This is a genomic window from Sorangiineae bacterium MSr12523 (assembly GCA_037157775.1).
GTDB classification, from domain to species: domain Bacteria; phylum Myxococcota_A; class Polyangia; order Polyangiales; family Polyangiaceae; genus Pendulispora; species Pendulispora brunnea.
Window position 1 is genome coordinate 3,055,198 of sequence record CP089982.1, and the last position, 115,343, is coordinate 3,170,540.

The following is a 115,343-nucleotide window of genomic DNA, read 5'->3' on the forward strand; positions in this document are numbered from 1 at the left end:
CGATCCGACGGTCAAAGGAAACAAGTGCGACACGTGGAACGCCGCCATCGAGGGCTCGTGCTGCCCCTATGGCAAGCCGCTCTACTGGAAGAATGCGTGCGTCGGCTTCAGCCTGCAGAAGGACGCGAGCAACCAAGTATCCCTGAACGACGCCGAGCAGGCGCTCATCACGGCCTTCAACAAGTGGACGGGCACGAGCTGCCCCACCGACGGCACCGGTCCCTCGCGCGTGAGCATCGACGTGCGCTACCTCGGCCCCGTCAATTGCGGCACCGTGAAGTTCAACGGCTCCGGACCGAATCAACACGTCATCGTCTTTCGCGACGGTGAGTGGAACCACGTCGACTCGAACAACACGTTGGGCCTCACCAGCGTGCAGTACAACTCGGAGACCGGCGAGATCCTCGATGCGGACATGGAACTCAACACCGCGCAACAAACGCTGACGGTGCGCGATCCGATTCCGCCCGCCGGTTACGATCTCGCGAGCATCGTTACGCACGAGGCGGGGCACTTTCTCGGGCTGGCGCACTCACTCGATGACCACGCCACCATGTACGCGCAGTACCGTCCTGGCTCCACGCACATGCGCAACCTCACCCCGGACGACGTGTCCGGCATCTGCGGCGCCTACCTCCCCAGCGGCCAACGCGGCGGGAGCGATCCGCCGGTGGAGGCCGTCGCCTGCGATCCCACGCCCGTGGGCGGTTACACCTTGGACTGCGGCGGTGAGACGTCCAGCGGCTGCTCCGTGTCCCCCTCCTCGTTCTCCCGCGGCGGGTCGGACTCGCCGGAGACGGCCTCACGGAGCGATGGCTCCACGGGTTTCGCGGTGGCGATGGCGTCGTTTCTGGCGCTGGGCCTCGTCATCGCGCGACGCCGAGGCCCCGGACGCGTCTAGAGCCGCGACGCTAGTCCGGCTGATAGATGACGGATTGCGTGCCCTCGGCGAAGTAATACTGCGACGCCGGGCCCCCGCGGTCGAAGGTCATCGCGCCGAAAAGATTCCAACCGATGCCCCATATGGCCGCCACCTGGAAGCCAAGCCCCGGCTTGCGTCCACCCAATGCGAGCATGATAAAAAGCAGAATCGCGTAGTCGTTGGAGAAACGATATCCAAATTGGAGCCAGCCGCTATTTTGATAGAGGGCATTCATCAATGCGCACGCCCCCGCGGTAATGGCCAAAGCGCCGTAGAGCCACGTTGCTTTCTTCGGCCGAAAAAGCCAGAAATAGAGAGGCGTCGTGAACCAAAGCGCCAATCCGTGCAAATTGATCTGAAACGGCGCCCCGTGCCCGCGCGCACCCGCCGGCGGGAACCAGGGAAGGCTCGTGAGCATGATGCCCAGGTTCTTTGCAAAGTAGTGATACCCGAAGAGACCCCATTTATCGATGCGCGGACGCCAGCGAATGCCGAGGAACTCGTGCCCCGCGAAAGGACTCATCGTGTGAAAGCGCGTGCTGTTCATCCAGCTTAGAATCGCGAAGGCCCCGAGAATCGGAACCGCGAAGGGAATGCACTTGCGCAGAAAGGCGCCCACGTCGAGCCGTCGCAACGTCTCGCGCGCCCGTTCGAGGAAGGTGCCCTCGGTGGGCAGCCCGCCCTTGTCCTCGCACGAGACGCGCAAGGCCTCGAGGGCAAAGAAGATCGACGTCAGAAGAAGGGTCGGTCGAGTGGCCCAGCCGCAGGCGCAAAGAAGGCCCGCAAGCCACGGGCGCTGCGCGTCGATGGCCACCAGCATGTACGCGGCGGCGAGGCCCACGCCGACGACGTGTGCCGCGAACCACACGGTGCCTTGCACCGCCGTGAAGAAGTACACCGTCCCGAAGGCGAAGATCAGCGCGAGCGTGGCGTTGAACGTCTCGCCCCACTCGGAGCGCCCTTGATCGCGCAGCTTCTCCAGGATCAGAAAGAGCAGCGCCGGCCCGATGCCCGCGAGCCAGATGATGAACTGCCCATCGCGGAATTCCTCGGGCGATCCCGCGATGGCGACGAACGGCACCATGAGCACGGCAGGGAAGGGGGGAAAGGAGATGTACGTCTTGCCCTCGAACTCGGCGAAGTCGTTGCCCTGCGCGTAGTGGGGCGCGCCGCCGGGCAGATCCTGACGCCCGTGAAGCCATGCGTTGGCCACCAGTGCGTAGTGGTTGAAGGGCGTGTGCTCGGCAATGCGCGGCTTGCCCGCGACGATGGCGAAGGTCACCACGCAGACGAGGTAGATGCCGAGCGCCACGATGCGCCGGCGCGCCCGAGTCCCGGGCCGGAGCCATCGCTGAAGGAGGCTTTCGCCCTCGCTCGCTCGCTCCTTCGCGCGCTCGTTCGCGCTCGTCTCGCTTTTCGCGCTTTCCGTCTCGCTTGGGCGCTCGGTTTGCCGCTCCTTCTGGATCTCCGTCTCGGTCATCGCGCGACGGACGGTACTACAGCCGCACGAGCTCTCCGTGCGTAAGCTGCTTCGCATGTGAGTTAGCACGGCCGTGCACCTACGTTCGCAATCCTCCGCGGATTCGTTCGACAAAGTGCGCGTTTGTCCGCGCTCCGCTCGGTCCATCGGCGTGAACGTAGGTGGCACGTTCCTTGTAGACCGCACCCGAACAAGCCGGCTTTGGAGCGGCTGCGAAAAGGTCCAGGACTAGAATGGCACTTCCCTTCGACGAGACCCACGGCGCCCGCGACGCGCGCGCCATCGCGATTCTGGCCAAGACGATTTACCGAGAGCTTCGCGCGAGCGGCTACGCCGAGCGCGATGTGATCGCCCTTGCTGGCGAGTTGGTCGGCATGGTGGCGAGCGACGTGAAAAAAGCCCCTCAAAAGCCGTGATGCTCGCGTGACCGCGCGATCGGTCGCTGTCGGAGAATTGACACGCTGGCAACACACCCCGACAATGCGGCGTTGAAGCGTTCGAAAGCGGTCTAACCTACGGGTTTCATAGGCCGCCGCATTCGGTGTCTTCTTCCGAGGGACAATGTTCTCGATCGTGATCAGCGAAAAAGGAGGCTCCGAGCGTAAGGAGTCCTTCGACAAGAATGAGATCAACGTCGGCCGCGTGCAGGGCAACGATCTCATGCTCCCCAAGGGGAACGTCTCCAAGCATCATGCGCGGCTGCTTTATCGCGATGGTCGGTTCATCGTTACGGACCTGAAGAGTACGAACGGCACGTACGTCAACGGGCGCAAGATCGCCCAGGCCACCATCGTCCGCGAGGGCGACAAGATTTACATCGGCGACTTCGTCCTTCGCCTGATCACCTCCGAAGAAGCGCTCGCGGCCGATGGTACCGGCGGGGCACCCGACGGCCTTCCGCGCAACCCCACGGGCAACAACGTGCGTCCCGCGGGCATGCCGCCGCTTCCCGGCGATACGTCGATGCCGGGGCCGGGCGGTGGCTTCCCTCCGCTCGATGCGCCGCCGCCTCCCGGTCTCGGAGCTTCGCCGCCGCCTCCTCCTCCCGGTTTGGGCATGCCGCCGGCTCCGGGGATGGGCGCGCCGCCCCCTCCGGGTCTCGGAGCGCCGCCGCCGCCGCCGGGTCTCGGTGGCGGGCTGGGAGCGCCTCCGCCGCCCCCGCTCGGTGGCTCGCCGTTCGATGCGCTTCCGCGTGACAACGAGCCCGGGGCCATGCCTCCGCCGCCCCCTGGTCTTGGTGCGCCGCCTGGTTTGGCGACGGCTCCTCCGGGCCCCGGTGCGCCGCCGTTCCCGGGCGCTGCGCAGATCCCCGGGCCGCCTCCCTCGGCTGGCGGGGGAGCGGTGGCGCAAGCGGCCGCAGGTGCTCCTGCGATTGCGCGCTTCCCAGCGCCCGCGCGGCTTCCGAACACGCTGGCCTCGGCCGGTGCGCCGGCGCCAGCACCCGCGCCTCTGCCGGCACGTCCGCCGGGAACGGCGCCCCTTCCGTCGACGCCGAACCAAGGTCTCGCGCGCACGCCGGCGGGCGGTGGTCCGGCGAGCCCCGCGCAGATCCCTCTGCCGCGTCCCTCGGGCCCGTCCAGTGGAGTTCCCTCGCGGCTTCCGCCGCGTGAAACGCCGGCGCAGGCGGCCAAGCGCCTTGCGTTGGTGACGCTCATCGATCGCATCGCCGATGCGACCGATTTGAGTGCGCTCAACGCCTCCATCTTCGTCGACGAGCAGGTCGTCGATCGATTGGGCCGCACCGCGCGCGAACAAGCCAGCGCGATGCAGAGCGACGGTGAGATCCCCGAGGGGCTCGACGCCGAAATGCTCGTGGGCGATGCCATGGCCGAGCTCACCGGCTTCGGTCCCATTGGCACCTTGCTCGATGACGACGACGTCAGCGAGATTCATTGCCTACGCTACGACCACGTTCTCGCCGTGCGCGGGGGCGTCTTCGGCGCGTCGGACGTGCCGCTCACCAGCGACGAAGCGCTCCGCCGCATCGTCTGGCGCCTCGTTCAAAAGTCCGACGAGCCGCCGCGTCCCGGTGAAAGCGTCATCGAGCGCCGGCTCTCGCGCGGCGCCACCATGATTGCGCTGGTGCCGCCGGCTTCGTCGAGCCATGCGCTGGTCATCCGCAAGCGCCGCCGCCTCGACTTGACCCTCGACGACTTCGTGCGCTTGGGCGGCCTCTCGCGTGCGATGGCGACCTTCCTGGAGAACTGCCTCCAGGCCCACGCCAACGTGCTCGTGACGGGGCCCAGCAGCCTCGCGGCCTCGTCGTTCTTGGCCGCGCTCACCTCGTCGAGCCCCGCGGGCGAGCGCATCTGCGTCCTTCAAGAGGTGGACGAGTTCTTCGTTCCCAACGCGCACGTGACATCGATTGCCCTGTCCGACGTTCGCGCGCGCGGAGAGGAAGCGGTGCGCGCAGCCGCGAAGATTCATCCAGATCGCGTCGTCGTCTCGCAGTTCGCCGGGCACGTAGCCGTGTCCACGTTGGACGCGATTGGCGAAGGCACCGATGGCGTTCTCGCTGCTTCCGTGGCTCCGTCGCTTCGACAGAGCGTCTCGCGCCTCGTCACGCAGGTCACCAGCTTGCGCCCGGGCACCAGCTTGGAGGCCGCACGCGAGATCGTCGGCGAGGCCTTCGACATCGCCGTCGAGGTCGTCCCCACGGCGGACGGACGCCATCGTTTGCTGCGCCTCGCGGAGTTCGCTGGCTCCGATGCCAAGGGCGTGGTCCTTCGCGACATCTTCACCGCGGCCGATGGGGGTGATGGCACCTTCAACGCCACGGGCGTGGTCCCGCGCGTGGTGGCGGAGTTCGGCAACCGCGGCGTCAAAGTCGATCCGAATCTCTTCAAGCGCGCAGCATCCCGCGGGTAAAAGAAAGGGAAGGGCACCGTGCCCCTCGTTCCCATCAACGGTACGCGGCTCTACGTCGAAGACACGGGCTCTGGCAGCAACGGCCAGACCATCGTCTTCAGCCACGGGTTACTCTGGTCGGGCGAGATGTTCGCCGCCCAGCTCGCGCATTTTCGCGGGCTGGGCTACCGCTGCATCGCGTACGACCACCGCGGCCAAGGTCGCAGCGACGATCACCCGGGCCGCATCGTCACCATCGAGCTGGTCTACGACGACGCGGTCGCCTTGTTGGAATCGCTCGGGCCGGGCAAGGTCCACTTCGCCGGCCTATCCATGGGCGGTTTCGTCGCCCTGCGCCTTGCCGCGCGCCGCCCAGATCTGCTCGCGTCGATGATCTTGCTCGAGACGAGCGCCGAGCCGGAGCCCCGCGAGAACATCCGCAAGTACAAGATGCTCAACGCCATCGCGCGTTACTTGAGCCTCTCGCTCGTGGCGAACAAAGTGATGCCCATCATGTTCGGGCGCCACTTCCTAGAGAGCCCGGATCGCGAGCTCGACCGACGCATCTGGCTCTCGAAACTCCTAGGAAACCGCCAGAGCATCTACCGCGCCGTCAACGGCGTCATCGAGCGCGAGAGCATCGAGTCGGAGCTCCCGCGCATCTCGTGCCCTTCGTTGATCATCGTGGGCGAGCAGGACACGGCCACCGTCCCCGCCAAGGCCGAGCGCATCCAGCGGTCGATTGCGGGCAGCTCCCTCGTCCGCATCCCACGCGCAGGCCACAGCTCCTCCATCGAGCAGCCGGAGGCCGTGAACGCAGCCATCGAGAGCTTTCTCACCTCCCTCCGCTAGCGCCGCGCCCACCTCTCGACGACGGATTTGTCTTCCGATCGAATGATGTGAATCGGGTCGTGCACCAGACGTCGAATGCGATGAATGCATCCCAAGGCTGAGGATGAGGCAAGCGTAACCTTGTCGTGAGGTGGCGACGGCTCGTAATATTCTCGCATGGTAAGATCTCTTCCTTGGGGGGCAGGAATCGCGACGCTGATCCTGCTGAGTTGCTCTTCGAAGGATGACTCTACAGGCACGGTGACATCCGATGCAGGCGCGGACACGGGCTCAATCATTCCTTCAGCCGAATGGTCGCCTCATCAGCTGCGACCGGCGTTCTGGCTAGGCGAGATCATCGAAGAGTCCGGGGGTTTCGTAACGAAGTGGGTCGACTCGACGGCCAATCACAATGATGCAGTCCCCGCCGGCTCGAACAGCGAGATGATGGTGCAGTCCGTGTTGATCGCGGGACACAAGGCCCTCCGCCTCGGTTATGGGTTCGACAATTTCTCGAGTGTGCTCATCAAAGACTCCCCTTCGCTTCACTGGGGAACGGACGACTTTGTGATTTTTATCGAGTTTCGCTACGATTTGGTTCCCATTCTCGATGGAGGGTCGATAGACATCGTCACCATCGCGCAGAAGACCAAAAAGAATGATGGTCCCGGCTATTCGGGTTGGTGGATCTCCACCGCGCCGCCGTCATATACGTTGGGCGTTGACCTATCCAAGGAGTTTCGCTTGGAAACCAAGGGGGACTATCCCGAGAACGTTATGCACTCCGCGGTGATGATCCGACGGGGTGCGGACCTGCTTTTTCGCGTGGACGGAACTGTCGTCAGCAAGACGAAGGTGAATCCGGTCGACGTGAGCGCTCCGGGCATCGACGTCAGCGTCGGCGGACACGCTTCGGATCAGCGCTGGTTCAGAGGAGATATCGCTGCTCTTCTTGGTGTACACGGCACGGTGACGGACGAAGACATCAGTAAGACCGAAAACTACTTCAGATCCATCTACGGGCCCTAGGGGCGAGAGACCACCATTACATCCAAACGATAGAATGTAGACTACAAGCACGCCTTTCAATGGGGAGGACTTCGATGAACGTCACTCGTGTCGCAGTAGTTTTGGGACTTGGTATTTTCGCGGCGAGCGCGGGTTTCGTCGCGTGCAGCGGCGACGACTCTTCGACTTCCGTGCCGCGCCCGGATGCTGGTCCGGACGGTACGGTGGATCGCGACGGAGGCGAAGATGCCGGTACTGACGCCTTTCCCGAGGATGCCCGGGCCTCGGATCCCAAAAGCCTTCGCTGCGGCAATACCCGGTGCAACACCGACGACCAATTCTGCTGCGTTCAAGATGACGGCGGTGCCGCGTGCGCCAGCGACAGCGACGGGGGAGCCTGCAACGGCGGTACCGAAATTGGCTGTGACGAGCAGGCCGACTGCGATGAAGGCGAGGTGTGTTGCGGTACCGCCAAGCTCGGAGAAGTCACCGTCGAGTGTGCGCCTCCGACCTCGTGCAACAATCCCTTCGAGAACCGCCGCATTTGCAAAACGGACGCGGAATGTGGCGACGCTGGTGCGTGCGTTACGCAGCCGTGCAAAGGCATCATTGTTTCGACCTGCGGGGGCATTCCTCCGTCCGCTTGCACGAGGTGAGTCGCCGCCGCACCCCGCCGGGGCAACGTTCAGTGATGGTTGCCCCGAGTGCTCCTGATTATCGAGCATCTTGCGTGGAGATGCTTGAGAGCCCAAGTTCGCCATTCTGGATTCGACATGCGGCCTGTTACAATACGCCTTTATCGTGCTCCTGATGCACTCAGTAGTCGGCGCACTGTATCGATGTTTCCATCATACTGACCAGGACCGTCCCTACTGATGTCTATTTCGCTGGCGTAAATTACGACGCTGGGATCCATATGTCCGCGAACTCCGTGCATTCGCACACGAGAGAATTCCGTGCGAAGCAAGTTAGCGTCGATGAAATCGGCGTCCCGAAGGTCACAGTTGATGAACTCTGTTTTTATGAGGTTTGCGTTTCGAAAATTTGCTCCACGAAAAGAGCAATTTTCAAAAACTGTCTTTGTTAAATTCGAGCCAACTAATAATGAGTTGTCGAAGGTTGACTCTGATATGTGCGTCTTGCAGATGAAGCCGTTCGTCAGGTTGACATTTCGAAGGTTGAGAGCTTTTCCCTTCGCGGCTGCATCCACGGACAGATTGGCACCCGTAAGATCGGAGTCGGAAAAGTCGACATCAGCCATGACACATTCCGTGTAGTCTGCTCGGAGCATTCGACTCGAGTTCAACCTAACGTTCTGAAATGAACTTCGATCCAAACTGGTTCCCGAGAAGTCCACATTGGCCCCAGTCACGAAAGCCCACGTAGACTCGACCAACTGGCGATTCACCAGACTGAGCCCGTCCACTGTCACCTCGCGAAGGCTAAGTGGATACCCTCCAGCTTTATTGTTTCGCCACCAAAGCTCGTGCGAGTCGAGTGCGGGGTTCAGCTCGTCTTGAGACATTCGTCGCATATCACGCTCAAGCATAGCGTATGTCTCCTCGGTTCGGTGCGAGCTTGTTCGCCGTCTGTTGCTGGAGCTGCTGGATCTCCGCCTTGTCCATGTCCTTGCAATCTACCAAAATGTTTTCCGGCGGCTCTTTATTTGCGGCCTTGGCGATGCCATCGGGCCCCGCGCGTTTGCCCTCCTTAACATCCCAAAGCCGGTCGTCCCCGGAGATGACGTCCGCTCCGGCTTCCCGATCGTCGGCCGCTGCGAGCGCACGTCTTACAGGAGCAGTCAGCGTGCCATCTTGCTCTGCACGTCTTGCCGCGCGCGCTTCACCGACTTTGTAGCCGCCGTCCCCGTCAGGATCGATTGCAAGGCGCGCGTTGTCCTTGCTTGCGTCCACGAAGGCTTTGTCCTCGGCGGAAAGTTTATCGTACTTACCTTCCTTGTTTGCCTTTTCAATGGCCGCATCGAGCGCAGCATTTCGACGCTCTTCTCTCAGCTTCGCCTTGAGGGCGGCGCGACGCTCTTCGGCCGTGGGTTTCCGCGCGGGGGACGCATCAGGCGGATCCGGTAGTTGAGCACTTTCGATCTGAGCTGGCTTCTTCGGGTTATTCGGATCGTTCGGATCGGGACAAGGATTGTTCGAGAGCCCTTGTACGTCGACATGGCGAAGTGGGTTGCCTGCAGCGTAGCCGTGGAGATTGAATCCACCGCGGATGCCTTGGGGGTCGGATTCGAGAAAACTGCCCAATTCTGGGCTGTAGTAACGAAAACGAACGTAATGAAGCCCGGTTTGCGCGTCGAAATAGTGTCCTGGCCAGCGTAAGGGCTGATGAAAGGTCGAACCAATTTCGATGTGCGCGGAGCCGTATGCTTCGTACCGGGCGCGCCATACGACATCGCCTGAGTCGTTTTGGATGACCTCTGGTGCCCCTAGATGATTGGCAAATACAAAGTATCGGGTTCCACTTCTTGGGTCGGCGTCGATGCTCGGATAGTCAATGAACATCATGGGGACAAGTGCAAGATCGTCTACATAGACATAAATGCGTACCCGTTGATCGGGGAAGATCTCCGCCGCGAGCCGATCCGAGTCCCAGTAAAAGTTCGTCGACTTGCCGTTGAAGACCGTTTCAATACGCCGGCCGAGCATGTCGTAGCGGGCGGACCAGGTCCCGAAGGATGGTCCGTTTACCGCTACGAGCTGATCCTGTGCATCGTGCTTCAATCGAAATGTGCCGGACGAAGTGTGGCGTGCGCAAAGCGCGTCACGATGGTCATATTCAAGTCGACTGCCATTGGCATCGTACAGTTTCTGACCGCTTATCGTGGCTCCACGAAGGGTCGGCGATTCGATCAGCGTCCCGCCGTGAGAGTACTTGAAGGTACGTTCATTGCCGCTCGGAAGTGTCTCGGTCACGAGTCGATGCGCGGCATCGTAGGCAAAACGATGAATCCCACGCACATTATCATGGATCGCCTGAACGTCTCCTTCCCGAGAGCGTTCGTAGAAACGAGACCATTTACGGTCCTGCGTCGCATAGGCGATCTTTGCGAGGCAATAGCCATGAGGATGATATTGTGTTATCTCCGTCGCGCCGTTTGACGTGAGTCGGCGGACGACCCCTCCGTGGCATGCTTGTACTGTCTGTTTGGCGCCGGTTGGATCAAAGATTTCTACTGTATTGCGGTGGGTTCGCGAATACCGCGTTCTGAATCTACCCAGAGTCCGTATTTCGACGAGGTTACCTGCCACGAAATGTCGCCTCGTTCCGACGCCATTCCGTTCATCTCGGGTGCGTCGGTCCCAGGCGTCATAGTCGAACACGAAGGTGTCCTGCTGGCCGTCCGCACCGTGGACGGTGGCGGAGCGAAGCTGTCGGCTCGGCGTATAGACGAGGTCGTGCCGCTCGCCGCTGGCCATGTGGACTTTGACACGTCGCCCTTCATCGGAGCGTTCGAAACGGAGAAGCCATTTGCCCCGACTGTCGAACTTTTCGGCGAGCTCATTGCTTGGATCATACGAATAGGTCTCCCGCACGGCGCCGTTGCGCTTAACTCCGATGAGACGGTTCTTGAGGTCGTAGTCATACTCGCTCGTGATGCCGCTGGGATCTGCCACGTGTGAGAGCAACAGACGGCGGGTGTGAGCTAATCGTATGGGGGTGCCCAGTGGATCCGTGACCTGCTCGATACGATTCCAGGAAACAAAGTTCCACCGCCACGTGGAGCCGTCGGAATCGGTGAACCTCGTGCGGTTAGCCGAGGCGTCGTAGGACCAGGAACGACGCGCGCCATCGAGTCGATCCGTTCGGAGGTCCAGCCCCTGCAAATCCCTTGTCGTGCTTTCCTTCCAACGTTCGGCGAAGTCTACGGACATCTGCCCAGTTGCTGGAGGCGTGAGAGCATTGATGATATGTGTTGGAAGACGGTCAATTTCGAGATAGCGGCGGATCGGAAAGCCGTGATCTTCCGGCAGCAATGCTCCGAATTCGTACTCGCGAGCGTTGCTGGCGACGTAAGCGTCCGGTTCGCGTGGTGCCTCTCCCATTGGCCAGACGTGGCCTGAGGAATCTTGACGTCCCAGGGCCTTCCCGGTTCCATCACGGATGATCTCAAACCGGCGACCCGCTTCGTCAGTCTCGGCGCAAAGTTGTCCGTTGTCGTCCAATTCTCGCCGATGTTCACCGCCATATGGATCAATGACCCGCTCGAGGTAGCCGGCATGATGCTCGTAGATCCAGTCCCCGCCATCCGCGAGCGTGACGATGGTGGCGCCTTCGAGATACTCGAGCTTTACCTCCTCGACACCATCCTCGGCTGCCGAGTACACGCAGCGCCCACGGCTATCGTAATTGTAATGAAATGCATAGGCGCGCCGATCGACCAGTTTGGTCATGCGGGAGTGACGGTCATATTCGAATGAGAACGTGTTGCGATAGCGATCTGTCCCGCCGAGTAAGTGGCCGTGTACGTCATAGTGATACGAGAGAAGAACTTCTTCGTTTGGCGCGCCGACAGACGGCAACAGCGTGAATCTTGCGATATGGGGTCGTCCACGGCCCGTGCGCGGGTCGGCAATCCACACCCAATCGACGCGAATTGTTCGCGACAACGAGTCAACAATCGAGGAGAGTAGTCCCGTCGTGCCATCGTAAAAAAGACGTGTCGTGCCTTTTGCGTGCGAGATCGCAGCGAGGCGTGCAGGCCAATCAGGACGCCACATCTCGAACTCAAGGATGCCCAATTCCTCTTCGGGTAGATGAATGCGGTACCAATTGGCCCGTGCACGTTCCAACACGAATCCAAAGCGGGCGGTTCGAGTTCCGTCTACCTCCAACAACGGAAACGAAATACGCTGCCCATCAGCTGCCACGTACCCTATCTTGTTGTTGTACGTGAACCGAAGTTCGTGATCGAAGTCGTGTCGGTGACCCCATCCGAGTCCGCGATTCTTGTCGCAATTAGCGCTGCTGTAGTGGCGTACGAACTCGAAAGGAAAGGGGGCTTCGAGGCGAAAGTCGTACGTTGCCTCGATGACCGCTCCGGTGATGACGTCGACCGGGTCACCAACGAAGCGTGCAGCGTCATCTCGTCTGAGCCTCCCCAGGCAACTCATTGACGTTAGCCTCGCCGGCAGCGGCAGCCGCCCGGCATGTCGTCGTCGGACGCGCCGTTTTCCTTTTTCTTGCGCTTCAATTTGCTTTTGAGCTTCTTCAGCAGCAATTGAACGGGATCGGGGATGTTGGGCAGGGGGATGCCGCCGATGAGGACATTGGGGGCGCCGGTCAGGAGGAGGCCCGGGAGGGGAGGGATGGCCGGATCGCTGCCCATCGAGGCGGCGATGGCGGAAGCGGCCATGTCGATGGCCATATCGGCGGCGTCGATGGCTGCGGCGATGGCGCTGGCCTTGGCCATCTCGGCGTCTTGCTCCTGGGAGGCGTCGATGGCGTCGGAGGCCATGCCGGCGACGCCGAGCGCGGTGCCCACGCCGACCATGCTCTTCAAGGCAGCGCGGAACGAGCCGCTGTTGGCTTTGATGCACGCTCCGGCGATGTCCAGCATGCGCGCGGCGCGCACGCCGCCGATGAACACCGTGGCCGACCCGGTTTTGATCTCGAACATGGGCATGATGCCGCAACACGTGAGCGCCAAGCCGATGTCGCCCGCGCGCGCGGCCGGCATGTAGTTGATGAGGCACTTGATGGTGCAGCCCAGGAGCACGGCACCGATGCTCGGCAGGGGCACCGGCGGGGCCGGCGGCACGAGGCTCGGAGGGTGCGAGTGGGCGTGCGGCGGCGCAATGTACATCGAGCCCATCGTCGCCGCCGGAAAGGACGGATACGGCACGAGGTTGGCCACCATGGCCACCCCCGTGTTGATCAACTCGATGGGCATGCTCATCACTTCTTGAACCGCGCCCACGGCACCCATCACGGTGGCCACGGGGTTCACCGGCGGCTTGGGCGGAGGTGCTGCACCCGGCGCCGCCGCACCCGGCGCCGCTGCACCTGGCGCCGCCGCACCTGGCGCCGGGCCACCGTTCACGGCCGCCGCGGCGGCCTTCGCCTGCTGCTGCGCGGGCTCGATCTTGGCCTGCACAGTGGCCTTCAGCCCGGGCATCACCGTTTCGGAGAAATAGCTCACGAGACCCCCTGCTGCGTGCGCGCTTCCACCTGCCGCAACTCGCCCATCACCGCATCCCGCCGGTCGAAGAGATTGAGCTGGTGGTAGGCATCGCGCTGCCTCGAAAGCAACGTGCGAAGCGGTTCATCCGCCTCCATCCCGCGCGCCAGCACCGTCCCTTCTTCCCACGCTTGGATGGCCTCGACGTGCCGCCCGAGCATGTAATGGCAGATGCCGATGTTCTCCAGGCAAAGCATCTTCACCTGCGCATTGGCCATTCCATCGGCGATGCCTTTGGCACCTTCGTAATAGTTGCCGGCATCCGCCCAACGCTGTTGCGACAAATGCAAATTGCCCAAGTTCAACGTGATGTTCAACAGCACGGGTACGGCATCGCCGCGCGCAGGATCGTCCTTTTGCGCGAGCCGCTGAACCGCCGGCGTCAACGCCGATTCGAAATGCTGCCGCGCCGCCTCGGGCCGATCGGCCCGGGCCATCACCTCACCTACACCATTCAAGGTCAGCGCATACAATGCCAACTTACCCGTCGCACGGTAATAGCTGCCCGCCAGCTCGTACTTCTCGAGCGCGTCCGAAAATCGCTTGTGGGCATGATCGAGCGCGGCCAAGGTCACCAAGGCTTGCATGCGCTCGTCGAGCGACCGATTCTCGTCGGCCGCCTGCTCCTCCACGGCTTTCTCCAGATCCTCCATGGCAAGGTCCGGCGCGTACGTCGCACTTCCACGGAGCGCGTCCGCCGCATCACCCAACGCGGGCCGCGCCATATCGTCGCGCACGATGATCCGCATATGATGGCACCAAGGCGACGGGAACGAATGCGCCATCAACTCCAGCACGAATGCGCGGTACGCCGCCGGATCCGCGATGGTCGCCGGAAAGAGGGCGCATACCAGTTTTACCTCGTCGAGATTCGGCGACAGATCGCGAATGTACGTCATGAGCGCGCGCATACGCGCCGCCGGCGCCATCGTTCGGTCCGACGCTTCACGGGGAAGGGGAGGCCACGGCGGCTCGTTTTCCTTGGCCAGCGCTTTGTTGGCCAATTCGCGCTTTTCGTAAATGCGATAGGCGACGCGATCGACGAATTCCCACGGTGTGGTGCAATCATCGACGAAGAGCCAGACGGCATCGTCGACCTCCTCGTCCAAAATGTCGAGCGACTTGACCACCAGTCCACTCGAAGCATCGTTCACTTCGACGACCAGGAGCACCTTGTCGTCCTCGTCGGTCACGAAGGTGCGAAGGCGCACCATCAAGTCGTCGAGCGCGCGCATGTCTAATTGATCTTCACCAAAGCGCCATTGACCTTGAGAATGGCCTTGGCGGCAATGTCGGTCATCGGGCCATTGAGCGATGCCTTCGCCGGCTCCACCGATAGCGCGCTCGATGCGGAGACGACGCTCACCTGTTTGCTGCCATTGACCAGAATGGTGCCGTCGTTTTTCAATGAGATGGACGATTGCCCGCACTGCAGAACGATTTCGTCCACCGCATCGATGGTAATCTTGTTCTCCTTCAGACTGACCGATCCCGAAGGACACGTCAGAACGATGGTCGCCCCTTCCATGGTGTACTTCGCGGCGCCCTGCTCCAGATACACGGTGGTGTCGCCAATCGAGGACACCTTGTTGGTCGCATGTTGGGCAATGTCTTTTGCCTCCGTCTTTTCCGTGAGGCAGACATTGTGCGTCAGATTGCCCGCATCCACGTTCACCGTGTGATCGCCCTGCGGCAAGTTCAAAACGTCATTGCCTTCGAGCACGTTGTGCACGCGCCCTTTGTTGACCGTGACGCTTTCCGTAGCCTTTACGGTTTCCGTGCGCACTTTGGTGACCGTGATGGTCTCGTTGGCGCCCACCGTCACCGTGCGATTCGCGCCCACGGTGATGCTTTGATTGGCGCCCACCGTCGATGTTTGATTCGCCCCCACCGTCTCGGAGTGGTTGTGCAATACCACCGTCTTACGGTCCTTTTGCGCGTGTAGAAAAATCTCTTCTTGGCCGGCCCGATCCTGAAACGTCAGCTCGTTGAAACCTTTGCCACCCGGAATGGTCAATGTTTTGATGGTGCTCTTCGACGCATCCGCGGGAAGCGCATTCGGCTGCGATTCCTGCGCATTGTAAATGGCGCCGGCCACGTAAGGTCGGTCGATGTCGCCATTCAAATAATGCACGATGACCTCGTCCCCCACGCGCGGAGGAAACCAAATGCCGCGATCGGCTGCGGCCGCGGGGGTCATGACGCGAAGCCAGCACGAGCTCTTCTCGTCCCATTTGCCTTCGCGGTCCCAATGGAATTGCACTTTCACGCGCCCGAATTCATCGACGAACGGCGTTCCCTTTTCCGGTCCCACCACCCGCGCGGACTCCGACGGCGCGTAGGGCTGTTTCGGGCGGGCCGGTTGCAACCGCGTTTGGCTGAGCGCTCCATAGAACGTCGTCGTAAAGCCAGGCCCGCTGCCGCCTTTCCCCGTATCGGCCAAAATGCCCGAGCGCTGACCGCGCATGTGCAAGCCCGTGACCACGAGCTCCTGGTTGAACGTCTCGTCGGGATGATCCGCAATCGTGAATTTGCGCCCTGCTTGAAGACGCACGCACGAACTGTTGCCTTGAAAAAGCACTGCATCGGACCGCGCTTCCTGCATGCGGCGCGCGGCCAGCGTCTTTCCCTCGTCGGCGGCGTCCGTGTAGTCGCCCGGAAAAAGGAATAGCTCGCGCTTGGGGGCATTCTCCGCATCGTGCGGCCCATCGACCTCCGATTGCGCAGTCAGGTCCGCGCGCGATCGCTTGAAGTCGTAATCGCGCATCACCACCGCGCCCGGGCGAAGGATCCGCGCCCGAGATACGTTGCCGACGTGATCCGTCGAAACGGCGCCGCCGATTTCGCGGTAAGGAATGGTTTCCTCCCCATCGATGGGCGTATACCCATTTGGGTTGTTGACCATGATCAGCTTCGTATGGTCCGCATCGGCGAAGAAATGAAAATGAATTCCGGCGTCCGCCAGAATGCGGCAGAAAAATTCGTAATCCGTCTCGTCTTTCTGGACGCGGTACGGGCGCGGCTCCGGCCGGCGATCGACGCGCCATTCCAGCTCGATGTCGTGCGGCTTCACCAAGGCCGCCACGATTTCGTGCACAGGCAAGTCCTGAAAGATGCGCGTGTCCGACGTGTACTGCAGCTCGGCGAGTTTTGGCACGATGCCCAGGGTGACCAATCGCTGCCGCTCGCCCGTCCCGTGCGGAACCACCTCACCGACGATGCCGCGCACGATGCGCAGCACCTCCTCGTTGCGTAGTATTCGAAACTCCGCATCGAGCCCCACCGTTTCGTCCAGCGACGCGACGACTTCTGGGTCGATGACCACGTCGATATCCCAGCGAAACAACTCCGAGAGCGCCTCGTGCGCCCTGAAGCCGGCCACGACCAGCTTCGTCTCGTCGTGCTCCCCGGCCTTGACCTTGAACGACAGCTCGTCGACCGGGCCCCCAAACATCGACGTCAGTGCATTGACCATGCTCAGAAGGTCCCTTCCGTGACGGGAATACGAAAGAACTCGCCGGTCAGCCCCGCGCCCTCGAAAATAGCCTGCGCTTCGTGCAGCGTCCACTTGCGCCAGTCGCGATCGAGGTGGCGCCCGTACCAGGCGCGTGCCAAATCGAGGGTGCGCTCGGCCGAGATGACGGCACCTCGAGGAAGGCGGTGGCGTTCGCACCAGCGTGCGACGTCATCGGCGGTGCGAAAGGGCAGGACCGTGGAGCAAAAGTGGACGACGTTGGTCCACGCGTCGCGGGGCGGCAATGCGAAGTGCACGACGTGATCGGTTACGACGGCACCGTCGCGAAGTCGAATGTCGGCCGGCTCGTTTTCGCCGCCGAGGCGCACGTGAATGGTGGCATTGGGCGCGGCCAAAACGGCAATCCCGAATGCGCACCACATGCACGGTGCCCACCAGCCTCGCGCATCGTCGGCGGCGACCCAGACCGCGGTGGGCGAGGCCGAGAAGGGATGCGCCATCCAGACATCGAGCGATCCCGGGTGAAGCACGACACCGTGCCCTTCGTGCAGGCGCTGAAGCGCTTCGGCGGCGCGCTCGCGCGGAATGCCCGACGCCGCGGCGATTTCGTCGACCGTGGGCGGATACCCGCGCCGGACGAAGGCGTCGATGACGTGGTGGTGAACGAGGCCTTCCATGCTCACGTGCCTCCCTTCTGCAACTCGGCCAATTCTGCCTCGACCTGCTCCCATTCGGCGAGCCACGTCTCGATGGAACCATCGAGCTCCGTGCTTTCGAGCTCGAGGCGTTCCACATCGGCTTTGGGCGTCCGCTCGAAGAACCCCGCCTCGGCGTACAGACCGAGGATCTCCTTTTTGCGCGCCTCCGCGGTTTCGATCGAGGCAAGCAGCTTGTCGCGGCGGTTGGACAGCGAATTGACGCGGCTACGGCGTTTGCGTTGCTCCTCCCAGCTCACCGCGTTGGTGCTGGCACCGTCCTCGCGGCGCTCGGCCGCATTGGCCGCTTTGGCCTTGAGCACGACCGTGTCGGCATCGAGGTGATCATCGCCCAGCGCGGCGAGGTATTCGGCGTACGTGCCCGGAAAATCACGCAAACCATTGGCCGTCACCTCGACGATGCGCGTTGCCAGGCGCGAGACGAAGTAGCGGTCGTGGGACACGAAGAGCACCGTGCCATCGAAGGCGAGCAGACCGTCCACCAGCGCGTCGATCGCCTCCAGATCGAGATGGTTCGTCGGCTCGTCGAGGACGAGCACATTGGGCTTCTCCACGATGACGCGCGCGAAAACGAGCCGCGCGGCCTCGCCGCCGGAGAGCATGCCCACGCGCTTGTCGACGCTCTCGCCGGAAAAGAGCATGCGCCCCAGCTGTCCGCGGACGTAGGTCGTCGCCTCGGACGGGCACGTGTTCCAAAGGTAATCGAGCGCCGTCACCGCCGGATCGGGCAGCACCTCGTGGTGATCCTGCGGAAAGTAGCCCACGCGCGCCTCGTGGCCGAACTTGGCGCTTCCCGTATCCGCCTCGAGGCGGGCCATCACGATCTTCAGCAAGGTGGATTTGCCCAGGCCGTTCGCGCCGATGATGCCGACCTTCTCCCCGCGCCGCACGGTGAGGGAAACGTCGCGCAGGACCTCCTTCGTCCCGTAGGCCTTGGACACGCGCTCCACGGTGAGGACGTCGCGCCCGCTCGGCCTTTCGGGCTCGAAGCGAAAGAGCGGCGTACGGCGCGAGCTCGTTTTCAGCTCCTCGACTTCGATTTTCTCGATTTGCTTCAAACGGCTTTGGGCCTGCCGGGCCTTGCTGGCCTTGTAGCGGAATCGCTCGACATAGGCGCGCTTGTGGGCAATCTCGGCCTCGGCCTGGGCGATTTCGGTCTCCTTGCGCTCGCGCGTGAGTCGCTTGTTCTCGACGAACGCGGCGTAGTTTCCCACGTACGGCGTGATGGTGTCGTAGTCGACGTCGAGGATGTGCGTGGCCACGTTGTCGAGAAAGCGCTGGTCGTGCGAAATGACCAACGCCACGCCGCGGTAGCCCACGAGGAACTTCTCGAGCCAGCGAATGGACAGGATGTCCAAATGGTTCGTCGGCTCGTCGAGCAAGAGGACGTCGGGGCCTCCGACGAGCACCTGCGCGAGGAGCACCCGCAACTTGAACCCGCCCGACAGGGTGGATAGCGGCATGCGGTGGACCGCCAGCGGGATGCCCAGGCCCTCGAGGATGGCCGAGGCACGCGCCTCCAGCGTGTAGCCGCCGGCAAGTCCAACGGCCTCCTCCAAGTCGGCCAGGCGGGCCGGATCGCCTTCGCCGTGGTCGATGATGCGCGAGCGCTCCTGCAGCATGCGCCAAACGGTGGCGTCGCCCATCATGGCCAAGCTCAGGATGATTTGCGCGTCGTCGAGAAAATGGTCCTGCCGCAACACCCCGACCCGGTCGCGCGGCGGCATGGTCGCGCTGCCATCGGTGGCGGGTTCATCCCCGGCGAGAATTTTGAGAAAGGTGGTTTTTCCCGAGCCGTTGGCCCCGACGAGGCCGTAACGCGAGCCTTCGACCAGCTTGAGCGTGACGTCTTCGAAGAGGGTGCGGCCTCCGTAGGCCTTGGCGAGTCGTGCGGTGGCGATCATGTTCTGCTCGAGGTCACGTTAGAATGAACGCCGCCATGGATTTCAAGAATCTGCTCGAGACCCGAGAGCTGCCCGATCTCGGCCCCGGCCCGCGCGCCGGCGTGACATCGCAGGACGAATTGAATCGGCATCTCGATGGCTTGCTTCGCGATGCCAAGCTGCCGGCCCGCGCCGCGTCGCTCGTTCGGGCGCTGGTGCTCCTCTGGCACGACCACTTGGACGCGTCGCACGAGATTTCGCAGACCTTGGGCACGTCCGACGCGAGCCTTCTCCACGGCATGATGCACCGGCGCGAGCCCGACTATGGGAATGCGAAATACTGGTTCGGCCAGGCGGGCGACCATGCGAGCTTCCGCGCATTGGCCAAACGCGCCGGTGCGCTCTTGGAGCAGGAAAAAGAGCTCGCGGACAAGCTGCTTCCGCGCGGGGAATGGGATGCACGCGCCTTCGTGGACGCGTGTGAAGCGGTGGCGCGCCGGCCCGATGAAGCGCGTGTGCGCTTGCTCCGCGAGGTGCAGCGCCTCGAATTCCACGCGGTGCTGGAGCACCTGCTTCAGCGGTCGCCCAAGATGGGGCAGTAATCGCTCGTGGGCTCGCGTGCCCAGTAGGCTCCGGTGGCCGCGCGTTCGGCGCGGGTGGTGAAGCGGTACATGTCGGAGCGGCTGCGGATGTAGCGCGGCCTGCGCCCGGCGAAGGGATCGCGGGCGAGCAGGCCGGAAACCGCGGGGGAGCCATCGAGCAGGCGCGCGACGAAGGCGATGTACACCGGCTCCTCGCCGCAGTCTTCGGAAAGGGCGAAGAACCACATTTGCCAATCGAGCCGCGGCAAGTGCATCGGGATGAACCGAGGCGACGTGCGCGGGTCGTCCGGTTTGTAGCGGAAGGTGTAGGGCTGCCAGGTCACACCGTCGTCGCTTCCCTCGAGGTGGATCTCGCGCCGCGTGGTGGTCATGACGGCGAACAACCCGTACGCGTGCACCAGCGAAAGCTGCGCGAGCGAGTGCCCCATCGCGCGGAAGGTCGCCGGCTCCTCCTGCAAACCGCGCACGGCGTACCAGGTTCGCTCGGCGCTGAAGAAGAGCAGGGCACCGGCCAGCCCGGCCACGATGGAGACCCGCCGCAGCGGTTGCGCGGTGGTGCGCACCCGTTCGAGGGTGCGCCGGAACCGAGCGGGCAGGGCACCCAGGATCTGCGCGTCGTCGAGGAGGACGACGGCGAGGGCCATGGTGAGTGCGTTGAAAAATCCGTAATTGCCTGTCGCCGCAATGGCCAATTGCAAAAGGACGAATCCGAGGAACGCGAGCCACCGCCCGCGCCGCGGGACGAAGACGAGGAGCGGCAGGTAAAGCTCGATGAAGAACATGCCGCGCGCCGAAAGCGCGTGCACCCACGGAGGAAGCTGCGTCACGTACCAGCTCGTCGATGCCGGCAGCGGCTGCGTCCAATAGTGGTATTCGAGCGCGGTAAGATCGCGCCAGCTGGGATCGCCGCTGAGTCGTTTGACGGCGCCGGAGAGGAATACCAACTTGAAGATGAGAAACCGAAGGAGCCACAGGGCCGTGCGGGCGGGAGGCCGTTCTCGGTCGAGCGAGGGCCAGAGGCGCCGCCATGGCGCGAGGAAGAGCGCCGCGACCATGGTCTCCAGAAGGAGCGCGTCCCATTGGTATTGCAGAAATGGTCCCGAGACGTTGGCCAGTGCAAGATAAAGCAGCCACGCGACGAGAAGCGCCCACCCCGTGGCCACGTCGAAGGCGACCAGTGCCGAGGCGATCGCGCCGGTCCATGCGATTGCCACGAGCGCACCGTCACCCAGGGCCATGCCGAGGAGCGGCGGCGCGGGCGCGATGCCGCGCGAGCCAATGAGGCCCTCGATCTGCGTGGCCAGTGATACGAATGCGGCGAGCGCGCAGAGCCCCAGGAGGCGAAGGAAGATCCAGCGGGTAAGGACGAAGGTCGCGGGTCGCACGTCGCGACCGATGAAGACCGTCGTCAGCCACGAGGCCGCGCTCCGGTGGGACGCGACCCACGCGTAGACGATTTCGCTCGCTCGCGCGAAGCCTGGCGAACCGCCGTAGAGCATGGCCAGCCATTTCCCGCCCGGGGCATGCGCCAGCGCGGAGAAGACAGCATCGGCGCCGCGGTGCACGATGCCGTTCCCATCGATGAAGTGGAGCGCCGACCGAAACGCGTCTTCGGTCAACTCGCTCGTCTCGTTCGTCTCGCTTGCCTTGCTCAGCGCCGGAAACCGCTCGGCGAACTCCTGGTACGGCACGTAATCCACGGCGTCGCCCGTGCGCAGGCGAAAGCGCTCGATCCATCGTTTGCAGAAGCCGCAGGCGCCATCGTAGACGACGAGCGGTCGCGCCAGCTCCGCCTGCTCTTCCACAGCGAGACTGTCCTCGATTTCCCGAGTCGCCTCAAGCTGTGCGGTTTAGACCCCGCGCTTGCTGCTCGGAATGGCCGGCCGCGAGCTCGGCGAGAGATCGACCTCGATTTCGTCCGGGCCCAAAATGGTGGCCTCGTCGCCGAGGCGCATCGCATCGAGCAGGACCGCGCCGATGGAGCCGCGGATGGCGACGTCCTTCGTCTCGTCGGCCTTTTCGGTCGGACGGAACCAAAAGCGGCCGCGCTTCCAGTGGAGCACCTCGCGCAACACGTCCGTGGGCGGGCGCTCGGCCTCGTCCAAGGTGCAAGCGACGAAGCCGCTGTCGGCGACCGTCATGGTGGCCTTGCGCCCGCCGACGGTGACGACCGTGACGATGCCGGTGCGGCGCTCCATCTCGAGGATCATGAGAACCGTGGCCAGCGACATCTGGGCGAGATCCCCGCGGAAGGCGGCGCCCATCGAGGAGTCGACCGGACCGTCGATGAACGAGTCGCGCCGCTGGTGAAGCCGCCGAGCCATCTCGATGAGCGCCGAGACCTGGGCGGCCAGCTCCTCCTCGGTGAACGGCTCGCAAAGCGTGGCGTCCGCCCCGACGTGGAGCCCTTGCAGCAGCGATTGCCGCTCTTCGCGCGACGTCAGAAAGAGGAACGGTGTGCTGGAGACATCCCCAAGCTCCGTGCGAATGCGCCGCGCCACCCAGAAGCCGTCGATGTCCTCCAGGTTCACATGGCACACGATGCAGTCGGGCAACCATGCACATGCCCGTTCGAAGCCCGCGCGCGCACTGCGCCGAACGTCCACCTGGTGACCGTGCCGTTGCAGACTTGCAGCTAGAAGCTGCGCCTTGTTCTCTTCCCCATGTATGAGGAGGATTCTCCCCACGTCCACGCCGCTAGACTAGCACAAGTGCAGCCAAGGCTGCGACTTAACGGTATTTTTCTAAGCTAGACGCTCAAACGGACTGCGTGGCTTCAGCACGTTTCTGCATCTTGCGGTGCAGGAGGCGCTTCTTCAGCGGGCCGAGGCGATCGATCATCAGCTTGCCAAGCAAGTGATCGTTCTCGTGCTGGATGGCCACGGCGAGAAGCTCGTCCGCTTCGATTTCGAACGGCTTGCCGTTGCGGTCGAGGGCGCGGCAACGCACGTGGGCGGCGCGCTCGATTTCCTCGGTGACGCCCGGGAAGCTGAGGCACCCTTCGGTCCACACGATCTCGTCGTGCTTCTCGATGATCTCGGGGTTGATGAAGACCCGCAGATCGCTCGGCTCGTCTTCAGCCGCGACGTCGATGATGAAAATCTGCAGCGCAACGCCGATCTGCGTAGCGGCCAGGCCCACACCGGGCGCGGCGTACATGGTTTCGGCCATGTCGTCGATGAGCGTCTGGATTTCCTTATCCGCGATGCGGGCAGGGTCTACTTTTTCGCCCGGAATGCGAAGGCGCTTGTCCGGGTAGTGCAAAATCGTGCGAATGGCCATGACCGACAGTCATTAATAATCCGCAAATGGTCTTCTGGCGAGCCCCCCGGTCTTTATCCGGTCAGGGATAGACGAGCGGCCCGTAGACGTGCGCGTCCTTGCCGACGAGTTCCCACGTGGGTTCGGCAATGTGCGGCGCATCGGCTGGCGTGGCGGGCCCGGCCCAATCCACGGCGCCCGGACGGCCGCGCGGGCCGAGGAGGCTCGGGGCGAGAAACGCGTGCAGTTCGTCGGCCAAACGCGAGGCGAGGAAGCTTCCCGCCAGCTCGGCGCCGCCTTCGACCATCAACGTCACGATGCTTCGTGCCGCGAGCAGTCGCAGCGCCGCCGCGACGTCGATGCGGCCTTCCGCCGAGCTCGGTGCACGCAGAACTTCGACCCCGCGCGACGTGAGGGTCTCCTCCGCGGCCGTCGATGCATCCGCGTTGCAGATGACCCACGTTTGCACGTCCACGGCCGTCTCGACGAGGCGGCTCGCCGGGGGCAGGCGCAACTTCGTGTCGAACACCACACGGACCGGGCTCGCGCCCATGGCGTCCCGTACCGTCAGCCGCGGGTCGTCGGCCAGTGCGGTGCCGATGCCGATGGCCACCGCATCGTGCTGCGCGCGCAGGGCATGCACGCGCGCGCGCGCATCCGGGCCCGTCACCCATTTGGAGGCACCGGAGCGTGTGGCGATGCGCCCGTCGAGCGACAGGGCCAGCTTCAGCGAGACGTAGGGCAAGCCTTGGGTGACGTACTTCGACCACGGCGCGATGAGGCGCTGGGCCTCCGCCTCGCACACGAACGTGGTGACCTCGACGCCTGCGGCCCGCAGGCGCTCGATGCCGCCGCCGGCCACGTTGGGATTGGGATCCGAGCAGCCAATGACCACGCGCGCCACCTTGGCCGCGATGATGGCGTCCGTGCAGGGGGGCGTCTTCCCGAAGTGGTTGCACGGCTCCAACGTGATGTAGAGCGTGGCGCCCTCGGCTTTTTCGCCGGCCGCCGCCAATGCAGCACCTTCGGCGTGCACTTCACCCGCGCGCGCGTGAAACCCGACCCCCACGATGGCGCCATCTTTGACGACCAGCGCACCCACGTGCGGGTTCGGCGAGGGATGGCCCTTGTGGCCCTCCTCCAAGGCGCGGCGCATCCATTCGACATCGGCCGCGTCGGCAGGGTCCTTGGCCGCGGCATCGGCCGCACCGGTTTCCGGCGGCTCTTTCATCGTCACGTCTCCTCGAGTTGGCGCAGCTTCGCGATTTTTTCGAGCTCCGCGCGGAACTCATCCAGGTCGCGGAACGACCGGTACACGCTGGCGAAGCGCACGTACGCGATGTCGTCCAGCGCGCGCAGATGATTCATCACGCGTTCACCCACTTGCTGGGCGCCAACCTCTTTGTCCCCCGTGTCGATGAGCTCACGCTCGATTTGATCGACGATGGCCTCGATGCGTTCCAGCGCAACGTTGCGCTTTTCGCAGGCCTTGCGCATGCCGGCGAGCAGCTTCTGCCGGTCGAAGTTCTCCCGGCGCCCGTCCTTCTTCACCACCAGCGGGACGATTTCCTCGACCCTCTCGTAGGTGGTGAAGCGCCGCGCGCAGCTCTCGCACTCGCGCCGGCGCCGGGTCACGTCTCCGGCGGCGGAGAGTCGCGAGTCGGTCACCTTGCTCTCGAGGTGCGCGCAGAATGGGCACTTCATTCGGACTCGATTTTGTTGACCCTACGTATGTGCCGCTTGTCGCCCCCGAAGGGCGTGGTCAGCCAAGTCTTCACGATTTCCCAGGCCAGGCCGAAGCCGACGACGCGCCCGCCGAGGCAGAGCACGTTGGAATCGTTGTGGGCGCGGCTGTAGCGGGCGGTGAACACGTCCGAACAATTGACCGCGCGGGCGCCACGGTGGCGGTTGGCGGTCATCGCCATGCCCACGCCGGTGCCGCACACGAGGATGCAGCGATCGTAGCTGCCCTCGAGCATGCCGCGCACGGCCTGGTGCGCGTAGTCGGGGTAGTCCGTCGACTCGGTCGTGTGGGTGCCGATGTCGAAGACGGTGTAGCCCCCTTCGCGCAACCCCTCGACGAGCTCTTTCTTCAGTTCGAGGCCGCCATGGTCGGAAGCCAAAACGATCCGCTCGCTCATCGTGTTGTCGTCTTTCGCGCTAGCCTTCGAACCGAGAGAAAAGCAGCGAACAATTCGTCCCGCCGAAGCCGAACGAGTTGTTCAGAGCATGGCGGATGCGCCGCTCACGCGCTTTGTTGGGAACGTAGTCGAGCGTGCACTCCGGATCGGGATCGTCCAGGTTGATCGTCGGGGGAATGCGCCCTTCGGCGATCGCCAGCGCGACGATGGCGCTCTCCACGGCGCCGGCCGCACCGAGAAGGTGGCCGATCATCGACTTGGTGGAGCTCACCCAAAGCTTCTTGTCCAGGGCGTGTGCGCCGAAGACGCCCACGATGCCCTTCGACTCTTCCGTGTCGCCTGCCGGCGTCGAGGTGCCGTGCGCATTCACGTAGTCGACCTGGTCGGGCGCGACGTTCGCATCCCGAAGCGCCATGCGCATCGCACGCTGCGCGCCCTCGTGATCCGGGGCGGGGTGCGTGATGTGGTGGCCGTCGCTCGAGGCGCCATAGCCGGTGATCTCTGCGTAAATCTTCGCGCCGCGCTTCTTGGCGTGGGTCAGCGATTCGAGAATGAGGACGCCACCGCCCTCGCCGCACACGAAGCCATCGCGTCCCTTGTCGAAGGGGCGGCTTGCGCGTGTGGGGTCGTCGTTGCGGCGCGACAGGGCCATCATGGCCTCGAAGCCGCCGATGCCGACGGGCGTAATCGTCGCTTCCGAGCCGCCCGCGACCATGACTTGCACGCGTCCGCGGCGGATCCACTCGGCCGCCTCGCCCATGGCGTGTGCGCCGCTGGAGCAGGCGCTGGTGGTGCAATAACTGGGACCGCGCAGCCCGTGCGCGATGGAAACTTGGCCGGCCGCGAGGTTCGCGATGATGCCGGGGATGGAATAGGGGCTGACTTTGCTGGGGCCCTTCTCCGTGAGGGTCTGCTTGGTCTTCTCCAAGGTGTAGAGCCCACCCAGGCCGACGCCGATGAAGCAGCCCGCCTCGTCGCGCTCTTCCTCGCTCAGCTCGAGCTTCGCATCTTCGAAGGCCAGAGCGGCCGCGCCGAGGGCAAACTCGGTGAAGCGGTCCATCTCCTTGAGCTTCTTCTTCGCGACGAACCGCGTCCCATCCCACCCTTTGACCTCACCCGCGATCTGGGCGCGAAAGGCCGTGGGGTCGAATTGGGTGATGCGGCCGATGCCGCTTTCGCCCGCGAGCAAAGCTCGCCAGGATTCTTGGGTTCCAATCCCGAGGGGAGTGATGAGGCCGATGCCGGTGATGACGACGCGTTCCATGAATCTTCCAAAGGAGTAGGCGTTAACGGCAAGTCTTTAGTACGGCCTAGGGGCCTTGTCACGGAGCGCTGCTCCGCGGCAGAGAGCGGTAGACCCGTACCCGTTCCGCGTTAACCGGACATAGCCGAAGACTGCGCTCCGTACCTGTCGCTACCTGTCGCCTCGCCCCGAACCAACGGGCGTGTTGGCGGGCGAGGCGTAGGCCTGCGAATCTCGGAGGCGACGACGCGCTTACGACTTCTTCGCGTGCTTCTCGATGTAGTCGATGGCGTCCTGCACCGTGCGGATTTTCTCGGTGTCCTCGTCCGGGATGTCGATCTCGAAAGCTTCTTCGAAAGCGAGCACCAGCTCGACCAGGCCGAGCGAGTCGGCCCCGAGGTCGTCGATGAACGTCGATTCCGGCTTGATGTCTTTTTCGTCGACATCGAGCTGCTCTTTGATGATGCGTTTGACCTCGGCGGGGATGTCGTGAGCCATGCGTGCCTCGTATCAGAAAAAGGGTGCGTCGTGGGGAAAGCTTATGGGTCCCCGTTGGAATCCGTGAACGAAAATCAGACGTACATACCGCCGTTGACCCGAAGGACCTGACCGGTGATGTAGCCTGCTTCCTCGCTCGCGAGGTACACGGCGGCGGCCGCGACTTCTTCGGCCTTGCCCGTGCGACCGAGCGGAACGAGCTTGTGGATCGCTTCGCGCTGCGGGTCGGTCATGCCCGCGGTCATGTCAGTGTCGATGAAGCCCGGGGCGATGACATTGGCCGTGACGTTGCGCGTCGCGTACTCGCGCGCAATGGACTTGGCCGCGCCAATGAGGGCCGCTTTGGTGGCCGCGTAGCCCGTCTGGCCGACGTTGCCCATCTCGCCGACGACGCTCGAGAGGAAGATGATGCGGCCCCACTTCGAGCGCATCATGCTCTTGGTGGCCGCGCGTGCGACGGTGAGGGAGCCACGCACGTTGGTGTTGAAAAGTTTGTCGAGGTCCTCGTCCTTCAGACGAAGCAACAGACCGTCGATGGCGATGCCGGCGCTGGCGACGAGAATGTCGATGCGGCCATGGCGCTTGATGATGGCATCGACCTGCGATTCGGTCGCCGCGGTGTCGGCGACGTCGAACCCGGCAATTTCCGCCTTGCCGCCGGCGGCGACAATCTGGTCGGAAAGCTCGCGTGCCGCAGCCTCTCCTTTGACGTAGTTGATGATGACGGTCGCACCCTGGCGGGCCAGGGCTTCGACGCACGCCCGCCCGATGCCGCGCGAGCCGCCGGTGACGAGAGCAATTTTGGAATCCAGGCGAAACATCTTGGGGCGCTTTCTCGCACGCCTTTCGTCACTTGTCATCAGGCAAGGGGCGCGCGTAGACCGAGGAGCATGTGTGGGCCGATCGCTTCCAAGCGACGTCGGCGGCGAGGAAACATTGGGAAAAACTAGTCGACACTCACGCTAGAAAGGCCGGAATTTCGTCGAAGGATGCGGGATCGCAGACGCTCAACACTTTGAGGTCCTTCGCGATGCGCTTGCTCAACCCTGCGAGTGCTTTTCCGGGGCCGATTTCAAGGGCGCGGGTGATCCCCTGCTCATGCATGAATCGAACGGTTTCTTCCCAACGCACGGTGCCATCGACCTGTTTGACCAAAAGCTCTTTGACGCGTTCCGGATCCTGATTCGGACGCGCCTCGACGTTGGTCACGATGGGGAAGGCGAGGGGAGAAATGGTCACCTCGGCAAGCCGGGCTTCCAGAGCGCGGGCCGCAGGCTCCATCAGCGGAGAATGGAAGGGCGCGCTCACGTTGAGCAGTTTGCTCTTTCCACCGCGGCCCGCGGCGATGTCGATCGCGCGCTTGACCGCTTCGGCGTGTCCCGCAATGACCACTTGGCCGGGTGAATTGAAATTGGCCGGTCGCACCACCTCACCGGCAGGCGAGGCTTGCTCCGCCTCCGCGCACACTTCGGTGACGATGGTCGCGTCGAGGGCCATGACGGCGGCCATGGCGCCAACCCCTGCGGGTACGGCTTCCTGCATCGCAAGGCCGCGTGCGCGAACCAAGCGAGCCGCGTCTTCCACCGACAGGGCTCCCGATGCCGCGAGCGCCGAGTACTCGCCAAGCGAGTGACCGGCTGCCATCACGGGGAGCGGAAGTTCCGGAAAGCGTTCGCGCAGGGCGGCCAACACGGCGAGGCTCGTCGTGACGATGGCCGGCTGCGCATTTGCGGTGAGGGTGAGGTTTTCCTCGGGGCCCTCCATCACGATGGTGCGGAGCTCAGGCCCGAGTGCGCGATCGACCCGGTCCCAGACATCGCGCGCGGCCGCAGACGCAAGGAGAGTCTCCTTGGCCATACCGACCGCTTGCGAGCCTTGACCAGGGAAAAACCATGCCGTCTTCACCGACATGGTCTTCGCTCAGTCGGCTTTTTTGGCGACCGCGGTCACCTGGCGTCCGGCGTAGAAGCCACACGCTCCGCAGGCGCGATGGGGGACGCTCGGCTCGCCGCAGTTGGAGCAGGCAATGAGCTGGATCGCCGTCACCTTGTCGTGATTGGCGCGGCGCATGTTACGCTTGGATCGGCTGGTACGGCGTTTGGGGACGGCCACGGCGGCTACTCCTTCTTGAGATTCTTGAAACGCAGCAAAGGCAAAAGGCGCGGGTCTACGGATTCCTTGGTGTCCTCGGTAGGGTCCGCGCCGGAAACACCAGGGGCGCTCATACCCGGGCAATCCTCGGAACACAAGGGGATCATCGGGATTTGCAAAACGAGCTCATCCCGGACGACGTCATCCAGGATGACATTGTCGCCGTCGAAGGGCACCACATCGGCCTCTTCTGGCGTGAACTCGTACTCCTCGACGTCCGGCGCTTTGTTCCTGCTGGCGGGCACCATCAAGAGGCTGAGCTTCTCATCGACCGGGATGCGGGACGGCTCCAGGCAGCGGGCGCACGGGGCGGTCAGCTCGAACCGGAGACGGCCGTGGACGACCACGTCGCTGCCGCTCTTCGAGAGGCGCACCTCGAGGCGCCCATCGTCGCCCGCGGGGGCGGCCTCGTTCCCTTCCAATGCTCCGCGCACCCAGCTTGCCCGCACCGGAAAGTCGTAATCTTTGCCGGCAACATCGAGCTCGGAAACGGGAACTCGGAATTCGGGGTGACGCTGAAGTTCGGCCATGGCGAAGGGCGGGGGAATCTTCCACGGCCGCATGGCATACGCAAGCCCTTCGCGCGGAAAATTCGCGTTAAAATCGCGTCTGGTAACCGGCGAGCCAGCCACCACCGCGCAAGGGGGTGAGCGTCGCCTGGCTCGGCGAGGAGCTTTTGCCGGGGTGCGAAAGAAAGAGGTACGTGGCGACACCGAGCGCGACGACACCCACGCCGAGCGAAACATCCGCGACGAGAAACTTCGTCTTCACCGCGTCGGTGTCCGACGTGGAGCAGTTCGGATCGCAGGTGTCTTTGAGGTGATTGTAATCGCTCAGTCCCTTCAGACCGAAGAACGCGAAGCTCGCCAATGCCGCCACGCCGACGCCGCCCACGACGTACGCCGCCACCGGCGCCTCCGGCGTTTTTTCCACCGGTGCTGCCGACGCGGGGCGCCCGAATTTGGCGCGCAGCACGCGCCCTTTCTGCCGCTCGGCCACGACGAGCGCCTCCTCCACCGGTTCCGCGCCCGCCGCCTCGAGTCGAAATCGATGCGGTCCCGGATCGATTGCCGTCTCCGCGCCCGTGAGCCTCTCGAGCCATGGCCGTCCATCGACCGAGACCTTCACGTCGACCAAATCGTTCCCCGCCGCATCGACCGCACTGATCACCACGGTGGGAATTCTCGCCTCCACGTCGGCGAGCCACGCCCGGCACTCCTTCGCCACCGCCCCCGGGCAGCTTGGATTCGCGCACTCCACGAACCTCTCGCGCGCCGCCCCGAGCTTCCCCTCATCCCGCAAGGTTTGACCGGCCTCCGCATCGTCGATGCATTTCTGCTTGAGGGGATCGCCCTTCGGTTTGGCGTGCGCATTCCCAGCCAGCGCCATGCAGACCAGCACCACGCCGCCGCGCCTCATAGACACTCCGCCTTGAACCGCTTCCTCCCATTCGCATCAATCGAATAGGGCGGATCACAGTTCTTCTTGGCCTTCCCAACCGGCTTCCCCACGCCACTCGCACTCGGAGCCAGACTCCGAATCGGCGTCGGAGTCGGCGTCGGAGTCTGACTCGGAGTCGGAGTCGGAGTCGGAGTCGGAATCGCACTCGGCGTCGGACTCGGCGTCGGCGCCGTACTCGGAGTCGGCGCCGTACTCGCACTCGGCTCCACCGTCACCGTCGTCACCGCGCGCGGCACCTCCTCCTTCCGCGACGCCCAAATCGCCACCCCGAACAACACCACCAACAACCCGGCAAACCCCACCAGCACCGCCACCACGATCACGCGCCGTCGCCTCCCTGCCTCGGGCGAAAACTCCGAGAACGCGTGCGAATACGCGGTAATGGCCGATGGTGCCGATCCCCGCTCCGACGGCATGTCCGCCGGCACCGGCCCGCTCACCTGGCTCGTCTGGCTCGTCTGACTCGCCACGCTCGCCGCGCTCGTCTCGGGCGCCTTTCGCATCGACGAAATCTCGTGCAGCACTTGGTCCGTGTTCACGGGGCCCGTGATCGGCGTTTGCTGCTCCATCGCGGCTACCGCGCGATGCCGCGCGGCCAGCACCGGCCCCGCCGCCCCCTCCATCCAGTCCGCAATCTCCGCGGCACTCGCCACCCGCCCCAGCGCTCGCTCCAGCGCAATGGCCATCTCGCGCGCCGTTCCAAAGCGCTGGCCCACGTCCCGCGCCAGACCGCGCAGCACCACCTCGTCCAATTCAGGCCCGATGTCCCGCGCGTAACGACTCGGTGGCTCTACCTCGCTCGTCAGGACCTTCGCCAGCACGATGCCCTCGTTGTCGCCCCAGAAAAGCCGCCGGCCGGTGAGCGCCTCCCACAGGCAGACGGAGGCCGCGTACACGTCCACCTGCCGCGTGAGCTCCGACTCCGACGAGAGCTGCTCGGGCGCCATGTATGGGAGCTTGCCCTTGATCTGGCCTTGCTGCGTCGTGTGAATCCGTCCCGCCGCCTTGGCCACGCCGAAATCGAGCACCCGTGCCACGCCATCGGAGCCCACCAGGACGTTGTGCGGCGACACGTCCCGATGCACGATCGACAACGGCTGGCCGCGCTCGTCCCGCGCTTCGTGTGCGGCGTGCAGGCCCTGCAGCGTGCCCGACACGATGCTCCCCACGATGGCCGGAGGAATGAATTGGCCCTTCTGCGTCTCCTGGCGAATCAGCCGCGACAGCGATTCGCCATGGACGTACTCCATCACGACGAAGAGCTCACCCTCGGTGGCCACCACATCGAGCGTCGGCACCACGTTGGGATGGCGAATGCGCGCGGCCAGCCGGGCCTCGTCGAGGAACATGGACACGAACTCAGGATCCCGCGCGTACTGCTTGTGCAATCGCTTGATCGCCACCGTGCGCGTGAAGCCAATGGCACCATGGAGACGCCCAAAGTGAACGGTCGCCATGCCACCGACCGCGATTTCCCCGTGCAGCGCATAGCGCCCGAGCAGCTGTACTGGATTTTCGGGGACAGTGGCGCCGCCCACCATTTGGGACAAGAGCGTAGCGCATTCTTCTGCTGACTCGTGCGCTAGATTGACGAGCGATCCATTCGCCTTTAGAATTTTCGCGTACGAAACTTCTCTGGACTGCGCCCACCATGAAACGATCCCAGGCCGCTGCCGCGAGCGCTTCCACGACCGATGCGCGAAAAGACATCGACGAGCTCCTGAAGACGCTCATCTATCTCTACACCGAAAATCGGCGCGTCGTGAAAGCTCTCGCCGCGCGGGCGAGTCTGACGGGGCCGCAGCTCACCGTGGTGAAGATGCTCGAGCACATGGGCGATCTTTCCTTGTCCGAGCTATCCGATGCCATCCGCGCGCAAAACAGCACGGTGACCGGCATCGTCGATCGGATGGAGCGCGAGGGCATCGTCGAACGCGTCCGCTCGACGGACGATCGGCGGGTGGTGCGCATCCACCTCACCGAGAAGGGCAACAAGCTGGCCAGCGAGATCCCCATCGAGCCGATTGGCATCTTCGAGAGTGCGCTCGAGGCGCTCAGTCCTCAAGAGCTGCGCGATGCCCTCCGAGTAGCTGCCAAAGTCACCGCGCGCATCAAAGCCATCATCAAGCGAGACTTCCCCGATCTGGGCGATCCCAAGGAGTGACCCATATGAGCCATCGCGATCCGGATCTCTGCGTCATCACCTGCGCCGTGACCGGCGTGCTGGCCAACCGCAAGCAGTGCCCGGCCATCCCGTACACGCCGGTGGAAATCGCCGAGGAGTGCAAGCGTGCTTACGACGCCGGCGCCTCCGTGGTGCACATCCATGCGCGAAACGACGATGGCTCGCCCACGTTCAGCCCGGCCACGTTCGCCGCGATCAAGCGCGAGGTCCGCGAGCGCTGCCCCATCCTGCTCAATTTCTCGACGGGAACCATTTTCGAAGACGTCTCCGAACAATGCACGTACATCCGGGAAAGCCGCCCCGAGATTGCTGCATTGAACATGGGGACGATGAATTATTCGAAGTATTCGGAAAAGCGAAAAGAGTTCGCCTTCGATATGGTGTTTCCGAATACATATCGAAAGATCATCGAATTACTGACCGCCATGAACGAGAGCGGCGTCAAACCCGAGCTCGAATGCTTCGATACCGGGCACACGCAGGGCATTGCACCGCTTTTGGACATGGGCGTATTGCGCCCGCCGCTTCAATTCTCCTTCATCGTCAATGTGCTCGGCGGCATTCCGCCCCTGGTCGAAAGTCTGCAATTGCAGACGCGCATCATGCCGCCGGGCAGCGAATGGGAAGTCATTGGCATCAGCCGCTGCCAATGGAAGATGATGGCCGCGGCCCTGGTCCTCGGCGGCAACGTGCGTGCGGGATTGGAGGACAATCTGTATTTGCCCAATGGCGAGATGGCCCGCTCGAACGGCGAATTGATCGAGGTGGCCGCCCGCCTGGTGCGTGACGTCGGTCGCAAGGTTGCGACGGTGGACGAGGCGAAGGCGATTCTGAATCTTTAGTCGGCGCTGGGCCGGGCCCCGCGCATGACGATGCACGCGGTGATTCCGCCGATGCCGAGCATCAATTTCACGCCGATGTCGCCCTCGAGGGGCGTTTCCGACATGACGATGGAGCCCTTGCGCTGCACCCGCGGGTGGAGCGCATGATCGGCCACGCCGGTGGGGAAGGCGGTCCCTCGCGCGAGGCTCAACGCGAGTTCGGTGAGTTCCCAACCGCCCGAATTGGCCATGCCATGACCGAGCTGGCCTTTGCGCGCGGTGATGCGCGTTCGGTCTGTGACGTATTCGTCGATGAGGGCGAGCTCGTTCAAGTCGCCCGGCGTGCCGGTGGCGTGCAGGTCGATGACCGCCACGTCCGACGGCTCGATGCCGGCCTCCGCGTAGGCGCGGCCGATGGCGCGCTTGGGGCCCGATTGCGACGGCGTGATGATGTGCTCTGCATCCGACGACAGCGCGATGGCCTCGACGTAGCCACCGATGGGGCGCAGATCGCGGGCCTCGCAGAACTCTGCATCGCCGATGATCCAGATGCACGAGCCGCCCGAGACGTGGGTGCCCCGCAGGGAGGTAAAGGGAAGGTTCACCTCGGGGATGCCCGGCATCACGCGCGCGGTGTGGAAGGCGGCCACCAATGCGGCGTCGGGGCGCGGGTCGGTGGTGCCCACGATGGCCATTTTGGCCTCGCCGCGGAGGATGGCATCGCGCCCGCACTTGAGGGCGACGCCGAACGTCGAGCAGGCCCCGACGGGCGCAAAGGCCGCGCCGTGTACGCCGAGCAGCATGGTGATCTGCGCGGCGGGGCCGTTCTGAATGTTCCAAATCAGGTTGGGGCTCACCTCGGTCCACGGCGGGGGAGGGCAGCCAAACTCCGTGACGAGCGCTCGGTGCGCGCGCGACCGCTTGCGCATCGCGCTCATGTGCGCCTTGTCTTGATTCTCGTCGTCCGCGTCGAGCTTTTCGATGGCCGCGAACCGCTTCAAAAAGACCTCCAGCTCCTCGGAGCGGGAGGCCCAATACGCATCCCACGCCTTGCGCGCCTCGAAACGGGCATCGCTGTCGACGGGGAACGATGCCGGGTTCGGCGGCGGGGCCTCGGCGCCCCCGGGGGCCAAGCCACTCGCCTCGAATTGCTTGCGTGCTGCACAATGCTCGGGTTGCGCCCAAAAGTGATTCCACGCACGGGTGGCGCGCTCGAGCGAGGCGGCGGCGCGGTAGCTCTCGGGGAGATCGCCCACGCCGGAGCCAACGTAGACGTGGCAGCCGTCGTCGACCTCGCGCACCAGCCGCTCCAGATTGGGATCGCACTGGAGCGCCTGGATCGTGGCGCCTACAGCGAACTGAACATTATCGGCCATCTTGGCGCGCATCCGCGTCACGTAGGCCTCGCCATGGCGCTCGGCGATCCACGCGGCGTAGTCATCGAAGGAGAAATCGGGCTCGCCCACGGCAAAAAGGCCATTGCCGAATTCGGATCGGGTCGTGGGGCCGAGCGCGGTCGCCCCGCGTTGAAGGAGCGCTTCGAATGCCTGGACGTTGCGCCCTCCCGGCGCAACCACTCCAACGCCATAAATGCCGATGCGACGGCGGGAAGGGCGATCCGATGAACGGGGCGATGACATCCGAAGGGTCTCCTGGTCGACGCGCACGAAGCGTGGCGTACCGCCTACTACCGCGTGCTACGGCGTAAACGGCGTAAACGATGCGGCTGGAAGCTAGCTGTTTGGATCTGCTTCGACAAGCATGCACCTTGCGCGATCACGAACCTGAACAAGGGAGTAAGAGGCCATGAGCGTCTACGCGAAGATTCGTACGCAGAAGGAAGGGGCCGTTCTGACCGCTCGGCTCGCGTATCCCGAGCGGCGCAACGCCATTGGGCCGCAGATGGTGAACGAGCTTTTGCACGCGCTCGCCGAGGCCCACGCCGATCCCGAGGTGCATGTGATCGTACTCGCTGGCGAGGGAAAAGCTTTCTGCGCCGGCGGAGATTTCGCGCAGATGACCTCGTCGTCCGAGGCCCCGCCGCTCGAACGCCATACGAAGCCGGGCGATTATGCCGATTTGCTGCTCGCCATGGTGCGCGCGCAAAAGCCAATCGTGGCCAAAGTTCACGGCGCCGCGATGGGCGGTGGGCTCGGGCTGGTGGCCGCCAGCACCCTGGTGGTGGCCTCGACGGAGGCCGAGTTTGGGACCCCCGAGATCCTCGTGGGCCTTTTTCCCATGATGATCATGGCCATTCTGGCGCGCCTGGTTCCGCGCCGCCGTCTCATGGAGATGATGCTCCTCGGCGAAAAGCTGAGCGCCGACGAGGCCAAATCCGCCGGTCTGGTAAACCAAGTCGTCGCCCCGGCGGCCCTCGATGGTGCCGTGGCCACGCTCTGTCAAAAGCTCGCGGCGAAGAGCCCGAGCACGATGCGTCTCGGCCTGCGCGCCTTCGCCGAGCAAGACGACGAGCCGCTCGAAACCGCGCTCCCCAAACTGCGCGAGCGCCTCGCCGAGTGCCTCGCCACCGACGATGCCCGCGAAGGCCTCATGGCCTTTCTGGAAAAGCGCCCGCCGAAGTTCACCGGGAAGTGAGCGGGGGTGAGTTCCTCACGAGATGGAAATGGCTCGAGCAGATGCGCCACCACGAGGATGCGGCGGCCATTTTACCTAACCGTGATCAGCTGGATGAGGTAAGCGCGCGCTCACGCGCGGTTCATTCCGTGGTGCTCGGGGGAGGGCGTTCGCTGACGCGCAGAAGCAAAGGGCGAACGGCTTCGTAAAGATGCGGATACGGCTCGAGGGAGGCGACGCAGGCCGTGAGGCGTGCGGCGCTGGACGTGTGCGGATCGGGGCCGAGTTGTGCGTCGGCGCCATCGGTGGGGAGCATGGCCTCGAGCCAGGCGCGCAGGACGCTGGGCAGCTCGGGGGCGTTGCACGTGCTGAGCGCCCGCGCCGCAATGGGCGGATCCGAGGCGATGGCGAAGTGGGTGACCAGGCGAATCACGTCACGCGGGCGGCCTGCGCGCGCGAGGACCTCGGCGAACATGGCATTGGCCGCGGGATGGCTCGACGTGCGCAGCATTTCCGCGCCGATGGCGTCGAGGGCAGGCTCTCCCCCGCGCCCGACGAGGTTGCGCAACCGCGCGAACGAGGTTTGGCCGCTCTCGATCGACTCGGCGATATCCTGGGCGAGATCGGGCTGCGACCAATCGAGGGGAATGCTCGACGGGCGATCCGACGGTGGTTTGCTCGGAACCGCCGCATCGACCTCGGGGTCGACCAGCGGCACCGCGAGCACGAGTGCTCCGGGGTGCGAGAGAAGGTCCGAGAGATCCGCCAGGAACGTGTCGAGCCGCACCCGCGGACGCGAAGGTGGCAACGAGCCCGCCGGCGTGGCCAGAGGGCGCGAGCGCTCGGCCCGGGCGATCACGGAGGCGAGCTCCCGCGGATCGCGTGCGACCAGTGCATCGAGCGACGCGCGATCGATGCGGGTCATGCGCGCGTGGTCCGGTGCGACCTGGAAATCGACGGGGAACAGGCGCTGCTCGGCGGCCGGCCAGAGAATGCCGATTTCCGACGTGGCGAGTTGCGCCACGGCGTCCATGAGCCGCTCGTGCGGCCAGGGGCCCGCCGAGGCGAGGGTGGCGATGCGGATGCACGCCTCGAGCATCGGCACGCGGGTGTCGCCCTTCGCGCCCAGGCGGCCGTCGTAGAACGAACACGCGCGAACCAGGGCTTCGGGCGGAGGGTGCACGGCTTCGGCCAGCGATGCATCATCGCTTTCGTTGCAAAAGAAGCCGAAGACCAACGCGGCAACCGTGGCGTTTTCCGCGTCGATGGGCCCCTCGTCGAGCGCCTGGCGCGCGTGACGTGCGATGGCTCGCCGGAGCCGCTCCAGGTCTTCGGGTTGATGGGCCGTCACGCGCGCGAGCCACTCGTCCCACGCGGCCTGGTTCGACTCGTCACGGGCGAGCTGGACCCGGGAAAGGAGCCGCGCGGATGGGACTCCCTCGAAAAGCGCGCGGGCCAGCGATAGGTCGGCCACGAGGAGCTCGACCTGGTGTTCGGGCATCAACGACACCCCGAAGTCCACCGTGGCCTTCTGCATCAAGGGATCCGTTGCATCATGAAAGAGTCGATTCAAGGCAGAATCGCCCCCCCAGATCGAAGCAAAGGTCGCGCCGTCGTTTGGGCAGTCGCAACCGCTCGCCCCAGCTCGAGGGAGCGGGCGTGTGCGGTATTAGATGACAGCGCTCACTCCACCGTCGGCGCAGGTCGCGAAACGCCTGGTTTTCCCGTGCGAATTCGCAGCAACGACCAGGTGCCGGCGGCCTCGCCGTCGAAGGCGTGAAGCCCGGCTGGGCTTCCCGCGATGCGGCGCGTATCCAGCCGGGGGCGAACCTCGTAGAGACCAGGCAGGTCGAACGCATGATCCGGGCAGGAGCTCGACGGAAGCATGACGACCTGGGCGCGTCCCCGCGGCGAAATCGTGGTGAAAAGCTCGCGAATGGCCCCCGCTCCCATGGCCGGACAGGTGAACTCCCCGTCTGGGCCGATGACGTCGAAGGCAACGGATTGTGGCCGGAAGTACACCGACGCGCGTCGCGTTCCGACGTTGGTCAAGGTGACGGTGACGCTGACATCGCGCCCGAGAAACCCGTCGGTTCGTGCGGGAAGGGCGATGGAGAACGCGTGGTCCAAACCGTCGCTCGACGCGGATGGCGCCACGGATGACGAGCTGTCCTTCTCCGTGACCGGGGAGGTCGTTCGACTTGCCACCGGCACGACGTCCTTGCCCTTGTCGGGCGAGGTCGCAGTGGCCTCGGCGCCCGAAGCACCAGAAAGCGCCGCATCGGAAAGCTCGACGGCCGATGCCGCAATGACCTCTTTCAGAGAGCCAATGGTCACGTCGGCCGCGCGCTCGGCGGAGGCCACCGGTGTGACGACGAACGGCGCCACGGGCTTCGCTTTTCCACGTGGCGGCGTAAATCCGTAATGGGCAATCACGCGCGCCCCGCGCACGAGGCCCGCGACTTCTTTGGTGCCGAAGCAATACATGCGCGGATCGATCGGCTCGCTGTAGGCCTTGCCCGGCAAAAGCACGAGACCCCGCGCCAGATCGGACGAGGGGCGCATGCTGGCGGGCAGCGAACAACGCACCGTATGGGCCGGCGACGGCTTTTTCCCCTTCGAGGGCGCCGCGCCCTCGGGGATCATGATTTCGAACGAGAGCAGGTACGGGTCCGCCACGATGCGCAGCGGCGCCTCGCCCGTGTTCTCGAGGCGCATCGTCCACCGTTTCAGCGAATCGGTGGCGAGCGTCAAATTCACCTTGGGCGGCGGCAGGGACGACGAATCCGCCGCCGCCTCCCTCGGTGCGAGCATCGAAACGAGCGCGAGACCCAGCGCGACGACGGCTTTGGTCGCGCGCTTCATCTCACCCGCGCAGCGTTTCGAACAGCTCGAGATCGGGAATGGTGACCGAGAACCGCGTGCGGACGACGGCAACGTCTCCCTCTTCGAGAAGCTTGCAGAATGCAAGTCCGTCGTAGAGGGCCACGGGCGGTGCATTGGGGGCGCCGGCTTCTTCACGGGCTCCGGAGAGTACCTGTCCCGTGGTGATGAGCCAACCCGCTGCCGCCGGGCCGTAATGATGCAGGGCCCCGCGCAGATCGCTCACGCGCTCGCGACCGAGCTCGCGCCCGTCCTTGCGGATCACGATGGCGGTGCGGATCTCGTCGCTGCCGGTGCGGTGGATGGCGCTGAAGTGCGCCTCGCCGCCCGGCGAGCCCGCGCGGCGCACGGGACGGAGTTGCGACATGCCGGCGCGCTCCAGGGCGAGCAATGCCAACTCGGTGAAGGCGTGTCCCGGCAGCTCCTGCACGCGGCGCAGGAGCACGCGGCGGGTGGCCTCGCGGTAACGCTCGATCGCGCTGTTCACTTCTTGCTCGAGGCGGACCAAATCCGAGCCGAGGACCCAATCCGTCGGGGCGACGCGCGAACCCGCGGCGAAGCGGAAACGCGGGCGTTGCCCGGCGGCGTTGCGGCGCAAATTGTCCGCGCGAAGGGCGGCGCCAACCTGAATGACCGCGAGCGAGGGATCGCCCGAGAGGCGGCCGCGGCGCATGAACGCGTCCACGATGGCCCTTAACGGTACTGGCCCCGCGTTGCGATCGAACGACGCCATGACGGTGAGCGCCGCATCCGCCAAATCGCGCCCGAAGAGCTCTTCGCCCTCACCGAGCGGAACCTCGATGCCGCTGGGCGCACCGCCCGCCATGATCTGATGGCGATCGCGCACTTGCGGGCGCGGCGCCGGAGCCAGCGGATCGCGCGGCGATTCGACGCCGCCCTCGGTCTCGCCCGCATTGATGACTTGGGCGGCGAGGCCCGGATCGAAGCGCGGTGTCGTGCCCGGTCCCGGATCGAAACGCGACGAGTTCGGCGTGGCGCCGGCCTCGAGGCGCGGCGACGAGAGACCGTCTGCGGTGATGTCCGTGGCACCACTCCCACCGCGGCCGCGGCGGCGGCGACGACGGCGGCGACGGCCTCCCTCGGTGAGCGGCTCGCCCACCTGGGCCGGCGGTGCATTCTGCGGCGCGAAAATCGGCTGATCGTCGTCGTCTTCGTCGTCGAAAAGCTCGGCGCCCTGCGCGGCCAAGTCGGCCCGAAGTGCGTCCTCGCCCGAAACGATGGGGCGCTCTTCTTCCTCTTCTTCGACCTCGGCGACGGCCGGGGGCGGCGGCGTTGATTCGCGCGTGGCCGCTTCGACCTCGAGCGCGTTGATCTCGTCACCCGTTTCCTCGTCCTCGACCTCCGCCGGGACGACCGGTTCGCTCTTCTTCTTGCCGCGCTTACCATCCCAGTCGCGGAGGGCAAAGACACCGGGCTTGACCCGCACGATCGGGTTCGTCTTGTCCTCTTTCTTCAACAACGCGGCGAGCCGGGCACCCATGGTGACCTCCGGGCTCTTGCCAACGTGGGACAAGAGGTTCTTCTCGATCGCAAGCTCGGTAATTTCCTTGTAATGAAGCGGTTTGCCGGCGAGTCGAAGGACCTCTGCAGCGGCTTCGGTGAACGTCATGGTCGTTTTTCCATTTGTCTGTGTGACGACGCCTCGTGGCATCGGGGGGCTCTTGCGCCCGTCGAGGAGACCCTCGTAACGACCTCCAGGTGAACCTCTTGCCGAGATTAATCCCAGGTTTCGTCCGTCGAATCGTCCACCACGCCCCTCGTCGGTGGCCGTGGCTTGCGCAACCCGTGACCTCACAAAGCTACGCCTGAGTGGCTATAACTCGGGCGAAGCACCTCGTCAAATGGCTTAGTCTGTCGCGACTTGCCTTTCTGAGCATCCTATGCGCCCTCTGATTTTATCGATCCTCGTCGTCCTCATCGTCTCGATTCCAGGCTTTTTCGGCTGGCAGATTCAACGCGCGGGCACTCCTGCCTTCTGGGCCCTGGTGGTGACCCCCACGCTTCTTCTCGCGGTATTTGCGGCCGTTCGCGCCCAGCGCCACGAGGAGTTGCGCGAATGGATCCGGCCGCGGTGGGGCGACGCAACCGTCGGAGTGCTCAGCGGCGTAGTCCTGGTTGCAGTAGCGTATTATTTTACGCGGATCGTGACCCCCGTGGGCGGGCCGCGCGAAGTGTGGCTAGCCCGGCTTTATCTGCAAATTGGCGACTTATCGTGGCTTCGGCAACACACGGGCGCCGTGGCTGCGCTGGTCATCACCGCCTCGATTGCGGAGGAGCTCGTCTGGCGAGGCCTGGTCACCACCTTGCTGGCGGAGCAGTGGGGATCGCGCACGGCGTGGATCGCGTCCGCCTTTTTCTACGCGGCGGCGCACCTTCCCGCGGCGTGGGCTCTCAGCGATCCCAGGGCAGGGGTGAATCTGCTTTTGCCCATTGGGGCACTGGGGGCGGGGCTCGTTTGGGGCGCGGTGGTGCGCATGAAAGGCGGTAGTCTGGTGGCAGCAATGATTGCACATGCACTCTTCGACTGGTGCATGGTGGTGATGTTTCCTTTGTGGGGGACGGGCCTCTGATCACCGGGCCGCTCCGCCGCGACGCCGTCGAGCTTTCGCACTGGCTCGAATCGGCCTACCCCGCACTCGGGCCCTCGCTCCGCAGCCGGCCCGAGGACGTCTCGTACATCGCCAACTCCGGGCGCGGCGCCCGCGATGCACGGTCCTACCGTCGCTTGTTGCTGCCCCAGCTCGAGGACCTTTCCGACGCGGTGGACGTGCGGCGAAAGCTGCGCCGCTTTTCGACGCGCGAGCGGTTGCGCATCGCAGCGCGCGAGTTGGAAAGCGGCACCGACGTCGACATCACCGCCCGCGAGCTCTCCGATCTGGCCGACGTGTGCATCGAGGTGGCCCTGAACGAGGCGCTGCTTTGGGCCGACCGCCGCTTCGGCGTGCCGACGAAACTCGATGGAACGCGTAACGGCTTTTGCGTCATCGGCATGGGCAAGCTGGGTGGCCGCGAGCTCAATGCGGGGAGCGACGTCGATCTTCTGCTTTTCTACGACACGGACGAGGGCTCCGTCGTCAAAGACGGCGTGCTGCAAGACGTCACCCTGCACGAGTATTTCACGCGGGTCGCGCAGCGGCTGACCGCCACCTTGGAAGAGCCGACGGAAGACGGCATGGTCTGGCGGGTGGACCTGCGGCTGCGCCCCGAGGGATCGCGCGGGCCATTGGTGAACGCATTGGCCGCGGCCGAGCGGTATTACGAATCATGGGGCCGCACCTGGGAGCGCGCGGCGCTGGTGCGTGCGCGTCCTTCCGCAGGCGATCTCGCGGTGGGGGAGCAAATTTTGGCGGCGTTATCGCCCTTCGTGTGGCGGCGCGAGGTGAATCCGCAATTGGCCAACGAAATGGCGGCGATGCTGCTGCGGGCGCGCGCGGAAATCGGTGAAGAGGATCCGCGGCGTGATTTGAAATTGGGCCCCGGCGGCATCCGCGAGGCGGAGTTCTTCGTGCAGTCGCTGCAGCTCGTGTGGGGCGGGCGTGACCCGGTCTTGCGCAGCACGAACACGATGGACGCGCTGCGGCGCCTTCGCGCCCGCGGCTTCGTCACCGAGCGCGAGGCGCGCGAAATCGGCGACGGCTATTTGGCACTGCGGCGCCTGGAGCATCGCGTGCAGTTTGCAACGGGTTTGCAGACCCACGCCTTGCCAGAGGATCCGGGGCTCTTGGGCCGCATCGCCCGATCGCTGGGCTTTCGCGGCGCGGTGCAGTTGGAAAAAGATCTCGACCGAGTGCGAAAGCGCATTGGCGCGCGCATGGCGTCGCTTACGAGCCATGGCACGGCCAAGACGGATGCGCCGGCCGCACCGTCATCCATCGAGCGATTGCTCGTGGCGTTGGACGCGCGGGATGAAGAGCGCTTGCTCGCATGCCTGGAGGAGCGCTTCGATCCGATTCGGGCGCCGGAGCTGCTGCGGCACTTGCTGGCTCTGGCCAAGCGCCCCGATGGTCCGCTCGGGGCGGTCTCGCGCGATCAGTATCCGTCGCTCGCGGAGACGTTGATCGACGCGCTCGCGGATGCCGCCGATCCGGAGCAGGCGGCGCGCCTGATGACCACGTTTTTCGCGCGCATGGTCACGCCCAGCGTGTACGTGCGCGCGCTGGCCGAGGATCCGCTGGGCACGCGGCGGTTGGCTGGGTTGTTCGGCGCGAGCGCTTTTTTGGGCGAGGCCGCGGCGCTGCATCCCGATCTGGTGGACCAGCTGCTCTTTCGCACCACCCCGGTGAGCGATCCGGAAGGTGCCGCGAGCGCGGTGGAGGACGAAGTGGCGCGCCTCGGCGATCTCCAGAGCGTCACCGACGCCGGGCTGCGCCTGGAGCGTTTCGTGGGCGCGCTGCGCCGGGCCAAGCGCCGCGTCACCATGGAGGTCGGCATTGCCGATCTCGCGGGCGAGCTCGATACGCGAAAGTGCACCCTGACCTTGAGCGCCCTCGCCGATGCGGTGCTGAGCCACACCGTGCGATTCACTTTGGGGGACGATGTCCGCATGGCCGTCATGGCCATGGGCAAGCTCGGCGGGCGCGAGATCGGCTACGGGTCGGACTTGGACCTGTTTTTCGTTTTCGACCCCGCGGGCGAGGACGAGCACGAGGCCCAGGAGCGCGCCATCCGCGGCGCGCAGCGGGTATTGCGCATTTTGGGCACGCCGCACGGCGATGGGCCGGGCTACGAGCTGGACACGCGGCTGCGGCCCTCGGGCAACCAGGGGCTCTTGGTGGTGTCCATCGAGGCGTTCGCGCGTTACCAGGAGACGCAGGCGGCCGCGTGGGAACGGCAGGCGCTCATCAAGGCGCGCGCATGTGCGGGCGATCCGGAGCTCGGCGCGCAGGTGGAAGCCATTGCGCGGGAGGCTGCCTACGTGCGCGGGGCGCCGCCGGCCAGCGACGTGCATCGCCTGCGCATGCGCATGGAGCGCGAGCTCGCGGGCGAGCGCCGCGAGGGGAGGATCCGCTACGACATGAAACTGGGCCGCGGCGGCTTGGTCGACGTGGAGTTTTCCGTGCAGTACTTGCAAATGAAGCATGGCCGCGATCCGCGGGTGCGGTCGCAGGACACCGAGACCGCGCTTGGGGCGCTGGAAGCTTGCGGGTACATCGATGCGGGCCACGCATCGTCGCTGCGCGAGGGCTACCGGTTGCTCCGGCAATTGGAGCAGCGCGCACGCGTGCACCATGGAAGCACGAGTCCCTTCATCGAAGAGGGCGCACCCGGTTTGACCTTGCTCGCACGCCGCATGGGCATGCGTGACGGTCGCCCGCGCGGATCGGCCGCGGAGGCACTGCTCGCGCGCTACGTGCAGGTGACACTCGAAGTGCGGGCCGCATACCTGGCCGTGTTGGGCGTCGAAGCCGAATGACCGCGCGGTCCGCGCGTACGCCGCCGCCCACCGCGCGGACTTCTACGCAGCCGAGTTTGCTTTGTGATGCGTAAATAAGGCCGAATTGTAGCCAGCCCAAGCATTGGTATGCGGCTCGCAACGCGCCCGCCGAGAGCGAGGGGACATGCGGGGAACATGGCTATGGGGGGTGGTCTGCGTCTGCCGAGTCGTCTCGGCATGCGCCGCGGAGTCCCCGCCGTACGAGGATTTGCGACTGCGTGATGCCCTGGGTGCCGATCCTGCGGTGGTCTCGGCGCTGCCGGCCGATGCCCGCGAACAGCTGCTCCACCGGATGCTGGCCACGCGAAGTGCGCAGACGCAAGCCGAGAGGGTGCCCAACGAAAAGGGCCGCTCGCCATCGGCCGAGGTCAACGACGTCGACGGCGCCCGCGCGGAGCGCGACGAAGATGCGCTCTTGGTCTGGAAGGCGCGCGTGGACGACGGGAAAATCGTGGCCGAGCCCCATCCCGATCCGCGCGCTGGCGACAGCGGCGGGCTCGAGCCGCTTCCCGAGCTGCCCGCCGTGGAGGGAACGCCGCCCGAAGGTACGGCGCGTGAAGAGTCGCGCGCGCTCGCCGGTGAGGGAGGGCGGGCCGTTCGTGAGCTGATGAAGATCACCGGTGCCATGCACGTGGCGCGCGTCGTGGGTTGGCCTGCGGCTGCCGCGGCCATCGACGATACCGTGTACGTCAATGCGTCGTGGCTCGTTCTCTTGGCGATGAACGAACCCGACGATGCCGGCACGGGCCTTCCGGCGATGAACGGCGTTTCCTTCAACGTGCGCCCTGCCGGTTTGCGCGGCAATCCGTACCGGCTTTACGCGACGTTGGGCGAATGCCGCGACGATGTGACCTCGCGCTGCCAGGCGTGCCTCGATCATGGCGCCTGCGACGAGGATGCGGCGCTCGAGGATTTCGCCGACGGCCGCGAGGAGTGCGTCTACCTTCTCGCGCCCCGTGACGACGCCGATGCGGGGCCCGACGCCGCCGCGCGTGTTTCCCGTGTCGACGAGCTATGCGCCATGGCGCTGCTCAGCGTCTCCACCGTGGCCGAGTGCGTGCGCGACGAGCGATGCCTCGTGCCCACGGGCTCGCGCAAGTCCACGAGCCTTCCGGCCGCCGACGCCTTCTTGCAGGACGACCGGTGCGTGCGGGCCCTCAATTTGTGCCTGTCGGGCTCCGACGAAGGCAGCGACGCCGGCCCGCGCCCGCTCTCGCTCATCGACGTGAAGGTCTCCGGGTGCTCCGATCCGGTGGCCGCATGCTCTTCGTCGTGCAAGGGCTGCGACAATGCGTGCAGCTCGGGCAAATGCTCGGGCGGCAGCGGGCCCTCGTGCAAGTCGTGCAAGAACTGCTCGTCGTGCTCGGGCTGCGACTCCAACACGCGCGGCGGTGATTCGTCCGGCTACGGCAGCGGAGGTTCGGGCAATCCCGCGCCCGTACCCACGGGCACCACCGGCGGCGGCGGGGGCAGCAGTGGAGGAGGCGGCGGCAGTGGCGGTGGTGGCGGAGGAGGTGGAAGCGGTGGGGGAGGGTCGAGCGGCGGATCGTCTTCGTCCTCGGGTGGCGGCGGATGCGGCAAGTCGTCCTCGAGCTCGAGCTCCTGCGGCACCTGCAAAAGCGGCAACAGCAGCAACTGCAAATGCGAAACGGCGCCGGAACCCGCGCCTTTGGCGCCGTTCTCCACGTTTTTCTGGCTGGCCCTCCCGCTCGTCTACCTCGGGAAAAACGCCCGCGCGCGCCACGAAGGGAGCCGCGTATGAGACCTGTCCTCGTCTACTGGCTCACGGCGCACGGCATTCCCAGTTGGCTCGCCCCGGACTACGCGACCATGTGCGGGCTCGCGACCTTGTTCGGGGCCATGATCGCACTGCGCCTCGCCGCGCGCGATGGCGAGTCCATGCATGTGCAAGCACGAGCGCTGGTGCTCGCGTACCTCGCCGCGCTTCTCGGCGGTTACGTCTTCGAATGGGGGCGCGCCATCCCCGAGGCGGTGGCGGCGGGCTCGTTCGCGCCCATCGCTGCGAGCGGCCGTGCCGCATACGGCGGGTTGCTCGCCGGCATTCTCGCGCCCGCGTTGTACTTGCGCTTTCGCAACGGCGGCACGTCGTGGATGCCGGCGCGCCGCTTTCTCGATCGCGCGACACCCGGCATGGGCATCGCGTTCGCCATGGTGCGGATCGGCTGCTTTCTCGAGGGGTGCGATTACGGCAAGCCCACCTCGTCGCCGCTCGGGGTGCGCTTTCCCATCGGAAGCATCGCCGCCGAGGACCATGCCGCACGAGGCTGGATCCCGCCCGGTGCGCCCAGTTTGCCGGTCCATGCGACGGAGCTTTACGAGTCGCTGGTCGGGCTGGCGGCGTCCCTTTTCGCGTGGCGCTTCCTTTCGCGGCGGCGTGACGGTGGGGCCTTTCTCGCGTGGATCGCGGCATACGCTTCGGGGCGATTCGCCGTGGAGCTGCTGCGCGGCGACGACGATCGCGGTCTGTACCTCGGTTTGAGCTCCGCGCAGTTCGTGTCGCTGGTGCTCCTCGCGGGCGTGTTCCTCTTGTCGCGGCGTTGGTGCATCGATGTTTTCCATCGGCCGCTGCGGGCTGCTGCGGTTCTTCTTCTCGTGCTGCTTCCGCGCACCGCGCATGCGCAGGGCGCCGATGCCATCGTGCTCGACACGGGGGAGCGCCTCACCGGTGTCATCACCGAGCTCTCGCCTGGAGATCACGTGGCCATTCGCCTTGCGAATGGGCAGGTCACGACGATCTCGTGGATCTTCATCGACAAGTTGGAACGCGGCGGTCGCACGGAGTGGGTCAAGCCGGTCTCGAATGCACCGGCTGCGACACCGAGTCCGACCGCCATTCCGACACCGACACCGACACCGAGTCCGACTCCGATGGCGGAGCGGGATACGCGCTCGGTGCAGTACGCGCGGCGGATCACGCTCCAAGTATCCCTTGCGCCGTCGCTCACCTTGGCGCGGCCGGACGTGCCGTCGGGGCTCACGTCGGAGCTCGATGTTCTCTATCGGCTACGCCTGGGCGGCTCCACGCGGCTCGATTTGGGCCTCGAAGGGCGCGTTTACGCGAACGACCTCGCGTACCACTATGGCCTCGGCGTACCCTTTCAATTCGCGCTCGAAGCGGGGCGCCACCTCGAGGTGCGCGCCATCTTCGTCCCGACGCACACGTGGCTCGTCTGGGATACGAAGGTCTACGCCAACGTCAACGTTTGGGCGCTGCGCATGGGGGCCGAGCTCGCGTGGGTCGTCAGCTCCCACGTGACGCTCGGCCTCTCCCCGATTGGCTTCAACGTGATCAGCGCCGAGAGCGTCGGCGTGATCACGTCCTACGAGCCCCGTCTTTCCTTCGGGCTCGCGTTCTAAGTCACGCTGTCACGGTTACATGTTGGCGGCGTTGAGGATGAAGCTCACCACGCCACCCACGATGCCGAGGGCGATGCCCACGATGGCGAGGATGAGCGAAAGCTTCGCCTTGGAGCGCGCGGTCTCCATGTCGCCGTTCTTCTTCGCGGTGCCTGCCTGGATGGCGAAAATCAAACCGATGATGCCCACGATGCAGAAGCAGAAGATGGCGACGATGTTGAGCACCAACGGCAAGGTCGTGTTGACGTCGCCACCGGCGCCCGGAACCATGGGGCCGCCGGGCGGGGGGAAGCCACCGCCGGGAGGACCGAAACCTTGCGGCGGTTGCCCGCCACCGCCGTAGCCCTGCGGAGGGCCACCGCCGTAACCGGGAGGCCCGCCGCCGTAGCCGCCGGGAGGCCCGCCGCCAAAGCCCGGAGGACCACCGCCCGGAGGCCCGCCGAACCCAGGAGGCCCGCCGCCGGGAGGCCCGCCGAACCCAGGAGGACCACCACCCGGAGGACCGCCAAAGCCGGGAGGCCCGCCGCCGTAACCGCCCGGGGGACCGCCGCCGCCCGGAGGACCGCCGTAACCGCCGCCACCCGGCGGCGCACCACCGCCGCCAGGCGGGGGAAACCCACCGCCACCACCGCCAGGGGGCGGCGGGGGGAAGCCACCGCCACCGGGAGGCCCGTATCCGCCTGCCGCGTGATGTGTGGAGTTTGCGCTCATCGGGTCGTAAACCATCATGGGGTTCTTTTCTCCTCGCGAAACGGTCTACGTATGGGGGCGACGCCGGCTTCCCAGCCCAGGCGTGTCGCCCGTGTAGATCGTCAACTCCTCAGTTTGGGCGTTCGGCGAGCATCGCACACATCGCCAAGACTTGTCATCGCGCTTCGAGAAGCGGCAAAGCCGCGCCTGTCCTAGTGGACAATGCCCGCAAGCGGAGCATTGGACCTTGGACCCGAGAGCTGTGTAGAAAGAAGTACATGCGGATTTGCCCGCAGTGCTCCGAGCTCTTTCATGACGATGCCGGTTTTTGCCCCTTCGAAGGCACGCCGCTCACCAAAAGCACCGATCCGTTGCTCGGCCGCACCATCGCGGGACGCTTTCGTCTGATCAAACGCCTCGGCGCGGGCGGCATGTCGAGCGTCTATTTGGCGCGCCACGTGATGATCGATCGACTCAACGCGATCAAGATCCTGCGCCAAGAGCTCTCGCTCAATCCAAGCCATCGCGAGCGTTTTCTGCGCGAGGCGCGTGCGGTCAATCGCATCAACCACCGCAACATCGTCGAGATCACCGATTTCGGCGACACCGACAATCTCGCGTACCTCGTCATGGAATACATCGAGGGCGAGTCGCTCATCACGCACATGCGCGTGGGCCGTTTTCCCTGGCGGCGCGTGGCGCACATTGCGGCGCAGGTGGCTTCGGCGCTCGGCCGCGCGCACCAGATGGGGATCATCCACCGCGACTTGAAGCCCGAGAACATCATGCTCGTCAGCAAAGGCGACGCGCACGACACGGTGAAGCTCACCGACTTCGGCATTGCGAAGATCCTCGATGCGCCGACGCTGACCTTCCACGAGCAGATGTTCGGCACGCCCGGTTACATCGCGCCCGAATACCTCGATGGGCTCGCGCCGGACGGCCGTGCCGATCTCTACGCGCTCGGCGTGGTCATGTACGAGATGCTCGCGGGCACGCTGCCCTACAATGCGCGAGGGCAGGCGGAGTTGCTCTTCAAGCCGCTCGAGGCCGCACCCGTGCCGCTGCGCGATCGCGGGCTCGACGTGCCGCCGGACATCGAGGCGCTGGTGAATTCGCTCTTGTCCCGGCAGCGTGACGATCGTCCGAGCGATGCCTTCGTCGTGCAGGATGCCTTGATCCATGCGCTCCGCCGTCCCGTCACCACGATTGCCGAGGACGAGGAGACGGTGACCGCGCACATCGATGCCGCCGCCATGGATGCCGCGCTGCGCGACAGCGAGGTCACGCCGCTGGCCATCGATGCGGCCATCGCGAGCATGGCCGCGCGCGACGATGCGCTCACCCTGGCCGTCGGCGAGGTCGATCCTTTCGAGGAGCCCGCCCCCGAGCATCCGCATCCATCGACGCGCCCCACCGTGCAACTCGGGCAACGCGAAAGCGCGCTCGCCGCGCGATGGAACGCGGCGCTCGAAGCCCTCGAGGTGGCCATTCTGCGCGCTTCCGCGGCGGGCGGCGAAAGGGCCGCGCGCGCGGAGCAGGCGAAGGACCACGCCGTCCAGATCCGCGGTCTGATCGCCTCCGTCGAACGCGCGACCCACCGCGTTGCCGAGTACCAAGCCCGCGTCGATCGCCTCGCGGCACAGGGCCGCGAGTTCCGCTCCGAGCTGGGGCGCGCCATCGACGAGCTGTCGCACGAGCGCTCGCGCGAAAGGTTGCATCTTGCATCGATTCGCACGCGCCTTCACAGCTTGCGCGAGCAAGGCCGCGAACCCAACGCGTCGGAGTCGGCGTGGGAGGAAGAGACCTTGCGCGGGGAGAGCGATCGCTCCTCCCTGGTCGACGCGGATCTGTCCTCGCGACTCGAAATGCGCAAACGCCAACTCGACGAGAAGAACGAGCGCCTCGATCTGGAGTTCACCGAGGCCACGGCGCTGCTCGAGGGGGCCATCTCCGCCGTACGAAGGCTCACCCGTGAGCTGGTGCGCGTGCTCGACGAAGCGGCTGCGCTGGTGACCGCCGGATAGGAAGAGCTACGAGAAAAAGCAGCTCTTTTCGCCATTATGTGAGCGCGACGGCGGAGGTAATGCATCCTATGTAGTGAAGCTGGCGACGGTGCTGTGCGGCCGTCTTCTTACGGATTGTTGCCTGCGTCGGCTGTGCTTCGCAATGGGGACAAGGGGGAGCCACTCGTTCGTCGAAACGAGGCGGGGGTCGTGTGTCGATTATGGGTCAAAAATCAACGAACGCAGTACCGCGGGCTCTCGCCGCGGTGGTCATTCTCGTGATGGCCACGGCGAGCTGTCGCGCAGGTGGATGGGTGGCGAGCGTCGTGGGTGACGTCGTCGGAAGCAAGGGGGACGTGGCCTGCGATCGGCGCTTCGCCGATGGCCCGGACGGAGATCCCGCCGGGTTTTGCCAGGAGGTCATCGACACTGTGGCAGTTTCGCAGGTCGGGGACGATTGCGTGGATCGCCACCACGCCCGCTCGCTCGAAAACTCGAAATGCCCTCGCGAGGGCATCATCGGCGGCTGCAAGTTGTCGATGACCAATGACGACGGCTCCGAGGTCTACGACTGGTACTACGACGTCAGCGATCTCGAGCGCGCCAAGAACACGGAGTTCGAGAGCAGCGTCAAGACCGTCGACGAAGTGAAGGCCAAATGCGCGGACCGCAGTCGCTATGAAGAGGGCGCCGAGTTCGTCGAGCCGTGAGGCGTTTTGGTCTCGCGGTCTACGGGGCTCGTCGTCTCCTATCTCGTCATATCTCGTGATCGCGTAAGAACCGCAGGTTGACGGCGTTGATGACGACGTGCGCCGCAATCGGGCCGGCGAGGTTGCCGGTGAGCGCGAAGACGGACCCGAGTAGGAGTCCCATGAGGGTCGCCCAGACGGCCCACACCCATCGGGCCCCTCGCACTTGATGCAGGGCGCCGAACGCGACGGACGACAGCACGAGGCCAAACACGCCGCCGACGGCCTGCAAGAAGGCCCCACGAAAGAGTATCTCTTCCGCAATGCCGCTGGCGAGGGCCATGGCCGCGATGGAGCTGCCGCGCAGACGTCGAACGACCGGGCGGAGTTCCACGTGAAGCGCGCGAGCCCAGGTAAATCGACTGACCACGAAGCGGGTGGCCACGATGGTGGCCCCAGCCAGGCAGGCGCCCATGGCAAGGCTCGCCCAAATGCCCGTCTCGGGCCCGATGGGCAGCCAGGGAGGCATGGTGACCGGGCTTTGGCCCAGCGCGAGCGAAATGCCGGCACCTGCGGTTCCCAGGACCACATAGACGAAGCCGAGGAGGTATTTCTCCGTGGCGTCGCCGGCGCCGTCAAAAAGTACCCGCATGGTCATTGCGATCCCCCCGATGCTGCGTGATCCAAGTAGAATCGTACACTCGATGGGTCAGCCTTTGCACGATGAGCGTCCGCGTGTGCTCATTGTCGACGACGAAAAATTCATTCGCGACATCCTCGCAGATTTTCTCGGCATGGAAGGATACGTGGTGCGAACGGCCGAGGATGGGGCTGCCGCTCTCACCGAGCTCACGGCCGCGCCATACGACATGGTCATCAGCGATTTGAAGATGCCCCGCATGGGCGGCATCGAGCTGCTCGATGCAATCGCGACGACCGCACCCAACGCGCTCACCGTCATCATGACCGGCTTCGGCACCGTGGAAACCGCCATCGATGCGATGAAGCGAGGTGCCTACGACTACATTTTGAAGCCGTTCAAAGTGGAGGAGGTCATCCACGTCGTGCAGCGCGGCCTGGAGAAGCAAAGGCTCTCGGCCGAAAACCTGCGCCTGCGCGAAGCACTCAGCCTCTACAAGGTGAGCGAGGCCATTGCCGCGAGCCTTTCGCTCGATGAAGTGCTGGCCACCGTGGGGGACACGGCGCTGCACGAGATCCGGGGCGATTTGGTCTCGACCTGGCTCGAGGACGGGGAGGGGGGCTACTTCGAGCGCCAGCGCCTCACGCAAGCCGATGGTCCCTCACCGGAGACGGCCATCGAAGCGGACATGGGGCAGCTTTCGGCCCAGGCTTTCCTCGATCATTTCGCCCACGACTCCACGCTTCTGGAGCAGGGCACGCGCGGCAGCATCTTTTTCGCCAAGGAGGCGGAGGTGCCGCTCAAGTCGCTCCTGGCCGTGCCTTTGCGCATGAAAACGCGTCTTCTCGGCTGGATCGCCGTCGCCAGCTTCACGCGGACGCGCAAGTTCGACGAGGGGCAGCGCAAGCTCCTCTCCATCGTGGCCTCACGGGCCGCGGCCGCCATCGAGAATGCGCGCCTGTACGAGGACTTGCGGGCGACCTTCCAACAGACGATCGAAGGGCTGGCGCGTGCCATCGACAAGATGGACCGCTACACCTCGGGGCACTCCGAGCGGGTCGCCTTGTACGCGGTGTATTTGGCCACGCGTCTCGGCCTGCCGCCGGACGTGGTCGAAATCGTGCGGCAGAGCGCGCTGATGCACGACATCGGCAAAATCGGCTGCGTGATGAACTTGAACAAGCCGGGCAAGCTCACCCAGGACGAGTACGAGATCTTCAAGCGCCACCCCGGATACGGGCGGGACATTCTCGACCCGATCAAGTTCCTGCACCCGCTCATTCCGGGCGTGCACCTGCACCACGAGCGATGGGACGGGCGTGGTTATCCCCTTCGTTTGAAGGGAAATGACGTGCCGCTCATCGCGCGCATCATCGCCGTGGCCGACACCTACGACGCCATGACGAGCGACCGCGCCTACCGGCGTGCACTTCCCCACGAGGTCGCCGTGAACGAGATCGAACTCTGCTCCGGCACGCAGTTCGACCCGGAGGTGGCCGGCATCTTCTGCAAGCACCTCGACGATTACCGGGAAGAACGTGTCAGCGCGGGCGAGAAGGTACCCGAATAACGGGCGTTGACGAAAGGTCTCGCTGGGGTCAAAACACGGCGCACCATGCTGGACGATACCCTGCGCGAGGCTTTGACCTTCGACGACGTTCTCCTGCTCCCCGCCTACAGCGAGATTTTGCCGAAAGACGCCGACGTTCGGACGCGTCTGACGAAGAAGATCGAGCTCAATATCCCGCTGCTCAGCGCAGCGATGGATTCCGTGACCGAGGCCCGCACCGCCATTGCCATGGCGCGGCAAGGAGGCATCGGCATCATTCACAAGAACCTCCCGCCGGAGCAGCAAGCCGCCGAGGTCGAACGGGTGAAGCGCGCCGAGAGCGGCATGGTCAGCAAACCGGTCACGGTGCGGCCGTCGCAGTCCCTGCGTGAAGTGCTCGCCATCATGCGCGAACACGACATTTCCGGCGTTCCGGTCACCGAGGGCGACCGCCCCGTCGGCATTTTGACCGCGCGCGACATCCGCTTCGAGCGAAACCTCGACCAACCGGTGAGCGCGCTCATGACGAAGGAGCTCGTCACCGTCCCGCCGGGCACCTCGCTCGATCACGCGAGACAGCTTCTGCATCAGCACCGCATCGAGAAGCTCCTCGTGGTGGACGGCGGCAAGCTCGCCGGGCTCATCACCATCAAAGACATCATGCAGGCGGACAAGAACCCGCTGGCCATCAAAGACGGCCGCGGCCGCCTGCGGGTTGGCGCGGCCATCGGCCCAGGCCCGGATCGCAAAGAGCGCTCGGCCGCCCTGGTGGCTGCCGGCGTGGACGTGTTGGTCATCGACACCGCCCACGGGCACTCGCGCGGGGTCATCGACGCGGTGGCCGAGACCAAGAAAGAGTTCCCCGACGTGCAGATCATCGCGGGCAACATCGCCACGGCGGAGGCCACCGAGGCGCTCATCGCCGCCGGCGTCGACGCGGTGAAGGTGGGCATCGGCCCGGGCAGCATCTGCACCACGCGCGTCGTCGCGGGCATCGGCGTTCCGCAGGTCACCGCGGTATCCGACTGCGCACGCGTCGCCGATCGCTACGACGTTCCCATCATCTCCGACGGCGGCGTGAAGTTCTCGGGCGACGTCACCAAGGCCATCGCGGCCGGCGCCAGCTCGGTCATGATTGGCTCACTCTTCGCGGGCACCGACGAATCGCCGGGCGACCTCGTGCTCCTGCAGGGCCGCAGCTACAAGGTGTACCGCGGCATGGGCTCCCTCGGTGCAATGCGCAAAGGCTCGCGCGATCGCTACGGGCAGTCGGGCACCGCGGACGAGAAGCTCGTGCCCGAGGGCATCGAGGGCCGCGTTCCGCATCGCGGATCGCTCGCGTCGATCTTGTACCAGCTCGTCGGCGGCTTGCGCAGCGGCATGGGTTACACCGGCTGCCGCACGATCCAGGAGCTTCGCAAGAACACGCGCTTCCTTCGCATCACGTCGCAGGGCTTGCGCGAGAGCCACGTGCACGACGTGATCGTGACCGAGGAGGCTCCGAATTATCGCAGCTAGGGTTCCACCTGGCGCGTCTTCTGGTGTTCAGGGGGGGGCGCCTCCGCCGGCGGGAAGCTTCGTTTCGACCCTGCGGAGCAGTTTCGAACATACGCCGAAAGCGCTGGCGCTCGTCTTTCGCTCGTCACCGGCGGGCACCTTGGGCATCGGCGCGCTCACCGTCATGAATGCGGTGTTGCCCCTGGCCATCGCCTACGTGGGCAAGCGCATTGTCGACGCGGTGGTCGCGCACGATGCGCATGCCACCTGGCAATGGGTGCTCGCGGAGCTCGGGCTGGTGGCCACGCTGGCCGGGGCGACGCAAGCCCTCAGCCTGGTGCGCCGCATCGTGGGGGCGCGGCTCGGGTTGGACATCAACGTGGCGATCCTCGAGAAGGCGACCACGTTGGAGTTGCGCCACTTCGAGGATCCCGAGTTTTACGATCGACTGACCAAAGCGCGCCGCGAGGCTTCGTCGCGGCCTTTGTCGGTCATCACGCGCGCATTTCAAATGTTGCAAAGCGTGATTTCGCTGTTTGGATATGCGGCGCTGCTCCTGCGGTTCAGCGGGTGGGCGGTGGCGGCCCTGCTTCTCGCGGCGATTCCTGCGACGGTGGCCGAAATGCGCTTTTCGACGCACGCCTTCCGGCTGCGCAATTGGCGCTCGCCCGAATCGCGAAAGCTCATGTACTTGGAATACGTCCTTTCCAACGACGAGCACGCGAAGGAGGTGAAGCTATTCGGTTTGGGCTCGCACCTTTTGACGCGCTACCGCGACATCGGCGAGCTCTTTTACCGAGAGGATACCGATTTATCGAAGCGCGCCGCCAAGTGGGCTTACGTCCTGTCCTTGCTGGCCACCTTGACGTTCTACGGCTGCTACGCGTCGATGGCCCTTTCCGCCGTGCGCGGCACGCTCACCTTGGGCGATCTCACCTTGGGCATGGTGGCCTTTCGTCAGGGACAGCAGGCGTTTCAATCACTGCTCAGCGCCTTCGGCGGCATGGTCGAGGACAACTTGTACATGTCCAACTTGTTCGCCTACCTCGCGCCTCTCTCTCCCGTGCCCGTGCCCGTGCCCGTGCCCGCGTCCGCTCTTCCGCCCGCCCGCGCCGGCATCCACTTCGACAACGTCGGCTTCCGGTACCCCGGTCGCGAAGAATGGGCCCTTCGGCACGTGAACGTGATCATCCCCGAGCGGCAAAGCCTGGCCCTCGTCGGCCAGAACGGCGCGGGCAAAACCACGTTCATCAAGCTTCTCACCCGCCTTTACGAGCCCACGGAAGGGCGCATCCTGCTCGACGGCAAAGATCTGCGCGATTGGGACGAAGCCGACCTGCGCCGGCGCATCGGCGTCGTCTTCCAGGACTTTGCGCAATACCAATTTACGGCCCGCGAGAACGTGGGGCTCGGCAGCATCGACGATCTCGAGGACATCGACCAAGTCGGTCGCGCCGTTTCCAAAGGCGGCGCCGAGGCCGTGGTCGCGGGCTTGAAGCAAGGCCTGGAAACGCCCCTCGGCCGCTGGTTTGCCGACGGCGTCGAGCTCTCGGGCGGGCAATGGCAAAAGATCGCGCTCGCGCGGGCCTTCATGCGCGAAGGCGCCGACATCCTCGTGTTGGACGAGCCCACCGCCGCGCTCGATGCCGAGGCCGAGCACGCTGTCTTCGAGCGCTTTCGCGAGCTCACCCGCGACAAGACGAGCATCCTCATTTCGCACCGCTTTCCCACGGTGCGCATGGCGGATCGCATCCTGGTCATCGAGCACGGCAAGGTCGTGGAAGAGGGCACTCACGATGCGCTCCTCGCCCAGAACGGCCGCTACGCGCACCTCTTCTCGCTGCAGGCGCAAGGGTACCTCTGATGCTAGAGTCCACTGCCGTGCGAACCATCGATGCCCATTGGTTGGGAAGAATCCGTTATGCCGAGGCGCACGCGCTGCAGCAAGAGCTCGTGCAGCAGCGCATCGCCGGCAAAATCGGCGACACCTTGCTTTTGCTCGAGCACCCGCCCGTCATCACCTTGGGCCGCGGCGCCAAGGTGAACAACGTGCTTCTCGATGCGGCGGCCCGCGCGAACCTCGGCATCGATTTTCACGAGACGGGCCGCGGTGGCGATGTGACCTACCACGGCCCGGGGCAGCTCGTGGCCTACCCGATTTTCGACTTGAAGCCGGATCGGTGCGACGTCCGCCGTTACGTGCGCGATCTCGGGCAGATCATGATCCGTCTGGCCGCCGATTTCGGGGTTTCGGCGCACATGCTCGACGGCAAGTTCCTCGGCGTATGGGTCGATATGGAGCATCCCGAGACGTGGGATGGCGATCCGCAGGCCCATGGCTCCTCGCTCGGGAAGATCGGGGCCATCGGCGTGCGCCTCTCGCGTTGGGTCACGATGCACGGCTTCGCGTTCAACGCGACGACCGATCTGCGCGCATTTCAGCTCATCGTGCCCTGCGGCATCACCGAATACGGCGTGGCGTCTCTCAAAGCGATCGATCGCGATGCGCCGCCCGTGTCCGAGTTGGCCAAGATGGCGCTACCGCACTTCGCCAGCGTGTTCGATGCGATGGTGACGCTCAACGAGAGCGCGGAGACGGCGCCTTGGTGGCCACGAGCAGAACGTTCGCAAATGGAGTCCCCTGCCAGCACGGCGTGACCTCCGTGTGAAAGCCATGTGCCTCGAGCACCCGCATCGCAGCGGCGATGGGGCGAATGCAGAGCCTCGCGCCCCGGTTGATACGCAGACCCGTCGTGATGCTCTCCTGAAGCCGCGTCACCTGACTGCGCCACCCGCGATCCGGATCCAGATCGCGGATGACGATGCGTGACCGTGCAAGGCCGGCCACACGGGCCAAAATTGCATCTTGCTCGTCCTCGGTGAAGTAGTGCAGCACGTCGATGAGCAGCGCCGTGTCGCACGGCTCCCGCGGCGCCTCGCGCAGATCGCCCACCGCGAACGTCGCGGAAAGGCCTTCGCTCGCCTTGGTTGCCTCTGCAATTTTCGCAGAGTCCCAATCGACGCCCGCCACGCTCGACGCCGCCTTCGACTCGAGCAGCGCAATGCCCAGCTGCCCGCGCCCGCACCCCACGTCGGCGACGTCACCGAAGCCGCCCGCATTCGCCTGATCGAGGACCGCACGCACCACCGGATCGTGCGTCATCTTCGACGTGACGTAACCGCGCGTGAACCTCCGCCCCCGCGCATAGCGCTCGGCCACGCGATCCACCACCTCGTCGAACGCGCTACGTTGCCGCCTCGCCGACGCGATCGCGTACGTCAAAGCTCCACCGAGCGCCGCCATCGCCGGGGCAAAGAACAGCGTTCCCACGGCAATCTCCTTCAGGAACCGCTTCGTCCCGTGCGCGAGCATCGCCTCGCGCGATGTCAGCGGCAAAAAGGCCCCATCGAGCACGCGCGCGCCGATCTCGATTTCGGCAAAGGTGAGAAACGGTGCGATGAACGGCAGCGAAATGTTCGCCGCCAAGTACGCGACGGGTACGTCGAGCCGGAGCGGCATGCACACGCCCACCACGAGAAAGAAGTGCGCCCCGTAGAGCGGCGTCACGCCGATGGCCAGCCCCACGGCCACACTGGCGGCCGCGCGCGCGGGTGTCAGCTCGCCACCGCGGAGACGCTTCCATGCCGCGCGGAAGGTCTCCTTCCACGACGCCGTTCGAACTTCCGCCGTGTTCACTCGGGCCTTGCGGCCCTCGTAGGCCTCATCAGCCATCGAGTTCTATTCTGCGCTCGGTTCAACGCCGCATCAACCGCGCGTGGGCGCTTTCGCAACGGGAATCGCTCGCAACGACTCCTTCGAGCGCGTCTGCTGCAGCATGCGCAGGTACATCTTCGCCTGCACGTTGTCCGGTTCGAGGGCCAGCGCACGCTGCCACGCGTCCTCGGCATCGTTCGGCAGACCGAGGGCCAGCAACGTCACGCCGAGATGCACGCGCGCGGGCACGTACTCGGGCCGCGCGGCCACCGCCGCCTCGTACTGCACGCGCGCCGCCTCCAGATCGTTCTCGTGGCGCAACATGTTCCCGAGGCGCGTGCGCAAATCCGCGAAGGTGGGGCACAAGGTCACACCTTTTTCGAGCTCGCCGATCGCCTCGCGGGCGAGGCCCAAATCGGCGTACGCCTGCGCGAGGTCGGCGTGCATGTTGGCCAACTTGCCGCGCGCGAACGGATCCAAGGTCTGCACCGCGCCCATCGGGCTGCCCTTGATGCGCGTGTACACCTCGCGTGCAGCATCGTACTTGCCGCGATCGTTGTACGTCACGGCGAGGTTCAACGCGGCCTCCGTGTACCCCGGGTTGATCGAGAGCGCTCGCTCGAAGTGCCGCTCGGCCTGCACGTAGTTACCGCGCGAATGGCAAATCACGCCCAGCATGTCGTGCACATCGGCAAAGCGATCCTCCGAGGCCGTGAGCACTTCGCGCAGAAGCTCTTCAGCCTTTTCGAATTCACGTTTTGCGTAGTGTTCACGGCCGAGGAGCAGGACCTGCTTGAGGCGTTCATCCATGGCAGCCACCTAATCTTACACCCCTTTCAGAGCGACGCTGACGAAGTTCCTGACGAATTCCAAGCTTGCGGATCATCGCGACCGAGGCTAAGGCGCGAATGAGTGGAGGACGTTCAGAAGCCCGAGGAGGATGGAGCCAATGTGCCCGTTGCTCCTGATGCGCCGAAGACGGATGGCGCGGGCGTGAGCCATGGCGATGCGCACGAGCCCGATGCTGCAAACGGCTCGAGCGAGGCGAACACGAACGGGCTCACCGCCAATGAGCCGGAAGAGCCGTTGGGCGAGAACGGCCACGCCTCCGAGGAAAATCACGAGAACAACGAAGTCAGCGAGGAAGAAGCCGAGCCGTCACCCGAGCCGCGGCTCGAGCGTGTTCAAGCACCGCGACGGTTCCGCTTCGACAAGCCCATGCTTGTGGCGATCGCCGGCCTCGTCCTCATCGCCGCGTACTTCATCTTCATTGCACCGTTCCGTTCGAAAGCACCCGTTCCAAGCGCCAGCCTCGCGACAGGTTCCGCATCGCCCTCGGCCTCGGCGAGTGCCGCGCCCGAGCCAACGGTGAGCTCACCCACGTCGCAGCGGCCGAGCACACCGCACGAACCGCAATGGCGCATCGCACGGCTCGCGCAGGACAAATCGATCGAGATCGTCGAAACCGCGGTCGGCAAGCGCCCGTTGGTCACGGCGCTCGCCGCTGCGGGCGTGAATCGCAACGAGGCGCAGCGCATCTTCAACTCGTTCCGCAGCGTGCGAAACTTCAACCGCGCGCAGCCGAAGCACACGTTCATCGTCGCCCGCAAAAAGGGCAAGGGCCACGTCGTGGCCTTCGAGTACATCGAGTCGCCTTCGCAAATCTGGCAAGCCCGCGAGAGCGAGTTGGGCGTGCTCGAAGGCAAGAAGCTCGAGCTCGCGATCGAAGAGAAACACGTTACGGCGGGCTTCCCCGTCGAGGGCGATCTGCGTGAGTCCGTGAAGAAGGCGGGCTTCGATCCCATCTTGCTCGAGTCCCTCGACGATGCTCTCGACGGCCACGCGGAGCTCGCGGAGGTGCGCCCCGGCGCGCGTTTGCGGGTCATCGCCACCGAGGAGCGCATCGACGGCACCTTCACCCGGTACACGGACATCAACGCCGTCGAGTACTTCCCGGCGCCATCCGGCAAGGCCGGGGCGGAACCCGCGGCGCCCGTCCGCGTTTACCATTACGTGAGCGATCGCCGCGCGCGTGGCTACTACGACGCCGCCGGCAAGCGTCCTTACCGCGGTGGGTGGCGTGCTCCGTTGCCCGGCTCGCGCATCTCCTCCCGCTTCAACCCGAAGCGAAAGCACCCGACCCTGCACATCGTCATTCCGCACAACGGCGTCGACTTCGCCGCCCCCTCGGGCACGCCGGTCTACGCGAGCGCCGATGGCGTCGTGAAGCACGCCGGCGACGGCGGCCCGTGCGGCAACATGGTGCAAATCGAGCACAAGAACGGCCTCGTTTCCGCGTACTGCCACCTTTCGCGCTTCGCGGCAGGCCTTCACGCGGGCGAGAACGTGGAGGCCCGGCAGCTCGTCGGTTACGTCGGCCAGACGGGCCGCGCGACGGGGCCGCACCTTCACTTCGCGGTCAAACGCCGCGGTGCCTTCATCGATCCCTTGTCGCTCAAGCTCGACGGCGTGCGCGTCCTCCCGAGCTTCGCGCGCGCCGAGTTCGACGAAGAGCGCAAGCGCCTCGACACCGAGCTGGACGGAATCGCGCTGCCCGCCGGGGCCGAGCCGCCCGCGGCCGCCGTCGACGCCGGTACGGCTCCTCCGAAGCCGCAAGAAGAGGAAGAGATCCTCGACGACATGGAAGCCCACTAGTCCCGAGAGCCCTCGGGAGGGGATCGGGAGCGGGGCCAAGTGAGCTGGCGCATCCCGCGCTTTGCTTTACCCTTAAAGAAATGTCCGGCACCGATCTCCGCTCCACCGGCCAGACCTGTCGCGAGAAGGCGCGGTCACTGATCCACAAGTACGCTCTGTTCGGCACGGCCTGGGCGGTGCTTCCCATTCCCATCGCGACCAGTGCCGGCCTCTGCGCACTCGAGGCGCACATGATCTATTGGGTGGGCCGAGTCTACGGCGAGGAGCTTTCCCGCCCGGACATCCTCATGCTGGGCGCGGGCCTGGAGCTCGCGAGCGTGGGCCTCAAGGCGGTGGCCAACGAGGGGGCGAATTTCATCCCCGTCGTCGGGTGGGGCGTCAAGGGCGCCATTGCGGGGAGCACGATCGAGGGCCTCGGGGAGCTCGTGATCCGGCACTTCGAACAAAAATACCCCGGTAAGCTCTATCACGGCTGACCCACATATTCCCCTTCTGGCGCGAAGGCTGATAGCCTCCGCGCTTCATGGCGAAGCTCACGCAAGCGGCGAAGGTCGGAGCGTTCGTCGTCTTGGCCGGTGCCGCTTCTTTTCTCGTCTACCGCACCGTCAGCAAGGACGTCGCGGGCGGCGGTAACTACATCATTTACGCAAAACTCAAGGACGCGACCGGTCTCGCGAACCACTCGCGCGTGGCCATCGCCGGCATTCCCGTCGGCACCATCCATCGCATCAAGCTCGAAGATGGCATGGCCCGCATCGACGTGCGCGTGAACGGCGACGTGGCGCTTTACGACAACGCGACCATCGGCAAGAAGAATGCGTCGCTCCTCGGCGAAAGCGTCATCGTGCTCACCCCCGGCACCGAAGACCACCGCCGCTTGAAGGACGGCGACCAGATCAACGTCATCGTCGAGCAAGCCTCGACGGACCAGATCATGAACGACGTCGCGGACATCGCCAAGCAGGTGAAGGAGGTGGCCAAGCAACTCGCCAACTCCGTCGGCACCGAGCAGGGCGGCGAGAACATCCGCCTCATTTTGCAGAACCTCGCCGATGCCACCGACGCGCTCAATCAGACGGTGCGCGAGAATCGCACGGTTATCCGCGAGACGTTGCAGCACGTCGGAGCCATCGCCGCCAACGGCGAGCCGCAGATTGCGAAAATCCTCGAGAACGTGCGGGTCATCACGGAGGACGTGAAGACGATCACCGCGCAGACGGGGCAGGGGAGCACCGGCGCCGAGATCCGCGAGACCATCACGCACCTCAATGAGTCGAGCAAGCGCCTCGAAAGCGCCCTCGGGCACATCGACAGCGTCGCTGGCCGCGCCGATCGCGGCGAGGGCACCATCGGGCGCCTCTCGAAGGACGAGACCCTCATCAACGAGGTGCAGGGCGTGGCCGAGGGCGTGAACGACTACGTGGGCGGCCTCACGCGCCTGCAGGCGGTGGTCGGTTTGCGTGCGGACTACAACTTTCTCGCGAACACCGTCAAAAACTACGTCGAGCTGCGTCTGCAGCCGCGCGAGGACAAGTACTACGTCATCGAGCTGATCAACGATCCGCGCGGCAAGACGACCATCACCCAGACCGACGTCGACACGACCAACCCGCGGGATCCGGCGCACTACCGCACCATCACCACGACCACGACGGACGCCTTCCGCTTCTCGCTCCAATTCGCGCGACGCCTCGGTCCCTTCACGGGCCGTTTCGGCATCAAGGAATCCACCGGCGGCATCGGCCTCGATCTGCACCTGCTGCAAGATCGCTTCGAGTTCAAGCAAGACCTCTTCGGCTTCGGCGAAGAGATCCAACCGCGCTACCGCATCTACGTCGGCTACGAGTTCATTCACCGCCTATGGCTGCTCGGCGGTGTCGATCACGTCTTCCTACCCAACCGCCGTGACTACTTCATCGGTCTGCAACTGCGCTTCACCGATGACGACCTCAAGACCATTCTCCCCTTCGCCGGCAGCGCCACCCCGAGTCGGTGACGCGCCCGCAGAAGAAGGAAATCGCCAGGATCGCCAGAAGATCCGCCAGGATCGCCAGATGAACCAACAATAAACCCTCATTTTGGGTTTATTGCCGATTCAGCTGGCGATCCTGGCGGCATTGGCGTCTTGGCGATTTCCTTCTTCTGCGGTTCTTTCTCGAGTCACTTCTTCCAGGTCACGAATTCCGCGGCCAGCAGGACTTCCACCGCGCGCAGCACGTCCCCGGAGCCCAGCGTTCCGCCGCATGTTTTCGTCAGGAGATCGCGCACGCTGATGCCCTCGGGGCGGTTCGCGCACAGATTCAGCACCCCGCCGACGAGCGGCGGCCATTTGATGGCTTTCACGAGGCCGCGGCGGCTTGGTTCGCAGCGCACCAGCGTATCGTCGAAGCGGCCCTGGTAGCGCTCGAGCGGGCTGTCGTCGGGCCACGAGGCCTCGAGGCCGGCGATCATCAGATCGGCTAGCTCCACGTCGAGCGGGAACTCCACGTGCGGCGGCGTTTGCCCGCGGTAGAAGGACACGGTGCCCTTTTGCCAGCGGAAAATGTCGGCCACGCGATCGCGGCCTTGCTCGCGGATCGCGCGGAAGATGTCCACCGGGCCGACCAAGCCGAGGGCAATCAAGGTGTCGCCCATCCGCCCGCCGTAGCGCGGAAGAACGTCGAGCGCGATGTCCAGCTGGTCGCGCCGCAAGGTGCCGCGGCGAACGAGGTACTCGCCGAAAAGCTCGCTCGCGTTCGTCGATGACACGTGCAGAAGCTTCCCGTTCTTGAAATAGAGCTCCTTGCGCCCGCTCGTCGTCTTGCCGTCGTCCCCCTTTCCCGTCTCAATGCTGCCCTCGGCGAAAAGCACCCCGGTGTCCTGCACCTCCAGGATGCGCAGCAGCACGTCCACCATCGTGGTCGTGTGCAGATCATCGTGAAAATCCGGGGCGCCCGGCCCTTTGACCTGGCTCGTCGTGGTCGTCGTCTTCGCGGGAAGGAAGCGCACCAGCTCTTCCACCTCGTCGACGCGCGCAAGCTCGCGCCCCATGAACGCCACGCGATCGCGCGCGCCCACATCGCCGGTGGCGATGGCTTCGACCAGCCGCGCGAACGACCACGGCCCCCGTCGCGTGCCATCGGCGGCCACGACCAGCGATGGAAGCGGCGCGTATTGCGCCGTCGTCTGCTCACTGGGGTTCCCGTCCTCGTCGGCCCGGCGCTGGCCGTTCTGCACCATCGTCTGGCTCGTTCGCTCCGACGCCTGTTCCTGGACGTGCTCCGGCACCTGCGACGAGCGCGAGACCGGGGCCTCTTCCTCGAAGGGATCCCGCAGCGGCGACCGAAGCGGTGGCGGCGTGCGCTTGCGCACCCCGCCGGCGGAAGGCGGCAGGGGCGGGGGAACGCCCTTTGGCCGATTCGAAACCGGCCCGCGCCCTCCATCGGACGGAACGCCCATTTGCGCGCGCGTCACGTACACCCCGAGCTCCGTCGCCGTCGCCTCCGGCGTCGGATCGAGCGAGGCGATGGCCCGCGCAAAGGCCGCTGCCGACTGAAAACGCGCCTTGGGATCGCGGCTGAGCGCGCAAAGCAGCGCGTCGAACAGCAGCGGCGGCATCAGGTCCCGCGCCTCGCGCAGCGGATCGATCCGGCAATCGCGGATGGCCAGCAAAATGGCGAGTTGCCCGCCGCCTGGAAACAGCGGCTTGCCGATGGCCATCTCCGTCAGCACTGTCGCGACGCTGAAAAGATCGGCGCGGTAATCGAAGGGCTCACCGGCCACCTGCTCGGGCGCCAGATACGCGATTTTCCCCTTCAACATCGCGCTCGCGGCGTTGCGCATGGTCGCCCGCTGCGTCGAACGCGCGATGCCGAAGTCCCCGAGCTTCACCCGGCCGTCCTTCGACAGGTACAAATTCGACGGCGTCACGTCCCGATGGATGATGCCCAGCGGCGTGCCCGCCTCGTCCTTTGCAGTATGCACGCTTTCCAGCGCCGCGAGCACCTTGCTCACGACGTGCACGGCCACGTGCGTGGGCAACAGCTTGCCTTCGCTGCGAAAGCGGCGCAGAAGCCGGTACGTATCGACGCCGTCCACGTACTCCATGGCCAAGTACGGTTCGCCGGTGTCGCTCAGGCCGGAGCCGAACACCTTCACCACGTTCTCGTGGTTCACCGCCGTGTGGAGCGCGGCCTCGCGCTCGAACATGGTGCGACCCTCGGGATCGATGAGAAAGTGAGGCAGTAAGCGCTTAATGATGAGCAGGGGCGCCGGGCTGGCAGCCTCGACACCTTCCGGCAGGGGCCGTGCGAGGTACACTTCCGCCGTTCCACCTACGGCAATGCGGGCTTCGAGGAGGTAGCGTCCGAACTTGATCGGGCCTCCTCGAATGGGCTGGGGCACCCCTCGTTTGGGCACACTCTCGCCTTGCACGATGGATAGACTACCTTTCGCCCTCACGTTCACAAATGAAACACGATCCCATCAAGCCGACTTCCCATCCTTTGTCTTTGGTTTGGGCCCGCTCCGCACTCGTACGAGGGCTCCTGCCCGCGATGGCGATTTGCATCGGTGGCGTGGCTGCGTGTCAAGGTTGCCGAACGACCTCGGCGACCGGAAGCGCCGTAGCCCCGGAGCCCGCGTCGCCGACACTCCGTATCTATATCGTGTCGGATCTCGCCGGCGCACTCGAACCGTGCGGCTGCGTGAAAGATCAGCTCGGGGGCATGGATCATTTCGCAGCATGGATCGCGTCGGAGCGCTCGAAAGCCCCGAACAGTGTGCTGGTTTCCGCAGGGCCGCTCTTTTTTCTCGACCCTGTCCTGAAGGATGACAAGCGCACACAAGATGTGGCCAAAGCCACCACCATCGCATCCTCGCTGGCGGGTTTGGGCCTCGCCGGATTCGCCCCCGGCAAGAACGACTTCGTCGCCGGTCCATCGGAGCTCGAACGCTTTCGCAATGAGACCAAGGGTGCAATCCTCATGGCCAACGTCGGTGGCGAGGGGGTGAAACCCGCGTGGCGGGGGCCGGTCGTACGTGAGATCAACGGCGTGAAGCTCGGGCTCCTTGGCGTCTCGATGCCGGATCGCGCCGAGGGCGGCTCGCCGGCAGGTATCACCGTGTCTGCGCCTATCGACCATGTCCGAGCCGACGTGACCTCGCTCCGCGCACAGGGCGCGCAGGTGATCGTCGCACTCGCCGCCGTCGGTCGCGGCGAAGCGAAGCGCATTGCCGACTCCGTTCCCGAGCTCACCGCCATCGTCGTGGGCTCGCCCGGAGGCTCCGGCGATGTCAATGTGGAGACACCGCCCGCGGAGCGTATCGGCAATGTCCTCATCGCCGAAACGGGCAACCATCTCACCACCGCCGCCGCGTTGGACCTTTACGTGCGCGACGGCTCCTTCTCCTTCGCCGACGGCACCGGCCTCGATCTCGCGCGCAAGCGCACCGAGATCATGCGCCGCATCGACGAGCTACGCGGCAAGATTGCGCAGTGGGAGGGCGACAAGAAGGTCGCGCGCGCGGACATCGAAGCACGCCGCGGCGATCTCGCGGTGCTCGAGAAAGAGCGCGCCGAATTGGAAAAGGCGCCCACGCCGGCCAAAGGCAGCTTCTTCCGCTACCGCGTGCAGGAGGTCCGCGATTCGCTCGGCAAGGACGTCGCCGTCACCGAGAAGATGCTTGCATATTACAAGCAGGTCAACGAGGAGAACAAAAAGGCATTTGCCAACAAAGCCCCGCGGCCCGCGCCCAAAGGCGAGCCTTCCTACGTGGGCATCGAAACCTGCACCTCGTGCCACGACGATGCGCGCAAAGTCTGGGACAAGACCGCCCACGCCCATGCCTACGCAACGCTCGCCAACCAGTTCAAGGAGTACAACCTCGACTGCGTGAGCTGCCACGTCACGGGTTACGATCTACCCGGCGGAAGCACGGTGACGCACGTCAAAGACTTGAAAGACGTGCAATGCGAAGTTTGCCACGGCGCGGGCTCGAAACACGTGGCATCGCCTGCGAAGGTCAAAATGCCGATCGAGAGGCCCAGCGCGGAAAGCTGCCTCGCATGCCATCATCCGCCGCACGTCCACGAGTTCGACGCTGCGCGAAAGATGGAAGACATCCTCGGTCCGGGCCACGGCCGGTAACGAGAACGTCGAACTTCGAACTTCGAACTTTCGAGATGGTGGCGGGATGAAGCGCGTCAGGTCGCGGCGTGACCGAGCTTCTTCGTTCCCTCTTGGAAGAGGATCTCGATGCGCGTCCCTTCGACGAAGGTCACCAGGCCTTTGCCGAATTTGGGGTGCGTGACGAGCTGGCCCTTGTCGAATCGCGTGGTGAGAGCGTAAGGGCTGAACGCCTCATCGGGTTTGCTGGCGACTTCGATTTCCCAATTCTTCTCGGCCTCTTTCGGCTTCGCGAAGAAATCGTCGCCTTCTTGTGCGTCTTGGCTTTTGCCGCTGGAACGCGGTTTGGATCGCTTCATGGACATGGGACCCTGTCCAATGGCTCAGGCACGGGCAATTTTCAAGTGCCGAGGCACTTTTTCCAGAACTGCCACCCTGGAAAGCGGCCATGTGATGAAAAGCGGGGATCCCTACGCAAACAGAACCGGAACGACCTCTCCGGCTTTGCCCAGTCGGCATTCGTCGAAATGCCCGGCATTGTCGGGTCGCTCGGGCCCGACATAAATGGTCCGAGCGCGACCGTGGGAGCGCACCTCCTGCACGAACCCCGCAGCCGGGTAAACCGCGCCTGAGCTGCCAATGGTGATGAACCAATCGCAGCGTGCGAGCTCCCGCGTGATGCGATCGAGCTCGAACGGCATTTCACCGAACCAGCAAATGTGCGGGCGCAGGCGTTGGCCGCACATGACGCAGTTCGGGATGGTTTCGTGCGTGAGGTAGACGCCGTGGTCTTCGTGCGGCGGGGTGTGGCACTTCGCATTCTCGCAACGCGATTTGAAAAGCTCACCGTGCATGTGGCAAACGCGCCGTGAGCCCGCGCGCTCGTGGAGCGGGTCGACGTTTTGCGTGCAGAGGAACAGCCGGTTTTCCAGCTTGGCCTCGAGCTCGGCCAGCGCGTAGTGCGCGGGGTTGGGCGCGACCTCCTCGGCTTGCGCGCGGCGCTGCGAGTAGAAGTTCCACACCATGCTCGCGTCGTTGTGCCAGCCTGCGGGGGAGGCCACGTCCTCGATGCGGTAACGTTGCCACAGTCCGTTCTGATCGCGGAACGTGTGGATCCCGCTTTCGGCGCTGATGCCCGCGCCCGTGAGCACGAAGACGCGTTCGTGCGGTCCAATGGTGAGGGGCGGGAGCTTGTCGTACGTGACAACGACCATCGTCCCTGAGAGTAGCGGCGGTGACTAGACGCGGCTAGAGCCACGGTGCAATGTAAGGCGCGCGAAGACGCGCTGACGTAAGGTGAACGGCTACGTGATGCGCGCGGCCGCCGCATGGCGCCATTTCCCACGGCCATAGACGACCGCATACACCAGGGCGCTGACGACGTTGGTGGCGCCGACGCAGCGGAACAATGTGTCGAGCGATGCGTCGAACACGGCCACTGCAACGATGGACAGGGGCGCCTGCAGCCCGAGGATGACGGCCACATCGATCCACATCGAGGTGCGCGTGGCTCCGGCCCCGGCCATGGCATTGCCGAGGACGATGCCCACGCCCAATCCGATGTACGTCGGGGCGATGATGGCCAAGTAGCGCAGGGCGACGCCGACGGGGCCGGCGTCGTCGTCGAAGATGCGCAAGATGGCCTCGCCATGGAGCAATAGCAGCGCCATCAAGCCGATGTTCGTGAGGCCGTCGTAGACGGCGGTGGTCCAGCCGCTCAAGCTCGCCCGTGCATCCTGGCCCGCGCCCATGTTCTGGCCGACGAAGGTCTGCGCCGCGCTGCCCCAGCCCATCGCGACGAAGAGCGCCATCGTGTCCACGCGAAAGACCAGCCCGAGGCCGGTGGTCGCGACCTGGTCGGTCTCGCTGGTGAAGAAGCGGGCCACCAGCGAATTGACCATGAGCATCGCCGTGATGCGAATGACCATCTGGGCACTCGACGGCCACGCGACGCCGACGATGCGCGAAATCTCGTCGCGGCGCGGCCCGCGCTGGCCACGCGGCGGGATGACGATTTGGAAGCGCCGCGCCAGGATGATCATGTTGGGCACGAGCACCACGCCGCGCGCGATGATGGTGGCCCACGCCGCGCCGAGCATGCCCATGCGCGGAATGTGGAAGAAGGCTGCGATGGGCCCCGCCCACGCGAACGCCGCCGGCGCCGGGCCGGGGCCGAACATGAGCACGATGGCGAGAACCACATTGAGCACGTTGCCCGCGAGCAAGAGCGAAACGGGCGTCTTCGCCGAGCCGAGCGCACGCTGGATGCTGGCCAGTTGCAGCAAGAGGAAGATGGTGATGCTCCCGCCCACGACGACGCGCAGGTAACGCGTTGCGAAGAGGGCGACGCCGCCCTTGGCGCCGATGATGTCGCGCACGATGGTGCCCGCGAAGCCGATCCCGAGCACGCCGAAGAGGACTCCGAGTGCGGTGACGATGAGGATCGATTGCCACGCGGCGGTGGCGACGCCCTCCTTGTCCTGGGCGCCCGCGCGGTTGGCGACGATGGCGCTCGAGGCGGTGGAGACGCCGTAGCTGAAGATGGTACCCAGCGCTGCCACCTGGTCGCAGATGCCCAGGGCACCGATGGCTGGGCCGACCTCCTCGCGAGGAAGCTGCCCAACCATGTAGGCGTCGACCAGGTTGAAGGTGGTCTGCAGGGCCATACCCACCGCAAGCGGTACGCCGAAGCGTGCGACCTCCCGCGCGAGGGGGCCCTCGAGAATTCGGCGGGTGGCAAGCATGCGGAAGCGGGCACGAGCCTAGTGGCACGTGCGTTGCGCTACAAGCTGCACCACAAGTTGCCGGCCCGGCAAAAAAAGCGCTAAGAGAAAGGGGTGAAGTCGAAGCCGGAAGTCAAGTCCGAGCCTACGCTGGTCAGGCCGTCCCGCCGCGAATTGCTGGTGCGGGGCGGGGCTGCGCTCGGCGTGCTCGCAGGATCGGCGGCCCTCGGCCGTGCGGTCTGGGACAAGGGGGGCTTCGGTGTTGGTTCGGCGGAGGGGGCGCGTCAGGTGCGCGACTTCCGCGTGGCATCCGCGCGCAAGGAGACGCAGTTCGCGGAGCTGGCCATCGCGCGCTCACCGCTGGCGAAAACGGCGGGGGAGCCACCGCTGGCGCCGATGCAGCTCGTGCGAAACGCCCTCGAGGCGCTGGGCGGGATGGGACGCTTCGTGAGCCGTGGCGACATCGTCGTGGTCAAGCCGAACATCGGTTGGGATCGGATGCCGGTGCACGCCGCCAACACGAACCCCGACGTGGTCGCCGCCGTCGTTCAAATCGCGTACGAGGCTGGTGCCAAGCGCGTGGTGGTGGCCGACGGCTCGTGCAACGACCCGAATCGGTGCTTTCAGCGCTCGGGCATCTGGCGCAAGGCGTATGCGGTGGGCGGAGAGATCGTGCTTCCCGCCGAGCACCGCTTCCGCACGATGCGCCTCAAGGGCGACGTGCTCGACGAATGGCCCATCTTTACGACCTTGGTCGACGCGGACAAAGTCATCAACGTGCCAGTGGCCAAGCACCACAACCTGGCCAAATTCACCGCCGCGATGAAGAACTGGTACGGCGTGCTCGGAGGCCGCCGCAACCGGCTCCACCAGAACATCGACACCTCGATCGCCGACTTGGCGACGTTCATGCGGCCGTCGCTCACGGTGGTCGACGCGATCCGCGTGCTCGTGCGCAATGGCCCGCAGGGCGGCAACATCGACGACACGCGCGAGATGCACACCATCGTCGCTTCCGTCGATCAGGTGGCCGCCGATGCCTTCGCGTGCACCCTCATCGGGCAGCACCGCGACAACTTGCCCTACTTGAAAATGGGCCACGAGCGCGGCATCGGCACGATGTACTGGGAAAACCTCCGCGTAAAGGAGGTGTGACGTCATGGCAGGCCCCATGGAGCATGTAGGAACGGCCCCCAAAGCGGGGCCTAGGGACGGCGTCTCCCTCGACGTTGCGGCAGCATCGGCCACGAAGCTCGCGCACGTGCATCACGATATGCACGACTTCCCCGAGCCCATCCCCTGGAAGACCGGTCAAGCCGGCACCGTCGCCCCCTTGGATCGCGACACCTCGTGGATCGTATCGGCGCCCAAGAAGGCGAGCGCACCGGTCGCCTCCGCCGCCGCCGTTGCAACACCGACCATCACCGCCCCGGCCAAGCCGAAGCCCAAGAAAAAGAAGCTCCCCGGCTCGGGTATCCCGGCCCGTCTGAGCATCCGCTCCCTCGTTTGGGTGCGCCGCGCGTCGCAAGTCTTCTTCTTCGCGCTGTTCATGTATTTCCTCTTCCAGACGGCCTTCCGCGGCACCTTCGCCGCCCAGGCGGACACCCCCGTTCGTCTTCCGCTCCCCGTCGAAGGCTTCCTCCTCGCCGATCCCTTCGTGACGGCGATGACCGTCCTCTCCACGCACACCGTCTACCGCGGCTTGCTCTGGAGCATCGGCCTCCTCGCGCTCACCCTCGTCTTCGGACGCGTGTTCTGCGGATGGATCTGCCCCTTCGGCACGCTCCATCATTTCTTCGGCTGGCTGCTGCCATCGCGTCGCGGGCGCGGTGCCGTGCGCGTCGAAGCCAACAAGACGCACACCTACCAGCGCGCCAAATACTACCTGCTCTACGCGTTTCTCGTGGCGGGCCTGTTTGGCAGCGCCATCGGCGGCTTGTTCGATCCCATTTGCATCGCGGTTCGCTCGATCGGGCTCGGCGTCATTCCCGCCGCGCAATACATCGGCGGTCGCGCATTGGGCGGGGCCTCCATGGTGCCCTCGCGAGGGGTGCAGGGCGTCGCGGACCACACGCAGGACTTCCTCGCGAGCGCCGTCTGGCAGTCGCACCAGTTTTACTTCCACCAGACGTGGCTCATCGTCTTCCTCCTCATCGCGGTCCTCTTTGCCAATCGCTTCATCCCGCGATTCTGGTGCCGCGTTCTCTGCCCGCTCGGCGCCTTCCTCGGCGTGTTCGCCCGGTTCGCGCTCTTCGGCATGGAGAAAGACCATGCAAAATGCACGGATTGCAATCTCTGCTTGGTGAACTGCCAGGGGGCCGATAGCCCCCAGGGCGGCGTGAAGTGGCGCCAAGACGAGTGCCACATGTGCCTCAATTGCGAAACGGCGTGCCCGGAAGACGTCATCAAGTTCCGCTTCCTGCCGAACCGCAAAGGCACCGTCACCAAGCCCGACACCGAGCGCCGCACCGCACTCGCCGCCGCGGGCGCCGGGGCTCTCTTTTTGCCGGCCTCGCGCATCGCCGATGCCCTTGACGTGAACTACCACTCCAAGGTGATCCGCCCGCCGGGCGCCGTCGAAGAGCGCGGCTTCCTCGAGCGCTGCATCCGCTGCGCCGAGTGCATGAAGGTGTGCCCCAACAACGCGCTGCACCCGGCCTTCCTCGAGTCGGGGCTCGAGGGCGTGTGGACGCCCATCCTCATCGCGCGCATCGGCTACTGCGAGCACTCGTGCGTGCTCTGCGGCCAAGTGTGCCCCACGGGCGCCATCCAGAAGATCACCGAGAAAGAGAAGCTCGGCATCGGCGTTCCGCCGGTGAAGATCGGCACCGCGTTCTACGATCATGGACGCTGCCTGCCCTGGAGCATGCAGACCCCGTGCATCGTGTGCGAAGAGTTCTGCCCCACCTCGCCCAAGGCCATCTGGGTCGAGGAGGTGGAAGCCCCCGTCCGCGACTCCAAGCCGGGCCCCAACGGCGAGCAGCCGGCAATGAAGACCGTGAAGCTTCAGCGCCCCCACGTCGACCCCGCACTCTGCATCGGATGCGGCGCCTGCGAAAAGGTCTGCCCCGTCCAGGATCAACCCGCGGTCTACATCACCAGCGTCGGCGAATCGCGCAGCAAGACCAACGTGATTCTCCTCGAGAACACCAACTACAATCAGAAAAGTTGAGTCAGCGCGGATGAAACTCTGAGTTGGCGCGGGTGAAGCGGATGACAGGTGCACATTCGCGCACCGTGAATTAGAGTTCCACGCGTGAAAAACGACCGATTCCTGCGCGCGTGCCGAGGCGAGCCCACCGATGTGACCCCTGTCTGGTTCATGCGCCAAGCCGGCCGCTACATGCCGGAATACCGGGCGCTACGGGCCAAGCACACCCTGCTGGAGCTCTGCAAGAACGCGGAGCTTGCTTGCGAAGTCACCCTGCAGCCCCTGCGGCTCGGCGTCGATGCGGCGATCCTCTTCGCGGACATCCTCTTGCCGCTGGAGCCGATGGGCGCGCCGTTCGAGTTCGCCAAGGGTGAGGGGCCGGTCATCCACGAGCCTATCGCGCGCGTCGAGCAGATCGAGCAGCTGCGCATCATCGATCCGCAGGAGGGGCTCGGGTACGTGCTCGAATCGATTCGTACGATCCAGCGTGAGCTTGCCGGGCGCGTGCCGCTCATCGGCTTCGCGGGGGCGCCGTTCACGCTGGCGAGCTACCTCGTCGAGGGCGGTGGCACCAAGTCGTACGCCAAGACGAAGAAGATGATGTACGAGGCGCCCGACGCGTGGAACCTGCTGATGCACAAGCTGGCGGAGGTGGTGCGCCGCTACCTGCGTGCGCAGGTCGAGGCGGGCGCCAATGCGGTGCAACTCTTCGATTCGTGGGTTGGACAGCTATCGCCGGACGACTACCGCGAGTACGTGCAGCCGCACGTGCGCCACATTCTCCAAGACGCGATGACCCTCGGTGTGCCGGTCATCCACTTCGGAACGGGCACGCACACGTTGCTCGAATCGATGCGCGATGCGGGGGGCCACGTCATCGGTCTCGACTGGCGCACCCCACTCGCGGAAGGCTGGCGCAAGGTCGGTCACGATCGCGCCGTGCAGGGCAACCTGGATCCCACGGTGCTTTTCGCGCCGCGCGCGGTCGCCGAGATGCACGCTGCGCGCGTGCTCAAGGAGGCAGCGGGGCGGCCGGGGCACATCTTCAACTTGGGCCACGGCATTCTGCCGGAGACGCCCGTTGAAACCGTGCAGGCGGTGATCGAATTCGTGCACGAGCAGAGCCCGCGCTTCCGCACGGGTTCCACGGGAACGGCTGGCACGTGAGCGCTCCGGCGAAAACCGCCGTCGTCCTCTTTTCTCACGGCACAGTGGAAAATTTGGATGATCTGCATGGCTTCGTGACGAACATCCGCCGCGGGCGGCCGCCGCCGAAAGAGGTGGTGGACGAGTTGCGGCATCGTTACCAGGCCATCGGCGGTCGCTCGCCGCTGGGCGACATCACGCGTGAGCTCGCACGGCTCGTCGAAGCGCGCCTCGGCCTTCCCACGCGCATGGCCATGCGCATGTGGCATCCGTACCCGGAGGAGGTGCTCGCGCAGCTCGCCGGCGAAGGCATCGAGCGGGTCATCGTCGTGCCGCTGGCGCAGCATTCGACGCCCGCGTACGCGGAGGCCATGGACCGCGCCGCCGCCAAAGTGGGCAAGCCCCTCGAGGTGCGCTGCGCGAAGAATTGGGGCGCATCGCCCGATCTCACCGCGGCCTTTGCCGAGTCGATCGGGGAGGCTTGGAACGCGCTCGCCGAAGACGTCCGCGCGAAGGCGACCGTGGTGATGACCGCCCACAGCGTTCCCATGTCGGTCATCCAGTCCGGTGATCCGTATGAACGCGAAGTGCGCAAGAGCGCCGAGGCCATCGGTCGCGCGCTGGGTGTGCCCTACGAGGTCGCCTTCCAGAGCCAGGGCATGGGGGGAGGGGAGTGGCTCGGCCCCGATCTGCCGTCGACGTTGGACGCCCTCGCGTCGCGCGGGCAGAAGCACGCGCTCTTCGCGGCCATTGGCTTTTTGAGCGACCACGTCGAGGTTCTCTACGACTTGGACATCGAGGCCGCGGCCCTCGGGCGTGCCCGCGGTCTCACCACGAGCCGCGCGGCCTCTCTGAACGTGGCCCCGCGGTTCGTCGATGCCATCGTCGGCGTGGCGAAGGAGCTTCTCCCATGACGATGCGGCACGTCCTCGTCGTCGGCGCCGGCGTCACGGGTCTCGCCTGCGCGCGTGCGCTCCTGGGCCTGGCCAAGGAGCGCGGCGGCATCCGCGTGACCATCTGCGAGGCCTCGAGCAACGTCGGCGGCAACATCGTCACCGAGAACCGCAGTGGCTTCATCCTCGACGGCGGCCCCGATTCGTGGCTCTCGACGAAGCCCGATGCCGAGCGCCTCGTGCGCGCACTCAAGCTCGGCCCCGAGCTCATCTCCACCGTGGAAACGCACCGCGGCGCCTACGTGGCATGGGGAAAAGAGCTGCACCGCATCCCCGAGGGCCTCGTGCTCGGTGTCCCCACCGCCGTGGGACCGATGGTCACCACGGGCCTCTTCGACTGGGACGCCAAGCTGCGCATGGCCCTCGAGCCTCTCGTCCCGCGGCGCATCTACCACGGCGACGAGGATGAATCGGTCGCCTCCTTCATGTCGCGCCGCCTCGGTGACGATCTCGCCGATCGCCTCGCAGGGCCGCTGCTCGGTGGCATCTTCGCCGGTGACGCCGGGGCCATCTCGGTGCGCGCTGCGTTCCCGCAGTTCGTCGCCGCGGAGCGCGAGCACGGTTCTCTCATCTTGGCGATGCGCGCGCAGCGCCGCGCCCGAATGGAAAGCTCCGAAAACGGCGAGGCCGAAAAGCCGAAGCCCGGCTTCCTCTCGCTGCGCGGGGGGCTGGGCTCGATGATCGCGGCCCTGCAGGACGAGCTTCACGATGCCGACCTTCGCACGAGCTGCCCCGTGCTCGGCATCTCCGAGCTCGAGGACGATCCGCGCGGTCGTTACGCCGTGGAGACCGCACGCGGCGTCGAATTCGCCGATGACGTGGTCCTCGCGAGCCGCGCCCACGCCAGCGCGAACATCGTGCGCGGCCTCGATGCATCGCTGGCGGAGGCCTTCGATCGCGTGCTCGACTACGCCTCCACGGCGACCGTCTTTCTCGCCTTCAAGCGCGCCCAGATCGCCCACGAGCTCGATGCGACGGGCTTCATCGTCCCGCGCTCACTCGGCCGGAAAATCCTCGCCGCCACCTGGGTTTCCAGCAAATGGGACCACCGCGCGCCCGCCGGTCATGTGCTCATGCGCGCGTTCGTCGGCGGCGCCGGTCACGAAGAGCTGCTCGCCAGCGACGACGGCGAACTCGCCGATCTCGCCCTGCGCGAGCTCCGCATCTTCACCCCCATCGAAGGCCGCCCCCTCTTCACGCGCGTCTTCCGCTTCCACCGCGCGAGCCCGCAGCCCTACCTGGGCCACCTCCCGCGCATCCGCGCCCTGACGGAAAAGCTTTCCCGTCACCCCGGCCTCTACGCCGCCGGCAGCGGCCTCGATGGTGTGGGCATCCCCGACTGCATCCGCCAAGCCGAAACGGTCGCGCGGCAGATCCTCGGCTAGAGCCGTTCCCGTTTCAACCTCTCGAGCTCCGCCCGCACCGACGCGAGCTCCTCCTCCGCCCGCCGCGCGCGCGCGGCTTCTTGGTCGGCGCGCTGCGCTTCCTCTTCGGCGCGTTGGTCGGATTCTTCCTTCCTCAGGATCGCCTCATTGAGCAGGTTCTCCGTGCGCGCCGCCAGTTCGGCCGACTCGGGAAGCGGCGCGTTTCCGTAATAGAATCGTACTCGCTCGGCTTCGAGCGCGAGATCCAGCCCGAGCACCTGGGAGCTCCAACGCCCGCCTTGCGGCACGATGGGCTGGTACGTCTTCGCATCCGACGACGGAAGCCGATATCCAACGAGCCGCCCCCGTTTCCGATCGTAGATGAAGTACTCCGCGGTCCCCAGTCGCGCATACCGCGACACGTTGAACTCGTAATCCTTCTTCTCGCTGCCTTCCCAAACGACCTCGATGACGAGATCGAGCCCTTTGCCTTCCGCCGCCACGACCCACTTCGATCGGTCGTGGTGCTCGACATCCAGCACCGCGAGCAAGTCGGGCGAGAATCGAGGCTCATTGGGATAGAAAACCGCAAGCTCCGCGGAGACGTAAACGCGCCGCCCCACCTTGCGAAAGAACCCATCGAGCGCATCCACCGAGCGCTCCTTCGCCTTGCGGTGGGCGTCTCCTTCGGGCGGCATGAGCTCCCAGGGCACCTCCGCTGGAAGCTCCGCGACGACCCTCGTCCGTTCCGCGGGCGTCAGCTGCTCCCAGATTTCCATCGACGGAGCACGCGGATCCGCGGGATCGACCTGATAACGAAGCCGCTGGCTCATGATGGAGTGAAGATAGCACTCCTAAGAGCCAGCCGCCCTGGGCGGGATTTACGGCGCTTTTTCGGCGGAGGCTGCCGCTTCTTCGCGGTAGCCGCGGAGGGCCTTGAGGCGCGAGCGAACGAACCACACGGCGGCGACGACGATGACGGCGGCGATGACCGCGTCGAACTTGTGCATGAAGTGCTTCAGCGGCGAGCTCTCGTCGAGCAGCGACAGCCCGAGACGCTGGCCCACGTAGCCGAGGGCGTAGCACCAGGGGAGCGAGCCGATGAAGGTGTAGATGTGGAACTTCGTCCAATTCATCCGCGCCACGCCCGCGGGGAACGCGATGAAGGTGCGCACCACCGGGAGCAGACGCGCGACGAACACGATGATGTCACCGCGCTTGTCGAACCAGCGATCCGCAATGGCCAGCTCGTGTTTGCTCAGAAGAACGTACTTGCCGAACTTCTCGATGGCGCGGCGGCCGCCCGTAGCGCCGATGCGGTATGCGAGCTCGCTACCGAGGTTGCACCCCAGCGCGCCCGCCACCGCCGCCGCGAACAGATTGAACTCGGGCAGCGCAATGTTGAACTGCCGCGCCAACTCCGCATTGACCGAGGGCTCCGTCATCGCGCCCGCGTACGGCATGATGAGCTCGCTGGGGAGCGGAATGCACGCGCTCTCGATGCCCATCAACAGCGCAATACCAAAGTAGCCGAGCGTCCCCATGACGTAGACGCAGAAGCCGCCAAGAACGAGAAAGATGGCTTTGACCATGAAGATCCTGGCGGTTTAACGTGGCTCGTCTGTTGGGTCAAGCGGAAGCCCAGGCCCGTGCTCACGACATGGGCTTGTCGCGACCCGAATAGGAGCCCTACGTCGTCTCTTTTTTGGACTTGGCCGGCTCGGTCTTACCGTCGCCCTTGCCATCGCCCTTGGCCTCTCCCTTTGCGGAGGGCTCGACCGTAGGCGAGCCGGCGAGGCCCGGATGCGTGGGCTCATCGGCAAAGGAGGCCGGTGTATCGTCCTCGCCGTCGATGTCACCCTCGGATGCCAAGGCCTTGGCCTCGTCCGAAGGCTTCTCGTCGTCGTCTCCGCGCTCCTCGATCTTGATGAGCACCGCGGTGATGTTGTCCTCGCCGCCGTGCTCGTTCGCCTTCTCGATGAGCTTTCGGCACGCCTCGGAGATGTTCGCCGCGTGCGAGACGATGCGCTTGATCTCCTCGTCGACGATCATCCCCGAGAGGCCGTCGGAACAGAGAACGTACACGTCCCCGTCCTTCGGATCGTCGTGCTGCAGATCGACCACCACCTGGTCCTGCATGCCGAGCGCGCGCGTGATGACGTTCTTCGGCAGCTCGCTGCGTTGCTCCTCGGTGAGGTCGGGCATCGCGAGCAGGTAGTCGTTGATGAGCGAGTGATCGCGCGTGAGCAGGCGAATCTGTCCATCGCGAATGCGGTAGCAACGTGAGTCGCCCACGTGACCGATGTACATCCGCCTCTTGCTGGGACTGAACATCGCCCCTACCACGGTGGTGCCCATTCCGTGGTACTCGCGCGAGCGGGTACTTCGCTCGAAGATTTGCCGATTCGCCACGCGGATGCCGGTGAGAAGCCGGTTTTCCTCCTCCGACAGATTCGTGTCGAAGTGGAACGGCCACGTCACGTCCTCGTTCGCGGTCGACTTGAAGAATTCACTGATCGTCTCGGTGGCCAGCCGGGAGGCAACATCGCCTGCGCGATGACCTCCCATGCCGTCGGCGACGACGAACAGATCGTACTCTTTGAGTACAATGAAGGAGTCTTCGTTGTGCTCGCGCTGAAGCCCTACGTCGCTCAGCCCGGCTGCGATGGCCCGCATCAACCGAGTCGCTCCTTTTGAGTAGAGCCCAAGGGTTTCATTCGCCCGGGAGTGTGTCAAGGTGGGCAAGCGACTGGGCCTCCGTAGAGTCCATTTAATTCTGGTTTCTCACGAAGGCGCTCAAATTTCGAGAATATCTTTCTCTTTTGTAGCGACGAGGGCGTCGACCTGCTTGACGCCGTCGGACACGGTCTCCTCGGCCTTCTTTTTTGCTCGTTCGACATCATCAGAGCTTGCGCCCCCCTCGTTTTCGATCTCATTCAGCATGTCGATTGCGTCGTGACGCGCCTTACGAATCGTAACCTTGCATTCTTCGCCGTATTTCCTCGCGATTTTCACGAAGTCCTTGCGGCGCTCTTCCGTTAGGGGCGGAAGGGGAATGCGGATGATGTCGCCGTCCACCTGAGGGTTGAGCCCCAGATCGCTCTCGCGCAGCGCCTTCTCGACGGCTTTGATCTGCGACTTGTCCCACGGCTTGACCGTGATGAGCCGCGCCTCCGGCACGTTGACGTGCGCCATCTGATTCAGCGGCGTCGTCGAGCCGTAGTAATCGATGCGGATGTTGTCGAGCAGGTTCGGGTTGGCGCGCCCGGCCCGGAGCTTGGCTAACTCCCTCCGAAGATTGTCGTGGGCTTTGCCGATGGCACCGAACAGGTCTTTATGTATGTCCTCCAACATCGCAGGTCCTTTTTCTGGCGGGTGAGGCTAGCGCAATGGCCGGGCCAAACCAGGTAGGAACTCGCACCTTAGCGTCATTTTGCCCGGGAGTTCCAGCTGGATTGTTGGCTTTGCCATGGACGAGGTAAGACAATGCGCGTGTTACGCCATCGTCTTCTAGGGTTGCTCGCCTTCCTGGTGATAGTGGTCGCTGGCCTTACCGCCTGCCAAGCATGCGGAAAATCCGATGCCGCGCCCGATGCGGCCGCCGCGATCGAACCGCCGGTTCCCGCCCCGGACGGTCTACTTGCCGAGGCGGTGGTCATCGATCCGAATGCCTCGTGGGGCAAAGTGCAGCGGGGAACGGGCGGCGCGCTGGCGCTGATGCCGATGACGCTGGGCGGGCTCCTGACCTCGCTGGCGTCGCTCGATCCGGGGCTGGGTCCCGAAATCGACGGCACCGCACCCGCCTTCGGTGCCCTGGCTGCAGCGCCGGCGGGTCCCGAGGGGCCTCTCTCGTTTGCCATCGCCGTGCGCCTCCTCGACGAGCGCCGCACGCGTGGGACGCTCTTCGAAGGGCAAAACGCGCGCTATGCACCGCACGATGCCGCGGGCTTCACCGTTCTTGGCGCAAAAGCAGGCGCGCCTGCGATGCCCGCTGCGGTGGCCGTCGCGCGCGGAGGTTTCCTCGTCGTGGCCCGCACGGAGGCCGATCTCACGCGCCTCGGGCCCTACGTCACGCGCACCTTGCCGGCGAAGCCGCCGCCCAGCGGATCCATCGCCATCGAGGCTCCGCGCTCGGCCTTCACCGGGCCGTTCGGACCGTACCTCACGTCCTTGTGGTCGCAGTTCCGCGCAGACATGGAGCAAAAGGATGCGCGCATGCGCGAGGCGCATGGAGGAAAAGCGCCGGACTTCGGCGACCCGCGCGCCATCGTGGAGATGAGTGACACCTTCGTGAAGGGCAAGCTCGGCATCTTGGGCGATCTGGAACGCGTCCGTCTCGTCATCGATCCGTCGGAAGAGGGCTTGCGCATCGCGGGCACCTTCACGCCGGCATCGCCCGACGGCCCGGCCGCGCAGACCGTCCGCGCGATGCACGCGGGCGATGCGGCACCGCTTCTCGATGTGCCGAAGGCGTCGGCCACGGCGCTTCTTCTGCGAAGCGACGCCAAGGAGCGACAAGAAGGAGCGCACGATGCGTCCGTGGCGGTGGCGAAGGCGCTCGGCGATCGCATCGATGCCGACGGCCGCGAGAAGCTCGAGCGCGCACTGGCCGATTGGTCCAAGGGGCGCGGAGATGTGCTCTCCGTGGCATGGGTTGGCTCGGGCCTGCTCCTGCGCGCGCCGGCGACGGATGCCGAAAGTGCCTCGCGTGCGGTGCGTGGTTTGGTGGCCTTGGCGGACAAGCCCGCATTCAAAGGGCCGCTCGAGACCTTCCTTCAAATGAAGCAGGTGACGACGTCCCAAGTGGAGGTGCCGGGCCTGGGCAAGGTGGAGCAGGCGCTGCTCACGCGGACCGAGCCGAAGGATCCCAAGGCGAAGACCGCAGCGGCCGCGGCGCTGCCGAAGAAGGCAGGCGTCGCATGGGCCGTGCACGGCGGCGCGCCGCAGATCGACGTTGCGGTGGCGGAAGATCCGGTAGCCGTCCTTCGGGAGGTCGCGGAAAATCCCGCGAAGGCGGGCGACGATGCCGACTTCGCGGGGGCGGTGAAGCGACTGGGCTCCGATGTGTCGTTGGCACTCGTACTGCGCCGCGGAGCGCTCGACCCAGCGCGAGCGGGCGGGGGACTTGCGCTCGTGGTGGGTTGGGGACGCGCAGGAAACGATGCGCGCGTGACCGTCGAAGCGAGCCACGCCTTCGCGCGGGAGCTCATTCGACGCGCGGGCGGCTTCTGAGTCACAAAAACTCGTCAGGCTCCGCTCGCCGGAACTCCGGCGAACGAGTACGCTCGCTGCGCCATGTCACGCCCGGGGTTCGATGAAGTCGTATTGCTGACGGGGTTTCCTTCCTTCGGCGCGCGCAAGATCTGCGAAGAGATCCTCCTCTCGCCCAAGACGCTCGTGCACGCCGTGGTGCGGCCGCAATCAACGGCCGAAGCCATGCTCTCGCTCGATATTCTGCCGCTCGAACAACGCCGCAGGGTCAACCTGCTCGAGGGCGACGCCGCCGCGATGGACCTCGGTCTATCCGGCAAAGAGCTGCGAACCATCACGCAGGAGGTCGACCGCATCCACCACGCCGCCGAAGTCTCGTACATCGGCGTGGATCGCGCGATCGCCGAGCAGACGAACGTGGGCGGCACCCGCGAGATCCTCGAGGTGGCCGAGGCCTGCTCGAATTTGAAGTGCCTCGTCTTTCATTCGACCGCCGCCGTCTCCGGCGACCGCACCGGCTTCGTGCGCGAGGAAGATTTGGACAAGGGCCAGGGCTTCCGCAACGTCGTCGAGGAGACCAAGGCGCGGGCCGAGCGGATGATGCGCCAGGCGATGAACAACGTTCCCATCGCAGTGGTGCGCCCGGCCATTCTGGTGGGAGATTCGCAGACCGGCGAGGTCGATCGCTTCGATGGCCCATACCTGCTCATTCTGCTGATGGTGACGTCGCCGCCGGACTTCGCCATGCCGCTGCCGGGCCGCGGCGATTCACCGCTGCACCTGGTGCCCATCGATTACGTGGCCAAGGTGGCGCGGGCCATTGGCCTCGATCCGCGCAGCGTGGGGCGCACGTTCCACGTGGTCGATCCGCGCCCGCTCACCGCGCGGGGCATCTTCGAGCTCGTGGCGCGCGCCGGAGGACGGCGCCTGCCGCGTGGCTTCATCCCGGCCAATCTGACGAAGGCGCTGTTGCGTACGCCGGGCATCGACCGCTTTTCCAAGAGCCCGCGTGCCTTTCTCGATGCATTGGGCACACCCGTCGTCTATGGCACGGCGAACACCGACGACATTCTCGCAGGGACGGGCATCCAGTGCCCGCCGTTCGAGACGTACGTGGAGCGACTGGTCGAATACGTGCAGGTTCGTCTTCGTGAAAAGCGCGAGAAGCGGCTCGCCGATCGCGAGCTGGAGGATCCCCTCGGATGAGCGTACCCCCCGCCATTGGTCCCGGCATGATCACGCGCCAGGTTCGCGTGCGCGCGCGTGACGTCGTGTTCCTCAAGGGCATCGTCGAGGCGCTCGAAGGCGTGGCGCAAGTCTTCGCAGAGCGCGGCGGCGACTTGACCTTGGCCGCCCCCGAGGGTCGCGAACGCGAGCTCGACGCCATCATCGACGACCTCTGCCGCGAACTCGGCGCCATGCGTGTCGAATGAGAGAAGGGTTTAGGGTTTAGGGTTTAGGGTTTAGGAAAAAGCCAGAACCCAAATTCCCGATCCCTAAACCCTACACCCTAAACCCTATACCCTCCTCGGAAACCATGCCTCCGATCCTCAGTTCCTTCGTTGACGGCCAGCCTCTGCGCGGCGCCGCATCCACCATTTCGTCGGTCAATCCTGCTCGCCTCGACGACGTCGTCGCCGAGGTGTCCCTTGCTAGCGAAGACCAAATTGCGCTCGCCTTCGCCGCGGCGAAGAAGGCGCAGGCCGGGTGGGCGCAAACACCCGCACCGCAACGCGGGCGCGTGATTGCGGCCGTCGGCAAGCTGGTCGAGGCGAACAAGGAAGCCCTGGCCGCGCTGGTCACGCGCGAGGTCGGCAAGCCGTACGCCGAGTCGCTGGGCGAGGTGCAGGAGATCATCGACACGTGCGACTTCTTCCTCGGCGAAGGCCGGCGCCTTTATGGGCACACCGTGCCGTCGGAGATGCGCGACAAGCAGCTCTTCACCTTCCGCGTCCCCGTGGGCGTGGCGGGCATCGTCACCGCGGGCAACTTCCCCGTGGCGGTGCCGGCCTGGTACCTCGTTCCCGCGCTTCTCTGCGGCAACTCCGTCGTGTGGAAGCCGGCCGAGTACGCGGCCGCGCTGGGTGACGCGCTCACGCGCCTCTTCGTCGCGGGCGGCGTCCCGCGCGGTGTCCTCAACACGGTGCATGCCGATGGCGCCACCACGTACCGCGGCCTCGAGCGCGCACTCGAGGCGGGGCTGCTCAACAAAATTGGCTTCACCGGCTCGACGGAAATCGGTCGCCGCATCGGCGAGCTCGCGGGCCGTCACCTGCAGACGCCGTGTCTCGAGCTCGGAGGCAAGAACCCGCTCGTGGTCATGCCCGATGCGGATCTCGACCTCGCGGCCGAGGGCGCGCTCTTCTCGGGCTTCGGAACGGCCGGCCAGCGCTGCACGTCCTTGGGCGTGGCCATCGTCCACGACAGCGTGTACGACGCCTTCGTCTCGCGCTTCGTTCAGCGCGTCGAAAGCGCCATTATTGGCGATCCCACGCACAAGGGCGTCTTGTACGGGCCGCTCCTCTCGCAGCGCTTCCTCGAGTCGTTCGAGCATTGGCTCGGGCACATCGCTTCGCACCAGGAGGTGCACGGCTCGACGGGGCGCGGTCGCATCACCGCGAAGAATCCGCGCCCGGGCTTCGTGGGCGATCCCGACAAGGGCATCTTCGTTCACCCGACCATCGTCACCGGCGTGCGCGCCGAGGATGCGCTCTATCGAAACGAGACGTTCGGGCCCCTCGTGTCGGTGATGCGCTTCTCCTCGTTCGAGGAGGCCATCGAGCTGGCCAACGGCCACGGCTACGGTCTCTCCTCGGCGATTTACACGAACAACCCCGCCCACGCGTTCCGCTTCCGCGAACGCGTTTCCGCGGGCATGGTGAGCATCAACAACTCCACCTCGGGTGCCGAAGCGCACCTGCCCTTCGGCGGCAACGGCAAATCGGGCAACGGCTCACGCCAATCGGGCGTCTGGGTGCTCGACCAGTTCACCCGTTGGCAGTCGATGAACTGGGACTACGCCGGCAAGCTGCAGAAGGCACAGATGGACATCGAAGAAGTCACCGTCGACTCGGGCTTCCGCCTCTAGCCTCTCGCGGTGAAGAACACCAGGTTCGGTCGGGTGAGCATGGGCTCCCAGTACTCCCGGCCGAACTCGGCGAGCCCCTCGGGCGAGCATTGCGCGGGCACCCAGCGAACATCGTGAAAGCCGCCCGCCGCGAGCGCACGCTCGAGCGTGGGCAACGTCCAGATGCGCGAGCGGATGGCGAAAGGCGGCTCGACGTGGAACGTGATGTCGTACTCGTCGGCATCGCCGGGTGGATCCGGCGCGGTGAGGGTCATCCCGTATTGCGTGTAGTTTCCCTGTAAATCCGGCGTGTCGCTCGGGACGATGCCGGCCAGCATGCCACCGGGGGCGAGCTGCGCATGAAGCCTGCGCGCCATCGCCTCGAGCTCGTCGACCGTGGTCGCGTAGGGCAGGAGCCACGCTGCGAGCGCGATGTCGAAGGCCCCGAGCACCGGCGCCTCGAAGACGTCGAGCACGCGGTACTCGATGCCCAGCCGCTCGCGCTCTTCCAGCTCGCGGGCCACGCCGATGAGGCTCTCGGACAAGTCGATGCCCAGCACGCGTGCAGCCCCGCGCTGCGCGAGTGCGCGGCTGTAGTACCCGTAGCCGCAGGCCACATCGAGGATCGACTTGCCCGTGACGTCGCCGAGCAGCCCCATGAGGGTGTGCATCTCGATGTGGGACCGAACGGGCATCGCGGCCGTCGCCGCATAGACGGGCGTCTCGTACGTCGAATGCGCCATGCAGCCTTGACTTTAGTCAGAAACCGCGGCTGGAGCGATCGTTGTCGGGAAGGATGATCGCCGGCAAGGTCCCCGTGTCGTTCGGATCCAGATTGACCGCGGGGAGGGCCCCCGTCTCGTTCGCGTGCTGGATGTCGATGGGCGCGCCGTGGTCGTGGTGCGAGTCGGGCGGCGGCGGCGGAAGGCTCGAGGCCGTGCCCAGCGCATTCTTGTGATCGAGGAAACGCAGCGTGCCCGGTCCGCCCGCGCGCTCGAGCACGGCGCGAAGGTCGCCCGGCAGCGGCGCCTCGATGATGATGCGCGCCCCGGTGATGGGGTGGTCGCACTCGAGCCGCACGCAGTGCATGAAGGTGCGATCGAGCCCGTTGCGCTCCTCGAAGAAGCGGTTCGTCGGCGCGTGGCCGTAGCGATCGTCGCCCAGCACCGCATGGCCGATGGCCGCAAGGTGCCGGCGGATCTGATGCGTGCGCCCCTGCTCGGGGATGACGCGCAGCACGCTATGGCCACTGGCCACGGCGAGCCGGCGGTAACGCGTGCGCGCCGGGTGCGCGACACCGTCCTCACGCAAGTCGCGCGTTATTGCGCCCTTCGACGGCGTGATGCCGCGCACGCCGACGACGTAGATCTTGCGCGCCGTGGCCGCGGCGAAGGCGGCCGACCAACGCGCGACCATGTCCGGCTTGCGCGCGAACAAAACGAGGCCGCTGGTGCCGACGTCGAGCCGGTGCACCGGCACCGCCTCTTCGGCGCCTTGGATCTTGCGCACGCGCACGACCAGGGAGCTCTTGTACTCGCCCTGCGGCGTGGTCGGCTCGTAGGGGCCTTTGTCGACGACGAGCACGTCGTCATCCTCGTACACGACGCGCGCGCGGGGCACCTGCGAGCGGCGCAGGATGGCGACCGTCTCCACCTCGTCGGTGAGCGGAATCATATCCAGCGGGCGCAGATGCGTCGTGGTGAAGCCCAGTCGCGCGAAGTGATCCAGATCGCGCGCCAAGGTGTCGGGATCGCACGAGACGTACGCGATGGTGTCGATCTCCAGCCGCGACAACAGCTCGCGCGCGACCGGGCTCATGCCGCGCCGCGGTGGATTGACCACCGCCGCCGTGAACCGCGCGCCGCGTTGCGAAAGGGTGCGCAACGTGCCTGCCACATCGCCGCATTCCGCCTCGAGCTGCAGGTGCTGCATGTCCGCCGCGGCCTTGGCCTGGGCCACCGCGGGGGCGAAGGACTCGACGAGCTTCACCTCGGCCCCGGCCGTGGCGAGGCTCAGCGCAATGGCGCCGCTGCCACCGTACAGGTCGAGAATGCGCGGCCGCGTTCCGGCTTTGCTGCCCATCAGCGCCGAAATGAGCATGCGGTGCACGCGCGCGGCCTGATCGCGGTGCGCCTGCACGAAGGAACCGAACGTCGCCAGGTGCGTGGAGTCGCCCACGCGATCGGGCGCCGACGTGGCGCCGCGGAGCACCACCGTCTCGTTGCCCAGGATCTGCGGGGCTTCTCCCTCGTGGAAGTTCGCGGCGACGCCGATGAGCAGCGTCTCTTCCGCCATGAGCTCCGCGGCGGCGACGCGCAGGAGCGCCAAATCCGCCGTGCGCGAACGCTGCAGGACGAGCGTGAGGAGCACGCGGGCAGGACCATCGGGACGGTCGCGCACCTCGCGAAGGTCGACCGCGCGCAGGGCACCCGAGCCGAGAATATCGAAGGGCGCCAGCGGCCCACCGCGCTCTTCGTCGCGCGACACGATGCGCCGGAGCAACGACGTGACCCGGGCCAGCGACGGCGAGAGCACTTGGCAATGCGGAATGTCGACGATCTGGTGCCCGCCGCCCTTCGCGTAGAGCCCGATCTTGCCGCCGGGTGCCACGATGAGTTTGGCCCGCGTGCGGTACTCCGTGACGGAGTCCGCGAAGATCACCGGCTCGGTGTACAGCAGCTCGAGCGCGGCGTACCGCGAGACCGACTGCACCACGCGCCCGCGCTTGAGCGTGAGTTGCTCGCCGTAGGAAAGCCCAATGATGGGACAGCCTCCGCAAGGCTCGGCGTGCTCACATAAGACGCGTAGCCGTGCGTGGTGAGAATTCGCCGCGGGGAACGGCCCGGAGTCCAGAGGGGAGGCCATAGTGAATCCCTAAACATAGCATAACCTGACTCGCCTGAAACCTGCTGGTAGGTACGAGCACGGATTCTTTTAGCGGGGCCGCGGGGGAATGGCCGCGGGCGTGCCGGACAGCGGGTTCGAGCAGAGCTGCGCCGGATTATTACGCCTCGTTCAACACGACCGAAACCGAGGCGCTTCTCCTCCGTAGTGGAAGATGTGCGTAAGGTGATACAAAGCCGTCCGTGCAAGGCGGCCAACAAGACGGGCGAAAACGTGCTCCGCAAGAAGGGGAGCAGAAGCTCGATCGCGCCATGGACCGCTATGCGCAGGGGGAAGACGCCGCCTTTGCGGTGGTCTACGATGAGCTATCTCCCCGACTCTACGGGTACCTGCTGCGCCAAACCCGCTCGCGGGAGCGTGCCGAGGACCTGGTTCAGCAGACGTTTCTGCGTATCCACCGGGCGCGGGGACATTTCATGGCGGGGTCGGCCGTGACGCCCTGGGCATTTGCCATTGCGCGCCGCCTCCTCATCGACAGCGTGCGGCGCGGTCGCCGTGAGGTCATCGGCGTCGACGACGACGAGGAGAAGTCGGAGGCCGGCTCCGCGGATGGTAGCTCTGCAAGTCCGGAAGCCTGGGCCGAGGCCAACCAAGTCGCCCAGGCGCTGGGCCGTGAGCTCGAGCGTCTGCCCGAAAACCAACGCGTGGCCTTCGAATTGGTGAAGCAAGAAGGATTGTCGCTGCGCGAAGCCGCAGCCGTGCTCGGAACCACGGTGGCCGCCGTCAAATTGCGCGCCCACCGCGCCTACGCCGCGCTTCGTGTTTCGCTCGGCGCAGTCCTCCCCGCGGAAGATGACGGCGCCGTCCCCGGTGCTGGCCCCGAGTCGAAGGAGTCTCCATGATGCCGTCTTCTCCGAAGCCGAGTGCCGATTTGCGTGCGCGCATCCTCGAGGCCGCCCGCCAAGAGCCCGCGCCGGATCGGGCCCGGGTGACGCAGACCACGCGCGCATTGGTGGTGTTGGCCATCGTCTCCGCACTCACCGTCTTCTTCGCCATGGGCGGCTTTCGGCTGGGCGGGCGCCCTCTGGGCTACGTCGTCACCACCGGCATCGGGTGGGGCATCGTCGCGGCTTTCGCCACCCACCTCGCATTCTCCCGCCGCAAGTCGATGCTCGGGCCCACACGGCAGGCGCTCGTCGCCGCCGCGCTGCTCATCGCACCCATCTTGTTGGCCTGGGCGGCATTGTGGACCGTGTCGTGGCCCGAGGTGACCGTCTTCGATTCGACGTGGTCGAACTATCTCAGCTGCTTCACGCTCACGAGCGTGTTCGGCATTCTGCCCCTCATTGCATTGACCATCGCGCGCCGCGGATCCGATCCCGTTCATCCGCGTTCCACGGGCGCTGCATTGGGCGCAGCAATGGGCGCCTGGGCGGGCACCTTGATTGACCTGCACTGCAGGTGCGCGAGCATCCCCCACATTGCCTTCTCGCACGTATTGCCGACCATCATGCTCGCCGTGCTGGGCGCCCTCGTGGGACCGCGAATTCTCGGTCTTTAGTCGACAAATCGAGATTTGATTCTTCCACGGATGACGAATTGGTCATTCGTGGATGAATATTGGGCAACATCGTGATACCTAAATGATGGTCGCTCGTTCGCGCGGAGCGGCATTGGCCATCATCACCACGAGACCCCCGCTGGGAGGTTTGTCATGAAATCACGAGTTGCGACCCTCGTCGCATTGCCGCTTTTGGCGTGCGCCCCCATGGCTTGCTCGGGAAATTCCGAGGGATCGAGTGACACTGCGGAGCCGTCGACGACGCATATGCAAATCGTCTCGACGGAGAAACTCTCCGGTATACCCACCTACGTGCAAGGCCAGCTCGGCGCCACGGCCTCCAAAACGGCATTGGCGAGCATTGCCTCCGCGCTGCATGCGAGTGGTTCTCAATTGGTATTGAAGAATACGCTTCAAGACGAATCGGGCGCCATTCACGAACGTTACACGCAATTAAAGAATGGATATGAAATCCTAGGTGGCGAATTGGTGGTGCATAGCCGCCAAGGTGTCATCTACGCCGCCAATGGAAATGCCCGCAGCGATCTCTCCGCGCCCGCAGCAGCCAAAATCCCTGCAGCCGCTGCCGCCCTCGGCGCTATTGCTGCCTACGAGCTCGGCGATCTCGTTTCGGCCGACCCGAACACCCAATTGGTTTATCGCCGCGCCGGCGACACGCTGGAACTCCTCCACCAAGTGACGGTCAAAGGCACGCAGGCCGATGGCACGCCCATTCTGGACAAGGTGCTCGTCGACGCCATCGATGGCTCGGTGGTCGCGCGGCTTCCCACGATTCATACGGCGAAGAATCGTGAATTGCACGATTTGAAAAACAAGACGACCCTGCCCGGAGCGACCGTGCGGACGGAGGGGCAGGCGGCCACGTCGGATTCGGTGGTGAACACCAATTACGACCGATTGGGCACGACGTACGACGCCTACAAAGAGCTCTTCAACCGCGATTCGCTCGACGGCAATGGCGGCAAGCTCATTAGCTCCGTGCACTACAGCACGCGGTACAACAATGCGTATTGGAATGGCACGCAGATGGTGTACGGCGATGGCGATGGAAGCACGTTTTCCAATCTGGCCAATTCACTCGACGTGACCGCGCACGAACTCACCCACGGCGTGACCTCCAACACGTCGGACCTCGAATACTCCGGGGAGTCGGGCGGATTGAACGAGGCCATGTCGGATATCTTCGGCAATGTCGTCGAATATTATGGCGCCGGAAAGGTGGTCAGCGACAACACCTGGAAGGTGGGCGAAGACGTGTATACGCCCAACAAGGCCGGCGATGCCCTTCGCTACATGAATGACCCCACCAAGGACGGAAACTCGCTCGATTATTATCCGGACTACACGTCGGGCGTGGACGTTCACTACAGCTCGGGAATTGCCAATCTCGCGTTTTACCTCCTCTCGCAAGGCGGCAAGCATCCGCAGGGCAAGACGACGGTCACCGTGACGGCCATCGGCATCGAAAAGGCGGCGCAGATCTTCTATCGCGCGAACACGCAGATCTTCACCTCGTCCACCACCTTTGCGCAGGCCAAGCAGTGGACCGGGCAGGCCGCCAAGGACCTCGGCTATACCCAGGCGGAGATTTCCGCCGTGGCGGATGCCTGGTCGGCGGTGGGTGTGACTCAGTAGTAGATACGCTGAGCTGTCCAACCACGGTACGCATCCGCTAACATTCGCGTTGGCGGATGCGTATAGCCCTCATTTACCCTCCCCCCTGGAAGATCGCGGCGCGCGAGGAGACCGTTTCCTACGGCCACGATGGCCCCCCGCCGGGGCACCGGCCGCAGGATCTGGACGCGGACTTCTACCAAACGCCCTACGGGCTCTTCACCTTGGGGGCCGAGGCGCTGCGGGCGGGGCATCGGGTCAAGGTGCTCAACCTGTCGGCCTATGCCTGGTCGCGGGTCGAAGAAGTCATCGCCGGGCTCGATGCCGACGTGTTTGGCATGTCGTGCTGGACGGCCAATCGCCGCGGGGTGGCCCTCACCGCGCGATGCATCCGGGAGCACCACCCGAAGGCACACATCGTGGTCGGTGGGCCGCACGCAACGCCGCTCGCCACGGAAATGCTGGAGCACCACCCCGAGATCGACACCGTCTCGCTCGGCGAAAGCGATGCCACCTTTCTCGAGTTGCTTGGACGCCTCGAGCTGGGAAAGCCCACATCCGGCATTGCCGGGACGGTGTACCGCGAAGGGGATGCCATTCGAAAAGGGCCCGAGCGGCGGGCCATCCACGACTTGGACACGCTTGCTTCGCCGCACACCTACTTCGACACGCACATCGTGATGACGTCGCGCGGTTGTCCGTGGGCCTGCACCTTCTGCGGTGCGGAGACCACGTGGGGACGCGGCTTTCGCGGGCATTCGGTGCGCTACGTGCTCGATGCGCTGGAGCGTGTGCTCGCACGCCTGCCGGTGAAGATGCTCCAGATCAAGGACGACACCTTCACCACGAACAAGAAGCGCGTCCTCGAGCTTTGCCATGGCATCCGCGAGCGCGGGCTTCAATTCTTCTGGAGCTGCGACACCCGTGTGGATCTGCTCACCGAGCCGCTCTTGCGCGAGATGCGCCTGGCCGGGTGCCAGCGATTGAGCCTCGGGGTCGAGTCGGGCTCGCAGGCCATTTTGGATGCCATCGACAAGAAGATCACGCCGGACGAGATCCTCGAGTCCACCGAGATGGCCAAGCGGGTCGGCATCAAGGTCCGCTACTACATGATGCTCGGCAACCGCGGTGAGACGCGGCACACGTTCCAGGAGACTCTGGATTTTCTCGATCGGGCGCGGCCGCACGAGTACATCTTCTCGTGCCTGTCGATTTACCCGGGCACGCGCGACTTCCACGATGCGGAGGCGGCGGGCTTCGTCGACCGCGAGGTGTTCTTCACCGAGACATTCCAGGAGCTGAAGACGCCGTTCGACGCGTCCGAAGAGGACACGCACCGTATGAACGAGTGGTTCTTCGCCAACAGCGGACTGCGCATCGTGCATCGCGATGGCGTGGCCGACTACCGCGCCATCCTGGAGCGGCTCGGCGATTACCACGCCGCGCACATGGACTTGGGGGCGGCGCTTTACCACGCCGGAGACCTGGAGGGCGCCGAGCACCATGTGCGTCGGGCACTGGAGCTCGGGTATCCGCTACCGGGCCTGGTGCACAACCACCTCGCGTGCATCGCGCACGCCCGTGGCGATCTCGATGGGATGATGAACCACTTCAGCCACGCGGCGAAGGTCGACCCGCAGCATTTCGTCCTGATCCAAAACGTGAACGCGGCGCGCGCCTGGTTCAAACAAGGGGGCCCGGGTCGGAAGCTTCCCTTGCAGCTCACCGTGCGCCACGATTTTCAGCTTCTCGAGCGCACGGTGCAGCCCACGCTCCCAGGGCCACTGCCCGAGGACTGGAAGGCGTGGAACGCCATCGCCCTGCCGGCGGAGCCGAGTGCCACCTACCTGCGCACGCCCGACGTCGAAGGAAGTCAGCACGTGCTCAAGACGCGTACCCGGCTCAAGGTCGTCGTCTAGTTTCGGTCGATCGCGACGTACTTCGTGTGACCTTCGCGTTTCACCTTGAGGAGCACGGTGCCCTTGGGGGCGGCCTGCAGCGCCTTGGCGGTCTCCGTGGCGTTGGCCACCGCCTGGTGATTCACCTCGATGATCACGTCGCCGGGCGCCAGCAGCTCGTCGGCGGGCGCGCCCGGTTGAACGCGTTGCACACGGGAACCTCCACCGGGAGCGTCGCCCAGGGCGATGCCGTAGCCGGTGGGCGCGGCGTTGCCCTTGCGGGGTGCATCGGGGGCGGAATCGCCGCCATCGCCGTTGTCGGCGACCGGGTCCTTCAGCTTGTCCAAGGTGATGTCCACCGATTGCGTGCTCTTGTTGCGCAGCACCTTCAGCGTCACCCGCGAGCCCGGGGCGTGCCGCGCGACCACACGCGGAAGCTCCTGCGCATCGTCGATCTGGTCTTTGTCGACCTCGAGGATCACATCGCCCGAGCGCAGCCCGGCCTTGTCCGCGGGTCCGCCGGGATCGACATCGCCCACGAGCGCACCCCTCGGGCGATCGAGCCCCAGTGCCTTGGCCAGGGTGGGATCGATCTCCTGGATGCTCACCCCGAGGCGCCCGCGCGCGACGTGGCCCGTGGTGAGAAGCTGCGGCAGAACCTCCTTGAGCGCGTCGATGGGGATCGCGAAGCCGATGCCCTTGCCCTGCGGATTGATGGCGGTGTTGATGCCCACCACCTGGCCCTTCAAGTCGAAGAGCGGACCGCCACTGTTGCCCGGGTTGATGGATGCGTCGGTCTGTATGAAGTCATCGTACTGGCTCGCCCCGATGGAGCGACCTTTGGCGCTGACGATGCCCATCGTCACGGTGTGCCCGAGCCCGAAGGGGTTGCCGATGGCCACGACGTATTCGCCCACGCGAACGCCCTCGCTCACGCCGAGCGAAGCGACGGGCAGCTCCTTGTTCGGGGCGCCCTGCAGCTCGAGCACGGCGAGATCCAAATTCGCATCGCGGCCGACGACCTTGGCGTCGTACTCCCGCTTGTCGGCGAGCCGCACGCGCACGCGATCGGCTTCTTCCACGACGTGGGCGTTGGTGGCGATGTGGCCGTTCGCATCGACGATGAATCCCGTGCCGAGCGCCCGCTGCCGCGTGACACTGTCGCGCTCGCGGGGGCGCCCTTGCTGCGGGAACACCTCGCCGAAATCGAACGGGAAGGGGATCCTGCGCTGCTTGACATCGTGCACTGCGGTGATGTTCACGACCGACGGATTCACCTTTGCGACCAGCGTAGCTACGTCCGGGGTACCGGAAAGCACGGGGGGCGAGGCGAACGGTGCGGATGCTTGTCCGCCGCTCGACGGAGGTGGTGCGGCGGCGGCGGGTTGGCATCCGGCAAGGCCCAAAGCCAGGATGGCTGCGGGGACGATGGCGAGCGAAGAGAACCTAGACGAGCTAGTAAAACCGGCAAAACCAGATTGAGGCAGCATGATCATTCCCTGTTCCCCGAACATCGGAAGTCCCGGGTTCCTTCCCAAATCGCGCTGCCGCGGCGCCTGACACGTACGAAAGCTCACAAGGTGGGCACATGCAAACTGGCGGCATAGTTCTCTCTGAGGTAAAATGTGGGTAGCGTCGGTCGCCATCCCGACCGACACTCTTGGATGGAGCCCTCACGCGCGAAAAGGCGGCTCGTCGAGGTGAAGCGATGTTGACGAAGGACCCGCTGGGAGCGGCCGAGCAGATCGTCATCTTGGAGGAGTTGGCCTCCTCGGTGCGGCATGACCTGCGTAACCGTCTAGGGAACATCCGCAACGCCGCATTTTGGCTGCGGCGCCGCTTCGAGGGCGTGCCCCAGGCCGAGGACCCAAGGGTGGGCACCTTCTTCTCGCTCATCGACGAAGAGGTGTTCGCCGCCGACAGTCTGCTCGAGCGGCTGCACGAACGCTTTCCGCCAGATTTTCCTCGTGAGGATGGCTTGGCCGACATCGATCCGCTGCACGCGGTCGAGCAAGCGGTGAAGTTCGTGCGCCTCGACGAAGCCGGTGCGGTTCAAGTCGTGGCTGAACACGAAGGCTCCGAGCACGTTAAGTCGGACACCTTCGTCGTGACCAAGTCCAACGCGACCAACGGCGCCGGCATCGAGAGCCTCGCCAACGGCTCCACCGTGGAATCGGCGCCGGGGGAGATCGCGGTGGTCGTGCGCGCCCTCATCGAGCTGCGCGCCAAAACGATGGACGGGGCAGGACGCATCGTCGTGCGCACGCGCCGCGAGGCCAATCGCTTGATGATCTCCGTGCCCGCGCCCGACGAGCGGCAGGGCATGTGGATCGACATCGCCAAGCGCACCGCCATGAAGTGCGGCGGTTCCCTGACCTGGGTCGAAGCCCACGGCGAGGCATGGGCGACGCTCACGTTTCCCCTGGGAGCGCGGCGTTCGCTGCTGATCGGCCTCCCGCGTCCGGCCGCCAAAGAGCCGTAGGCCCGGCTTAGATGCCTTGACGGGCGCGGCGAAGGCAGAAAGATTGCGCCCATGTACACAGTGCGTGACTTCGGCGACATGATCGCCGACCGCGTGCGCATGGGCGCCTACGAAGAGGCCCTCCGTCAGTCGGTGAAGCCAGGCAGTGTCGTCGTCGACCTCGGTGCTGCGACGGGCATCTTCACGTTGCTTGCATGCCGCTTCGGTGCGCGAAAGGTTTATGCCATCGAGCCCAACGCCGCCATCGATGTGGCACGCGCCCTCGTGCGCGACAATGGCTTTCGAGACCGCGTCGAGATCATCCCGAAGATGTCCACGGTGGCGCACCTTCCCGAGAAGGCCGATGTCATCGTCTCCGACGTGCGCGGCGTGCTCCCCACCTTCATGTCGAGCCTCGCCACGATCATCGACGCACGCTCGCGTTGGTTGAAGCCCGGGGGAGTCCTGCTTCCGAAGCGCGACGAGCTGCGTGCCGGCGTCGTGGAAGTGCCTTCGCTGTACGAGAGCCTCCTTCGTCCGTGGGGGCGGGAGTACCACTACGGCTTCGACGCGTCGGCCGGTGCGGCGGCGGTTCTGTCCCGTTGGGTGGCGATTCGGGAGAACGAGATCGTCGAACCGCAGCTTCTCACCGAGCCCGAAACGTGGGCCACCATCGATTACGAGCGTGTGACCGAGCACGGGGTGCGCGGGCGTGTGGCATTGCGCGCGGCGCGTGCGGGCACGGGCCATGGCCTCGCGGTCTGGTTCGATGCGACGCTGCTCGAGGGCATCCATTTTTCGAATCGCCCGGGGAGTTCCGGCATCCACGGCCGCGCGTTCTTTCCCTGGCCCTCGGCCGTCGCACTCGAGGAAGGGACGCCGATCGAGGTGCAGCTGTCCGCTGTACCTACTGAAGATGACTACGTATTCTCTTGGAATACGAAGATCGGCGGTGCGTCCCCGCAGGAGTTCCGGCAGACGGACTTCTTCGCCCACCTCCGCATGGATGAACTCATCCGAGCGGACGATCCCCGGCCGCGAAAGCTCTCCCCGCAGGGGCTTCACACCTTGCGGGCCTTGGAGTGGTTGCACGCCGGGGCATCGCGCGACGAGGTGGCTGCGAGACTGACGGAAGCCTTCCCGGAGCAGTTTCCGTCCCACGAGGCCGCCCTGCTCGCCATTCGGGCGCTCTTGCGGAAGTACACGTGACGGCCACTTTCCGCATGAGGCATCTTTTACGCCATCGGCATGCGGGGGCCGCTCTCTCGCATTGCGCGATGCGCCGAGCCGTGCTTTTGTCCGCACGAGCCGGTTCGTCCTTTGTTGCAGCCCGCGGCCGACTTGCCGACTTGCTTGGTGAACTTTCGCCGGGGGCCTCGCATCGTATGCGGGACAAGGCCCGGGACCGAGGGAACGAATGGAAATCGAACGACGAGCTTCGACTGGATCGGCGGACTTCGGACAAGCTTCTGACGCTTCGGGCGAGAACCGTGTGGCGCAGGGCGCTATTCAGGTCGAGGTCGGGGTCGAGCGTCGCGCCTACGTGCCGCCCCAGCTTCGGCACCTCGGTTCGGTGCGCCAACTCACGCTGGGCCCGACGGGCAACAACGGCGACGGCCCGGGCCAGTTCCAGACGGGCGGCGGCATGATGGGCATGGGAATGTCCTCGCGCGAGGTGAAGGAAGAGATCGCGTACTTGGATGACGTCGCCCGCAAGCATCTGGCCGATGAGGTCATGGCGTTGCGTCTTGCCAACTACCGTTATCGGGAGGGCGTCGCGACGCCGTACCCCACGGACCACCGCTGCCTGGGCATCATCGTCGAGGATACGGCCGCGGACGCTCCCTTCGTCGTCGAGCGCAAGCAGGTGGATATCTACGGATTCGCTTCCGCCATTTTGGCCGCGCTCCAGGAGCAGCAGCAGACGATTGCGCGGCTCGAGCGTCAGCTCGCCGAGCTTGGCGAGGCGAAACGAGCCAAGGGCGACTGATTTCGTTGGAGAGCGACTCGATCTCCGTCTCGCGGACGCCCGCCGGGCGAGTGCTGTCATACGATCGGGACGTGCTGTTCGAGCGGCGTGGGCTCTCCGTGCCGACATTTTACGCAACGGAGGACGGCCGGGTGCTTGCCTCCCGCTCCCTCGCCGCACTGGCTGGGAGCCTTCGCCGCCGGCCGAGGCTGAATGCCGACCGCCTTGCGGCGATCATCTCGCTTGCCAGCGCGGAAGACGCCTCGCTGACGGTTTACGAAGGTATCCGTCGCGTGCCTTCGCATCATGCCGTTCGCGTCTGGCCCGATGGACGGCGCACCAGCGTGTTGCTCGCGCGCGCGCTGGAGCCGGCCCCCGAGATGACCGGGGAAGATGCGGCGTCCGAGCTTCGTCGCCGGCTCACCGCGGTCGTTGCACGCCGTGCGGAGGGAAAGCGCTGCATCGCCATCTTCGCGGGCGGCGGCGTCGATTCGAGCACCCTGCTGGCCACCAGCTTGGCGTGGTCGCGCGGTGCGAACGGGGCCGAGATCAAGGCCATCGCGCTCGATTTCGCAGGCCCCGGCGATGACCGCCCGTACATGCGCGATCTGGAGCGGGCGCTGGGTATCGTGCCCATTCGGGTTTCGCCTTCGCAGGCGGGGCGTTTCATGCGGCCCATGATGGCGCTCGACGGTGCGCCTTGCCCGTGGCCCAACGTGTGCGACCAAGGCTTGATGCTCGATGCGGCGGCCGCGCAAGGTGCCGACGTCGTGTGGAGCGGAGCCGGCGGCGATGATCTCTACGACGGACGCCTCGGCACCTTTCCGCAACGGGTCCTCCGCGGCGATGCGGTGCGGGCGCTCCGCGAAGCGGCATCGGTGCGCGTCCCCTGGCGCGATCCAGGATGGACCCAGGCGTGGGAGTTCGTCGTGCGTCCCTTGCTCGTGCGCAGTCTGCCCCATGCGGTGCGCCGTCTGCGGCGACGCTTTCGCGCACGCACCACGGTCGCGTGGGCCGGGCCCGTGCTGCGCGAGCACCTGGATCGGGTGACGGATCGTCCCGCGTTGGCGGAGCCCACCACGCCCTCGGCGCGGTACACGCGCTTCGTCACCTTGCCGCACCTCATGGAGTTCTTCGACTTCCGCGGCCAACTGCGCGAGGCACTCGGGATCGAGCATCTCGACCCGCTGATCGACGACGAGATGATCGCCTTCATCGCGAGCCTGCCGCCGGAACTGCTCTTCTACGGCGGACGAACGCGCGGCCTGATGCGCGCGGCCATGGAGGGCATCGTGCCCGATTCGGTAAGGCTGCGCACCGACAAGGCCCGCTTCGAACCCGCCATGACGCAGGCCGTGCGTGCCGCCGGCGGTTTCGAGGCCTTCGCCGATCTCGCCGCCGTGCCGCATCTCGCGGAGCTCGGCCTGGTCGAGCCCTCGGCATTCCGCCAGGCGTTCGATGCGCTGGCGCGTGAGCCCGAAGACTGGGGCCCCGGCTGGTTGGAGGTCTGGCCCGCGCTCGCCGTAGAGGCTTTCGTCGCCGGGCATCGCGTGGGGGACCTTCGATGAGCCGTGCTACGCTTTCGGCGATGCCTCCGGGCGAAGTCCGCTGGACGAGCGAAATTCATACCGATGGCGAGCTCCGCTTTCGACTCGGCCGCGAGGGCGACCGGCTGATCGCCGAGTGGCCAGGTATCTGTACGTTGAGGGCGGAGCGTGACGGCAGCTCGAGCGAGCTCTTGCCTGCCCCCGATGCCGATCCGGAATTGATCGACAAGCTGCACAGCGGGCTTGCGCGCGCCTTGCTCCGTCACGTATCGGGCGAGCTCACGTTGCACGCGTCGGCGGCGGCCATCGGCGGCAGGGCAATCGCGTGCGTGGGCGAGAGCCATGCGGGCAAGTCCACGGCGGTGGCCGAGCTGGTCGTGAACCATGGCGCGGAGCTCGTGTCGGACGACACTCTGGCCATCGTGCTGGGCGACCATGGCGCGGGCGTCATACCCACCGAGCCCGTATCCTGGCTTCTGCCGGAGTCGCGGCGTGCACTCGGCTTCGACGCCGACGAGACGTTCGGCAAAGTTCCGATCGCGCCCATTCGCGCGGCGCAGGGACAAGTGCCGCTCGGGGCGCTGGTGATGCTGGTCTTCGACGATGACATCGACACACCAACGCTGCGGCGTCTTCGCGGGCACGACGCCCTCGAAGGGCTCGTTCCCAGCGTGGTCCGGTTCATCCTCGACGAGCCGGAGCTCCACCGGCGCGAGCTGGAGCAACTCACACGACTGGTCTCGTGTGTACCCGTCTACGAGCTTGCGCGGCCATACCGCATCGAGCAGCTCGCGGCGGCAAGCGAAGCGCTTCGCGCGCTCGCGGAGGGCAGAGGCAAACCATGAGCATTGGGGCAGATGGACGCGTGCACGTGGGGGCCGATGTGCACGTGCGCGAATTCGACGGAGAGCTCGTGATTCTGGATCTCGCCAAAGGCGACTACTTCGGTATCAACGAAATTGGCGCACACCTTTGGCGGGGCTTGGCGAGCGGACAATCGTGTGCCGAAATTGCCAAAGAGCTCGCGCCTCGGTACGAGGCAGCGCCGGAGCGCCTGCTGGCGGATCTCGTGGCGCTTACCGATGAACTGATTGCCAAAGGCTTGGTGGAGCCAAGGATCTGATGTTGCGGGTTCGGCTCCTTCACGGCATTGCGCGAATCGCTATTCGCATTGCCAAGCCGCGCCGTGCAAAACGAATTACTGACGTGTGCGGACGGCTTCTGCCGCCATTCATGAGTTTGAGCGAGGCGCGTGATGCTGCAGCTGCACTCGACGGAGCCGGTACCTGTCTGAGCCGCGCACTCACGATTGCGGCGTGTTTGCCGTGCTCGGAGGTGGTCATCGGCGTCGACCCGAATGGCAAGACAGCCTTGCCTATTTTTGCGCATGCGTGGGTGGAAGTAAGTACTGTACCCATCCGACCGACCGACGTCCAAGGCTTGGAAATTGCGCGCCTAGGTCGTATGGCGCGCACAGCATGAACACGTAGGTGTCGCGGAGCAACGACGTTGATAGTGAAAGCGCTGCAGAGTAAGTAGGGCGCCCGCATATCGCCTTGTCACGGCGCATGCTACGTTGAGGCCACCGAGGAGAGGTCTTCATGAAGAACTTAGCTCGCATACGTTGGGTGCTTTTCTCTCTCGCAACGGGGTGTGGCGCGGCCGGAGCTTTGCTGGCTGCGTGCGGCAGCGACGACATCATCGTCCACCCGCCGCACGACGGCGGCACCGATGCCACGATCGATTCGGGTAAGGACACGGGAACCGACGCTGGCCCCGACACAGGGCCGGGCGACGGCGGGATCGATTCCACCACGAACTTCGACGCGGGGTATCCGACGCTCGAGAGATACGTCGAACAGGTCACCGAACTTTACTGCATGAAGACGGCCTTCTGCTGCGGCGGCACCGATTTCGACTACGCCAAGTGCAAGCGCGTCTTCATGGCGAAGCCGAATCCTGGCGCGGTGCTCAACAACCCCGCACAGCCGTTCCTCGATGGCGGAAAGATGAAGCTCAACATCGAGGCCGCGACGAAGTGCTACGAGGACATCAACAAGCTGACCTGCGGTGCTACCGCCGGAGCGCTTCGCAAGACCTACGACGATTGCGTCCAGGGTGCAGTGGGAACGATCCCCGAGGGACAAACGGGTTGCAAGGGCTCCCCCGAGTGCGTCCCGCCGGGCCATTGCGAGTTGGCTGACGGCGGCTTGCCCAACGGAACCACGCTGGGGACGTGCCGCGCTCCGCGGGCCACCAACGCGTTGTGCGACTTCGGGCAATACGACGAAACCGGAACGCTGCGTCCGGGCGCCGCGAACTTCTTCTACGAGCCGCAGGCGCAATGCGGAAACATGCTCAGCGGCAACCCGGGCTACTGCGCGAACGCCGACACGTATTACGGTTGGGACGAGGACGGCGGGCACGTGTGCCAGCCTCCGGCGCCTCTGGATGCGGGTTGCTACGTGCACATGGAGTGCAGCACGAGCTACTGCGACGGCGTCACCGTGGACGTGGACGCCGATACCGTCAATCCGGGCCACTGCTCCAACGATCCGCTCCTCGGTACGCAACCGTTCTGCGACAGCCTCCGGTTGAAGGATGCGGGAACGGATGCAGGCGACGGAGGCCCGTCTCTCCGTTCCGCGACGGTGGGCCAGCCGAGCGCCGTACCGCAGGAGTTTCTCCCGGCGGCATCGCACAAGCAGCATCACGGCAATCGTTAGGAAGCGTGACCATCACGGGGTGCCCGGCATTCGGGCACCCCGGTGCGGTGACATGCTGTTTCGCGCATGATGGCGGGTGGATACCGTGCAGCGTTGGTGTCGCTCGCTCGTGACGAGGCGCTCTGGGTGGGGCTCTATGCAGGGCTTCACTTCGTAGAGCGTCTCGTCCTCGTGGGAACGGCACTGTGGTTGCTCCACGGGTCCACGGTGGCGACATCGCTTTCGGCGGCGGGGCTGGCGCTGACATTCGTGGCGCGGACCTCCGCACGCGTGACCTTGCGCCGGCGCGTCCAGGCGAGGCTGCATCGACGCGCGGTGGACAAGCTGCTCGAAGGTGACCTTTTGGCCGCGAGCGCGGTCGCGGAGGCGGATACCGAGGCCGCCATCTTCGACGGGATCTGGTCCGGAACGGCCCTCGTCTCGACCGTGTTGCCCGAGCTTCTCGCGGATGCGGCGGCCTCCATTCTCGTGATCGCCGTCCTCGCGGTGGTGGAGCCGGTTCGTCTGCTCGCCATCGGCGGCCTCGTGCTGGCGTTGGCCGCGGGAGGCGTGGTGCTCTCGAACCGCATCGCGCGCCGCGAGGAGGCGCGTACGTGGGAAGCGTACGGGCCCGTGGTGGACGGCCTCGTGGCTGCGATCGGGGCGCGTTTGGAAATCGTGGCCAATGGCATGCGCGAACCGTTTTGCGCTCGGCGGCGCGCCGACTTGGAGCGGTGGGAAAGTGCCGTGTATCGGTCGACGCTGCTCATTGGCTTGGCGTCGCGGTTGCCCATGGCGGTCGCCGTGTCCGTCGTCGGTGCGGTCGTCGTGTTCGAGCGCTCGCAGGGCGGTGAGCTCACCGGGGCGATGCTCGCCCATGCCGCGTTGTTCGGCGCATCGATCCCCGCGCTGGCAAATCTCGGGCGCAACTGGCTCGATCTGACCCGGGAAGGGGTGCGCTTTGCGCCGTTTGCGGAGCTGCTTCGTGGCGCGCCGCTGCCGACGGGCCGCGGCACGTCGCATGTGGCGCTGCCGGCGCGCGTGACGTGGGAAGGCGTTGCCGTGCGCTATGCCGGCGCCGCCGAGCGGGCGCTCGACGACGTTCATCTGGAGTGGAACCCGGGGACCGTTCTCATTTTGCGCGGGCACAATGGCTCGGGGAAATCCACGCTGTTGCGGACATTGCTCGCGGTGGCCCCGCTCGAGGGGGGCACCGTTCGATGCGGCGGCGTCGACGTCGCGGAGCTCGATCTCGATGCGTGGCGCAAGAGCGTTGCGTACTTGGCCCAGCGCCCGTTTCTTCCGACGCGCGGGAGCGCTCGCGAAGCATTCGCCATCGTGGCCCCCGATGCGGTGGACGCGAGCATCGAGCGTGCGCTGTCGCGTGTGGGGCTGCTGGAGGTGCTCGCCCGCCGCGAGCCCGAGGCGCCGCTTTCGGCCGATGTCGGGGCGCTCTCCGTGGGCGAGCGTCAGCGGCTGGCGCTGGCGCGGGTGCTGGTGAACGACAAGCCTTTGGTCCTGCTGGACGAGCCCGATGCCAATTTGGATCGGGCGGGCGTCGAGCTGCTCGCGAAGGTCGTGCACGAGTTGTCGGCCGAAGGGCGCATGGTGGCCATCGCCGCGCACACCGACGAGATCATCCGGCTCGGCGATCGCGTTGTCGTGCTCGACCGCGGCCGGGTTGCGTGAACGTCATCGCTCCACCTTGGGGCACTCCCGGAGTATCGGTTGATGCTCGGGGGGCCGGAGCTCCACGGCTTCGGGCGCGCCGTACGCTGCGATGAGGGCGAAGTGTTCGTACGCGCACGGGGTCACGACGAGGTGCGTGGCACCGGACGCGCGCAGCTCCTGCCCGCGGGCAATCTGCACAGCGCGGGAGGCTTCACCCATTTGGCTCTCGAGGAAGAGATCCCACGCGCCCGGTTGCGTGACGTTCCAGCCCAGCGCCGCAACGGCCACGCAGATGGCGTTCGCCGCACCGTAGGCGGGTCGCAAGGTGAGGCGTGCGACGAGCTCGCGCGCGCCATCGATGCCGAAGGGGGCGAGGATCCACCAAATGACCACGAGCGCGCGTTCGGGATGGTGCGTGGGCGCCCCTTCCTTGGTCTCGCCGTAGACGAGGAAGAGCAAGATCGCGAGCGCCACGGTTAGCGGCAGCCACCACCGCTTTCGCATCTCCGGCGTGAACACGAAGGCCATGAGGCCGACGGCGCCGATGAGCAAGATCTCCGGGGCGCCCAGCAACGCGCGCGGGTACACGAGGAGCTTTTCCGTCAGCGGCGCGCCGGCGGCGCCCACCGCGTGCCGGTAGGCGGTGACCCGATCGAGAAAGTGCGTTGCGCTTCCGTGGGCGTGGAGGTTCCACGCCATCCACGCGATGGGACCCACCGTTGGCAAGAGCGCGACCAGTGCCGGTCGCGAAAGCCGCGGACGGGTTCGCGCGAGCGTGGCCACGGTGATCACCGCGCATGCGGGCCAAACCTCGTAGCGCGAGAGCGACGCGCAGAGGAGCACCAGCCCGATCGACGCCCTCGCCCGCGCGCTGGCCGCGATCGCGGCGGCGGCCACGAAGGCACCGGTGAATCCCTCGGGCACGGTGGCGGCGCCGAGCCAAGCATTCCACGGCGTTGCCATGGCCAATGCGACACCGCCGAGGGACGTCAGTCGATCCACGCGGGCCAGGCGCAAGGCTGCATAGACGAGCACCGCACCTACGCCGCTCAGCGCAAGGGCCACGGCCCGTGCGACGGCAAGCGTGCGCCCGAAAGCCATCATGGCTCCGCCCGTGAGCCAAAACGGGAAGGGGAGCCAGCTCGTTCCGCTGGGATCGAGCCGCGGGGCGTGGGCGAATCGCTCGGCGATGACGGTGCGTGCGAAATCGTCGTCCGAGATATGGCTCAATCCGCGGTGGACGAGCCAAAGGCCGAGCGCGACCTTCAGCACAAAAAGGAGCGCGCCGTCCAAAAAGACGGCGCGCCGCTCGTTCTTGCTCAGCAGGGAGTCTATTGCGGGCTCGACGAAGAAGACGCCGGCGTTGCCGGGGCATTGTCCGTCGGGCCGCCCGGTGCACCCGAGGCGCCGGTGGCACCGCCCGCCGGGGGCGTCTCTTCCTTCGGCGCGGCGGGCTTCTCTTCTTTCGTCCGTGCCGTGCCGCGCTCGCTCTCCTTGCGAGTCCTCTTTTCCTCCGCAGCAGCTTTCGCGCGCAGCGAGCGGTCGCCGGAGGAGGAGAGGTACGCCAGCGAAACGCTGGTGAGCATGAAGATGGCTGCGCAGATGGATGTGGCGCGGGTCAGGATGTTCCCCGCCCCGCGCCCACCGAAGACTTGCGCCGCAGCGCCACCACCGAACGCGGCACCCATGCCGCCGCCGCGCCCCTGTTGGAGCAGCACGACGAACATGAGCACCAAGCAGACGAACACGTGCACAATTTGAAGAAGGGTCTCTAAGATCGACGATTGCATGAGGTCCTACCGGTGCTCGCTCGCTCTGACCCAGGCTCGCTTTCGAGTCGTTCCTGGGAGCTTGGTGGCGTGGGGCGTCAAGGTGAGGCCCCTACCGTGCGATGGCAAGGGCTTCGGCCGCCTCCGCGATAGCACCAAATGATGCTGCATCCAAGCTCGCGCCGCCGATGAGTGCGCCGTCGACGTTCGGGCAGCCCAAAAGCGCCTTCGCGTTGTCCGGTTTGACCGACCCGCCGTACAGAACGCGGGTGCGTTGAGCCAGTGCCGGCGACTTTTCGGCCAACCAGGCCCGAATCGCCGCGTGCACTTCCTCCGCCTCGGCCGGCCCCGCGTTTTTCCCGGTGCCGATGGCCCAAACGGGTTCGTACGCGATGGCGACGGCCTTGTCGGAGGCGGCAAGAATGTCGAGGAAGGCCTCGAGCTGCCTCTTGACCACCGCCAGCGTTTTGCCGGCCTCGCGCTCCGCGAGCGTCTCGCCGACGCACACGATGGGCAGAAGCCCGTATTGGAGCGCAGCCGCCGTCTTCTCCGCGACCGTTGCGTCCGTCTCCCCGAACAGCTGGCGACGTTCGCTATGGCCGATGATGACCCAGGTGCAGCCGGCTTCGACCAACATCGGTCCGCTGATCTCCCCCGTGAAGGCGCCTTTGTCCTTCGCGTGGAGGTTCTGCGCGGCGATGGCGACCTTCTTTCCCTGGCAATCGAGCGAAACCGCACCGAGGATCGTGTACGGCGGCGAGATGACCAGGTCCGCGTGAGGCACGCGCTTCGCGATCGACACGACGTCGGCCGCGAGCGCGAGCCCGCTGTTGCCGCCGTGGAACATCTTCCAGTTCCCGGCGATGAGGGGACGTCGTTCCGGATTCACTCCGGCCTCCGGAGCACTTCGATTCCCGGGAGCTTCTTCCCCTCGATGAGCTCGAGCGAGGCGCCGCCACCCGTGGAGATGTGCCCCATTTTCTTCGCGACCGCATCGCCCGCCGCGTACACGGCTGCGGCGCTGTCGCCACCGCCGACGACGGTGAAGGCCGACGATTCAGCCAGTGCCTTGGCGATGCCGAAGGTACCCGCCGCGAACGGCTCTTTCTCGAACAAGCCCATCGGCCCGTTCCAGAACACCGTCTTGGCCTTGGCGAAGCGCTGCACGAAATCGCGCACCGAGTTCGGTCCGATATCGAGGGCCATGCCGCCCTCCGGAACCGCACCGGCGTTGACGACCGTGCCCGACGTTGCCGCCACCGACTGCGCCGTGACGACGTCGCTCGGAAGAACGAGGTCGACCTTCGCCTCGCGCGCCTTCTCGAGGATGGTGCGCGCGAGCGGCAGCTTGTCCGTCTCGATCTTCGACGCCTGCAGGTTGAGACCCTTGGCGGCGAGGAACGTGTTGGCCATGGCGCCGCCGATGAGGAGCGCGTCCACCTTCTGCAGCAGCGCATCCAGCACGGCGATCTTGTCCGACACCTTGGCGCCGCCCAGGATGGCCACGTACGGCTTGTCCGGGTTGGTCACCAGCTTGCCGAGGGCGAGGATCTCCTTCTCGAGGAGGAAGCCGCACCCGCGATCGCGGAACAGCTTGGCCATGCCGTGCACGCTGGCGTGCGCGCGGTGCACCGCACCGAACGCGTCGTCGACGTACACATCGGCCAGCGCTGCCAGCTCACGCGCGAAGCCTTCCTCGTCCTTCTCCTCCTCCGCGTGGAAGCGGAGGTTCTCGAGAAGGCACACCTGGCCCGCGCGAAGATCGTAAACGACCTTCTTCGGTGCATCGCCGATGCAGTCTTCCGGCAGGGTGACTTCCGCGCCCAGAAGGCCCGCGAGGTGCGCGGCACACGGTTCGAGCGAGAGCTTCTTCAGCTCTGCATCGGACATTTTGCCGGGCTTGGGACGGCCCAAGTGGCTCGCCAGGATGACGCGCGCGCCCCGCTCGACCGCATGCTTGATCGTGGGCAGCGCTTCGCGGATGCGCGAGTCGTCCGTGATTTTGCCGTTTTCATCCAGCGGGACGTTGAAGTCCACGCGGATGAAAACGCGCTTGTTCTCGATTTCCAGCTCGCGAATCGGCCGGATCCCCTCGAGGTAACCTTCCATGGTTCGACCTGGTGGGCTCAGAGCGACTTGCCGACGAGCTGCGTGAGCTCGATCATGCGGTTGGAGAAGCCCCACTCGTTGTCGTACCAGCTGAAGACCTTGGCGAAGCGGTCGCCCAGCACCTGGGTGACGGTCGCATCGAAGATCGACGAGTGCGGATCGCCGATGAAGTCGCTCGAGACGAGCTGCTCTTCGGTGTAGCCGAGGATGCCCTTGAGCGGGCCTTCCGCCGCAGCCTTCATCGCCGCGTGGATCGCGTCCTTGGTGAGCGTCTTCTCGGTCTCCACCGTGAGGTCGACGAGGCTCACGTCCACGGTCGGGACGCGGACGGCCTGGCCGTCGAACTTGCCCTTGAGGGCCGGAATGACCTCCGACAGGGCCTTCGCGGCGCCGGTCGAGGAGGGGATCATGTTCACGGCTGCGGCGCGGGCGCGGCGCAGGTCACCCTTGCGGTGCGGGATGTCGAGCACGGCCTGGTCGTTGGTGTACGAGTGGATCGTGGTCATCAAGCCCTGCTTGATGCCGAAGTTGTCCAAGAGGACCTTGGCCACCGGCGCGAGGCAGTTCGTGGTGCACGAGCCGCACGAGATGATGTGGTGCTTGGCCGGCTCGTACTGCTCGGTGTTGACGCCGAGGACCACCGTGAGGTCGTGGTTCTTCGCCGGGGCGCTGATGATGACCTTCTTGGCGCCCGCATCGATGTGCGCCTTGGCCTTGTCCTTGTCCGTGAAGAGGCCGGTCGACTCGAGCACGATGTCGACGCCGAGCGCCTTCCACGGGAGCTTTCCGGGCTCCTTCTCGGCGAGGATCTTCACCGTGCGGCCCGCAATCTCGAAGCCGCCCTCGACGGCCTTGGCGCGCGGCTCCGCGCGGCCATGGATGGAGTCGTAGTTGTAGAGGTGCGCAAGCGTCTTGGGGTCGGTGATGTCGTTCACAGCGACCAACTCGACGTCCTTCACGTTGCGCTCGTGGAGCGCGCGTACGATGCACCGTCCAATGCGACCGAAGCCGTTGATGCCGATCTTTACCGTCATGACGAAGCTCTCCTATTTGTCTTCGACTCGGGCTCCGACGTAGCCGGCGGTTTGCTTTAGACCGACTTTCCGCCGGAGGTTGCGTCCGAAGGCCCCGCGCAACCTACCCCCACCGCGCGGGTCGAGCAAGACCCCGCGCACGTTCCCGCACGAATATGCCGGGCCCTGCTCGTTTGGCGTTTTTTCCCTGACTTTAAAAGGGAAACGGGAGCAGGTTCTCCTGCTCCCGTTTCACATGTTTCCGTAGTTACCCTACGTCAACGGCTCTCAGGCGGATGCGGTCAGCCGGATGTGGCCGGCTTCGGGGGGCCGCCGAAGATGCTGGCGACCTTGCGCTTCTCCTTCGCCGCCTTCTCCTTCTCGGCGTAGGTCGGGATCACCACGCGCTCACGTTTCGGCAGCTCGCGACCATCGAAGACGGCGGCAATCTCTTCCGAATCGAGCGTCTCGCGCTCGATGAGGGCGTTGGCGAGGGCCTCGAGCTTGTCCTTGTGTAGGTCGAGCTGCTCGCGAACCTTCTTGTACTGATCGCCCACGATGCGTCGCACCTCTTGGTCGATCTCCACCGCGGTCTGCTCGGAGTAGTCCTGCTGGCGCGAACCGTAGTCGCGACCCAGGAAGACCTGCTCCTCGCGCTTGCCGTAGGCGAGCGGCCCGAGCTTCTCGCTCATGCCCCACTCGCAGACCATCTTGCGGGCGATGTCCGTCGCCTTCTCGATGTCGTTGCCGGCGCCGGTGGTGAGCCGTCCGAAGATGATCTCCTCGGCGATGCGGCCACCGAGGGCCACGGCGATGCTGGACTCCGCCTGCTCCTTGCTCAAGTTGTGGCGATCGTCCTTCGGCAGGTACCAAGTCACGCCCAGCGCGGGGCCGCGCGGGATGATGGTGACCTTGTGGACCGGGTCGTGGTGGTTGATGAGCACCGAGATGAGCGTGTGGCCCGCCTCGTGGATGGCGGTGTTGCGCTTCTCCTCGTCGCTGATGACCATCGAGCGACGCTCCGTGCCCATGTAGACCTTGTCCTTGGCCATCTCGAAGTCGACCATCGACACGGCGTCCTTGTCCTGACGCGCGGCGAGTAGGGCCGCCTCGTTGACCAGGTTCTCGAGATCTGCGCCGGAGAACCCAGGGGTTCCGCGGGCGATGGTCTCGAGGTCGACGTCGGGCGCGAGCGGCGTCTTCTTCGCGTGGACGCGGAGAATGGCTTCGCGGCCGCGCACGTCGGGGCGCGTGACGGTGATGCGGCGGTCGAAACGACCGGGGCGCAGAATCGCGGGGTCGAGAACGTCGGGACGGTTCGTCGCGGCGATGATGATGACGCCCTCGTTCGACTCGAAGCCGTCCATCTCCACGAGGAGCTGGTTCAGCGTCTGCTCGCGCTCGTCGTGACCGCCGCCGAGGCCTGCACCGCGGTGACGACCGACGGCGTCGATCTCGTCGATGAAGATGATGCAGGGCGCGTGCTTCTTGCCTTGCTCGAACAAGTCGCGCACGCGGCTGGCGCCGACGCCCACGAACATCTCGACGAAGTCCGAACCGGAGATGCTGAAGAAGGGAACGCCTGCCTCACCGGCGATGGCGCGCGCGAGCAGCGTCTTACCGGTGCCGGGCGGCCCGATCATCAGAACGCCCTTGGGGATGCGGCCACCGAGGCGTTGGAACTTCTTCGGGTCCTTGAGGAAGGCGATGATCTCTTCCACCTCGTCCTTCGCTTCGTCGACACCGGCGACGTCCGCGAAGGTGACCTTGTTCTGCGAGTCGCTCAGCATGCGGGCCTTGGCTTTGCCAAAGCTCATCGCCTTGCCGCCACCCGCTTGGAGCTGGCGCATGAAGAGGAAGAACATCACGCCGATGAAGAGCATCGGCAGCAGCGTGATGAGGGTGCTCGACCAGAAGGGCGAGGCATCTTCCTTCTCGAAGGCGATCTTCGGCGCCGGGGCTTCCTTCGAATCGGGCTTCAAGGTGTTGAGCAACGCTTCGTCGGCGAGCGGGCCGACGGTCTCCTTCGTCACCGTCGCTTTCGCGTCACCGGTGTGAACGCGGAAGATGTACTCGCGTTCTTTGATCTTGATGTCGTCGACGTGGCCGGCGTGAACCTCATTGAGGAACTCGCTGAAGGCGACGGGTTGCTTCCTGTCTGCGGGGCTCAAAAACTGCCAGATCGCCAAGAACATGAGGATCAGCAGCACCCACAGCAGCAGCGTTTTATGCGATTGCTTCACGTTTTTACCTCGGGGGCCGGCCAGGAAAAGAGTCCTTTAACGAGTACCATCGAACCAGGGGCGCATCCATACGGGGAAGAGCGTATGTGATCAGTCTTTAGGGGCGGGACGCCTTAGTGGCCTTGTGGAAGCAGTTTCCGATAAGGTTGCCTCAGCGGTCTCGGACCAAACGTGCGTCCGATCCGCCATGGCGACAAGGCCTCCAGGCAGTTGGATGCGTGCCGTGCCCGATTGGGTCCTGCGGAGTTCGGCGAGAGCGAGCTGTGTCGCACGCGGCAACGGATACGCGTGACCTCGTGCGTTCGCTCCTTCGCTGCAAGGAGCGAGCTCGTCGGCCAAGCTGCACAAATGCTCGACGATTTTGGGGCTCAAGGTGCGAAGAAGAGGAAGCACTTCGTGCCGCACACGCGCTCGTGCGAAGCGTGGGTTCGCGTTCGAAGGGTCATTCGCAAACGAGATGACGTGACGCGTCACATGCGCGTCAATCGCCGCGCGGCTGGCCCGAATGAGGGGACGAATCCGCGGTAATTTCGCGTCGTTCGTCGCGGGAGCCTTGGCCGGGAGCACGGCGAGACCCGCGGCGTGCGACCCTTGGAGCAGGCGAAGAAGAAATGTTTCTGCGCGGTCCTCTGCGTGGTGCGCGGTCGCGATGACGGATGCGCCAAACGCCGCGGCGGCATCCTCCAGCGCGAGGTAGCGAGCGTCGCGCGCGCGTGCCTGCAAATTGCCGCCCGGCGCGACATCGACCGAGGTGCGCCGAAACGGGACACCGAGCTCGCGTGCGAAGGATTCGCTCAAATCGAGCTCACGCGCGGCGTCCGGTCGCAGGCCATGATCGACGCCGAAGGCGAAGAGTCGGTAGGCGGTTTTTTTCGCGAGAAGACTCATCACGTGCAGAAGAGCCATCGAGTCGCGCCCGCCGCTCACCGCGAGAAGAACCGCGTCGCCGGGCGTGAGGAGCGATTCCTCGACGATGGTGCGGCGCGCGATGGTGAGCAAGGTCGGCGGGTGCGAGGGGCGGCTCATCGGAGCTCGAATTCCTTGCAGAAAGTGATCTCGATCTGCGCAGATTCAAGCTGGTCACGGCGTGGACCGGGCGGGTAGCCGTGTGCACATCGACCCGGCGGGCCTGGGTCGAAGTGGACGCAGTCCTCGCAGGCGAAGCGAAAGGCGAAGCGCTCGGCCTCCTGCAACAAGCGCGCGTCGAGCTTCGTCTTCATCGCACCCGCTCGAGCAGAACCACGGTTTCGAGATGGCTCGTCTGGGGAAACAGCTCGAAGGCCTCGATGGTGCGCGGCCGGTAGAGCGGCGACAGCGTGTGCAGATCGCGTCCGAGGGTCGCCAGATCGCACGACACATAGAGGAGGAAGCGCGGCGGATGTCGAAGGCCGGCCACCTGCTCGCACACGGCGCGGGCGCCTGTCCGCGGGGGATCGAGGACGAGAAGGTGCAGCGACTTGGGAAGTGCGTACGTGCTGGCGTCGGCCTCGACGACCTTGGTGCCCTCGAGGGCGCGGTCGCGCAAGTTCACCTGGGCCGCACGGCACGCACCGGCGTGCGACTCGACGGCCACGACTTGGCCGTGCCGCGCCAGGAGCACCGTGAAGTTGCCCGCGCCGGCGTAGAGCTCGACGATGTGTGCATTCTGCACGGAGGAGACCACGCTCTCGGCGAGCTCGCCCACGCGGCGGGCCAAGAGGAGGTTGCCCTCCTCCGAGGCCTGGGCGAAGCCGCCGACGGCGAGTTGAAGCGGCGTTCCATCGGCGCCGGTCATCCAGGGCGTGGGATCGCCGATGACAGCCGGTCGCGTGGCCTCGCCGCACACGATGCTGACGCCCCGCAAGCTGGTCTCGCCGCCCTGGCTGAGCGCGCGCTCGAAGCGCGCGTACACCTCTGCGGGAAGGGGCCCGCTCCAGCGCACCGCGAGCACGTGGCCGCGCTCGCCCTCGTTTTCGCAGGGCGGGCCCAGCGCGATTTCCACGTCGCCGGTGCCGTGGGCGCGCTCGAACTGCGCCTCGAGCTCGAGCCGCGCGCGCTCGATGGTCGGGTGGAGCACGGCGCAGGCGTCGACCTCGATGGGCTCATGGCTCGAGGGCGCGTGCATCCCGACGATGGCGCGCCCGCCCGATGCACGCACGTGCACCCGCGCTCGCGTGCGGTAGCGCAGGGCGGTCGTGGCGCGCACGGACTCCACGGGATGCTCGCGCCACGCCTCGGGAAGCACGGCGCGAAGGTGCTCCACGTGGATGCGCGTCTGCGCATCGCTTGCAATCTGCATCCAATTGCAGCCGCCACATCGCAGCGTGTGCGGGCACGCTGGCTCGACGCGATCGGGCCCTGCGCCCACCACGTTGCGCAGGTTCCCGCGCGCCGGACGCGAGCGAAAGTCGACGAGGGCCTCGATGCGATCGCCGGGGGCGGCCCCGCGCACGAACACCGCGCGGCGTTCGCCCTGGTGCGTGACGATGGCGACGCCGTCCCCGCCGGGCGCGACCTCGGCGATCTCGAGCGTCATGTCGTTCGAAGGCCGCGGTTTTTCCTTACGGGGTCGGGACATCGTCGCCGTTCATAGCGCGCGCCCTACCTGCATGCCAACACGGCATAGCCGCCCGTGGGATCGTGCTCGGTCAGGGTGCGGGCCGTGGCCCAAACCACCGCGACCCGTGTATCGGTGGCGGCGATGGCAATACGCCCATCGCGGACCTGGGCGAGCGCGGGCACGCGCGGGTTGAGTGCGAGCTGCTCTTCCCGCAGGAAAACGGGCGTGTCCGTGGCCATCTGGTCGTAGGCCACGATGGTGATGGCGCCGGGCTGCTCCACCGCGAAAAAGGCGTGCGCTTTGTTGTATGCGACGTCGGCGAACGAGACCTTGCCGAGCGCCTCCGTGTTGAAGCCGTCCTCGACGGTGGGGACGTTCTTGCCCAAATCGAAGACGCGAAACACGACCGATCGCCCGGCCGTGTTGCCATTGCTGGCCACGACGAGCCGCGTTCCCTGCAGGGCCATCGAGCCCCAGGTTCCCGGCATTTCATACGGCTGCGGAAGGCCACCCACGTTGCCACCGGCGACCATTTGAAGGCGAAGCACACCTTCCTTGCCCGCATCGGCGCCTGCGTCGGGCGCGCCCGAGCCCGGTGCCGCGGACAGGACGGCGGTGGCCGCGTTGCTCGTGGCGACCCACGCATCGGTGTGCGGTGCCGCACCTCCGATGGAGACCGGCGTGCTCGGGGCGAACTGCACGTCGCTGGTGGTGCTCAGCAAGGCCTGACCATCCTTGAGGCCCGCGACGTAGAAGTCATTGCCCGTCGGCGTCTTGGCCATGGCGTGCGCTGCGGAAAGGGATAGCCGCGCACTGGCGACGAACGACCCGGTCTCCTTGCCTTGCTTGGTGATCGCGCCCGCAGCATCGACGGCGAAAAGATCGAACCCTGCCTTGCCATTGCAGAGCGCGCGCGCCATCACGGCCAGCCCGCGGTCCTTCTCGTACGCGAGACCGACGGCGTCGGCCTCCTCGCCGTTGTTGCATCGATCGGGCAGATCCTGCGTGACGAGCGTGCCCAAGCCTCCACCCGTGTCGATGGGCGCGAACGTGAGGCGCGAGCGGCCCTGGATGGCGTCGTACTCGCGGTACGCGACGAGGAAGCCTTTTTCCGTGGGCACGATGGCCGGGTAGCTCACGATGGTCCCGGCGGTGCCCAGCGGATTGCCCAACGGGCCTGCGCCGACGAGCTCGAGCGAGCAGCCCGCCCCGACGCTCGGCTGATCGTTGTCCGTGGACGGGGTGCACTGCGCATTCGTGCACACGGTGCCTTCGCCGCACGCGCCCGAGGGCGTGTCCTTGGCCTTCAGCGTGATGGACACCTCGTTGGCATCGCCCACGTCGAGGGAGGTGCAGCCCGTGGCGAGCACGGTGCAGTCGTCCTTCTTGGCCACGGCGGCAAAGGCGTACGCACCCCGCGGGAGATCTCCTATCGCGGGAGGGCTTTTGGTTCCGCCGCGGAAGGCTACGCGGGCGCGGGTGCCCGTCGTGGGCACACCCGCGGAGAGCTGGGCCGCCGATGGGCAAGCCGCATCCGCAAAGACGCCAATCTCGTACCACGTGGCTTGATCGCGAACGCCGTCCGGCACATGGAGCGTGAACGAGAGCTCCGGCTTGCCATTGCATGCCGTATCGGCGACCAACGCGAGCGGCCAGGCCGCAAGAAAGAAGAGCCCGTGAGGACGGCGCACGGCTTTCTGGATAGCACGCCGCCGCGTCACCTTTACGGGGACATCGTCACTTGCTGGATATTCAGCTCGTCGGCCGAAATGCTGACCTTTTGGGTCTTCGTTACAGGAGGGTTCAACGTTTTGAGTGTCAAACGATGTTCGCCCACGGAGACGGATTGCCGGTAGAGGGGCGAAGAACCGAGAAGCTTGCCGTTGTCGTAAACCTCGTCGCACTGCGTGGGCTTGCAGATGATGGTCAAAAGGCCCGTGCGCTCGGATTTCTTCTCGGCCGGGCCGCTGCCGCGCGGGATTTCGACGGGGCCCGTCTCCTTGGGCTCCTTGCTGCTGCGCGAGGAAGACGAGGTGTTCTTGGCCGTCGCGGTGGCGGGTGGGGTCGCCGTTGCACTCGCCGACGGTGCGGCCGGCGTGACCGCGGGGGGCTCCGGAGGAGGGGCGGGGGGCTTGTCGTCCGCCGGCGGCAACGCCGTGACGGAGGTTTGCGGTGCGATGGCCGCAGCAAAGGCATCGCGCG

At 65.5% G+C, this 115,343-nt stretch carries 97 protein-coding genes (2 of these 97 only partly in view); 45 read left to right on the forward strand and 52 right to left on the reverse strand.

What is annotated here, in order from left to right; all coding sequences use genetic code 11:
- Window positions 1–901, forward strand: the 3' portion of a protein-coding gene (locus tag LZC95_12440; GenBank protein WXA97639.1) for a matrixin family metalloprotease. Its footprint begins 164 nt before the window's first position; 901 of the gene's 1,065 nt are visible here — the last part of the coding sequence; its start codon lies beyond the left edge, outside the window; its stop codon occupies window positions 899–901.
- 10 nt (window positions 902–911) lie between these two features.
- On the opposite strand, the gene LZC95_12445 is transcribed toward LZC95_12440, so the two are convergent.
- Window positions 912–2,402 carry a hypothetical protein gene (locus LZC95_12445; GenBank protein ID WXA97640.1) on the reverse strand — a complete coding sequence of 497 codons (1,491 nt, stop codon included), beginning with the start codon at window positions 2,400–2,402 and terminating at the stop codon, window positions 912–914.
- Window positions 2,403–2,635: 233 nt separating this feature from the next.
- Here LZC95_12445 and LZC95_12450 point away from each other — a divergent pair, with 233 nt between their 5' ends.
- The 5 genes from LZC95_12450 (at window position 2,636) to LZC95_12470 (ending at window position 7,744) form a co-directional block, all read left to right on the forward strand.
- Window positions 2,636–2,818, forward strand: a complete 183-nt coding sequence (locus tag LZC95_12450) for a hypothetical protein (protein ID WXA97641.1) — start codon at window positions 2,636–2,638, stop codon at window positions 2,816–2,818.
- Window positions 2,819–2,975: 157 nt separating this feature from the next.
- The gene (tadA, locus tag LZC95_12455) at window positions 2,976–5,270 is read left to right on the forward strand and encodes a Flp pilus assembly complex ATPase component TadA (GenBank protein WXA97642.1); all 2,295 of its coding nucleotides are present in this window, start codon (window positions 2,976–2,978) and stop codon (window positions 5,268–5,270) included.
- A gap of 18 nt (window positions 5,271–5,288) precedes the next feature.
- The gene (locus LZC95_12460) at window positions 5,289–6,101 is read left to right on the forward strand and encodes an alpha/beta hydrolase (GenBank protein WXA97643.1); all 813 of its coding nucleotides are present in this window, start codon (window positions 5,289–5,291) and stop codon (window positions 6,099–6,101) included.
- Between the two features lie 156 nt (window positions 6,102–6,257).
- Window positions 6,258–7,109 (forward strand): hypothetical protein, encoded by an 852-nt coding sequence (locus LZC95_12465; protein ID WXA97644.1) that lies wholly within the window; start codon window positions 6,258–6,260, stop codon window positions 7,107–7,109.
- A 74-nt stretch (window positions 7,110–7,183) separates the two neighbouring features.
- Window positions 7,184–7,744 (forward strand): hypothetical protein, encoded by a 561-nt coding sequence (locus LZC95_12470; protein WXA97645.1) that lies wholly within the window; start codon window positions 7,184–7,186, stop codon window positions 7,742–7,744.
- A gap of 140 nt (window positions 7,745–7,884) precedes the next feature.
- On the opposite strand, the gene LZC95_12475 is transcribed toward LZC95_12470, so the two are convergent.
- The 7 genes from LZC95_12475 to LZC95_12505 form a co-directional block, all read right to left on the reverse strand.
- Window positions 7,885–8,349, reverse strand: coding sequence for a pentapeptide repeat-containing protein (locus tag LZC95_12475; GenBank protein ID WXA97646.1), 465 nt, complete (start codon window positions 8,347–8,349; stop codon window positions 7,885–7,887).
- Window positions 8,350–8,629: 280 nt separating this feature from the next.
- A complete protein-coding gene (locus LZC95_12480) occupies window positions 8,630–12,220 on the reverse strand; it encodes a DUF6531 domain-containing protein (GenBank protein WXA97647.1) in 3,591 nt (1,196 codons plus the stop codon).
- A 5-nt stretch (window positions 12,221–12,225) separates the two neighbouring features.
- A complete protein-coding gene (locus LZC95_12485; GenBank protein WXA97648.1) occupies window positions 12,226–13,248 on the reverse strand; it encodes a PAAR domain-containing protein in 1,023 nt (340 codons plus the stop codon).
- The gene (locus LZC95_12490; GenBank protein ID WXA97649.1) at window positions 13,245–14,522 is read right to left on the reverse strand and encodes a tetratricopeptide repeat protein; all 1,278 of its coding nucleotides are present in this window, start codon (window positions 14,520–14,522) and stop codon (window positions 13,245–13,247) included. Before LZC95_12490 ends, LZC95_12485 begins: the two co-directional genes overlap by 4 nt.
- A 2-nt stretch (window positions 14,523–14,524) precedes the next feature.
- On the reverse strand, window positions 14,525–16,762 hold the full coding sequence (vgrG, locus tag LZC95_12495) for a type VI secretion system tip protein VgrG (protein ID WXA97650.1): 2,238 nt from the start codon (window positions 16,760–16,762) through the stop codon (window positions 14,525–14,527).
- A 2-nt stretch (window positions 16,763–16,764) separates the two neighbouring features.
- Entirely contained in the window at window positions 16,765–17,439 is a 675-nt protein-coding gene (locus tag LZC95_12500) for a hypothetical protein (GenBank protein ID WXB00330.1), read from the reverse strand.
- 2 nt (window positions 17,440–17,441) lie between these two features.
- On the reverse strand, window positions 17,442–19,382 hold the full coding sequence (locus LZC95_12505) for an ATP-binding cassette domain-containing protein (protein ID WXA97651.1): 1,941 nt from the start codon (window positions 19,380–19,382) through the stop codon (window positions 17,442–17,444).
- Between the two features lie 35 nt (window positions 19,383–19,417).
- Between LZC95_12505 and LZC95_12510 the strand changes: the two genes are divergently transcribed.
- On the forward strand, window positions 19,418–19,963 hold the full coding sequence (locus tag LZC95_12510; GenBank protein WXA97652.1) for a hypothetical protein: 546 nt from the start codon (window positions 19,418–19,420) through the stop codon (window positions 19,961–19,963).
- Here the strand turns inward: LZC95_12510 and LZC95_12515 are convergent.
- The 14 genes from LZC95_12515 to LZC95_12580 all read right to left on the reverse strand — a co-directional run bounded on the left by LZC95_12515 (window position 19,936) and on the right by LZC95_12580 (window position 32,259).
- The gene (locus LZC95_12515) at window positions 19,936–21,768 is read right to left on the reverse strand and encodes a lipase maturation factor family protein (GenBank protein WXA97653.1); all 1,833 of its coding nucleotides are present in this window, start codon (window positions 21,766–21,768) and stop codon (window positions 19,936–19,938) included. The two genes, LZC95_12510 and LZC95_12515, sit on opposite strands and share 28 nt — an antisense overlap.
- 45 nt (window positions 21,769–21,813) lie before the next feature.
- On the reverse strand, window positions 21,814–22,656 hold the full coding sequence (locus LZC95_12520) for a response regulator (GenBank protein WXA97654.1): 843 nt from the start codon (window positions 22,654–22,656) through the stop codon (window positions 21,814–21,816).
- Window positions 22,657–22,720: 64 nt separating this feature from the next.
- Window positions 22,721–23,245, reverse strand: a complete 525-nt coding sequence (gene def / locus LZC95_12525) for a peptide deformylase (protein WXA97655.1) — start codon at window positions 23,243–23,245, stop codon at window positions 22,721–22,723.
- 61 nt (window positions 23,246–23,306) lie between these two features.
- Entirely contained in the window at window positions 23,307–24,455 is a 1,149-nt protein-coding gene (gene ribD / locus LZC95_12530; GenBank protein ID WXA97656.1) for a bifunctional diaminohydroxyphosphoribosylaminopyrimidine deaminase/5-amino-6-(5-phosphoribosylamino)uracil reductase RibD, read from the reverse strand.
- 2 nt (window positions 24,456–24,457) lie between these two features.
- Window positions 24,458–24,928 carry a transcriptional regulator NrdR gene (nrdR, locus tag LZC95_12535; GenBank protein ID WXA97657.1) on the reverse strand — a complete coding sequence of 157 codons (471 nt, stop codon included), beginning with the start codon at window positions 24,926–24,928 and terminating at the stop codon, window positions 24,458–24,460.
- Window positions 24,925–25,365, reverse strand: a complete 441-nt coding sequence (gene rpiB / locus LZC95_12540; protein ID WXA97658.1) for a ribose 5-phosphate isomerase B — start codon at window positions 25,363–25,365, stop codon at window positions 24,925–24,927. The genes nrdR and rpiB overlap by 4 nt, the downstream gene beginning before the upstream one ends.
- Before the next feature lie 19 nt (window positions 25,366–25,384).
- Window positions 25,385–26,629 carry a beta-ketoacyl-ACP synthase II gene (gene fabF / locus LZC95_12545; GenBank protein ID WXA97659.1) on the reverse strand — a complete coding sequence of 415 codons (1,245 nt, stop codon included), beginning with the start codon at window positions 26,627–26,629 and terminating at the stop codon, window positions 25,385–25,387.
- A 231-nt stretch (window positions 26,630–26,860) separates the two neighbouring features.
- Window positions 26,861–27,106, reverse strand: a complete 246-nt coding sequence (gene acpP, locus LZC95_12550) for an acyl carrier protein (protein ID WXA97660.1) — start codon at window positions 27,104–27,106, stop codon at window positions 26,861–26,863.
- Window positions 27,107–27,180: 74 nt separating this feature from the next.
- Window positions 27,181–27,927 (reverse strand): 3-oxoacyl-ACP reductase FabG, encoded by a 747-nt coding sequence (locus LZC95_12555; GenBank protein ID WXA97661.1) that lies wholly within the window; start codon window positions 27,925–27,927, stop codon window positions 27,181–27,183.
- Window positions 27,928–28,063: 136 nt separating this feature from the next.
- Complete coding sequence (gene fabD, locus LZC95_12560) at window positions 28,064–29,017, reverse strand: ACP S-malonyltransferase (protein ID WXA97662.1); 954 nt, start codon at window positions 29,015–29,017, stop codon at window positions 28,064–28,066.
- Window positions 29,018–29,026: 9 nt separating this feature from the next.
- Entirely contained in the window at window positions 29,027–29,218 is a 192-nt protein-coding gene (gene rpmF / locus LZC95_12565) for a 50S ribosomal protein L32 (protein WXA97663.1), read from the reverse strand.
- A gap of 5 nt (window positions 29,219–29,223) precedes the next feature.
- Window positions 29,224–29,820 (reverse strand): DUF177 domain-containing protein, encoded by a 597-nt coding sequence (locus LZC95_12570; GenBank protein WXA97664.1) that lies wholly within the window; start codon window positions 29,818–29,820, stop codon window positions 29,224–29,226.
- A gap of 34 nt (window positions 29,821–29,854) precedes the next feature.
- Complete coding sequence (locus LZC95_12575; GenBank protein WXA97665.1) at window positions 29,855–30,676, reverse strand: hypothetical protein; 822 nt, start codon at window positions 30,674–30,676, stop codon at window positions 29,855–29,857.
- Window positions 30,673–32,259 (reverse strand): serine/threonine protein kinase, encoded by a 1,587-nt coding sequence (locus LZC95_12580; GenBank protein WXB00331.1) that lies wholly within the window; start codon window positions 32,257–32,259, stop codon window positions 30,673–30,675. Before LZC95_12580 ends, LZC95_12575 begins: the two co-directional genes overlap by 4 nt.
- A 110-nt stretch (window positions 32,260–32,369) precedes the next feature.
- Here LZC95_12580 and LZC95_12585 point away from each other — a divergent pair, with 110 nt between their 5' ends.
- Both LZC95_12585 and LZC95_12590 read left to right on the forward strand, forming a co-directional pair.
- Entirely contained in the window at window positions 32,370–32,882 is a 513-nt protein-coding gene (locus LZC95_12585; GenBank protein WXA97666.1) for a MarR family transcriptional regulator, read from the forward strand.
- A gap of 5 nt (window positions 32,883–32,887) precedes the next feature.
- Entirely contained in the window at window positions 32,888–33,745 is an 858-nt protein-coding gene (locus tag LZC95_12590; GenBank protein WXA97667.1) for a 3-keto-5-aminohexanoate cleavage protein, read from the forward strand.
- Here the strand turns inward: LZC95_12590 and LZC95_12595 are convergent.
- The gene (locus LZC95_12595) at window positions 33,742–35,364 is read right to left on the reverse strand and encodes a beta-ketoacyl synthase (protein WXA97668.1); all 1,623 of its coding nucleotides are present in this window, start codon (window positions 35,362–35,364) and stop codon (window positions 33,742–33,744) included. The genes LZC95_12590 and LZC95_12595 overlap by 4 nt on opposite strands.
- 166 nt (window positions 35,365–35,530) lie before the next feature.
- Between LZC95_12595 and LZC95_12600 the strand changes: the two genes are divergently transcribed.
- Window positions 35,531–36,319 (forward strand): enoyl-CoA hydratase-related protein, encoded by a 789-nt coding sequence (locus LZC95_12600; protein ID WXA97669.1) that lies wholly within the window; start codon window positions 35,531–35,533, stop codon window positions 36,317–36,319.
- Between the two features lie 121 nt (window positions 36,320–36,440).
- On the opposite strand, the gene LZC95_12605 is transcribed toward LZC95_12600, so the two are convergent.
- The 3 genes from LZC95_12605 to LZC95_12615 all read right to left on the reverse strand — a co-directional run bounded on the left by LZC95_12605 (window position 36,441) and on the right by LZC95_12615 (window position 40,811).
- Window positions 36,441–37,871 (reverse strand): hypothetical protein, encoded by a 1,431-nt coding sequence (locus tag LZC95_12605; protein WXA97670.1) that lies wholly within the window; start codon window positions 37,869–37,871, stop codon window positions 36,441–36,443.
- 110 nt (window positions 37,872–37,981) lie between these two features.
- The gene (locus tag LZC95_12610) at window positions 37,982–39,163 is read right to left on the reverse strand and encodes a hypothetical protein (protein ID WXA97671.1); all 1,182 of its coding nucleotides are present in this window, start codon (window positions 39,161–39,163) and stop codon (window positions 37,982–37,984) included.
- Between the two features lies 1 nt (window position 39,164).
- A complete protein-coding gene (locus LZC95_12615; GenBank protein WXA97672.1) occupies window positions 39,165–40,811 on the reverse strand; it encodes an HTH domain-containing protein in 1,647 nt (548 codons plus the stop codon).
- A 271-nt stretch (window positions 40,812–41,082) separates the two neighbouring features.
- Here LZC95_12615 and LZC95_12620 point away from each other — a divergent pair, with 271 nt between their 5' ends.
- The 4 genes from LZC95_12620 (at window position 41,083) to LZC95_12635 (ending at window position 48,014) form a co-directional block, all read left to right on the forward strand.
- A complete protein-coding gene (locus LZC95_12620) occupies window positions 41,083–41,772 on the forward strand; it encodes a CPBP family intramembrane metalloprotease (GenBank protein ID WXA97673.1) in 690 nt (229 codons plus the stop codon).
- Window positions 41,754–44,615: a bifunctional [glutamate--ammonia ligase]-adenylyl-L-tyrosine phosphorylase/[glutamate--ammonia-ligase] adenylyltransferase gene (gene glnE / locus LZC95_12625; GenBank protein WXA97674.1), complete on the forward strand. Its 2,862-nt coding sequence runs from the start codon at window positions 41,754–41,756 to the stop codon at window positions 44,613–44,615. Before LZC95_12620 ends, glnE begins: the two co-directional genes overlap by 19 nt.
- Window positions 44,616–44,760: 145 nt before the next feature.
- The gene (locus LZC95_12630) at window positions 44,761–46,398 is read left to right on the forward strand and encodes a hypothetical protein (protein WXA97675.1); all 1,638 of its coding nucleotides are present in this window, start codon (window positions 44,761–44,763) and stop codon (window positions 46,396–46,398) included.
- The gene (locus LZC95_12635; GenBank protein ID WXA97676.1) at window positions 46,395–48,014 is read left to right on the forward strand and encodes a prolipoprotein diacylglyceryl transferase; all 1,620 of its coding nucleotides are present in this window, start codon (window positions 46,395–46,397) and stop codon (window positions 48,012–48,014) included. Before LZC95_12630 ends, LZC95_12635 begins: the two co-directional genes overlap by 4 nt.
- Before the next feature lie 15 nt (window positions 48,015–48,029).
- Here the strand turns inward: LZC95_12635 and LZC95_12640 are convergent, their stop codons facing one another.
- Window positions 48,030–48,743 (reverse strand): CD225/dispanin family protein, encoded by a 714-nt coding sequence (locus tag LZC95_12640; GenBank protein WXA97677.1) that lies wholly within the window; start codon window positions 48,741–48,743, stop codon window positions 48,030–48,032.
- Window positions 48,744–48,982: 239 nt separating this feature from the next.
- Between LZC95_12640 and LZC95_12645 the strand changes: the two genes are divergently transcribed.
- Both LZC95_12645 and LZC95_12650 read left to right on the forward strand, forming a co-directional pair.
- Window positions 48,983–50,731, forward strand: coding sequence for a protein kinase (locus LZC95_12645; protein WXA97678.1), 1,749 nt, complete (start codon window positions 48,983–48,985; stop codon window positions 50,729–50,731).
- 245 nt (window positions 50,732–50,976) lie between these two features.
- A complete protein-coding gene (locus tag LZC95_12650; GenBank protein ID WXA97679.1) occupies window positions 50,977–51,420 on the forward strand; it encodes a hypothetical protein in 444 nt (147 codons plus the stop codon).
- A 46-nt stretch (window positions 51,421–51,466) separates the two neighbouring features.
- Here LZC95_12650 and LZC95_12655 read toward each other — a convergent pair whose 3' ends face one another.
- Entirely contained in the window at window positions 51,467–52,051 is a 585-nt protein-coding gene (locus LZC95_12655) for a CPBP family intramembrane metalloprotease (GenBank protein ID WXA97680.1), read from the reverse strand.
- 52 nt (window positions 52,052–52,103) lie between these two features.
- On the opposite strand from LZC95_12655, the gene LZC95_12660 reads away from it, so the two are divergent.
- The 4 genes from LZC95_12660 (at window position 52,104) to lipB (ending at window position 57,743) form a co-directional block, all read left to right on the forward strand.
- Window positions 52,104–53,609, forward strand: a complete 1,506-nt coding sequence (locus LZC95_12660) for a response regulator (GenBank protein WXA97681.1) — start codon at window positions 52,104–52,106, stop codon at window positions 53,607–53,609.
- A gap of 45 nt (window positions 53,610–53,654) precedes the next feature.
- Entirely contained in the window at window positions 53,655–55,106 is a 1,452-nt protein-coding gene (gene guaB / locus LZC95_12665) for an IMP dehydrogenase (GenBank protein ID WXA97682.1), read from the forward strand.
- A gap of 139 nt (window positions 55,107–55,245) precedes the next feature.
- A complete protein-coding gene (locus tag LZC95_12670) occupies window positions 55,246–56,949 on the forward strand; it encodes an ABC transporter ATP-binding protein/permease (GenBank protein ID WXA97683.1) in 1,704 nt (567 codons plus the stop codon).
- A gap of 17 nt (window positions 56,950–56,966) precedes the next feature.
- Window positions 56,967–57,743 (forward strand): lipoyl(octanoyl) transferase LipB, encoded by a 777-nt coding sequence (gene lipB / locus LZC95_12675; protein WXA97684.1) that lies wholly within the window; start codon window positions 56,967–56,969, stop codon window positions 57,741–57,743.
- Here the strand turns inward: lipB and LZC95_12680 are convergent.
- Together LZC95_12680 and LZC95_12685 are read right to left on the reverse strand one after the other, a co-directional pair.
- Window positions 57,664–58,818, reverse strand: coding sequence for a DUF2062 domain-containing protein (locus tag LZC95_12680; GenBank protein ID WXA97685.1), 1,155 nt, complete (start codon window positions 58,816–58,818; stop codon window positions 57,664–57,666). The two genes, lipB and LZC95_12680, sit on opposite strands and share 80 nt — an antisense overlap.
- Before the next feature lie 33 nt (window positions 58,819–58,851).
- Complete coding sequence (locus LZC95_12685) at window positions 58,852–59,610, reverse strand: tetratricopeptide repeat protein (GenBank protein WXA97686.1); 759 nt, start codon at window positions 59,608–59,610, stop codon at window positions 58,852–58,854.
- Window positions 59,611–59,712: 102 nt separating this feature from the next.
- On the opposite strand from LZC95_12685, the gene LZC95_12690 reads away from it, so the two are divergent.
- The 3 genes from LZC95_12690 (at window position 59,713) to LZC95_12700 (ending at window position 63,451) form a co-directional block, all read left to right on the forward strand.
- Window positions 59,713–61,455, forward strand: a complete 1,743-nt coding sequence (locus LZC95_12690) for a M23 family metallopeptidase (protein ID WXA97687.1) — start codon at window positions 59,713–59,715, stop codon at window positions 61,453–61,455.
- A gap of 80 nt (window positions 61,456–61,535) precedes the next feature.
- On the forward strand, window positions 61,536–61,931 hold the full coding sequence (locus LZC95_12695; GenBank protein ID WXA97688.1) for a hypothetical protein: 396 nt from the start codon (window positions 61,536–61,538) through the stop codon (window positions 61,929–61,931).
- Window positions 61,932–61,978: 47 nt separating this feature from the next.
- The gene (locus LZC95_12700; protein ID WXA97689.1) at window positions 61,979–63,451 is read left to right on the forward strand and encodes an MlaD family protein; all 1,473 of its coding nucleotides are present in this window, start codon (window positions 61,979–61,981) and stop codon (window positions 63,449–63,451) included.
- Between the two features lie 164 nt (window positions 63,452–63,615).
- Here LZC95_12700 and LZC95_12705 read toward each other — a convergent pair whose 3' ends face one another.
- Window positions 63,616–65,895 (reverse strand): protein kinase, encoded by a 2,280-nt coding sequence (locus LZC95_12705; GenBank protein WXA97690.1) that lies wholly within the window; start codon window positions 65,893–65,895, stop codon window positions 63,616–63,618.
- Between the two features lie 95 nt (window positions 65,896–65,990).
- Between LZC95_12705 and LZC95_12710 the strand changes: the two genes are divergently transcribed.
- Window positions 65,991–67,583 carry a hypothetical protein gene (locus tag LZC95_12710; GenBank protein ID WXA97691.1) on the forward strand — a complete coding sequence of 531 codons (1,593 nt, stop codon included), beginning with the start codon at window positions 65,991–65,993 and terminating at the stop codon, window positions 67,581–67,583.
- Window positions 67,584–67,639: 56 nt separating this feature from the next.
- Here the strand turns inward: LZC95_12710 and LZC95_12715 are convergent, their stop codons facing one another.
- The 3 genes from LZC95_12715 to LZC95_12725 all read right to left on the reverse strand — a co-directional run bounded on the left by LZC95_12715 (window position 67,640) and on the right by LZC95_12725 (window position 70,306).
- On the reverse strand, window positions 67,640–67,927 hold the full coding sequence (locus LZC95_12715; protein ID WXA97692.1) for a hypothetical protein: 288 nt from the start codon (window positions 67,925–67,927) through the stop codon (window positions 67,640–67,642).
- A 105-nt stretch (window positions 67,928–68,032) separates the two neighbouring features.
- Complete coding sequence (locus LZC95_12720) at window positions 68,033–68,776, reverse strand: NAD-dependent deacylase (protein ID WXA97693.1); 744 nt, start codon at window positions 68,774–68,776, stop codon at window positions 68,033–68,035.
- Window positions 68,777–68,866: 90 nt separating this feature from the next.
- Window positions 68,867–70,306, reverse strand: a complete 1,440-nt coding sequence (locus tag LZC95_12725) for an MATE family efflux transporter (protein WXA97694.1) — start codon at window positions 70,304–70,306, stop codon at window positions 68,867–68,869.
- Window positions 70,307–70,399: 93 nt separating this feature from the next.
- Here LZC95_12725 and LZC95_12730 point away from each other — a divergent pair, with 93 nt between their 5' ends.
- The 5 genes from LZC95_12730 to hemG all read left to right on the forward strand — a co-directional run bounded on the left by LZC95_12730 (window position 70,400) and on the right by hemG (window position 76,920).
- Window positions 70,400–71,440 (forward strand): DUF362 domain-containing protein, encoded by a 1,041-nt coding sequence (locus LZC95_12730; protein ID WXA97695.1) that lies wholly within the window; start codon window positions 70,400–70,402, stop codon window positions 71,438–71,440.
- A gap of 4 nt (window positions 71,441–71,444) precedes the next feature.
- Window positions 71,445–73,457 (forward strand): 4Fe-4S binding protein, encoded by a 2,013-nt coding sequence (locus LZC95_12735; GenBank protein ID WXA97696.1) that lies wholly within the window; start codon window positions 71,445–71,447, stop codon window positions 73,455–73,457.
- 84 nt (window positions 73,458–73,541) lie between these two features.
- Complete coding sequence (gene hemE, locus LZC95_12740; GenBank protein WXA97697.1) at window positions 73,542–74,603, forward strand: uroporphyrinogen decarboxylase; 1,062 nt, start codon at window positions 73,542–73,544, stop codon at window positions 74,601–74,603.
- Window positions 74,600–75,496, forward strand: coding sequence for a ferrochelatase (gene hemH / locus LZC95_12745; protein WXA97698.1), 897 nt, complete (start codon window positions 74,600–74,602; stop codon window positions 75,494–75,496). The genes hemE and hemH overlap by 4 nt, the downstream gene beginning before the upstream one ends.
- On the forward strand, window positions 75,493–76,920 hold the full coding sequence (hemG, locus tag LZC95_12750) for a protoporphyrinogen oxidase (protein ID WXA97699.1): 1,428 nt from the start codon (window positions 75,493–75,495) through the stop codon (window positions 76,918–76,920). The genes hemH and hemG overlap by 4 nt, the downstream gene beginning before the upstream one ends.
- Here hemG and LZC95_12755 read toward each other — a convergent pair.
- From LZC95_12755 to frr, 4 genes are all read right to left on the reverse strand, one after another.
- Window positions 76,917–77,732, reverse strand: a complete 816-nt coding sequence (locus LZC95_12755; GenBank protein ID WXA97700.1) for a Uma2 family endonuclease — start codon at window positions 77,730–77,732, stop codon at window positions 76,917–76,919. The genes hemG and LZC95_12755 overlap by 4 nt on opposite strands.
- Window positions 77,733–77,780: 48 nt before the next feature.
- Window positions 77,781–78,491, reverse strand: a complete 711-nt coding sequence (locus LZC95_12760; GenBank protein WXA97701.1) for a DedA family protein — start codon at window positions 78,489–78,491, stop codon at window positions 77,781–77,783.
- 97 nt (window positions 78,492–78,588) lie between these two features.
- Window positions 78,589–79,575 carry a Stp1/IreP family PP2C-type Ser/Thr phosphatase gene (locus tag LZC95_12765; GenBank protein ID WXA97702.1) on the reverse strand — a complete coding sequence of 329 codons (987 nt, stop codon included), beginning with the start codon at window positions 79,573–79,575 and terminating at the stop codon, window positions 78,589–78,591.
- Window positions 79,576–79,695: 120 nt separating this feature from the next.
- Window positions 79,696–80,253, reverse strand: coding sequence for a ribosome recycling factor (gene frr, locus LZC95_12770; protein ID WXA97703.1), 558 nt, complete (start codon window positions 80,251–80,253; stop codon window positions 79,696–79,698).
- A gap of 132 nt (window positions 80,254–80,385) precedes the next feature.
- Between frr and LZC95_12775 the strand changes: the two genes are divergently transcribed.
- The 4 genes from LZC95_12775 (at window position 80,386) to LZC95_12790 (ending at window position 85,198) form a co-directional block, all read left to right on the forward strand.
- Window positions 80,386–82,131: a hypothetical protein gene (locus LZC95_12775; protein WXA97704.1), complete on the forward strand. Its 1,746-nt coding sequence runs from the start codon at window positions 80,386–80,388 to the stop codon at window positions 82,129–82,131.
- A 63-nt stretch (window positions 82,132–82,194) separates the two neighbouring features.
- Window positions 82,195–83,316, forward strand: a complete 1,122-nt coding sequence (locus tag LZC95_12780; GenBank protein WXA97705.1) for an SDR family oxidoreductase — start codon at window positions 82,195–82,197, stop codon at window positions 83,314–83,316.
- Window positions 83,313–83,543, forward strand: coding sequence for a DUF4911 domain-containing protein (locus LZC95_12785; GenBank protein WXA97706.1), 231 nt, complete (start codon window positions 83,313–83,315; stop codon window positions 83,541–83,543). Before LZC95_12780 ends, LZC95_12785 begins: the two co-directional genes overlap by 4 nt.
- Window positions 83,544–83,647: 104 nt before the next feature.
- The gene (locus LZC95_12790) at window positions 83,648–85,198 is read left to right on the forward strand and encodes an aldehyde dehydrogenase family protein (GenBank protein ID WXA97707.1); all 1,551 of its coding nucleotides are present in this window, start codon (window positions 83,648–83,650) and stop codon (window positions 85,196–85,198) included.
- Here the strand turns inward: LZC95_12790 and LZC95_12795 are convergent.
- Window positions 85,195–85,920 (reverse strand): class I SAM-dependent methyltransferase, encoded by a 726-nt coding sequence (locus LZC95_12795; protein WXA97708.1) that lies wholly within the window; start codon window positions 85,918–85,920, stop codon window positions 85,195–85,197. The genes LZC95_12790 and LZC95_12795 overlap by 4 nt on opposite strands.
- A 16-nt stretch (window positions 85,921–85,936) precedes the next feature.
- Window positions 85,937–88,042 (reverse strand): pseudouridine synthase, encoded by a 2,106-nt coding sequence (locus LZC95_12800; GenBank protein WXA97709.1) that lies wholly within the window; start codon window positions 88,040–88,042, stop codon window positions 85,937–85,939.
- A 221-nt stretch (window positions 88,043–88,263) separates the two neighbouring features.
- On the opposite strand from LZC95_12800, the gene LZC95_12805 reads away from it, so the two are divergent.
- The 4 genes from LZC95_12805 (at window position 88,264) to LZC95_12820 (ending at window position 93,136) form a co-directional block, all read left to right on the forward strand.
- Complete coding sequence (locus tag LZC95_12805) at window positions 88,264–88,923, forward strand: RNA polymerase sigma factor (protein WXA97710.1); 660 nt, start codon at window positions 88,264–88,266, stop codon at window positions 88,921–88,923.
- Window positions 88,920–89,582, forward strand: a complete 663-nt coding sequence (locus tag LZC95_12810; protein ID WXA97711.1) for a DUF1109 domain-containing protein — start codon at window positions 88,920–88,922, stop codon at window positions 89,580–89,582. Before LZC95_12805 ends, LZC95_12810 begins: the two co-directional genes overlap by 4 nt.
- Before the next feature lie 153 nt (window positions 89,583–89,735).
- Window positions 89,736–91,238, forward strand: coding sequence for a M4 family metallopeptidase (locus tag LZC95_12815; protein WXA97712.1), 1,503 nt, complete (start codon window positions 89,736–89,738; stop codon window positions 91,236–91,238).
- Between the two features lie 56 nt (window positions 91,239–91,294).
- Complete coding sequence (locus LZC95_12820; GenBank protein WXA97713.1) at window positions 91,295–93,136, forward strand: radical SAM protein; 1,842 nt, start codon at window positions 91,295–91,297, stop codon at window positions 93,134–93,136.
- Here the strand turns inward: LZC95_12820 and LZC95_12825 are convergent.
- Window positions 93,133–94,605 carry a Do family serine endopeptidase gene (locus LZC95_12825; GenBank protein ID WXA97714.1) on the reverse strand — a complete coding sequence of 491 codons (1,473 nt, stop codon included), beginning with the start codon at window positions 94,603–94,605 and terminating at the stop codon, window positions 93,133–93,135. The genes LZC95_12820 and LZC95_12825 overlap by 4 nt on opposite strands.
- 218 nt (window positions 94,606–94,823) lie before the next feature.
- On the opposite strand from LZC95_12825, the gene LZC95_12830 reads away from it, so the two are divergent.
- From LZC95_12830 to LZC95_12865, 8 genes are all read left to right on the forward strand, one after another.
- The gene (locus LZC95_12830) at window positions 94,824–95,597 is read left to right on the forward strand and encodes a hypothetical protein (protein ID WXA97715.1); all 774 of its coding nucleotides are present in this window, start codon (window positions 94,824–94,826) and stop codon (window positions 95,595–95,597) included.
- A 51-nt stretch (window positions 95,598–95,648) separates the two neighbouring features.
- Complete coding sequence (locus LZC95_12835; protein WXA97716.1) at window positions 95,649–96,785, forward strand: 50S ribosomal protein L11 methyltransferase; 1,137 nt, start codon at window positions 95,649–95,651, stop codon at window positions 96,783–96,785.
- Between the two features lie 208 nt (window positions 96,786–96,993).
- The gene (locus LZC95_12840) at window positions 96,994–97,566 is read left to right on the forward strand and encodes a hypothetical protein (GenBank protein ID WXA97717.1); all 573 of its coding nucleotides are present in this window, start codon (window positions 96,994–96,996) and stop codon (window positions 97,564–97,566) included.
- 98 nt (window positions 97,567–97,664) lie between these two features.
- Window positions 97,665–99,113 (forward strand): asparagine synthase C-terminal domain-containing protein, encoded by a 1,449-nt coding sequence (locus LZC95_12845; protein WXA97718.1) that lies wholly within the window; start codon window positions 97,665–97,667, stop codon window positions 99,111–99,113.
- On the forward strand, window positions 99,110–99,937 hold the full coding sequence (locus LZC95_12850) for an ATP-binding protein (protein ID WXA97719.1): 828 nt from the start codon (window positions 99,110–99,112) through the stop codon (window positions 99,935–99,937). Before LZC95_12845 ends, LZC95_12850 begins: the two co-directional genes overlap by 4 nt.
- A complete protein-coding gene (locus tag LZC95_12855) occupies window positions 99,934–100,215 on the forward strand; it encodes a PqqD family protein (protein WXA97720.1) in 282 nt (93 codons plus the stop codon). Before LZC95_12850 ends, LZC95_12855 begins: the two co-directional genes overlap by 4 nt.
- Window positions 100,216–100,693: 478 nt before the next feature.
- Window positions 100,694–101,818 (forward strand): hypothetical protein, encoded by a 1,125-nt coding sequence (locus LZC95_12860; protein WXA97721.1) that lies wholly within the window; start codon window positions 100,694–100,696, stop codon window positions 101,816–101,818.
- 66 nt (window positions 101,819–101,884) lie between these two features.
- The gene (locus LZC95_12865) at window positions 101,885–103,486 is read left to right on the forward strand and encodes an ATP-binding cassette domain-containing protein (protein WXA97722.1); all 1,602 of its coding nucleotides are present in this window, start codon (window positions 101,885–101,887) and stop codon (window positions 103,484–103,486) included.
- 3 nt (window positions 103,487–103,489) lie between these two features.
- Here LZC95_12865 and LZC95_12870 read toward each other — a convergent pair whose 3' ends face one another.
- The 11 genes from LZC95_12870 to LZC95_12920 all read right to left on the reverse strand — a co-directional run.
- Entirely contained in the window at window positions 103,490–104,740 is a 1,251-nt protein-coding gene (locus LZC95_12870; protein WXA97723.1) for a hypothetical protein, read from the reverse strand.
- 59 nt (window positions 104,741–104,799) lie between these two features.
- Complete coding sequence (gene secG, locus LZC95_12875) at window positions 104,800–105,258, reverse strand: preprotein translocase subunit SecG (GenBank protein WXA97724.1); 459 nt, start codon at window positions 105,256–105,258, stop codon at window positions 104,800–104,802.
- Window positions 105,259–105,349: 91 nt separating this feature from the next.
- The gene (gene tpiA, locus LZC95_12880) at window positions 105,350–106,126 is read right to left on the reverse strand and encodes a triose-phosphate isomerase (protein ID WXA97725.1); all 777 of its coding nucleotides are present in this window, start codon (window positions 106,124–106,126) and stop codon (window positions 105,350–105,352) included.
- Window positions 106,123–107,346, reverse strand: a complete 1,224-nt coding sequence (locus LZC95_12885; GenBank protein ID WXA97726.1) for a phosphoglycerate kinase — start codon at window positions 107,344–107,346, stop codon at window positions 106,123–106,125. The genes tpiA and LZC95_12885 overlap by 4 nt, the downstream gene beginning before the upstream one ends.
- 17 nt (window positions 107,347–107,363) lie before the next feature.
- Window positions 107,364–108,380, reverse strand: a complete 1,017-nt coding sequence (gene gap, locus LZC95_12890) for a type I glyceraldehyde-3-phosphate dehydrogenase (protein ID WXA97727.1) — start codon at window positions 108,378–108,380, stop codon at window positions 107,364–107,366.
- 281 nt (window positions 108,381–108,661) lie between these two features.
- A complete protein-coding gene (gene ftsH, locus LZC95_12895; GenBank protein WXA97728.1) occupies window positions 108,662–110,602 on the reverse strand; it encodes an ATP-dependent zinc metalloprotease FtsH in 1,941 nt (646 codons plus the stop codon).
- A gap of 90 nt (window positions 110,603–110,692) precedes the next feature.
- Complete coding sequence (gene tilS, locus LZC95_12900; GenBank protein ID WXA97729.1) at window positions 110,693–111,628, reverse strand: tRNA lysidine(34) synthetase TilS; 936 nt, start codon at window positions 111,626–111,628, stop codon at window positions 110,693–110,695.
- Window positions 111,625–111,822, reverse strand: coding sequence for a hypothetical protein (locus tag LZC95_12905; GenBank protein WXA97730.1), 198 nt, complete (start codon window positions 111,820–111,822; stop codon window positions 111,625–111,627). The genes tilS and LZC95_12905 overlap by 4 nt, the downstream gene beginning before the upstream one ends.
- Window positions 111,819–113,159 (reverse strand): methyltransferase, encoded by a 1,341-nt coding sequence (locus LZC95_12910; GenBank protein ID WXA97731.1) that lies wholly within the window; start codon window positions 113,157–113,159, stop codon window positions 111,819–111,821. Before LZC95_12910 ends, LZC95_12905 begins: the two co-directional genes overlap by 4 nt.
- A gap of 23 nt (window positions 113,160–113,182) precedes the next feature.
- Window positions 113,183–114,832, reverse strand: a complete 1,650-nt coding sequence (locus LZC95_12915) for a hypothetical protein (GenBank protein ID WXA97732.1) — start codon at window positions 114,830–114,832, stop codon at window positions 113,183–113,185.
- A 32-nt stretch (window positions 114,833–114,864) separates the two neighbouring features.
- A protein-coding gene (locus tag LZC95_12920) for a protein kinase (protein WXA97733.1) crosses the window boundary here: on the reverse strand, window positions 114,865–115,343 show its 3' portion. Its footprint extends 2,038 nt past the window's final position; 479 of the gene's 2,517 nt are visible here — the last part of the coding sequence; its start codon lies off the right edge, out of view; it ends in the stop codon at window positions 114,865–114,867.

What these genes read in the sequence shown, in the direction of transcription:
- LZC95_12700 (WXA97689.1), top strand. Translation starts at nt 61,979, where the DNA reads ATGGCGAAGCTCACGCAAGCGGCGAAGGTCGGAGCGTTCGTCGTCTTG.
- LZC95_12685 (WXA97686.1), bottom strand. Translation starts at nt 59,610, where the DNA reads ATGGATGAACGCCTCAAGCAGGTCCTGCTCCTCGGCCGTGAACACTAC.
- LZC95_12570 (WXA97664.1), bottom strand. Translation starts at nt 29,820, where the DNA reads ATGCGGCCGTGGAAGATTCCCCCGCCCTTCGCCATGGCCGAACTTCAG.
- vgrG (WXA97650.1), bottom strand. Translation starts at nt 16,762, where the DNA reads ATGGTCAATGCACTGACGTCGATGTTTGGGGGCCCGGTCGACGAGCTG.
- LZC95_12755 (WXA97700.1), bottom strand. Translation starts at nt 77,732, where the DNA reads ATGAGCCAGCGGCTTCGTTATCAGGTCGATCCCGCGGATCCGCGTGCT.
- LZC95_12615 (WXA97672.1), bottom strand. Translation starts at nt 40,811, where the DNA reads ATGACGTTCACCGAAGCCGCTGCAGAGGTCCTTCGACTCGCCGGCAAA.
- rpiB (WXA97658.1), bottom strand. Translation starts at nt 25,365, where the DNA reads ATGAGCGAGCGGATCGTTTTGGCTTCCGACCATGGCGGCCTCGAACTG.
- LZC95_12795 (WXA97708.1), bottom strand. Translation starts at nt 85,920, where the DNA reads ATGGCGCATTCGACGTACGAGACGCCCGTCTATGCGGCGACGGCCGCG.
- fabF (WXA97659.1), bottom strand. Translation starts at nt 26,629, where the DNA reads ATGGAACGCGTCGTCATCACCGGCATCGGCCTCATCACTCCCCTCGGG.
- LZC95_12910 (WXA97731.1), bottom strand. Translation starts at nt 113,159, where the DNA reads ATGTCCCGACCCCGTAAGGAAAAACCGCGGCCTTCGAACGACATGACG.
- LZC95_12510 (WXA97652.1), top strand. Translation starts at nt 19,418, where the DNA reads ATGGATTTCAAGAATCTGCTCGAGACCCGAGAGCTGCCCGATCTCGGC.
- LZC95_12815 (WXA97712.1), top strand. Translation starts at nt 89,736, where the DNA reads ATGAAATCACGAGTTGCGACCCTCGTCGCATTGCCGCTTTTGGCGTGC.
- LZC95_12775 (WXA97704.1), top strand. Translation starts at nt 80,386, where the DNA reads ATGCGCGTGTTACGCCATCGTCTTCTAGGGTTGCTCGCCTTCCTGGTG.
- LZC95_12790 (WXA97707.1), top strand. Translation starts at nt 83,648, where the DNA reads ATGCCTCCGATCCTCAGTTCCTTCGTTGACGGCCAGCCTCTGCGCGGC.
- LZC95_12860 (WXA97721.1), top strand. Translation starts at nt 100,694, where the DNA reads ATGAAGAACTTAGCTCGCATACGTTGGGTGCTTTTCTCTCTCGCAACG.
- LZC95_12575 (WXA97665.1), bottom strand. Translation starts at nt 30,676, where the DNA reads ATGAGGCGCGGCGGCGTGGTGCTGGTCTGCATGGCGCTGGCTGGGAAT.
- fabD (WXA97662.1), bottom strand. Translation starts at nt 29,017, where the DNA reads ATGTCGGTGAAGACGGCATGGTTTTTCCCTGGTCAAGGCTCGCAAGCG.
- LZC95_12450 (WXA97641.1), top strand. Translation starts at nt 2,636, where the DNA reads ATGGCACTTCCCTTCGACGAGACCCACGGCGCCCGCGACGCGCGCGCC.
- def (WXA97655.1), bottom strand. Translation starts at nt 23,245, where the DNA reads ATGGCCATTCGCACGATTTTGCACTACCCGGACAAGCGCCTTCGCATT.
- LZC95_12505 (WXA97651.1), bottom strand. Translation starts at nt 19,382, where the DNA reads ATGATCGCCACCGCACGACTCGCCAAGGCCTACGGAGGCCGCACCCTC.
- LZC95_12500 (WXB00330.1), bottom strand. Translation starts at nt 17,439, where the DNA reads ATGGAAGGCCTCGTTCACCACCACGTCATCGACGCCTTCGTCCGGCGC.
- LZC95_12555 (WXA97661.1), bottom strand. Translation starts at nt 27,927, where the DNA reads ATGTTTCGCCTGGATTCCAAAATTGCTCTCGTCACCGGCGGCTCGCGC.
- LZC95_12445 (WXA97640.1), bottom strand. Translation starts at nt 2,402, where the DNA reads ATGACCGAGACGGAGATCCAGAAGGAGCGGCAAACCGAGCGCCCAAGC.
- LZC95_12825 (WXA97714.1), bottom strand. Translation starts at nt 94,605, where the DNA reads ATGCTGCCTCAATCTGGTTTTGCCGGTTTTACTAGCTCGTCTAGGTTC.
- acpP (WXA97660.1), bottom strand. Translation starts at nt 27,106, where the DNA reads ATGGCTCACGACATCCCCGCCGAGGTCAAACGCATCATCAAAGAGCAG.
- LZC95_12830 (WXA97715.1), top strand. Translation starts at nt 94,824, where the DNA reads ATGTTGACGAAGGACCCGCTGGGAGCGGCCGAGCAGATCGTCATCTTG.
- LZC95_12785 (WXA97706.1), top strand. Translation starts at nt 83,313, where the DNA reads ATGAGCGTACCCCCCGCCATTGGTCCCGGCATGATCACGCGCCAGGTT.
- LZC95_12800 (WXA97709.1), bottom strand. Translation starts at nt 88,042, where the DNA reads ATGGCCTCCCCTCTGGACTCCGGGCCGTTCCCCGCGGCGAATTCTCAC.
- LZC95_12645 (WXA97678.1), top strand. Translation starts at nt 48,983, where the DNA reads ATGCGGATTTGCCCGCAGTGCTCCGAGCTCTTTCATGACGATGCCGGT.
- LZC95_12735 (WXA97696.1), top strand. Translation starts at nt 71,445, where the DNA reads ATGGCAGGCCCCATGGAGCATGTAGGAACGGCCCCCAAAGCGGGGCCT.
- LZC95_12480 (WXA97647.1), bottom strand. Translation starts at nt 12,220, where the DNA reads ATGAGTTGCCTGGGGAGGCTCAGACGAGATGACGCTGCACGCTTCGTT.
- LZC95_12855 (WXA97720.1), top strand. Translation starts at nt 99,934, where the DNA reads ATGAGCATTGGGGCAGATGGACGCGTGCACGTGGGGGCCGATGTGCAC.
- LZC95_12655 (WXA97680.1), bottom strand. Translation starts at nt 52,051, where the DNA reads ATGCGGGTACTTTTTGACGGCGCCGGCGACGCCACGGAGAAATACCTC.
- LZC95_12465 (WXA97644.1), top strand. Translation starts at nt 6,258, where the DNA reads ATGGTAAGATCTCTTCCTTGGGGGGCAGGAATCGCGACGCTGATCCTG.
- nrdR (WXA97657.1), bottom strand. Translation starts at nt 24,928, where the DNA reads ATGAAGTGCCCATTCTGCGCGCACCTCGAGAGCAAGGTGACCGACTCG.
- LZC95_12710 (WXA97691.1), top strand. Translation starts at nt 65,991, where the DNA reads ATGGCGATTTGCATCGGTGGCGTGGCTGCGTGTCAAGGTTGCCGAACG.
- LZC95_12810 (WXA97711.1), top strand. Translation starts at nt 88,920, where the DNA reads ATGATGCCGTCTTCTCCGAAGCCGAGTGCCGATTTGCGTGCGCGCATC.
- secG (WXA97724.1), bottom strand. Translation starts at nt 105,258, where the DNA reads ATGCAATCGTCGATCTTAGAGACCCTTCTTCAAATTGTGCACGTGTTC.
- LZC95_12490 (WXA97649.1), bottom strand. Translation starts at nt 14,522, where the DNA reads ATGCGCGCGCTCGACGACTTGATGGTGCGCCTTCGCACCTTCGTGACC.
- LZC95_12620 (WXA97673.1), top strand. Translation starts at nt 41,083, where the DNA reads ATGCGCCCTCTGATTTTATCGATCCTCGTCGTCCTCATCGTCTCGATT.
- frr (WXA97703.1), bottom strand. Translation starts at nt 80,253, where the DNA reads ATGTTGGAGGACATACATAAAGACCTGTTCGGTGCCATCGGCAAAGCC.
- LZC95_12630 (WXA97675.1), top strand. Translation starts at nt 44,761, where the DNA reads ATGCGGGGAACATGGCTATGGGGGGTGGTCTGCGTCTGCCGAGTCGTC.
- LZC95_12885 (WXA97726.1), bottom strand. Translation starts at nt 107,346, where the DNA reads ATGGAAGGTTACCTCGAGGGGATCCGGCCGATTCGCGAGCTGGAAATC.
- LZC95_12695 (WXA97688.1), top strand. Translation starts at nt 61,536, where the DNA reads ATGTCCGGCACCGATCTCCGCTCCACCGGCCAGACCTGTCGCGAGAAG.
- LZC95_12715 (WXA97692.1), bottom strand. Translation starts at nt 67,927, where the DNA reads ATGTCCATGAAGCGATCCAAACCGCGTTCCAGCGGCAAAAGCCAAGAC.
- LZC95_12820 (WXA97713.1), top strand. Translation starts at nt 91,295, where the DNA reads ATGCGTATAGCCCTCATTTACCCTCCCCCCTGGAAGATCGCGGCGCGC.
- LZC95_12865 (WXA97722.1), top strand. Translation starts at nt 101,885, where the DNA reads ATGATGGCGGGTGGATACCGTGCAGCGTTGGTGTCGCTCGCTCGTGAC.
- LZC95_12595 (WXA97668.1), bottom strand. Translation starts at nt 35,364, where the DNA reads ATGTCATCGCCCCGTTCATCGGATCGCCCTTCCCGCCGTCGCATCGGC.
- LZC95_12720 (WXA97693.1), bottom strand. Translation starts at nt 68,776, where the DNA reads ATGGTCGTTGTCACGTACGACAAGCTCCCGCCCCTCACCATTGGACCG.
- LZC95_12905 (WXA97730.1), bottom strand. Translation starts at nt 111,822, where the DNA reads ATGAAGACGAAGCTCGACGCGCGCTTGTTGCAGGAGGCCGAGCGCTTC.
- LZC95_12580 (WXB00331.1), bottom strand. Translation starts at nt 32,259, where the DNA reads ATGGTGGGCGGCGCCACTGTCCCCGAAAATCCAGTACAGCTGCTCGGG.
- LZC95_12725 (WXA97694.1), bottom strand. Translation starts at nt 70,306, where the DNA reads ATGCTTGCCACCCGCCGAATTCTCGAGGGCCCCCTCGCGCGGGAGGTC.
- LZC95_12475 (WXA97646.1), bottom strand. Translation starts at nt 8,349, where the DNA reads ATGGCTGATGTCGACTTTTCCGACTCCGATCTTACGGGTGCCAATCTG.
- gap (WXA97727.1), bottom strand. Translation starts at nt 108,380, where the DNA reads ATGACGGTAAAGATCGGCATCAACGGCTTCGGTCGCATTGGACGGTGC.
- LZC95_12765 (WXA97702.1), bottom strand. Translation starts at nt 79,575, where the DNA reads ATGCGGGCCATCGCAGCCGGGCTGAGCGACGTAGGGCTTCAGCGCGAG.
- guaB (WXA97682.1), top strand. Translation starts at nt 53,655, where the DNA reads ATGCTGGACGATACCCTGCGCGAGGCTTTGACCTTCGACGACGTTCTC.
- hemG (WXA97699.1), top strand. Translation starts at nt 75,493, where the DNA reads ATGACGATGCGGCACGTCCTCGTCGTCGGCGCCGGCGTCACGGGTCTC.
- LZC95_12585 (WXA97666.1), top strand. Translation starts at nt 32,370, where the DNA reads ATGAAACGATCCCAGGCCGCTGCCGCGAGCGCTTCCACGACCGATGCG.
- LZC95_12590 (WXA97667.1), top strand. Translation starts at nt 32,888, where the DNA reads ATGAGCCATCGCGATCCGGATCTCTGCGTCATCACCTGCGCCGTGACC.
- LZC95_12680 (WXA97685.1), bottom strand. Translation starts at nt 58,818, where the DNA reads ATGGCTGATGAGGCCTACGAGGGCCGCAAGGCCCGAGTGAACACGGCG.
- LZC95_12470 (WXA97645.1), top strand. Translation starts at nt 7,184, where the DNA reads ATGAACGTCACTCGTGTCGCAGTAGTTTTGGGACTTGGTATTTTCGCG.
- LZC95_12840 (WXA97717.1), top strand. Translation starts at nt 96,994, where the DNA reads ATGGAAATCGAACGACGAGCTTCGACTGGATCGGCGGACTTCGGACAA.
- LZC95_12835 (WXA97716.1), top strand. Translation starts at nt 95,649, where the DNA reads ATGTACACAGTGCGTGACTTCGGCGACATGATCGCCGACCGCGTGCGC.
- LZC95_12760 (WXA97701.1), bottom strand. Translation starts at nt 78,491, where the DNA reads ATGGTCAAAGCCATCTTTCTCGTTCTTGGCGGCTTCTGCGTCTACGTC.
- LZC95_12850 (WXA97719.1), top strand. Translation starts at nt 99,110, where the DNA reads ATGAGCCGTGCTACGCTTTCGGCGATGCCTCCGGGCGAAGTCCGCTGG.
- tilS (WXA97729.1), bottom strand. Translation starts at nt 111,628, where the DNA reads ATGAGCCGCCCCTCGCACCCGCCGACCTTGCTCACCATCGCGCGCCGC.
- LZC95_12660 (WXA97681.1), top strand. Translation starts at nt 52,104, where the DNA reads ATGGGTCAGCCTTTGCACGATGAGCGTCCGCGTGTGCTCATTGTCGAC.
- LZC95_12610 (WXA97671.1), bottom strand. Translation starts at nt 39,163, where the DNA reads ATGAAGCGCGCGACCAAAGCCGTCGTCGCGCTGGGTCTCGCGCTCGTT.
- LZC95_12635 (WXA97676.1), top strand. Translation starts at nt 46,395, where the DNA reads ATGAGACCTGTCCTCGTCTACTGGCTCACGGCGCACGGCATTCCCAGT.
- LZC95_12600 (WXA97669.1), top strand. Translation starts at nt 35,531, where the DNA reads ATGAGCGTCTACGCGAAGATTCGTACGCAGAAGGAAGGGGCCGTTCTG.
- LZC95_12780 (WXA97705.1), top strand. Translation starts at nt 82,195, where the DNA reads ATGTCACGCCCGGGGTTCGATGAAGTCGTATTGCTGACGGGGTTTCCT.
- LZC95_12640 (WXA97677.1), bottom strand. Translation starts at nt 48,743, where the DNA reads ATGATGGTTTACGACCCGATGAGCGCAAACTCCACACATCACGCGGCA.
- ribD (WXA97656.1), bottom strand. Translation starts at nt 24,455, where the DNA reads ATGAAAGAGCCGCCGGAAACCGGTGCGGCCGATGCCGCGGCCAAGGAC.